General features: G+C 64.9%; 117 protein-coding genes, 4 tRNA genes, 1 other RNA gene and 1 pseudogene (2 of these 123 cut by a window edge). 69 read left to right on the top strand and 54 right to left on the bottom strand.

The window, feature by feature from the left end; genetic code table 11:
* Positions 1–1,569, bottom strand: partial view of a transketolase gene (gene tkt, locus LZ519_RS01180; RefSeq protein ID WP_431358103.1) — the 5' portion only. 372 nt of this gene lie to the left of the window's left edge; only the first 1,569 of its 1,941 coding nucleotides appear in the window; it begins with the start codon at positions 1,567–1,569; its stop codon lies off the left edge, out of view.
* A 173-nt stretch (positions 1,570–1,742) separates the two neighbouring features.
* Between tkt and LZ519_RS01175 the strand changes: the two genes are divergently transcribed.
* The 5 genes from LZ519_RS01175 to LZ519_RS01155 all read left to right on the top strand — a co-directional run bounded on the left by LZ519_RS01175 (position 1,743) and on the right by LZ519_RS01155 (position 4,113).
* Complete coding sequence (locus LZ519_RS01175; RefSeq protein ID WP_249866915.1) at positions 1,743–1,916, top strand: hypothetical protein; 174 nt, start codon at positions 1,743–1,745, stop codon at positions 1,914–1,916.
* Positions 1,916–2,233, top strand: coding sequence for a cell division protein ZapA (locus LZ519_RS01170; RefSeq protein ID WP_249866914.1), 318 nt, complete (start codon positions 1,916–1,918; stop codon positions 2,231–2,233). Before LZ519_RS01175 ends, LZ519_RS01170 begins: the two co-directional genes overlap by 1 nt.
* An 11-nt stretch (positions 2,234–2,244) precedes the next feature.
* Positions 2,245–2,398: non-coding RNA, 6S RNA (gene ssrS, locus LZ519_RS01165), on the top strand.
* Positions 2,388–3,005 (top strand): 5-formyltetrahydrofolate cyclo-ligase, encoded by a 618-nt coding sequence (locus LZ519_RS01160; RefSeq protein ID WP_249866913.1) that lies wholly within the window; start codon positions 2,388–2,390, stop codon positions 3,003–3,005. Before ssrS ends, LZ519_RS01160 begins: the two co-directional genes overlap by 11 nt.
* Before the next feature lie 127 nt (positions 3,006–3,132).
* Positions 3,133–4,113, top strand: a complete 981-nt coding sequence (locus LZ519_RS01155; RefSeq protein WP_249866912.1) for a cell wall hydrolase — start codon at positions 3,133–3,135, stop codon at positions 4,111–4,113.
* On the opposite strand, the gene LZ519_RS01150 is transcribed toward LZ519_RS01155, so the two are convergent.
* The 6 genes from LZ519_RS01150 to LZ519_RS01125 all read right to left on the bottom strand — a co-directional run bounded on the left by LZ519_RS01150 (position 4,110) and on the right by LZ519_RS01125 (position 9,198).
* Positions 4,110–4,892, bottom strand: coding sequence for a J domain-containing protein (locus LZ519_RS01150; RefSeq protein ID WP_249866911.1), 783 nt, complete (start codon positions 4,890–4,892; stop codon positions 4,110–4,112). The genes LZ519_RS01155 and LZ519_RS01150 overlap by 4 nt on opposite strands.
* 63 nt (positions 4,893–4,955) lie before the next feature.
* A tRNA-Asp gene (locus LZ519_RS01145) sits at positions 4,956–5,032 on the bottom strand.
* Between the two features lie 53 nt (positions 5,033–5,085).
* Positions 5,086–6,288 (bottom strand): AI-2E family transporter, encoded by a 1,203-nt coding sequence (locus LZ519_RS01140; protein WP_249866910.1) that lies wholly within the window; start codon positions 6,286–6,288, stop codon positions 5,086–5,088.
* Positions 6,289–6,354: 66 nt separating this feature from the next.
* Positions 6,355–6,440 (bottom strand) — tRNA-Leu (locus tag LZ519_RS01135).
* Positions 6,441–6,485: 45 nt separating this feature from the next.
* On the bottom strand, positions 6,486–7,652 hold the full coding sequence (locus tag LZ519_RS01130) for an alanine racemase (protein ID WP_249866909.1): 1,167 nt from the start codon (positions 7,650–7,652) through the stop codon (positions 6,486–6,488).
* A 37-nt stretch (positions 7,653–7,689) separates the two neighbouring features.
* Complete coding sequence (locus LZ519_RS01125) at positions 7,690–9,198, bottom strand: YifB family Mg chelatase-like AAA ATPase (RefSeq protein ID WP_249866908.1); 1,509 nt, start codon at positions 9,196–9,198, stop codon at positions 7,690–7,692.
* A gap of 194 nt (positions 9,199–9,392) precedes the next feature.
* Between LZ519_RS01125 and LZ519_RS01120 the strand changes: the two genes are divergently transcribed.
* The 7 genes from LZ519_RS01120 (at position 9,393) to LZ519_RS01090 (ending at position 13,513) form a co-directional block, all read left to right on the top strand.
* A complete protein-coding gene (locus tag LZ519_RS01120) occupies positions 9,393–9,656 on the top strand; it encodes a hypothetical protein (protein ID WP_249866907.1) in 264 nt (87 codons plus the stop codon).
* Positions 9,657–9,745: 89 nt separating this feature from the next.
* A complete protein-coding gene (rpmH, locus tag LZ519_RS01115; protein WP_249868824.1) occupies positions 9,746–9,880 on the top strand; it encodes a 50S ribosomal protein L34 in 135 nt (44 codons plus the stop codon).
* 2 nt (positions 9,881–9,882) lie between these two features.
* Positions 9,883–10,203, top strand: a complete 321-nt coding sequence (gene rnpA, locus LZ519_RS01110) for a ribonuclease P protein component (RefSeq protein ID WP_249868823.1) — start codon at positions 9,883–9,885, stop codon at positions 10,201–10,203.
* Positions 10,200–10,412 (top strand): membrane protein insertion efficiency factor YidD, encoded by a 213-nt coding sequence (yidD, locus tag LZ519_RS01105; protein ID WP_249866906.1) that lies wholly within the window; start codon positions 10,200–10,202, stop codon positions 10,410–10,412. Before rnpA ends, yidD begins: the two co-directional genes overlap by 4 nt.
* A 27-nt stretch (positions 10,413–10,439) precedes the next feature.
* The gene (gene yidC / locus LZ519_RS01100) at positions 10,440–12,200 is read left to right on the top strand and encodes a membrane protein insertase YidC (RefSeq protein WP_249866905.1); all 1,761 of its coding nucleotides are present in this window, start codon (positions 10,440–10,442) and stop codon (positions 12,198–12,200) included.
* Positions 12,200–12,838, top strand: a complete 639-nt coding sequence (yihA, locus tag LZ519_RS01095) for a ribosome biogenesis GTP-binding protein YihA/YsxC (protein ID WP_249866904.1) — start codon at positions 12,200–12,202, stop codon at positions 12,836–12,838. The genes yidC and yihA overlap by 1 nt, the downstream gene beginning before the upstream one ends.
* A 9-nt stretch (positions 12,839–12,847) precedes the next feature.
* A complete protein-coding gene (locus LZ519_RS01090) occupies positions 12,848–13,513 on the top strand; it encodes a glutathione S-transferase family protein (RefSeq protein WP_249866903.1) in 666 nt (221 codons plus the stop codon).
* On the opposite strand, the gene LZ519_RS01085 is transcribed toward LZ519_RS01090, so the two are convergent.
* The gene (locus LZ519_RS01085) at positions 13,510–13,956 is read right to left on the bottom strand and encodes a cupin domain-containing protein (protein WP_249866902.1); all 447 of its coding nucleotides are present in this window, start codon (positions 13,954–13,956) and stop codon (positions 13,510–13,512) included. The two genes, LZ519_RS01090 and LZ519_RS01085, sit on opposite strands and share 4 nt — an antisense overlap.
* A 48-nt stretch (positions 13,957–14,004) precedes the next feature.
* Here LZ519_RS01085 and dapE point away from each other — a divergent pair, with 48 nt between their 5' ends.
* A complete protein-coding gene (dapE, locus tag LZ519_RS01080; RefSeq protein ID WP_249866901.1) occupies positions 14,005–15,135 on the top strand; it encodes a succinyl-diaminopimelate desuccinylase in 1,131 nt (376 codons plus the stop codon).
* Here dapE and LZ519_RS01075 read toward each other — a convergent pair.
* From LZ519_RS01075 to LZ519_RS01060, 4 genes are all read right to left on the bottom strand, one after another.
* Complete coding sequence (locus tag LZ519_RS01075) at positions 15,132–16,814, bottom strand: putative bifunctional diguanylate cyclase/phosphodiesterase (RefSeq protein WP_249866900.1); 1,683 nt, start codon at positions 16,812–16,814, stop codon at positions 15,132–15,134. The two genes, dapE and LZ519_RS01075, sit on opposite strands and share 4 nt — an antisense overlap.
* Before the next feature lie 62 nt (positions 16,815–16,876).
* A complete protein-coding gene (locus LZ519_RS01070) occupies positions 16,877–17,422 on the bottom strand; it encodes a Smr/MutS family protein (protein ID WP_249866899.1) in 546 nt (181 codons plus the stop codon).
* Entirely contained in the window at positions 17,403–18,584 is a 1,182-nt protein-coding gene (mltA, locus tag LZ519_RS01065) for a murein transglycosylase A (protein ID WP_249866898.1), read from the bottom strand. Before mltA ends, LZ519_RS01070 begins: the two co-directional genes overlap by 20 nt.
* Entirely contained in the window at positions 18,581–19,234 is a 654-nt protein-coding gene (locus LZ519_RS01060; protein WP_249866897.1) for a Tim44/TimA family putative adaptor protein, read from the bottom strand. The genes mltA and LZ519_RS01060 overlap by 4 nt, the downstream gene beginning before the upstream one ends.
* A gap of 180 nt (positions 19,235–19,414) precedes the next feature.
* On the opposite strand from LZ519_RS01060, the gene secB reads away from it, so the two are divergent.
* From secB to trpS, 3 genes are read left to right on the top strand one after another with little or no spacing between them, the layout of a single operon-like run.
* Complete coding sequence (gene secB, locus LZ519_RS01055; RefSeq protein WP_249866896.1) at positions 19,415–19,960, top strand: protein-export chaperone SecB; 546 nt, start codon at positions 19,415–19,417, stop codon at positions 19,958–19,960.
* 31 nt (positions 19,961–19,991) lie between these two features.
* Positions 19,992–21,548: a murein biosynthesis integral membrane protein MurJ gene (murJ, locus tag LZ519_RS01050; protein WP_249866895.1), complete on the top strand. Its 1,557-nt coding sequence runs from the start codon at positions 19,992–19,994 to the stop codon at positions 21,546–21,548.
* Between the two features lie 10 nt (positions 21,549–21,558).
* Positions 21,559–22,554 carry a tryptophan--tRNA ligase gene (trpS, locus tag LZ519_RS01045; protein WP_249868822.1) on the top strand — a complete coding sequence of 332 codons (996 nt, stop codon included), beginning with the start codon at positions 21,559–21,561 and terminating at the stop codon, positions 22,552–22,554.
* 21 nt (positions 22,555–22,575) lie between these two features.
* Here the strand turns inward: trpS and dnaA are convergent, their stop codons facing one another.
* From dnaA to mutM, 3 genes are all read right to left on the bottom strand, one after another.
* The gene (dnaA, locus tag LZ519_RS01040) at positions 22,576–23,970 is read right to left on the bottom strand and encodes a chromosomal replication initiator protein DnaA (RefSeq protein WP_249866894.1); all 1,395 of its coding nucleotides are present in this window, start codon (positions 23,968–23,970) and stop codon (positions 22,576–22,578) included.
* Positions 23,971–24,343: 373 nt separating this feature from the next.
* On the bottom strand, positions 24,344–24,607 hold the full coding sequence (gene rpsT, locus LZ519_RS01035) for a 30S ribosomal protein S20 (RefSeq protein WP_249866893.1): 264 nt from the start codon (positions 24,605–24,607) through the stop codon (positions 24,344–24,346).
* Between the two features lie 145 nt (positions 24,608–24,752).
* Positions 24,753–25,559 carry a bifunctional DNA-formamidopyrimidine glycosylase/DNA-(apurinic or apyrimidinic site) lyase gene (gene mutM, locus LZ519_RS01030; RefSeq protein ID WP_249868821.1) on the bottom strand — a complete coding sequence of 269 codons (807 nt, stop codon included), beginning with the start codon at positions 25,557–25,559 and terminating at the stop codon, positions 24,753–24,755.
* 46 nt (positions 25,560–25,605) lie between these two features.
* Here mutM and LZ519_RS01025 point away from each other — a divergent pair, with 46 nt between their 5' ends.
* The 5 genes and pseudogenes from LZ519_RS01025 to LZ519_RS01005 all read left to right on the top strand — a co-directional run bounded on the left by LZ519_RS01025 (position 25,606) and on the right by LZ519_RS01005 (position 30,225).
* Entirely contained in the window at positions 25,606–26,337 is a 732-nt protein-coding gene (locus LZ519_RS01025) for a class I SAM-dependent methyltransferase (protein WP_249866892.1), read from the top strand.
* Positions 26,334–27,866 carry a 2-polyprenylphenol 6-hydroxylase gene (gene ubiB / locus LZ519_RS01020; RefSeq protein WP_249866891.1) on the top strand — a complete coding sequence of 511 codons (1,533 nt, stop codon included), beginning with the start codon at positions 26,334–26,336 and terminating at the stop codon, positions 27,864–27,866. Before LZ519_RS01025 ends, ubiB begins: the two co-directional genes overlap by 4 nt.
* A 7-nt stretch (positions 27,867–27,873) precedes the next feature.
* Positions 27,874–29,039, top strand: a pseudogene (gene coaBC, locus LZ519_RS01015) (bifunctional phosphopantothenoylcysteine decarboxylase/phosphopantothenate--cysteine ligase CoaBC).
* Positions 29,036–29,473, top strand: a complete 438-nt coding sequence (gene dut / locus LZ519_RS01010) for a dUTP diphosphatase (protein ID WP_249866890.1) — start codon at positions 29,036–29,038, stop codon at positions 29,471–29,473. The pseudogene coaBC and the gene dut overlap by 4 nt, the downstream one beginning before the upstream one ends.
* Positions 29,470–30,225, top strand: a complete 756-nt coding sequence (locus tag LZ519_RS01005; RefSeq protein ID WP_249866889.1) for a HesA/MoeB/ThiF family protein — start codon at positions 29,470–29,472, stop codon at positions 30,223–30,225. Before dut ends, LZ519_RS01005 begins: the two co-directional genes overlap by 4 nt.
* On the opposite strand, the gene topA is transcribed toward LZ519_RS01005, so the two are convergent.
* From topA to plsY, 3 genes are read right to left on the bottom strand one after another with little or no spacing between them, the layout of a single operon-like run.
* Positions 30,222–32,696 carry a type I DNA topoisomerase gene (gene topA / locus LZ519_RS01000; RefSeq protein ID WP_249866888.1) on the bottom strand — a complete coding sequence of 825 codons (2,475 nt, stop codon included), beginning with the start codon at positions 32,694–32,696 and terminating at the stop codon, positions 30,222–30,224. The genes LZ519_RS01005 and topA overlap by 4 nt on opposite strands.
* Positions 32,697–32,745: 49 nt before the next feature.
* On the bottom strand, positions 32,746–33,828 hold the full coding sequence (gene dprA, locus LZ519_RS00995; protein WP_249866887.1) for a DNA-processing protein DprA: 1,083 nt from the start codon (positions 33,826–33,828) through the stop codon (positions 32,746–32,748).
* Positions 33,821–34,399: a glycerol-3-phosphate 1-O-acyltransferase PlsY gene (plsY, locus tag LZ519_RS00990; RefSeq protein WP_249866886.1), complete on the bottom strand. Its 579-nt coding sequence runs from the start codon at positions 34,397–34,399 to the stop codon at positions 33,821–33,823. Before plsY ends, dprA begins: the two co-directional genes overlap by 8 nt.
* Before the next feature lie 72 nt (positions 34,400–34,471).
* Here plsY and murI point away from each other — a divergent pair, with 72 nt between their 5' ends.
* The 9 genes from murI (at position 34,472) to rpsD (ending at position 42,453) form a co-directional block, all read left to right on the top strand.
* A complete protein-coding gene (murI, locus tag LZ519_RS00985; protein ID WP_249866885.1) occupies positions 34,472–35,263 on the top strand; it encodes a glutamate racemase in 792 nt (263 codons plus the stop codon).
* Between the two features lie 70 nt (positions 35,264–35,333).
* Positions 35,334–36,551, top strand: coding sequence for a 5-aminolevulinate synthase (gene hemA / locus LZ519_RS00980; protein ID WP_249866884.1), 1,218 nt, complete (start codon positions 35,334–35,336; stop codon positions 36,549–36,551).
* Positions 36,552–36,729: 178 nt separating this feature from the next.
* Entirely contained in the window at positions 36,730–38,406 is a 1,677-nt protein-coding gene (locus tag LZ519_RS00975; RefSeq protein ID WP_249866883.1) for a hypothetical protein, read from the top strand.
* 38 nt (positions 38,407–38,444) lie between these two features.
* Positions 38,445–38,891 (top strand): ribose 5-phosphate isomerase B, encoded by a 447-nt coding sequence (rpiB, locus tag LZ519_RS00970; protein ID WP_249866882.1) that lies wholly within the window; start codon positions 38,445–38,447, stop codon positions 38,889–38,891.
* 2 nt (positions 38,892–38,893) lie between these two features.
* Positions 38,894–40,204: a serine hydroxymethyltransferase gene (glyA, locus tag LZ519_RS00965; protein ID WP_249866881.1), complete on the top strand. Its 1,311-nt coding sequence runs from the start codon at positions 38,894–38,896 to the stop codon at positions 40,202–40,204.
* Between the two features lie 6 nt (positions 40,205–40,210).
* Complete coding sequence (gene nrdR / locus LZ519_RS00960; protein WP_249866880.1) at positions 40,211–40,663, top strand: transcriptional regulator NrdR; 453 nt, start codon at positions 40,211–40,213, stop codon at positions 40,661–40,663.
* On the top strand, positions 40,653–41,381 hold the full coding sequence (locus tag LZ519_RS00955) for an RNA methyltransferase (RefSeq protein ID WP_249866879.1): 729 nt from the start codon (positions 40,653–40,655) through the stop codon (positions 41,379–41,381). The genes nrdR and LZ519_RS00955 overlap by 11 nt, the downstream gene beginning before the upstream one ends.
* Positions 41,382–41,445: 64 nt before the next feature.
* A complete protein-coding gene (locus LZ519_RS00950; protein WP_249866878.1) occupies positions 41,446–41,685 on the top strand; it encodes a hypothetical protein in 240 nt (79 codons plus the stop codon).
* Between the two features lie 153 nt (positions 41,686–41,838).
* Positions 41,839–42,453: a 30S ribosomal protein S4 gene (gene rpsD, locus LZ519_RS00945; RefSeq protein WP_249866877.1), complete on the top strand. Its 615-nt coding sequence runs from the start codon at positions 41,839–41,841 to the stop codon at positions 42,451–42,453.
* A 51-nt stretch (positions 42,454–42,504) separates the two neighbouring features.
* Here rpsD and LZ519_RS11630 read toward each other — a convergent pair whose 3' ends face one another.
* The gene (locus tag LZ519_RS11630; RefSeq protein WP_249866876.1) at positions 42,505–44,487 is read right to left on the bottom strand and encodes an alpha/beta hydrolase family protein; all 1,983 of its coding nucleotides are present in this window, start codon (positions 44,485–44,487) and stop codon (positions 42,505–42,507) included.
* Between the two features lie 109 nt (positions 44,488–44,596).
* On the opposite strand from LZ519_RS11630, the gene LZ519_RS00935 reads away from it, so the two are divergent.
* Complete coding sequence (locus tag LZ519_RS00935; protein WP_249866875.1) at positions 44,597–45,574, top strand: agmatine deiminase family protein; 978 nt, start codon at positions 44,597–44,599, stop codon at positions 45,572–45,574.
* Positions 45,571–46,422, top strand: a complete 852-nt coding sequence (gene aguB / locus LZ519_RS00930; RefSeq protein WP_249866874.1) for an N-carbamoylputrescine amidase — start codon at positions 45,571–45,573, stop codon at positions 46,420–46,422. The genes LZ519_RS00935 and aguB overlap by 4 nt, the downstream gene beginning before the upstream one ends.
* On the opposite strand, the gene LZ519_RS00925 is transcribed toward aguB, so the two are convergent.
* Positions 46,406–47,077, bottom strand: coding sequence for a uracil-DNA glycosylase (locus LZ519_RS00925; RefSeq protein WP_249868820.1), 672 nt, complete (start codon positions 47,075–47,077; stop codon positions 46,406–46,408). The genes aguB and LZ519_RS00925 overlap by 17 nt on opposite strands.
* Before the next feature lie 23 nt (positions 47,078–47,100).
* Here LZ519_RS00925 and folK point away from each other — a divergent pair, with 23 nt between their 5' ends.
* Together folK and LZ519_RS00915 are read left to right on the top strand one after the other, a co-directional pair.
* The gene (folK, locus tag LZ519_RS00920) at positions 47,101–47,592 is read left to right on the top strand and encodes a 2-amino-4-hydroxy-6-hydroxymethyldihydropteridine diphosphokinase (protein ID WP_249866873.1); all 492 of its coding nucleotides are present in this window, start codon (positions 47,101–47,103) and stop codon (positions 47,590–47,592) included.
* A gap of 16 nt (positions 47,593–47,608) precedes the next feature.
* A tRNA-Lys gene (locus LZ519_RS00915) sits at positions 47,609–47,684 on the top strand.
* A gap of 128 nt (positions 47,685–47,812) precedes the next feature.
* Here the strand turns inward: LZ519_RS00915 and LZ519_RS00910 are convergent.
* Positions 47,813–48,790, bottom strand: a complete 978-nt coding sequence (locus LZ519_RS00910; RefSeq protein WP_249866872.1) for an aspartyl protease family protein — start codon at positions 48,788–48,790, stop codon at positions 47,813–47,815.
* A gap of 391 nt (positions 48,791–49,181) precedes the next feature.
* Here LZ519_RS00910 and LZ519_RS00905 point away from each other — a divergent pair, with 391 nt between their 5' ends.
* Positions 49,182–49,817 (top strand): PilZ domain-containing protein, encoded by a 636-nt coding sequence (locus LZ519_RS00905; protein ID WP_249866871.1) that lies wholly within the window; start codon positions 49,182–49,184, stop codon positions 49,815–49,817.
* Positions 49,818–49,832: 15 nt separating this feature from the next.
* Here the strand turns inward: LZ519_RS00905 and LZ519_RS00900 are convergent, their stop codons facing one another.
* From LZ519_RS00900 to LZ519_RS00890, 3 genes are all read right to left on the bottom strand, one after another.
* Positions 49,833–50,150, bottom strand: a complete 318-nt coding sequence (locus LZ519_RS00900; protein WP_249866870.1) for a GNAT family N-acetyltransferase — start codon at positions 50,148–50,150, stop codon at positions 49,833–49,835.
* A 67-nt stretch (positions 50,151–50,217) separates the two neighbouring features.
* Positions 50,218–50,643, bottom strand: a complete 426-nt coding sequence (locus LZ519_RS00895) for a hypothetical protein (RefSeq protein ID WP_249866869.1) — start codon at positions 50,641–50,643, stop codon at positions 50,218–50,220.
* 74 nt (positions 50,644–50,717) lie between these two features.
* A complete protein-coding gene (locus LZ519_RS00890) occupies positions 50,718–53,009 on the bottom strand; it encodes an ATP-dependent helicase (RefSeq protein ID WP_249866868.1) in 2,292 nt (763 codons plus the stop codon).
* An 800-nt stretch (positions 53,010–53,809) separates the two neighbouring features.
* Between LZ519_RS00890 and LZ519_RS00885 the strand changes: the two genes are divergently transcribed.
* The 7 genes from LZ519_RS00885 (at position 53,810) to LZ519_RS00860 (ending at position 58,613) form a co-directional block, all read left to right on the top strand.
* Positions 53,810–54,325 carry a hypothetical protein gene (locus LZ519_RS00885; RefSeq protein ID WP_249866867.1) on the top strand — a complete coding sequence of 172 codons (516 nt, stop codon included), beginning with the start codon at positions 53,810–53,812 and terminating at the stop codon, positions 54,323–54,325.
* A 174-nt stretch (positions 54,326–54,499) separates the two neighbouring features.
* Positions 54,500–55,231, top strand: a complete 732-nt coding sequence (locus LZ519_RS11700) for an energy transducer TonB (protein WP_431358072.1) — start codon at positions 54,500–54,502, stop codon at positions 55,229–55,231.
* A 487-nt stretch (positions 55,232–55,718) separates the two neighbouring features.
* On the top strand, positions 55,719–57,464 hold the full coding sequence (gene rpsA / locus LZ519_RS00880) for a 30S ribosomal protein S1 (protein ID WP_249866866.1): 1,746 nt from the start codon (positions 55,719–55,721) through the stop codon (positions 57,462–57,464).
* A 93-nt stretch (positions 57,465–57,557) separates the two neighbouring features.
* Positions 57,558–57,857 (top strand): integration host factor subunit beta, encoded by a 300-nt coding sequence (locus LZ519_RS00875; protein ID WP_249866865.1) that lies wholly within the window; start codon positions 57,558–57,560, stop codon positions 57,855–57,857.
* A 14-nt stretch (positions 57,858–57,871) separates the two neighbouring features.
* Positions 57,872–57,959: transfer RNA gene (locus tag LZ519_RS00870), tRNA-Leu, on the top strand.
* A gap of 152 nt (positions 57,960–58,111) precedes the next feature.
* The gene (locus LZ519_RS00865; protein ID WP_249866864.1) at positions 58,112–58,282 is read left to right on the top strand and encodes a hypothetical protein; all 171 of its coding nucleotides are present in this window, start codon (positions 58,112–58,114) and stop codon (positions 58,280–58,282) included.
* A 34-nt stretch (positions 58,283–58,316) separates the two neighbouring features.
* Positions 58,317–58,613 carry an antibiotic biosynthesis monooxygenase family protein gene (locus LZ519_RS00860; protein ID WP_249866863.1) on the top strand — a complete coding sequence of 99 codons (297 nt, stop codon included), beginning with the start codon at positions 58,317–58,319 and terminating at the stop codon, positions 58,611–58,613.
* A gap of 17 nt (positions 58,614–58,630) precedes the next feature.
* On the opposite strand, the gene LZ519_RS00855 is transcribed toward LZ519_RS00860, so the two are convergent.
* Positions 58,631–59,902, bottom strand: a complete 1,272-nt coding sequence (locus LZ519_RS00855; RefSeq protein ID WP_431358102.1) for an MFS transporter — start codon at positions 59,900–59,902, stop codon at positions 58,631–58,633.
* 93 nt (positions 59,903–59,995) lie between these two features.
* Here LZ519_RS00855 and pgsA point away from each other — a divergent pair, with 93 nt between their 5' ends.
* Together pgsA and katG are read left to right on the top strand one after the other, a co-directional pair.
* Positions 59,996–60,565 carry a CDP-diacylglycerol--glycerol-3-phosphate 3-phosphatidyltransferase gene (gene pgsA / locus LZ519_RS00850; RefSeq protein ID WP_249866861.1) on the top strand — a complete coding sequence of 190 codons (570 nt, stop codon included), beginning with the start codon at positions 59,996–59,998 and terminating at the stop codon, positions 60,563–60,565.
* Positions 60,566–60,680: 115 nt separating this feature from the next.
* Positions 60,681–62,906, top strand: a complete 2,226-nt coding sequence (gene katG, locus LZ519_RS00845; protein ID WP_249866860.1) for a catalase/peroxidase HPI — start codon at positions 60,681–60,683, stop codon at positions 62,904–62,906.
* On the opposite strand, the gene LZ519_RS00840 is transcribed toward katG, so the two are convergent.
* Positions 62,899–63,834, bottom strand: a complete 936-nt coding sequence (locus LZ519_RS00840; protein WP_249866859.1) for a hydrogen peroxide-inducible genes activator — start codon at positions 63,832–63,834, stop codon at positions 62,899–62,901. The genes katG and LZ519_RS00840 overlap by 8 nt on opposite strands.
* A gap of 114 nt (positions 63,835–63,948) precedes the next feature.
* Here LZ519_RS00840 and LZ519_RS00835 point away from each other — a divergent pair, with 114 nt between their 5' ends.
* On the top strand, positions 63,949–64,491 hold the full coding sequence (locus LZ519_RS00835; protein WP_249866858.1) for a peroxiredoxin: 543 nt from the start codon (positions 63,949–63,951) through the stop codon (positions 64,489–64,491).
* Between the two features lie 93 nt (positions 64,492–64,584).
* Entirely contained in the window at positions 64,585–65,103 is a 519-nt protein-coding gene (locus LZ519_RS00830; RefSeq protein WP_249866857.1) for a carboxymuconolactone decarboxylase family protein, read from the top strand.
* 6 nt (positions 65,104–65,109) lie between these two features.
* On the opposite strand, the gene LZ519_RS00825 is transcribed toward LZ519_RS00830, so the two are convergent.
* Complete coding sequence (locus LZ519_RS00825) at positions 65,110–65,874, bottom strand: sulfite exporter TauE/SafE family protein (protein ID WP_431358101.1); 765 nt, start codon at positions 65,872–65,874, stop codon at positions 65,110–65,112.
* Between the two features lie 125 nt (positions 65,875–65,999).
* Here LZ519_RS00825 and cysE point away from each other — a divergent pair, with 125 nt between their 5' ends.
* Together cysE and LZ519_RS00815 are read left to right on the top strand one after the other, a co-directional pair.
* The gene (cysE, locus tag LZ519_RS00820) at positions 66,000–66,689 is read left to right on the top strand and encodes a serine O-acetyltransferase (RefSeq protein ID WP_431358100.1); all 690 of its coding nucleotides are present in this window, start codon (positions 66,000–66,002) and stop codon (positions 66,687–66,689) included.
* On the top strand, positions 66,686–67,027 hold the full coding sequence (locus tag LZ519_RS00815) for a DUF2794 domain-containing protein (protein WP_249866854.1): 342 nt from the start codon (positions 66,686–66,688) through the stop codon (positions 67,025–67,027). Before cysE ends, LZ519_RS00815 begins: the two co-directional genes overlap by 4 nt.
* On the opposite strand, the gene LZ519_RS00810 is transcribed toward LZ519_RS00815, so the two are convergent.
* From LZ519_RS00810 to LZ519_RS00795, 4 genes are all read right to left on the bottom strand, one after another.
* On the bottom strand, positions 67,008–68,114 hold the full coding sequence (locus LZ519_RS00810) for a hypothetical protein (RefSeq protein ID WP_249866853.1): 1,107 nt from the start codon (positions 68,112–68,114) through the stop codon (positions 67,008–67,010). The two genes, LZ519_RS00815 and LZ519_RS00810, sit on opposite strands and share 20 nt — an antisense overlap.
* A gap of 116 nt (positions 68,115–68,230) precedes the next feature.
* A complete protein-coding gene (locus LZ519_RS00805) occupies positions 68,231–68,530 on the bottom strand; it encodes a glycine zipper 2TM domain-containing protein (protein WP_249866852.1) in 300 nt (99 codons plus the stop codon).
* Between the two features lie 129 nt (positions 68,531–68,659).
* Entirely contained in the window at positions 68,660–69,118 is a 459-nt protein-coding gene (locus LZ519_RS00800) for a DNA polymerase III subunit chi (RefSeq protein WP_249866851.1), read from the bottom strand.
* A 10-nt stretch (positions 69,119–69,128) separates the two neighbouring features.
* Positions 69,129–70,595, bottom strand: coding sequence for a leucyl aminopeptidase (locus LZ519_RS00795; protein WP_249866850.1), 1,467 nt, complete (start codon positions 70,593–70,595; stop codon positions 69,129–69,131).
* A gap of 197 nt (positions 70,596–70,792) precedes the next feature.
* On the opposite strand from LZ519_RS00795, the gene LZ519_RS00790 reads away from it, so the two are divergent.
* The 4 genes from LZ519_RS00790 (at position 70,793) to rsmA (ending at position 76,328) form a co-directional block, all read left to right on the top strand.
* Positions 70,793–73,036, top strand: a complete 2,244-nt coding sequence (locus LZ519_RS00790; protein WP_249866849.1) for an LPS-assembly protein LptD — start codon at positions 70,793–70,795, stop codon at positions 73,034–73,036.
* A 69-nt stretch (positions 73,037–73,105) separates the two neighbouring features.
* Entirely contained in the window at positions 73,106–74,482 is a 1,377-nt protein-coding gene (locus tag LZ519_RS00785; protein ID WP_249866848.1) for a peptidylprolyl isomerase, read from the top strand.
* Between the two features lie 26 nt (positions 74,483–74,508).
* Positions 74,509–75,513 carry a 4-hydroxythreonine-4-phosphate dehydrogenase PdxA gene (gene pdxA / locus LZ519_RS00780; RefSeq protein WP_249866847.1) on the top strand — a complete coding sequence of 335 codons (1,005 nt, stop codon included), beginning with the start codon at positions 74,509–74,511 and terminating at the stop codon, positions 75,511–75,513.
* Positions 75,483–76,328: a 16S rRNA (adenine(1518)-N(6)/adenine(1519)-N(6))-dimethyltransferase RsmA gene (gene rsmA, locus LZ519_RS00775; protein WP_249866846.1), complete on the top strand. Its 846-nt coding sequence runs from the start codon at positions 75,483–75,485 to the stop codon at positions 76,326–76,328. Before pdxA ends, rsmA begins: the two co-directional genes overlap by 31 nt.
* A gap of 2 nt (positions 76,329–76,330) precedes the next feature.
* On the opposite strand, the gene LZ519_RS00770 is transcribed toward rsmA, so the two are convergent.
* From LZ519_RS00770 to LZ519_RS00750, 5 genes are read right to left on the bottom strand one after another with little or no spacing between them, the layout of a single operon-like run.
* Entirely contained in the window at positions 76,331–76,825 is a 495-nt protein-coding gene (locus LZ519_RS00770) for a tetratricopeptide repeat protein (RefSeq protein ID WP_249866845.1), read from the bottom strand.
* A gap of 27 nt (positions 76,826–76,852) precedes the next feature.
* The gene (locus LZ519_RS00765) at positions 76,853–78,028 is read right to left on the bottom strand and encodes an RsmB/NOP family class I SAM-dependent RNA methyltransferase (RefSeq protein WP_249866844.1); all 1,176 of its coding nucleotides are present in this window, start codon (positions 78,026–78,028) and stop codon (positions 76,853–76,855) included.
* Positions 78,029–78,031: 3 nt separating this feature from the next.
* Complete coding sequence (gene guaB / locus LZ519_RS00760) at positions 78,032–79,510, bottom strand: IMP dehydrogenase (protein ID WP_249866843.1); 1,479 nt, start codon at positions 79,508–79,510, stop codon at positions 78,032–78,034.
* Between the two features lie 57 nt (positions 79,511–79,567).
* Entirely contained in the window at positions 79,568–80,029 is a 462-nt protein-coding gene (locus LZ519_RS00755) for an NUDIX domain-containing protein (RefSeq protein WP_249866842.1), read from the bottom strand.
* A complete protein-coding gene (locus LZ519_RS00750; protein ID WP_249866841.1) occupies positions 80,026–80,823 on the bottom strand; it encodes an HpcH/HpaI aldolase/citrate lyase family protein in 798 nt (265 codons plus the stop codon). Before LZ519_RS00750 ends, LZ519_RS00755 begins: the two co-directional genes overlap by 4 nt.
* A gap of 66 nt (positions 80,824–80,889) precedes the next feature.
* On the opposite strand from LZ519_RS00750, the gene LZ519_RS00745 reads away from it, so the two are divergent.
* The 3 genes from LZ519_RS00745 to LZ519_RS00735 all read left to right on the top strand — a co-directional run bounded on the left by LZ519_RS00745 (position 80,890) and on the right by LZ519_RS00735 (position 84,244).
* A complete protein-coding gene (locus LZ519_RS00745; RefSeq protein WP_249866840.1) occupies positions 80,890–81,888 on the top strand; it encodes an SPFH domain-containing protein in 999 nt (332 codons plus the stop codon).
* Positions 81,888–82,343, top strand: a complete 456-nt coding sequence (locus LZ519_RS00740) for an NfeD family protein (RefSeq protein WP_249866839.1) — start codon at positions 81,888–81,890, stop codon at positions 82,341–82,343. Before LZ519_RS00745 ends, LZ519_RS00740 begins: the two co-directional genes overlap by 1 nt.
* Before the next feature lie 125 nt (positions 82,344–82,468).
* Positions 82,469–84,244 (top strand): DUF885 domain-containing protein, encoded by a 1,776-nt coding sequence (locus LZ519_RS00735; RefSeq protein WP_348539368.1) that lies wholly within the window; start codon positions 82,469–82,471, stop codon positions 84,242–84,244.
* On the opposite strand, the gene LZ519_RS00730 is transcribed toward LZ519_RS00735, so the two are convergent.
* Together LZ519_RS00730 and aspS are read right to left on the bottom strand one after the other, a co-directional pair.
* Positions 84,241–85,563: an amidohydrolase family protein gene (locus tag LZ519_RS00730; RefSeq protein WP_249866838.1), complete on the bottom strand. Its 1,323-nt coding sequence runs from the start codon at positions 85,561–85,563 to the stop codon at positions 84,241–84,243. The two genes, LZ519_RS00735 and LZ519_RS00730, sit on opposite strands and share 4 nt — an antisense overlap.
* A complete protein-coding gene (gene aspS, locus LZ519_RS00725; protein ID WP_249868818.1) occupies positions 85,560–87,335 on the bottom strand; it encodes an aspartate--tRNA ligase in 1,776 nt (591 codons plus the stop codon). The genes LZ519_RS00730 and aspS overlap by 4 nt, the downstream gene beginning before the upstream one ends.
* Before the next feature lie 113 nt (positions 87,336–87,448).
* On the opposite strand from aspS, the gene rnd reads away from it, so the two are divergent.
* Together rnd and LZ519_RS00715 are read left to right on the top strand one after the other, a co-directional pair.
* The gene (rnd, locus tag LZ519_RS00720) at positions 87,449–88,630 is read left to right on the top strand and encodes a ribonuclease D (RefSeq protein WP_249866837.1); all 1,182 of its coding nucleotides are present in this window, start codon (positions 87,449–87,451) and stop codon (positions 88,628–88,630) included.
* Positions 88,627–88,947 (top strand): I78 family peptidase inhibitor, encoded by a 321-nt coding sequence (locus LZ519_RS00715; RefSeq protein ID WP_249866836.1) that lies wholly within the window; start codon positions 88,627–88,629, stop codon positions 88,945–88,947. Before rnd ends, LZ519_RS00715 begins: the two co-directional genes overlap by 4 nt.
* A 4-nt stretch (positions 88,948–88,951) precedes the next feature.
* On the opposite strand, the gene LZ519_RS00710 is transcribed toward LZ519_RS00715, so the two are convergent.
* Both LZ519_RS00710 and LZ519_RS00705 read right to left on the bottom strand, forming a co-directional pair.
* The gene (locus tag LZ519_RS00710) at positions 88,952–89,569 is read right to left on the bottom strand and encodes an HdaA/DnaA family protein (RefSeq protein WP_249866835.1); all 618 of its coding nucleotides are present in this window, start codon (positions 89,567–89,569) and stop codon (positions 88,952–88,954) included.
* Positions 89,566–90,873, bottom strand: coding sequence for a heavy-metal-associated domain-containing protein (locus tag LZ519_RS00705; RefSeq protein ID WP_249866834.1), 1,308 nt, complete (start codon positions 90,871–90,873; stop codon positions 89,566–89,568). The genes LZ519_RS00710 and LZ519_RS00705 overlap by 4 nt, the downstream gene beginning before the upstream one ends.
* A gap of 63 nt (positions 90,874–90,936) precedes the next feature.
* Here LZ519_RS00705 and purM point away from each other — a divergent pair, with 63 nt between their 5' ends.
* From purM to LZ519_RS00685, 4 genes are read left to right on the top strand one after another with little or no spacing between them, the layout of a single operon-like run.
* Positions 90,937–92,028: a phosphoribosylformylglycinamidine cyclo-ligase gene (purM, locus tag LZ519_RS00700; RefSeq protein WP_249866833.1), complete on the top strand. Its 1,092-nt coding sequence runs from the start codon at positions 90,937–90,939 to the stop codon at positions 92,026–92,028.
* Positions 92,021–92,581 (top strand): phosphoribosylglycinamide formyltransferase, encoded by a 561-nt coding sequence (purN, locus tag LZ519_RS00695; protein WP_249866832.1) that lies wholly within the window; start codon positions 92,021–92,023, stop codon positions 92,579–92,581. The genes purM and purN overlap by 8 nt, the downstream gene beginning before the upstream one ends.
* Positions 92,578–92,934 (top strand): MmcQ/YjbR family DNA-binding protein, encoded by a 357-nt coding sequence (locus tag LZ519_RS00690; protein WP_249866831.1) that lies wholly within the window; start codon positions 92,578–92,580, stop codon positions 92,932–92,934. The genes purN and LZ519_RS00690 overlap by 4 nt, the downstream gene beginning before the upstream one ends.
* The gene (locus tag LZ519_RS00685) at positions 92,931–93,452 is read left to right on the top strand and encodes a hypothetical protein (protein ID WP_249866830.1); all 522 of its coding nucleotides are present in this window, start codon (positions 92,931–92,933) and stop codon (positions 93,450–93,452) included. The genes LZ519_RS00690 and LZ519_RS00685 overlap by 4 nt, the downstream gene beginning before the upstream one ends.
* A gap of 33 nt (positions 93,453–93,485) precedes the next feature.
* Here the strand turns inward: LZ519_RS00685 and ndk are convergent, their stop codons facing one another.
* A complete protein-coding gene (gene ndk / locus LZ519_RS00680) occupies positions 93,486–93,908 on the bottom strand; it encodes a nucleoside-diphosphate kinase (protein WP_249866829.1) in 423 nt (140 codons plus the stop codon).
* A 146-nt stretch (positions 93,909–94,054) separates the two neighbouring features.
* Here ndk and LZ519_RS00675 point away from each other — a divergent pair, with 146 nt between their 5' ends.
* Together LZ519_RS00675 and LZ519_RS00670 are read left to right on the top strand one after the other, a co-directional pair.
* Positions 94,055–94,246, top strand: coding sequence for a hypothetical protein (locus LZ519_RS00675; RefSeq protein WP_249866828.1), 192 nt, complete (start codon positions 94,055–94,057; stop codon positions 94,244–94,246).
* A 52-nt stretch (positions 94,247–94,298) separates the two neighbouring features.
* Positions 94,299–95,447, top strand: coding sequence for a glycosyltransferase family 87 protein (locus tag LZ519_RS00670; protein ID WP_249866827.1), 1,149 nt, complete (start codon positions 94,299–94,301; stop codon positions 95,445–95,447).
* Here the strand turns inward: LZ519_RS00670 and LZ519_RS00665 are convergent.
* Complete coding sequence (locus tag LZ519_RS00665; RefSeq protein ID WP_249866826.1) at positions 95,444–96,043, bottom strand: methyltransferase family protein; 600 nt, start codon at positions 96,041–96,043, stop codon at positions 95,444–95,446. The two genes, LZ519_RS00670 and LZ519_RS00665, sit on opposite strands and share 4 nt — an antisense overlap.
* A 151-nt stretch (positions 96,044–96,194) precedes the next feature.
* A complete protein-coding gene (locus tag LZ519_RS00660) occupies positions 96,195–96,359 on the bottom strand; it encodes a Flp family type IVb pilin (RefSeq protein WP_249866825.1) in 165 nt (54 codons plus the stop codon).
* A gap of 159 nt (positions 96,360–96,518) precedes the next feature.
* On the opposite strand from LZ519_RS00660, the gene LZ519_RS00655 reads away from it, so the two are divergent.
* Complete coding sequence (locus LZ519_RS00655; protein ID WP_249866824.1) at positions 96,519–97,988, top strand: hypothetical protein; 1,470 nt, start codon at positions 96,519–96,521, stop codon at positions 97,986–97,988.
* Positions 97,989–97,991: 3 nt separating this feature from the next.
* Here LZ519_RS00655 and LZ519_RS00650 read toward each other — a convergent pair whose 3' ends face one another.
* Positions 97,992–100,007 carry a transglycosylase domain-containing protein gene (locus LZ519_RS00650; RefSeq protein ID WP_249866823.1) on the bottom strand — a complete coding sequence of 672 codons (2,016 nt, stop codon included), beginning with the start codon at positions 100,005–100,007 and terminating at the stop codon, positions 97,992–97,994.
* A 111-nt stretch (positions 100,008–100,118) separates the two neighbouring features.
* On the opposite strand from LZ519_RS00650, the gene LZ519_RS00645 reads away from it, so the two are divergent.
* The 3 genes from LZ519_RS00645 to LZ519_RS00635 all read left to right on the top strand — a co-directional run bounded on the left by LZ519_RS00645 (position 100,119) and on the right by LZ519_RS00635 (position 102,378).
* Complete coding sequence (locus LZ519_RS00645) at positions 100,119–101,600, top strand: ABC transporter substrate-binding protein (protein WP_249866822.1); 1,482 nt, start codon at positions 100,119–100,121, stop codon at positions 101,598–101,600.
* On the top strand, positions 101,600–102,028 hold the full coding sequence (locus LZ519_RS00640; RefSeq protein WP_249866821.1) for a DUF4112 domain-containing protein: 429 nt from the start codon (positions 101,600–101,602) through the stop codon (positions 102,026–102,028). Before LZ519_RS00645 ends, LZ519_RS00640 begins: the two co-directional genes overlap by 1 nt.
* Before the next feature lie 89 nt (positions 102,029–102,117).
* A complete protein-coding gene (locus LZ519_RS00635; protein WP_249866820.1) occupies positions 102,118–102,378 on the top strand; it encodes a hypothetical protein in 261 nt (86 codons plus the stop codon).
* Between the two features lie 78 nt (positions 102,379–102,456).
* On the opposite strand, the gene nadA is transcribed toward LZ519_RS00635, so the two are convergent.
* The 9 genes from nadA to LZ519_RS00590 form a co-directional block, all read right to left on the bottom strand.
* Entirely contained in the window at positions 102,457–103,506 is a 1,050-nt protein-coding gene (nadA, locus tag LZ519_RS00630) for a quinolinate synthase NadA (protein WP_249866819.1), read from the bottom strand.
* The gene (locus tag LZ519_RS00625; RefSeq protein ID WP_249866818.1) at positions 103,503–104,219 is read right to left on the bottom strand and encodes a DUF4230 domain-containing protein; all 717 of its coding nucleotides are present in this window, start codon (positions 104,217–104,219) and stop codon (positions 103,503–103,505) included. The genes nadA and LZ519_RS00625 overlap by 4 nt, the downstream gene beginning before the upstream one ends.
* Entirely contained in the window at positions 104,186–105,049 is an 864-nt protein-coding gene (locus tag LZ519_RS00620) for an MBL fold metallo-hydrolase (protein WP_249866817.1), read from the bottom strand. Before LZ519_RS00620 ends, LZ519_RS00625 begins: the two co-directional genes overlap by 34 nt.
* Before the next feature lie 4 nt (positions 105,050–105,053).
* On the bottom strand, positions 105,054–105,944 hold the full coding sequence (locus tag LZ519_RS00615; protein WP_249866816.1) for a hypothetical protein: 891 nt from the start codon (positions 105,942–105,944) through the stop codon (positions 105,054–105,056).
* A gap of 64 nt (positions 105,945–106,008) precedes the next feature.
* Positions 106,009–107,247: a glycosyltransferase gene (locus LZ519_RS00610; RefSeq protein ID WP_249866815.1), complete on the bottom strand. Its 1,239-nt coding sequence runs from the start codon at positions 107,245–107,247 to the stop codon at positions 106,009–106,011.
* Between the two features lie 245 nt (positions 107,248–107,492).
* On the bottom strand, positions 107,493–107,810 hold the full coding sequence (gene grxD / locus LZ519_RS00605) for a Grx4 family monothiol glutaredoxin (protein ID WP_348539367.1): 318 nt from the start codon (positions 107,808–107,810) through the stop codon (positions 107,493–107,495).
* The gene (locus tag LZ519_RS00600; RefSeq protein WP_249866814.1) at positions 107,803–108,051 is read right to left on the bottom strand and encodes a BolA family protein; all 249 of its coding nucleotides are present in this window, start codon (positions 108,049–108,051) and stop codon (positions 107,803–107,805) included. The genes grxD and LZ519_RS00600 overlap by 8 nt, the downstream gene beginning before the upstream one ends.
* 9 nt (positions 108,052–108,060) lie before the next feature.
* Positions 108,061–108,387 (bottom strand): DUF1476 domain-containing protein, encoded by a 327-nt coding sequence (locus tag LZ519_RS00595; RefSeq protein WP_249866813.1) that lies wholly within the window; start codon positions 108,385–108,387, stop codon positions 108,061–108,063.
* 78 nt (positions 108,388–108,465) lie between these two features.
* A complete protein-coding gene (locus LZ519_RS00590; protein WP_348539366.1) occupies positions 108,466–109,083 on the bottom strand; it encodes a DUF484 family protein in 618 nt (205 codons plus the stop codon).
* A gap of 42 nt (positions 109,084–109,125) precedes the next feature.
* On the opposite strand from LZ519_RS00590, the gene LZ519_RS00585 reads away from it, so the two are divergent.
* Entirely contained in the window at positions 109,126–109,737 is a 612-nt protein-coding gene (locus tag LZ519_RS00585) for an energy transducer TonB (RefSeq protein WP_249866811.1), read from the top strand.
* Positions 109,738–109,740: 3 nt separating this feature from the next.
* On the opposite strand, the gene fsa is transcribed toward LZ519_RS00585, so the two are convergent.
* Complete coding sequence (gene fsa / locus LZ519_RS00580; RefSeq protein ID WP_249866810.1) at positions 109,741–110,391, bottom strand: fructose-6-phosphate aldolase; 651 nt, start codon at positions 110,389–110,391, stop codon at positions 109,741–109,743.
* Between the two features lie 71 nt (positions 110,392–110,462).
* Here fsa and LZ519_RS00575 point away from each other — a divergent pair, with 71 nt between their 5' ends.
* Positions 110,463–111,043 carry the 5' portion of an enoyl-CoA hydratase gene (locus LZ519_RS00575; protein ID WP_249866809.1) on the top strand. It continues 187 nt past the right edge of the window, so the window shows 581 of its 768 coding nt (coding positions 1–581); its start codon is at positions 110,463–110,465; its stop codon lies beyond the right edge, outside the window.

Raw genomic sequence — 111,043 nt, 5'->3', positions numbered from 1 at the left:
GGCGTTTTTCGCTGACTTCAGCCGATAAGCGCCGCGGGAGCACAGGTTTTCTGTCATCGCCTCCGTCCGCACCGGCGGCAGGTTCTGGCGGGTCAGAGCCAGCACCGAAGGGCCGTCGCTGGCGAGCGCGAGCGCCCAGCATTCGGCCGTCTCGACCGCATCCGCCGGCCGGTAGACCTCAAGCCCCGGAATCGCGCGCAGGCTCTGGAGATGCTCGATCGGCTGGTGGGTCGGTCCGTCCTCGCCCAGGCCGATCGAATCGTGGGTCATCACATAGATGACCTTCGCCCGCTGAAGCGCAGACAGCCGGATCGCCGGACGCGCATAGTCGGTGAACACGAGGAACGTGCCGCCGTACGGGATCACACCGCCGTGCAGCGCCATGCCGTTCATCGCCGCGGCCATGCCGAACTCGCGAATTCCGTAATAGACGTAGCGACCGGCGTAATTGTCCGCGGTGAGCGGCTGCAGTGCCTTGGTCTTGGTGTTGTTCGATCCGGTGAGGTCGGCCGATCCCCCGATTGTCGAGGTTACCACCGGGTTGATGGCCTCAAGCGCCATCTCAGACGCTTTGCGGGTCGCGACCTTGGGCGGATTGGCGAGCAGCGAGTCCAGGTGCGGCTTGAGCCAGCTGTCACTGGCGTAGCCGGACATTCGGGCCATCAGCTCGTCGTTCTTGCCGCTTGCCGACAGCCGCCGGTTCCACTCGCGATGCTCCGCCTCCCCGCGCTTGCCGAACTCGCGCCAGGCGGAAAGCACGTCGTCGGGGATCTCGAAGGGCGGCGAATCCCAGCCGAGCTCCTTGCGGGCGGCCGCGATCTCGTCGGCGCCAAGAGCCGCGCCGTGAGTGGCTTCGGTGCCCTGCTTGTTGGGCGCTCCGTAGCCGATGATGGTCTTGCAGCGGATCAGCGACGGCCGCTCGTCGGCGATCGCCTCGTCGATGGCCTTCGATACCTTGCCGCTGTCCAGGCCGTCGCACTCGACCGTGTGCCAGGCCGAGGCAGCAAAGCGGGCGATCACGTCCTCGTTGCGCGACAGGTCGGTCGACCCGTCGATGGTGATTCGATTGTCGTCCCAGAGCACAACCAGCCGGCCGAGCTTGAGGTTGCCGGCAAGCCCGACCGCTTCGTGGTTGACCCCCTCCATCAGGTCGCCGTCGCCGGCGATCACATAGGTGCGGTGGTCCACCAGCTCGTCGCCGTAGATTGCGTTGAGGTGCCGTTCGGCGATTGCCATTCCGACCGACATCGCGAGGCCCTGCCCAAGCGGCCCGGTCGTCACCTCCACTCCGGGAAGCTCGAAATTCTCCGGGTGACCCGCGCAAGGACTTCCGAGCTGGCGGAAGTTGCGGATGTCATCGATCGTCGGCCGCGCGTAGCCGGTCAGGTAGAGCAGGGAGTAGATCAGCATCGAGCCGTGCCCCGCCGACAGCACGAACCTGTCGCGGTCGGGCCAGTGCGGGTCCTTCGGGTCGAACTTGAGGTAGCGCGTGAACAGCGCTGTCGCCGCATCGGCCATGCCCATCGGCATCCCGGGATGGCCGCTGTTGGCGGCCTCCACCGCGTCCATCGCCAGCGCCCGTATGGCGTTGGCAAGTCGGCGTTGGGTCGGCTGCAAGTTTCGGCTCCTCAGCAGATACGGCCGTCAGCCGGATTCGGCGGGCCGATGGCGGCTCCTTTGAGGGGTGACTCGTTGGGCGTCAATGCTTGCCCGTCAGGCGCTTCTTTCGTAGGCGGAGAGTCATGGATGACGGGGGCCTGTCGGCGGCACTGGACCGCGCCGAGCGTGCGATTGCGCGAGTCGAGCAAGCACTCGCACAGCGAAAACCGGTCAGCGGCCGCGATGACGAGCTTCGAGCCAAGGTCCGCGAAGCCGTGTCCGAGCTAGACCAGCTGATCCGCGAGGCGAGCCGCTGATGGCCGAGATCGACATCATCATTGCCGGTCGGCCGTACAAGGTCGGTTGCCGCGACGGAGAGGAAGAAACCCTTCGCGCCGCCGCCCGCCTGGTTGACGCCAAGAGCCGGGAGGCGATCGCCGGCCTCGGGACTTTGTCCGAAGCTCGCCAGCTCCTGTTCGCGGGCCTTCTCCTCGCCGACCAGCTGGTCGACCAGCGCCCGGAAGCGGCCGCCGCCGCTGCTCCGGACCCCGAGCTCGCGAGCCGCGCCGAACGGATTGCGCAGCGCCTCGAATCGCTCGCCGACGCCCTTGAGGCCGAGGACTCGACCACCTAGATAGGTGTAGACGGGTACTGCCCGGTACGAGGCCATGAACATCCCTGAGGCGATTAAATATCCTAGGGAGCTGTCCCTGGTCTGATCTTGGTCAGGCCTATACGGCGCCCACCTGACGTTTGTGGCGTCAGAGGATTTCCGGCAAACGGCCACGGTGGTCCCGTCACCTCCTCTTCCTCCGCCGATCCAGCCCGGATCGAAGGAGTCGCTCCGGTCGGCCGCGCTTGAAGCGCGAAAGGCGTTCGTCGCCACGCTCGACGATGCAAGCAGGGCGCTTCTCGAACAGCAGCTCGCCGAGCATTTGACGGCCCTTTGCGCTTCTGCCCGGGTCGTGGCCGGCTATTCGGCGATGGGAAGCGAAATCAGCCCGCAGGTCGCGATCGAAGAAGCCCGGGCCGTCGGGGCGGTGGTCGCCTTTCCTGCCTTCGCCAATCCGGCCAAGCCGTTTCGATTCCTCGCCGGCGACCCTCTCGTCCCCGGACCCTTCGGAATCATGCAGCCCAGGCCGACCGCCCCGCCAGTCGAGCCCGACCTCATCCTTGTGCCCCTGATCGCCATCGATTCGCGCGGCGCCAGGATCGGCCGGGGCAAGGGCCATTACGACCGGGTTATCGGCAGGCTGAAACGTTCCGGAGCCAAACTGATCGGCGTGGGATGGCCGATGCAGAGGCTCGAAGCTACGGTCCCCGCCGATCCTTGGGATGTCCACCTCGACGCCTTTGCAAGCCCAGAGGGGCTCGAATGGTTCGGCCGTTCAGGCCGCGCTCATTGAACGGCGCGTATTATTCGACTATATCACCGCCAGTTTCCCAATGATTGCATCGAGCCTTCTTCCAGCCCGTGACAGGGCCTTGACGCTTTGGCGGAAGCACCCCCGCGAACTCCTCGCGTTGGGGGCCATGGCCTTTGCGGCATTGGCCGTCGGCGGAGCTGCCTGGTCGATCCCGAACACCGAAGAAATTGCCGCGGCGAGGGCCGAGCAGACCGCTCCAGCACCACCGCCGCTTCTCGTCCGTGACTTGGCTCCAGCCGACGCAGTCGCGCTCAACAGCAACATCCCGGTGGCAAGCGGACCGAATCCCGCAGCTCGCCCCTTCTCGATGGCCAAGGCCGACACTGCGACCCGCGCGCAGGCGCTCGATTGCCTGACCAGCGCCGTTTATTATGAAGCCGGCAACCAGAGCGCCGACGGCGAGCGGGCGGTCGCGCAGGTCATTCTCAACCGGGTCCGGCATCCAGCCTTCCCGTCGAGCGTGTGCGGTGTGGTCTTCCAGGGCTCGACCCGGGTTACGGGTTGCCAATTCACCTTCACTTGCGACGGCTCGCTCGAACGGCGGCCCAGCGTCGACGGATGGGCGCGCGCCCGGGCGATCGCCGAAGCAGCGCTGAACGGCGCCGTCTACGGCCCCGTCGGCCTCGCGACCCACTACCACGCCGATTATGTCGTTCCTTACTGGGCCTCGAGCATGGCGAAGAACGCCGTCATCGGGGCGCATCTCTTTTATCGCTGGGCAGGAGGCTGGGGCAGGCCCTCGGCCTACATACAGCGCTATGCCAGCCACGAACCGAGCGCGTCCGCGCTGAAGAGCGCCGCTCTGGCTGCTCTGGCCAACCGGCCGACCCAGGCAGCGATCGAGGAAGCGGCGGACATTCCAGGCGCCGAGATCGGGAAGGCGCCGGCTGGGCGCGTCGCCATCCGGTTCAACCTGGCCAACGTCATTGCAGCTCGCAAGGCCGTCGAGTCCGCTCCTCACGAGGATTATGTCGAGAAGGTCGCGGCGTCCGACAATCTTCGCTGGACGCTCACCGGCTCGACCGCCAAGTCCGACGAAAAGCCGCTCGGCACGCGCGCGACCGGGCCTTCGCAGGACTCCGACTAAAGCGGCTGGCCCGCCGCCGAATCGAGCTTGGGCAAAAGCTCCATCTCAACTTGCATTCGGATCTGCCGGAGCCGCGAATCCGCTCCCAATATATCGTCGGACAGAGCGCGCGCGGACGCCAACTCACGTGCCACGACGGCAGTCGAATTGAAGGCCCGCGAGTCCGCAAGCTCCGTATCGCTACTCAGAGTCACGATTGCCTCGTCGAACGCGGAGCAGGCGTCGAACCAGGCCATGTTGCGGTCTTTCCTGAGCTTGTCCTGGCAATCGCGGCTGTACAATTCGGCGGCTGACGAATCTTTCGCCTGGTGGAACTTCACCGCGTCGGCGATCGCGCTCGATATGACCGGCGAATGAAGAGGCTCGTCGAAGTCGAGAGCCGGCAACGCCTTGCCACCCGGCGACGCCGCGACGATCACGGGCAAGCGGACGTTTACTGGTCGGGCAAAGACTCCGGCGCCTTCCCGCAGCTGGACGGCGGCAACGGCGCCGATGACAACCAGGATCGCCAGGCCGAATGCCCAGCTTCCGGGGCGCGAGGCGCGCCGCCGCGTTGCGTGCGCGACGATCGGAACCGGCCGGTGCTGGGGTCCCGCCGCAAGCCCCTCGCGCCGGAGTAGGCTGTATGCGCGGTTGATCTCGGCAGCGCGCGTAGAATCCCCGCCGGCGACGTCGGGATGATGAAGCTTGATCAGGCGCCGATACGCCTCGTCAACCTGCGAGCGAGCGGCGCCCGACCTCAGGCCGAGGGCCGCATAGGCAGAGTCTCGCGCGCTCATGGGGGCGGGACAGTAATGCAAGCTGCGGCAGGCTCAAAGCTGCGCACCTATCTATGTAGGGAATGGCGCGAGTGACGGGACTTGAACCCGCGACCTCCGGCGTGACAGGCCGGCGCTCTAACCAACTGAGCTACACCCGCGCGTTTCTTGGGTTCCCAGCCGGGTCTTGTAGGGACCCGGTGAGGCGCGCGACCTAGGTGACGCCCCCTGCACTGTCAACAAGACCTTCCTCATTTTCCTCGTCCTCGCCGACGTGCGTCAAGGTGCCGTGCTCGAACAGGAATCCGGCAATGTCGGGGGTGCCGGCGGCGGAAAATACCTGCTTGATGATGATCAGCAGAGGCACGGCCAACAAAGCACCTGTGGTTCCCCACACCCAAGCCCAGAAACTGAGCGAAATGAGAATCGCCAGCGGATTGATCTCCAGCCGCTCGCCGACGATCATCGGGGTCACGAGGTTCGCTTCGACGAGATGAAGGCCGATGAAGACGAGAGGCGGGAGCATCGCCCCCCATGCGTCGGGGAAAACCATAAGCCCGCCGAAGAACAGCAAGAGCGCCGAAGCGATCGGGCCAAGGTACGGGATGTAGTTGAGCACGGCGACGATACCGCCCCACATCACCGGCGAGGTCATTCCCAGCTGCCAGATGATCACTGCCGTCAGAGCGCCCAGCGCGACGTTGATGACGGTAATCGTGCCCAGATAGGTCGAGGTCGAATCGACGACTCGCTCGATCACGCGAGCCGTCGTGAGAGCGCCTTCGAAGCTGCCGCGGCTGACGATCGTGCGCTTGCGCATCGTCGTCCATCCGGCGAGGAAGAAGAAGATCACCAGCAGCGCGAAGAAGAGCTGGATCAGGATGTGCGGCGCCGAGGTCGTCAACAGCCCCGATAGCGAGTTGGGAGTCTCGATAGTGACCATCCGGGTTCGGTCGGGACTGATCGCGATTTGCGAGAGTATCCGTTCAACGAAGCGGTCGAAGCTCTTGTAGAGGTCGAGCAACGGGCTGAGCGCGGCCTGCACCTTGCCGATGCGTTCGGGAATCAGCGTGATCCAGTCGATTGCCGGAAGGACGATCGAGCCGATGGCGAAAACGGTCACGGTCAGGAAGATGAGGAGGCAGAGAGCGGAGGCGAGGCGCGACGGGATCCCCCGACGCTCGAACCATTCAAGTAGCGGGACGAGCGCGATCGCAACCACCAGCGCCGCGGTCACCGGAAGGAAGAATTCGGCGCCCGCTCGAAGCGCGAATGGAAGAGCCACAATGAGGCCGACGCCGGCGATTAGGGTCAGTGCCGCAAGCAGCCGGTCGCGTTTGGCGGTGAATGCTTCCGCCAGTTCATGAGCGTGGTTCACCGTTTCGGCCATTTTCCGCTTGGTCGTGCGAGCATCCATCGCCGCAGCATATCCGCGCCTTGGGGCAGCGGCTAGCGGATTGCGAACATGTAACGCGCGTGGTGTTGGTGCCCCTGGTCCGACTTGAACGGACACTCCGGTTAAGGAACTCGATTTTGAGTCGAGCGCGTCTACCATTCCGCCACAGGGGCACGGCAGCGCTTAGCTAGCGACGCCTTCAGCGGGCCGCAATGGGCTCACCAGCCGTTCACGCGCTCCCACACACCGACGATGTCATTCCCGCCGTCGACGACGAAATAGCGGTCGTGAGCCGCGGCGGTCGCGCAGGCGTGGTTCGGAAGGACTCGCACCTGTCCACCGATCGGGAATCGCGACCAGTCCAGCTCGCCCGAGGTCGCGGTGATGATTCCGTGTTCCTGGTTGGTCGATTCGACACGAACTCCGTCGATCAGCGCCCCCGTTGCGGCGTCGCAGACTGCTCCATAGCCCCAGTCGACCGGGAAATCGGCTGTACCCCGGTCCCGGCTGAGTGCGAGGAATCCGGCGTCGACCAGGACACGGCCGTGGGACCGGTTATGGCCGATGACGCTGGCGAGAACCGAGATGGCGATGTCGTCAACGCCGCAGGTGCCCAGTTCCGCCTGGACGAGGTCTCCGAAGGCATAGACGCCGACGCGGGCTTCGGTGACTCCTTCAAGGCCGCGGGCGTAATAGACGGTTGGCGTGGAGCCGACGCTGACGATTTCGACCTGAAAGCTTGCCGCGCGGAGCCGCTCGGCAGCGCTGACGGCCCCTGCTCGCTCGCGCTCGGCGATGTCTTCGAACTCGCCGAGCGTCCTCGCGGAATAAGAGCCGCCGGCATGGGTCATGACGCCCGCGAGCCTGGCTCCGCGATCCGACGACAACCGTCGCGCAATCTCAAGCAAGAGCTCGTCATTCGGCGCAACTCCGGCGCGGCATCCGTCGGTGTCCAGCTCGATCAGCGCTTCGATCGTGATGCCTTCGGCAAGCCCGAACGCCTGGACCATTTCCGCCGCTTCGACGGTGTCCAGGATGACGCGCAAGGTGCAGCCGCGTCGAATGAGGTCGGCGATCTGTGGGAGCTTGGATGGAGCGATTCCGACCGCGTAGAGAATGTCCCGGACGCCGTTTTCGAAGAAATAGCGCGCCTCGGCCAGCGTCGAAACGGTGATCGCAAGGTCCGCGCCGCCCGACAGCACGCGAAGGACGTCGATCGATTTGCAGGTCTTCACGTGCGGGCGAAGCTGCACGCCAAGCTCCGCGACCCTGGCCCGCATTCGGTCTGCATTCGACTGAAGCTTGCGCCGATCGAGGATCAGCGCCGGCGTTGCGACGTCGGCGATGGTCTTCGGGCGCGTCGCTACGGGGGAAAGCTCGTTCATCCCCTCCGGATGCGCCGGCCGGCGGACGTCTGCAAGCTTAGTTACGCGGCGCTTGCCTCCGATAGCTCAGCGCCTCGGCGACGTGGATTCGGCCCACTTGCTCGGCTCCGGAAAGATCCGCGATCGTCCTTACCACCCGAAGCACGCGATGGAAGCCCCGCGCCGACAGCCGCATCGCCGCGGCGGCATCGGCAAGCAGCTTTCGGCCCGCCTCGTCCGGCGTGGCGGCCTGTTCCAGGAGGTCGCCGTCCGCTTCGGCGTTCGTGCGCACTCCCGAGCCGTTGTAACGCCCGGATTGGACGCTGCGCGCCCTCGCCACCCGCTCGGCAACCTCGCGGCTACCCTCAGCGGGCGAAGGCAAGGTGAGATCGGCGGCGGAAACTGCCTGGACGTCGACGTGGAGATCGATTCGATCCAGCAAGGGCCCGGACACTCGCGCCTGGTAATCGGCAGCGCAGCGTGGCGCCCTGCTGCAGGCCAGCGCCGGATCGCCCAGATGCCCGCAGCGGCACGGGTTCATCGCCGCAACCAGCTGCACTCGGGCAGGAAAGGTCACGTGCGTGTTCGCACGGGCAACGCTGACATTGCCCGTTTCCAGCGGCTGGCGAAGCGAATCGAGGACCTGCCTCTGGAATTCGGGCAATTCGTCGAGGAACAGGACGCCAAGGTGCGCCAGGCTTATCTCACCCGGCCGAACCCGAAGCCCGCCACCGACGAGCGCAGGCATCGATGCCGAATGGTGAGGCGACCGATAGGGCCGGCGCCGCCTGATTCGCCCGCCGTTGAGCTCGCCCGCGACGGAGGCGACCATCGACACTTCCAGCGCCTCTGAGGGCTCTAGCGGCGGCAATATGCCCGGAAGGCAAGCCGCGAGCAGCGACTTGCCCGCTCCCGGAGGCCCGCTCATCAACAGATTGTGGCCCCCCGCGGCGGCGATCTCCAGCGCCCGCTTGGCGACCTCCTGCCCCTTCACCTGCGAAAGGTCGGGCCCGGGCTCCAGCGCCTCCGCTTCCACCGGGGCGGGCGGCTGGAGCAAAGTCGTGCCCTTCAGGTGGGCGAGCAGCGCAAGCAGGTCGGGCGCCGCGATCACGTCAAGCTCGCCGGCCCAGGCGGCCTCACTGCCCTGCGCTGCCGGGCAGATCAGGCCCTTGTCCTCGCCCGACGCGTGAATCGCGGCAAGAAGTACGCCCGGCGAGGGCGCGATCCGCCCGTCGAGCGACAGTTCACCCACAGCCACATAGTGCGACAACGCTTCAGCGTCGGCGGCACCGATTGCCGCCAGCAGGCACAAGGCGATCGGAAGGTCGTAGTGCGAGCCCTCCTTTGGAAGGTCGGCGGGCGACAGGTTGACGGTGATGACCTTTGGCGGAAGCGCGAGGCCGATCGACGCCAGCGCTGCACGCACGCGCTCGCGGCTTTCGGCGACTGCCTTGTCGGCAAGCCCGACGATCGTGAACTTGGGAATTCCGGAGGAAAGCTGGACCTGGACCTCGACCGCCCGGGCCTCGAGCCCGAGATAGGCGACAGTGGCGACGGTGGCGGCCATCTATCGCCGCCCCCGGCTGGTTAGACGTTCACAGGCAAACAACAGGCCCCCTAGCTCGGCATTGGCCCTGCTAGCCCGCCACCCGCCGAATTCGCAAGCCGCTTGCGCGAACGCCATTCTGCAACCACATCGCGATGATGGTTAGGTGGCGGCAAGTTCAGCGATTCCTCGACAAAGCCTGGGTGGAGTGGGGAATGTTCGCCCTGGGCGTCCTCCTCATCATCGGTGGGCTGATCATCGCGCCGATTCCGGGGCCGGGCGGCGTCTTCCTGATCGCGCCCGGAGTGGCGCTGATCCTGAAGACGAGCTGGTGGGCCAAGCGCCACTACGTGAGGCTAAAGCGCTGGCAGCCGAAGGCGGGTTACTGGACCGACCGAGCCCTGAGGAGGAAAAACGCGCGCCATCGATACGAGCGCATGAAGGAGCAAAAGGGCCAGGCGGGACCTTCCGGCGATTGACTTTGCCGCACCTCTCTTCTATCGGCGCGGCCCATAGGGAGGCTGCCCGAACGGCGGCCCTTTTTCTTTTGAATCTTGAGGCATGAGCGATGAAGCGCACCTTTCAACCGAGCAATCTGGTCCGCGCACGGCGGCACGGGTTCCGGGCCCGCATGGCGACGGTCGGCGGACGCAAGGTGCTAAACGCGCGCCGCGGTCGCGGCCGCAAGAAGCTCAGCGCCTAGAAATCATCAAGAAAAGGTCGGATTTTCTCGCCGCGAACGCCGGAAGGCGTGCCGCGACACCCGGCTTTGTGCTCCTCGTCCGCGATCGGCGCGACGACGATCCGCAGAGGCGCGTCGGTTTCACCGTAACCAAGAAGATCGGCAACGCCGTCGTCCGCAACCGCATGAAGCGACGCTTCCGCGCCCTCGCCAGGGAAATCATCCCTGCCCAGGGCTTCGCCGGATCCGACCATGTGATGATCGGCCGCGCCGGCGGAATCGAGCGCGATTTCGCCGCGCTTCGCAACGACCTGTCGTCGGCGCTGAAGCGGGTCGGGCAATGATCACGCGGCTGCTGATCTGGATTTGCCGGGCATGGCAGCTCGGCCCTTCGAAGGTGCTTCCGCCCAGCTGCCGCTATCAACCTTCCTGCTCCGCCTATGCGATCACCGCATTGTCGCGCTATGGCGCGCTCCGCGGGAGCTGGCTTGCCCTCAAACGGATCGGGCGTTGCCACCCCTGGGGTGGTCAGGGGCCGGACCCTGTACCCTAAGACGCCAAAGCGAGGATCGACGCCCCAGTGAACGACACCCGTAACATGATCCTCGCAGTCGTGCTGAGCGCGCTGGTGCTGCTCGGCTGGACGATGCTGTCCGACCGCTTCCTTCCGGCGCCTCCTCCTCCAGCCAACAAGGTCGAGAGCCCACAGACGAAGCCGGCGGAGCCGCAGCCACAGGCAACGACGCCCACCGCGCAGGCGCCAGCCAAAGTGCGTGCGCGAAGCCAGGTGCTCGCGGAAAGCCCGCGACTGCCGATTCGCACGCACAGCATCCAGGGATCGATCAACCTCAAGGGCGCCCGCTTCGACGACCTGGTCCTGCTCAAGCAGCGGCAGACGATTGCCAAGGATTCGCCGCCCGTGCGCCTGCTTTCGCCGGCTGGCGCTCCGGCCGCCTATTTCGCGACGTTCGGCTGGACCGCGCAAGGCATCCAGACTCCCGCCGCCGACAGCCAGTGGACGGCCAGCGCTCCTGTGCTTCAGCCGAATCACCCGGTGACGCTCAGCTGGTCCAACGGAACCGGGCAGACCTTCCAGCTCATCGTATCGGTCGACGAGGACTATCTCTTCACCGTCCGCCAGAAGGTGTTGAACTCCGGCGGCGGAGCGATTGCGGTTCGTCCGTACGGGCTCGTCAGCCGCTCGAGCATGTCCGAGGACCGGAGCAGCTGGACGATGCACGTCGGGCCAGTCGGAGTCTTCAACGGCGCTGCGCAATATGATGTCAGCTACGAGAACCTCCGCGGCGAAGAGCCGGGCTTCTTCTCCAAGCTCTTCGGCACCTCGGCCAAGGCCGGGCGCAACAGCTTTAGCTCCGACGGCGGCTGGCTCGGCTTCACCGACAAATATTGGCTGACAGCGCTCGCTCCCGTCGGAAGCCCGCAAATGGCCGCCAGTTTCACCGGCACTGCCGGCGGTGGATTCCAGGCGGACTATGCCGAGCCGCAGCAGATCGTGCCGCCGGGCGGCGCAGTGCAGACGGACACGCGCCTCTTCGCCGGAGCCAAGGAAAAGGCGCTGCTCGACCGCTACGAGGACGCCGGGATCACCAGGCTGTCCAAGTCCATCGACTGGGGCTGGTTCGAATGGTTCATGCGGCCGATCTTCGACCTCTTGAACTGGCTGTTCCACGTGACGGGCAATTTCGGCGTGGCGATCATCTGCCTGACGGTCATCGTCCGGATGCTGATGTTCCCGGTGGCGCAGAAGCAGTTCAAGTCGATGGCTGCGATGCGCAAGGTGCAACCGAAGTTGAAAGCGCTTCAGGAGCGCTACAAGAACGACAAGGCGCGCCAGCAGCAGGAGATGCTGAAGCTTTACCAGCAGGAGAAGATCAATCCTGCCGCGGGCTGCCTTCCGATCCTTCTTCAAATCCCTGTCTTTTACGCGCTCTACAAGGTGCTGATGGTGTCGGTCGAAATGCGGCACCAGCCGTTCGTCCTGTGGATCAAGGACCTTTCCGCGCCCGATCCGCTGACACCGGTCAACCTTTTCGGCCTTCTGAACTTCGATCCTCCCGGGTTCCTCCACCTCGGCGTGCTGGCGATCCTCTTGGGAGTCACGATGTGGCTCCAGTTCAAGCTGAACCCGCAGCAGATGGACCCGACGCAGCAGCAGATCTTCTCGCTGATGCCGTGGGTAATGATGTTCGTGCTGGCGCCGTTCGCGGCAGGGCTGGTCCTCTACTGGGTGACGTCGAATATCCTGACGATCGCCCAACAATGGTGGTTGTACCGCCGCTTTGGCCTCCACCTTAGCGACACCCACCCGGCCCATACCTAGTGGAAGAGGACCATGACCTCGCCGAACGTGCCCGCAAGCTATTCGCGGGGCCGATAGAGTTCCTGAAGTCGGCGCCGGAGCTCCAGTTTCTGCCCGATCCCGACGTCCCGGAGGTCGCCTTTGCCGGCCGCTCCAACGTCGGGAAGAGCTCGCTCCTCAACGCGCTCACCAACCGCAACAAGCTTGCACGAACCTCGAACACGCCGGGCCGCACGCAGGAGCTCAACTTCTTCAATATCGGCGACCCGCTCCAGATGCGGCTCGTCGACATGCCCGGCTACGGATTCGCCGATGCGCCAAAGGACATGGTCAAGCGCTGGCGCTACCTGGTGAACGACTTCCTCCGGGGGCGTCAGGTGCTCAAACGGACGCTTGTGCTCGTCGACTCGCGTCACGGGCTCAAGCCGGTGGACCGCGAGGTCATGAAGATGCTCGACGATGCGGCGGTCAGCTATCACCTCGTGCTGACAAAGGCCGATAAGGTGAAACCATCGGCGCTCGGATCGCTTTATGAGGCGACGGTGGCCGAGGCTCGAAGCCATCCGGCCGCCCATCCGGCGATCTTCGCGACGTCGAGTGAAACGGGTAGCGGGATCGCCGAGTTGAGAACGGCAATACTCGAAGCGGCAATTTCTTAGGAGCGGGCCTTGCTCAAGCTGATCATCGGCAATCGTGCCTATTCAAGCTGGTCGATGCGCGGCTGGCTGGCATGCAGGCAATCGGGCGAAGAGTTCGAGGAATTCGTCGTGCCGATGTTCGACGAGGACTGGGACCGGCGGCGCGAGGGCGACGAGTTCGGCCCCTCCATGGGCAAGGTGCCCATCCTGTGGGACGGCGAATGCGTCGTATGGGACAGCCTCGCCATCGTCGAATTCCTGGCCGACCGCGCCGGACGCAACAAATTCTGGCCGGAGGATGATTCGGCGCGCGGGATGGCCCGGTCGATGGCAGCCGAGATGCACTCCAGCTTTTCCAACCTCCGCCGCGACCTGCCGATGAACGTCCGGCGCACCTACTCGCCCGTCGACCTGTCGGATGAGGTGCGCGGCGAGATCGATCGGATCATGCAGCTGTGGGCGCAGGCCCGCGCAAGGTTCGGCGGGACCGGCGAGTTCCTGTTCGGCGACTGGTGCGCCGCCGACATCATGTTCGCTCCGGTCGTGACTCGCTTCATCACTTATGGAGTGAAGGTGCCGTCCTTCGCCGCGATGTACATGAAGTCGGTGCTGTCGCAGCCGGACGTCAACGACTGGATCGACAAGGCGCAGGACGAGCCCTGGGTCATCGACCAGTACGAAAACGAGGCCGCTTAATAAGGCGTGCCGTCCTTGTGGACGTAACGGTCGTCGGCAGTCCACATCATATCGATGTCTGAGTAGCCGCCGGTCCCGCCCGCACCGCTTCCGACCACTACGAACACGCAGTCCGAATCGCTTTCGTTGCGAAGGTGGTGGCCATCCTTCACTCCTGCCGGAAATGCCGCGCAGTCGCCGGCTCGAAGCACGGTCGGCCCCTCATCCTCGACCAGCACGGCTTCGCCGGAAATCATCACCAGGAACTCGTCCTCCTCGTCGTGCCAGTGGCGCTGGCTCGACCAGGCGCCGGGCTTGAGCGTCACCTGGCTCACGCCGAACTGGGTCAGTCCGCCGGCCGGAGCGAGCCGTCGGTACCAGCGGCCGCTGACCTCCTGGTCATAGGGCGCGGGATAGCCGGTCCGGTTGGTCTGCTCGATCGAGTCCAGGTCCAGCTTCGGCATGGCTACGGTCCCCTGTGCAATTTCGCGGCTGCTTGCTAGGCGCTTGCAATGGCCGCTTCAATCGACCCGGTGGAGCTCGCCCGAGAGCTGATCCGATGCCCTAGCGTCACTCCGGCAAGCGGCGAGGTGTTCGACGTCCTCGACCGCGCGCTCCAGTCGCTCGGCTTCACCGTCCACCGCTGGGTGATGGGCGACCCGCCCGACGGCCCGACCGAGAATATGGTGGCGATCCGCGGCGAAGGCTCTCCGCACTTCGGCTTTGCAGGGCATCTCGACGTCGTCCCGGCCGGCGACAACTGGAGCTGCGACCCGTTCGAAGCGCGGATCGAGGACGGAGTGCTGGTCGGCCGCGGAGCCAATGACATGAAGAGCGGCGTGGCCGCCTTCGTCGCGGCTCTCGGCGAGGTCGAGCAGAAGCGCGGCACGGTGTCGCTCCTCATCACCGGCGACGAGGAAGGCTATTCGACCTACGGCACCCCGCGGATCATCGACTGGCTAAACGAGCGCAAGATCCGCCCCGACATGATCCTGATCGGCGAGCCGACGTCGGTCGACCGTCTCGGCGACACTGTGAAGATCGGCCGCCGCGGCTCGGTCAACATGTGGATCGAGGTTCCGGGCGTCCAGGGGCATGTCGCCTACCCGCACCGGACGACAAACCCGATCCCGCCGCTCGCTCGGATCGTCGCAGAGCTCAGCGCTCTTCATCTCGACGACGGAACCGACGTCTTCCCGCCTTCGAACCTCGAGTTCACCGGGGTCGACACGCCGACCCACGCAAGCAACGTCATCCCGGGCGCCGCCACCGCGCAGCTCAATATCCGCTTCAACAACCTCCAGAAGGGCGCGGACCTGGTTCGGATGGTGGAGGAAGTCGCCACGCGCATCGCTCCCGACGCCAAGGTCCGCGCACGCATTTCCGGCGAGGCGTTCCTGACGCCACCCGGCCCGCTCTACGACCTCATCGTCGACGCGATCCGCGAGGAGACCGGCGAGGCGCCCGAGCTTTCGACAAGCGGAGGCACGTCGGACGGCCGCTTCCTCATCCAGCTCTGTCCTGTGGTCGATTTCGGGCTTCCGAACGCGACGATGCACAAGGTCGGCGAATGCGCGGCGGTCGAGGACATCCAGGCGCTGTCCCGGATATACCGCCGGATAATCGAACGGATGGTCGGTTAGGCGACCGACTGCGCCGAGGTTCCGCGCACGTGGTTCACCCAGGCGCGATATTCCGGCTCGAACATCGGGGCGCCGAAGACGAAGCCCTGGACCGTGTCGCAGCCCATTGCGCGCAGGATGTCGGCCTGGGCAGCATTCTCGACCGCCTCGGCGACGATCTCGGCACCCACGCCCTTGATTAGCTGCACCACCGCCTGGACGATAACCCGCGCCTTCTCCGATACCTCGATGTCGGCGATAAGCGACGGATCGAGCTTCACCCTGTCGAGCGGCATCGAGCGAAGCCGCGCAAGGTTGGAATAGCCGGTGCCGAAATCGTCGATCGCGATGTGCACTCCGGCCTCGCGAAGCGAGCCAATCTCGGCGATGACCGCCTCGCTCGCCTCCATCGCCGCGCTTTCGGTGAACTCCAGCTCGATCATCGACAGCGGCACGCCCTGCTCGGCGAAGGCCGTTCGGAGGCGCTGGAAGAAGTCGATCCGGTCTAGCTGGCGCGGGCTTACGTTGAACGACACCCGGTGGTTGAAGCCGTCGCGGTGCCAGTTGCCGAGCATCATCGCGACTTCCGAAATCACCCATTCGCCGATTTCGGCGACAAGGCCTGTGCGCTCGGCGACCGGGATGAAGGTCGCCGGCATCCGCAAGCCGTCGTTCGGATGGTTCCAGCGAAGCAGGGCCTCCGCGCCGACGATCTCGCCGGTAACAAGGCTCAGCTGCGGCTGGAGGGCGAGCTGGAATTCCCCGTCGTTGACCGCCTCGGTCAGCGCCTTCTCGGTCTCGACCTTGCTCTGGTGCTCGGCCGCGAGCTCTTCGTTGAACAGGCAGTGCTGACCGCCGCCGCGCGACTTTGCGCGGTACATGGCGATGTCCGCGGCGCGCATCAGGGATTCGATGCTCGTGCCATGGTCAGGGCTGACCGAAACGCCGATCGACGCACCGATGTCGACGCTATGGCCGTAGAGCTCGAACGGCTCGGCGATCGCGAGCGCGACTCGCCGTGCGACCCGCTCGACGTCCTCCACGGAATCGATGTGCGGGAAAAAGATCGTGAATTCGTCGCCGGCCAGGCGCGCAAGAAGCGGCCGCCGAGCGACATTCTCGCTGAGCTCTGCGGTGACGACCACCCGAAGCCGGTTGGCGACCATGATCAAGAGCTGGTCGCCGCGGGCGTGGCCCAGGCTGTCGTTGACGTTCTTGAACCGGTCGAGGTCGACGAACAGCATCGCCGACTTGCCGTTCCCGGTCTCGCCCAGCAGCTTGTCGGCCTCCGAGCGGAAATGAAGCCGGTTGGGAAGCGACGTCACCGGATCGTACATTCCCAGCGCGTGGGCATTTTCGATCGAGGCCCGGACCTCGGCGAACAAGGTGTCCACCGCGGCGGCAAGCTTGGGCATCATTCTGCGGACGATCGGAGGCGCCGGCGAAACAAGGTCGCCGTCCTCGACCGCGAGCAGGCGTTCGCCGAGGGCGGTCAGCGCGCGGGCGCTCTCGCTGTTGGGCCGTTCGGACGCTATGTAGCTGATAAGCAAACAAAAAGCGCCAGCCACGATGGCGGCGACGATCTTCGTGTTCAGCTCCGTGATGTACAGGAGCGCACACAGAGAGAAAAAGAATGATGCGAAGCCGGCCGCGCCAGATAGAATGGCGTTGCTGATCTTCTGGGCCGTGCCTGCTTGCATCCCCGGTTGCGCCCCATTTGACGGCCTGATCCGTCGATGGGTCCGGCGTTAAATTGACAGGGTTAAGAAAAGGTGGAGCCGGGGCGGTTTCGCCTCAAAATAATATAGAGGCTTCCGCCACCTCCGTGCCTGCCGTGCGCATTCCGGACAGCAGCGATTTTCGGCGCATGTCGCGAGGCGGCCAGCCAGTCATGGACGGCCGCGCGGATCTTTCCGCGCTGGACCGGCGGATCGCTGGATCGCGCATGGCCCGTGATGAGGAGCACGACCCGGTCGCCCTGGGCGATCGCGGTCTCCAGCCCGCGGTCGATCGCGCTCCACGCCCGGTCGAGCGTCAGCCCGTGAAGGTCGAGAATTCGATCCGGCTCGACGGACCCGGAGCGGAGCCGCCTGTCCCAGCTGGAATCGAGCGTCTGGCCTGCGGCCGGCTTGCGAAGCGGCTCGACCTTCGGACGAAGCGGCGGCCTGGCAGCGGGCGCAGCTTGCACTGTTTTCGGCTGTTCGACCTTATTTGCGGCGGCAGGCTTCACCGGCTCGCGCGACAGCGGCCGGATCGTCGCTGCAACCTGGTCCCAAAGCGCCTTTTCGTCAGCGCTGAGCGAGCGCACGCGCTGCTGCGCCCTTGGGGATCAGCACGAAGGCCTGGCCCTTGGCGGACATTCCTCCGGCGATCCTTCGAGCGTCCTCGCCCGCGCCCCAGAAGGTGTCCACGCGGTTGCTGCCCTTGATCGCTCCCCCAGTGTCCTGAGCGACCCAGATGCCGGACGCTTCCGGACGGTCCACCGAGAGGAAGACCGGCGCCCCCAGGGGAATGAAATTCGGATCGGCGGCGACCGTGGCCCGCGGAGTGACCGGAATCCCCAGTGCTCCCAGCGGTCCCGGACCGGTCAGAACCTTGAAGAAGATGTAGGAGAGATTTTCCTCCATCAGCGCCTGGGCGGCGTCGGGGTTCGAGCGCATCCAGGCGACGATCGAATCCATGTTGGTGCCGCCGGGCGGCAAGATTCCCCTCTCCTTCAACAGCCGCCCGATCGCGACATAATCGCGGCCGTTCTGGTTGGCGTAGCCGATGCGCATCACCGTTCCGTCGGGGAAGCGAAGCCGCCCGGACCCCTGGATCTCAAGGAAGAACAATTCGACGGGATCGGCGGCCCAGGCGAGCTCCAGGCCTTTGCCGGCAAGCACACCACGGTTGATGTCGGCGCGGGTGAAATAGAGGGTGCACTGGCCGTTTTCGTCGATCCGGCCGCGCCCGGTCTTCCCGTCGGGCAAGGTGCAGCGGACGAGGTCAGGGGGCGAGACGTAGATCGGCGTCGTATAGCCGGGCGCCTGCACCGGCGAAGCAGCGATCTCGGGCTCGAAATAGCCGGTGGCAAACGCCTTGCCATCGCCGACTCGGAGCCAGTCGAACGAATATTGGAAGAATGCCGACGCGCCGCCGGGCTGGACGGCCGCGGCCTGTGCGCAGACTCCCTGCCAGTCGGCGGGATTGGTCAGCCCCGATTTGTCGGTACGCCGAACGAGCGAGCTGCAACTCAACCGAAACGCGCGGAGCGCTTCGGCCGCATCGGCTTCGGAAAGGATCGCCGGCGCTGCAAGCGCTATTCCGGCCTGCACCGCATTGGCCGGCGGCGGCGGCACCGGCTGCGGAATTGGCTGCGGCTGGACCGGAGGCGGCCGCGTTGCCGGCGGGGGAACGACTTGCCTGGTTGCGCAGGCTGCCAGAAGTGCGAAGGAAGCGAGGGCGAGCCCTCTAAGCCAGGACCTCACTCTTCCTCGTCGGTTTCAACCAGGAGCCAGTTGGGATCCTTGGTCGCGAGATCGCGCCGGAAGGTCCACAGGTCGCGCGTCTGGACCGCGTCGGTCATCGCTCCCGCGACGACTTCGCCGTCCTTGTTGCGGGTGACCGCGGCGATATCCGCTTCGAAGCGGACGGTGACGAATGCGATCGTATGTTCGAGCGTGGTCGCCGAAATCACCGCCTGGTCGATATGGACCAGCCGGTTCTCCAGGATCAGCCCCTCCTTGTTCCGCTGCTCGACCGACGAGGCGAACGCGTCATAGACATGGTCATCGACATGGGACCGAAGCTTGCTGAGGTCGCCGCTCCAGAATGACTCCAGGATCATCTGGTAAGCGGCCTTAGCGCCTTCGAGGAAGCGGGCGACGTCGAACGTCGGGTCGGCGGCGAGGAGCGCCCGGACGCCGGGCCCGGCGGTCGGCAAATAGGCAAGGTCGGCGGGATCGGCCGCCGGCTGGGCAACCGGCGAAACGGGCGCCGCTGGGCGCTCCACCCGCGCATCCGGGTCGGCGGGCTTCAGGATCGGCTGCTGCTCGTGGCCAGTGCGCTCGCCGAGGACGCTGTACAGCCGAAGGCCGATGAAGAGCGCCACGAGCGCGAGGATGATGATGACGGTCAAATGCTGTGATCCAAAGCCAATCTTCCATCGAACATAATGCGCGTCGGGACCATATTCAAAGCCTGCTTGGTCCCGTCCACGCCATTGCACGCCATTTGGGCGACTGCTAGGCGCCACATCCGAAACGCACCCGGGGCATTCCGGCTCCGTATCCACCCAGTTCGAGGCGAGAACTCAAAGATGGCTCAAGAGGATTCCACCCCCGCCGGCAATGGAGCCGACGGAAATGCCAACGGCCCGCAGGCGGCGACGCTTGCCCAATATATCAAGGACCTGTCGGTCGAGAGCCCAAGCGCTCCCCAGGTCTTCCAGTGGCAGGACCAGCCGAGCCTGGACGTCGGCTTCAACCTCAACGTCGACAAGGTTTCCGACGAGGTTAGCGAGGTCATGCTCAAGATCGAGGTGAAGGCGCATTCCCAAAGCGGCGTCCATTTCCTCGTCGACCTGACCTTCGCCGGCCTGTTCGGGCTTCGCAACTTCCCCGAAGAGGCGATCGGTCCGTTCCTCCTGATCGAGGCGCCGCGCCTCCTGTTCCCGTTCGCCCGCCAGATCGTCTGCGAGTCGATCCAGAACATGGGCTTCCCGCCCCTGCTCCTGGAGCCGATCGACTTCGCCGCCGCCTATATGGCGCAGGCACAGGCCCAGCCGGGCGAGCAGCCGCAGGACGGCGCGGGCGACGCCTTGCCGGCGGCGGACGAGGCCGGCGAAGGCTCCGGCGAAGCCTGATCGGCAAGCGCGAGCGACCGAAGCCAAGCCAATGAACCTGGTCAAATCGACCGGAACGATCGGCGGGCTGACGATGGTGAGCCGGATCGCCGGCTTCGCTCGCGAGATGCTGATGTCCCGGATCCTCGGGGCGGGCATTTACACCGACGCATTCTACGTCGCCTTCCGGCTTCCAAACACGTTCCGGCGGTTGTTCGGCGAGGGGGCTTTTTCTGCCGGATTCGTCCCGCTCTACAGCCAGCGGCTGCAGTCCGGCGGCGAAGCGGACGCCAAGCGTTTCTCGGAGGAAGTCCTCGCCGTCTTCCTTCCGACTTTGATCCTTTTCACGCTCGGCTTCGAAATCATCATGCCCCTGTTCATCTGGGCGATCACCGGATGGCACGGCGAGCAGCTCGCGTTCGGCACCTTCCTTACCAGGATCACATTCCCCTACCTGCTGCTGATCAGCCTCGTGTCGCTGTTCTCGGGGATTCTCAACAGCATCTCGCGGTTCACCGCGGCCGCCTTCGCGCCGGCGCTTCTCAACCTGGCGATGTTGGTGGCTCTGGTGCTCGTGCGCGAGGGAGGCGAGATCAGTGCGACTGCGGTCGCCGCGGCGGTCACGATCGGTGGAGTGCTCCAGCTCGGGCTATTGATGGCGGCCTGCAAGCGGGCCGGAATCGTCCTCAAGATCCGCAAGCCGAAGCTCACGCCCGGCGTCCGCCAGTTCATCCGAGTGGTCGTGCCCGCAACGCTGGGCGCGGGCGTCTACCAGGTGAGCGTCTTCATCGACACCTTCTTCCTGACTCGGATCGGCACCGGCGCGGTCAGCTGGTTCAACTATGCCGACCGCCTCAACCAGCTGCCGCTGGGGGTGATCGGCGCGGCAATCGGGACGGCGATCCTCCCGCAGGTTAGCCGCCACGTCGATATCGGGGAACACGCGGAGGCCGCCCGGGTCCAGGGCCAGGCGGCCGACCTTGCGATGCTTCTGTGCCTTCCGGCCGCGCTTGCTCTGGCGGCAAGCGCCCATCCGCTCGTTTCGGCGATCTTCCAGGGGGGGCGCTTCACCGAACGCGACGCCTATTTCACCGGCCTTACCCTCTCCATCGTCGCTCTGGGCCTTCCTGCCTACGTGCTGGTAAAAGTGCTCACCCCAGGCTTCTACGCACGCCGCGACACGGCGACTCCGGTAAAGACCGCGCTTGCGGTCCTCGCGGTCAATATCGCCCTCAATTTCGCGCTGATCCCGCCATTCGGGATCGGCGGGCTTGCCGCCGCGGTCGCGCTGAGCTCGTGGCTCAACTGTGCGATCCTCTACGTGATCCTCCACCGCCGCGGCCATTTCCGAGTCGAGAAATGGCTGATGTCCAGGCTGATTCGTCAGCTCGCTGCAGGCCTTGCCATGGTTCTAGTGCTCGTGCTCATCCGCCAAGGCCTAACCGGCTGGTTCAAGGGCTCCGTGGGGGAGCGGCTGGTCGGCACGGTGGCGCTGGTCGGCGGCGGGATGGCAGTTTATTTCCCGCTCGTGTGGGTCCTTGGCGGGACCGACAAGGAAGAGCTGCGGACGCTGCTCCGGCGAAGGAGGCCCCAGAAAGATGCCGGCTGACAAGCCCGCCATGCGTGTCGTTTCCGGCATCCAGCCGACCGGCGACCTTCACCTCGGCAATCTGCTCGGCGCGATCCTTCGCTGGGTGCGGATGCAGGACGAAGCCGAATGCTTGTTCTTCCTTGCTGACCTGCATGCTCTGACGGTCGACATCGATCCTGCGCAGCTCCGATCCAGCATCCGCGAAATGGCGGCCGCTCTGATTGCCAGCGGGATCGATCCGGCCAAGTCCACCCTGTTCCGCCAGAGCGACATCCCGGCGCACGCCGAGCTCACCTGGATCCTGCAGGGCACTGCTCGGATGGGCTGGCTCAATCGAATGACCCAGTGGAAGGACAAGGCCGGCAAGAACCGCGAGGGCGCGTCGGTCGGCCTGTTCACCTATCCGGTCCTCCAGGCGGCCGACATCCTTCTCTATCGCGCGACTCACGTGCCAGTCGGCGAGGACCAGAAGCAGCATATCGAGCTCACTCGCGACATCGCGCTCAAGTTCAACACCGATTTCGACGTCGACCTGTTCGTCCCTCCCGAGCCGTTTATCGGCGGCGGGACCGCCGCACGGGTGATGAGCCTTCGCGACGGAACATCGAAGATGTCCAAGACGGACCCGTCGGAGATGAGCCGGATCCAGCTGACCGACAGCGACGAATCGATCGGGCAGAAAATCCGCAAGGCCAAGACTGACCCCGAGCCGCTGCCCGACAATGCCAAGGCGCTGGACGGCCGGCCGGAGGCGAGGAACCTCGTCGGCATCTACGCGGCCGTGACCGGCGATAGCGTCGAGCAGGTGCTCGGCCGTTACGCCGGCCAGGGATTCGGCCAGTTCAAGCCCGCTCTTGCTGACTCGGTGATCGCCTTGATCGCGCCGATCCGCCAGCGGCTCGAGGAGCTTCGCGGCGACCCCGACGAGCTCGATCGAATCCTCGCAGCGGGTGCGAAGCGAGCAGCCGAGCTCGGCGCGCCGACGCTCGCCAAGGCCAAGTCTGCGGTCGGGTTGAAAGCCTAACGGGCGCCCGGCCCCGGCCGCTTAGCCTTCGAGCTGGCGGGTCAGAAGCCGGATGTCGGCGTCCAACTCGGAGTCGGCGGCGCGAAGGCGTTCGATCTGGCGCACAGCATGGATCACCGTCGTGTGATCGCGGCCGCCGAACCGCCGACCGATGTCCGGGAGCGATTTCGGCGTAAGCTGCTTCGAGAGATACATCGCCACCTGGCGCGGGCGGGCTACCTCGCGGGCGCGGCGGGCCGAGGTCATCTCCGCCTTGCGGATCCGGTAATGCTCAGCGACCTGGGTCTGGATCTCATCGATCGAGATCCGGCGCTGGTTGGCGCGAAGGACGTTCGCGAGCACTTCCTCGACGAAGGCGATGTCGATGTCGCGACCGGTCATCATCGCATAAGCGGCGATCCGGTTAAGCGCGCCTTCGAGTTCGCGGACGCTCGACGTCACGCGGCGAGCGAGAAAATCGATCACGTTGGCCGGCATCTCGACAGCCGGCAGAAGCGCAAGCTTGGCGACGATGATGTTGTAACGAAGCTCGAAATCGGCCGAGTTGATATCGGCGACTAGCCCCCACGACAGGCGCGACAGGATCCGCGGTGCGATTCCGTCAAGGTCCTGGGGAGCGCGGTCGGACGTGATCACCAGCCTTTTTCCGGCACCGATGATCTCGTTCATCGTGTGGAAGAATTCTTCCTGGGTCGAATCCTTGCCGGCGATGAATTGGACATCGTCGATCAGCAACAGGTCCGCACCACGAAGCCTGCTCTTGAAGCCGATCGTGTCGTTTTCCTTCAGCGCCCGGATGAACTCGACCATGAACTTCTCGGCCGACATCGACACGATCCGCCGGCCCGGGAATCGCTCGGCGAACGTATGGCCGATGGCGTGCAGCAGGTGCGTCTTTCCGCGGCCGGTGCCGCCGTGGATGAACAGCGGGTTGAAGCTGACCTGCTCCGCCGTCGCCAAGGTGCGGGCGGCAGTCGCTGCGACTTCATTGGCCTTTCCGACCACGAAGGATTCGAAGCGGTAGCGCGGGTCGAAATTGGGCGCCGAAGGATCGCGTTCGACCGCGCGGACAGGGGCTTCCTCGAGAACGAGCAAAGGCGCCGGCCTCGGCGCGTCGGCTGCGGCGACGACCCGGATATCGCGAACGATCGGAAGTGTGGTCTTCCACGCGAGCGTGAGCCGCTCCCCGAAATGGGACGTTACCCAATCGGCCATGAACTGGCTCGGCATGACGATGTCGAGCGTGCCCGTGTCAGGGTCGAGGGAGCCAAGCGATGCGGGCTTCAGCCAGCCGTCGAAAGTGCGAGCGCCGAGATCCCGTCGAAGCCCCGTCCGGATCGAGTCCCACGCTGCTTCAAGCGGTGCCGCGACCTTTGAGTCGTCCAGCTGGCATGAGTCCGTCCGTCCGCCCTGCACTGACTCGCGCCTCCCTCAGCTTGTGCCCCTGGCCCCCGAGACAAAAAGAACCCGTTGCCTGCGACGCGAGTCGCACGCACCCTGCCCTTATTCTCTCTTGCCCCTGGCGCGGATTCGCGCCTCGGAACGCTGTTTTTGAGACCCTAAGCGGCAGCTTTCAAGACCCCATTTTTTTCGAAAGTGAAATAAAGTGGCTTGACAGTGAAAACTGACGGAAACGCGCTGAAACGACGCAAAACTGCCAATTCTTGGGTGGTTAAATTTTTACTCATTCCGCGAATCGCGGGGAATCCTAGATTTTTTTGAGTGCTGAATCGAAACGGGCCGCCGGATCGCCGGCGGCCCGATTAGAAGGGGTCTTTGCGAGGCCGTGTCAGCCGAGCGAGGCAACCCTCTTGGAGAGGCGCGACAATTTCCGCGACGCCGTATTCTTGTGGATGACTCCGCGCGAAACGCCGCGTGCGAGCTCCGGCTGTGCCTTTTTGAGAGCCTCCGCCGCTTCCTTCTTCTTGCCGGCGGTCAGAGCCGCTTCGACTTCCTTGATGAAAGTGCGGATTCGGCTGATTCGCGCGTGATTGATCGCAGCGCGATTCGCATTCCGGCCGATTCGCTTCTTGGCCTGCCGCGTGTTCGCCATTCGAATAAAGTCCCTTGATCCATGAAAAAGCGGCGCCGGAGGACGGAACCCCCGCGCCGATATGGGCGATCCCCTACAGGCGGAGGCGATTCGGGTCAATGTCGCGAACCAGGGCTGTGCGGGGCACAGCTCGTCGGCGGCATCGCTAGCGCTGGCACCGGCCACAGTAAAAGGTCGACCGACCGCCCTGAACGATCCGCCGGACCGTCCCGCCGCACGCACAGGCCTTCCCTTCGCGGTCGTACACCGCGAATCGCTTGGAGAAATAGCCGAGCTCGCCGTCCGGCCTCGCATAATCGCGAAGCGTCGAGCCGCCGGCTTCGATTGCCTCGTCGATGACCTCGCCGATTGCGGTTACGAGCCGCTCGACCCGCTGCAGCGACAGGCGCCCCGCGGCGCTGCGAGGGTTGATGTGCGCTCGGTGAAGCGCCTCGCAGGCATAGATATTGCCGAGCCCCGCGATCAGCCTCTGGTCGAGCAGCAACGACTTGATCGGGGCGCTTCGGCCGCGAAGCCTGGCGAGCAGCTCGCGCGAGTCGAGGTCCGTGGGCTCCGCTCCAAGCTCGCCGATCGGTCGCCAAGCCTCGACTTTGTCGCTGCTCACCAGGTCGACGGAGCCGAACCGCCGCGGGTCGTTCAGAGCCAGCCGACGCCCTTCATCCGTCTCGATCAGGAGGTGGTCGTGCGGGTGGATCTCGGCGGGATCGACTCGCCACTTGCCCGACATTCCCAAGTGAAAGACCAAAGTGTCGCCGCGGTCGGTTGAGATGAGGCCGAACTTTCCGCGCCGGCCGAGAGAGGTGACCGTCGAGCCGGTCAGCCGCTGACCGAGATCGGGCGGGAAGGCTCGCCGAAGGTCGGCGCGGCGAAGCTCGACTCGAGCGATCCTGCGCCCAAGCAGCACCTTCTCCAGACCTCGGACGGTCGTTTCGACTTCGGGAAGCTCGGGCACCAGCGCGATATGGCGAACGTTGGCGCAGCCAGCTAGAGGCACGGCGATGACAGATAAGGTGAACTTCGGAGACCAATTGGTCAGCCCCGACGAGAAGACTCGCCGGGTGGGCCATGTCTTCAGCTCGGTGGCGAGGCGCTACGACCTCATGAACGACCTGATGTCGGGCGGGCTTCACCGGCGCTGGAAGGACCGGTTCGTCGCCCGGGTGAAGCCGCGTGCGGGGGAGCATATCCTCGACATGGCCGGCGGCACCGGCGACGTCGCCTTCCGCATGGCCGAGCGGGGAGCGCACGTAACCGTTGCCGACATAAACTCGGACATGCTCGCGGTCGGGATGGAACGGGCCGAGCAACGGGGCCTGAAAGGCCTCGCGTGGAAGCAGGAGAATGCCGAAGGCCTCACCTTCGAGGATTCGAGCTTCGATGCCTATACGATCGCGTTCGGCATCAGGAACGTCACCGACATTCCCGCCGCGCTGAAGGAAGCTCATCGCGTGCTCAGGCGCGGCGGGCGCTTCTTCTGCCTGGAATTTTCCACCAGCGACTGGCCCGGATTCGCCGATATCTACGACAGATATTCGAGCAAGCTGATTCCGCGGATCGGCAAGGTCGTCACCCGCGACGAGGAGAGCTATCGCTACCTCGTCGAATCCATCCGCCGCTTCCCGAAATCGGAGAAATTCCGGCGGATGATCGCGGATTCGGGTTTCGAGCGTACCAGCGCCGAGCCGATCCTCGGCGGCCTCGTGTGCATCCACTCCGGCTGGCGAATTTGACCACGTCGGTCACCCACGTCTGGCGGCTGCTGAAGTGGGGGCGCACCCTCGCCCGGCACGGCGCGCTGACCGGTATCGAGAACGATCCGAGGACTCCCCGGCAGGCGCGGCGCCTCGCCCGGATTGCCCGCTTCGGGGCAGGCGTTCGGGGCACGCCCGACTATGCGGCAGCGATGCAGGATATCGGGCCGGCGGCGATCAAGCTCGGGCAGACGCTTTCGACCAGGCCCGACCTGATCGGGGTCGCGGCGGCCGACAATCTATCGCTGCTCCAGGACAACCTTCCCCCTGCGCCCTTCGCCAAGATCAAGGCCGAAATCGAACGTTCGTTCGAAGCTCCGCTAGAGCAGCTGTTCAGCTCGTTCGACCCGAAGCCGGTCGGCGCAGCCTCCATCGCCCAGGTCCACCGCGCCGTCACGACCGAAGGACGCGACGTCGCCGTGAAGGTTCTTCGCCCGGGCATCGAGGAGGAATTCGCCCGCGCGATCGATACCTACGAATGGACGGCCGCCCAGGTGGAATCCTTCGGCGACGAAGCCGCCCGGCTCCGCCCGAGGCTGGTCGTCGCCCAGTTCAAGCAGTGGACCGCCCGCGAGCTCGACCTTCAGCGCGAGGGCGCTTCCGCGTCCGAGCTGAAGGAGAACATGGTCGCCGAGCCGAACTATTACGTGCCGGAAATCGACTGGCGTCGGACGGCGCGACGAGTGCTGACGCTCGAATGGCTCGAAGGCACCAAGCTCAACGACCGCGACGCGCTCGTCGCCGAGGGTCAGGACTGCAAGGCGCTGGCGGCGACGATCGTCCGGTCCTTCCTTCGCCAGGCGATCGTCGACGGATTCTTCCACGCCGATCTCCACCACGGCAATCTGTTCGCGCTTCCCGACGGCCGGATTGCGGCGATCGACTTCGGCATCATGGGCCGGATCGACCGCCAGGCGCGGGTCTGGCTCGCCGAGATTCTCTACGGCCTCATCACGGGCGATTACCGCCGCGTCGCCGAAATCCATTTCGAGGCGCAATATGTTCCCGTGCACCATAGCGTCGACGAATTCGCAACTGCCCTTCGAGCGGCTGGCGAGCCGATCCGCGGCTTGCCCGTGAAAGAGATTTCGGTCGGACGGATGCTGGAAAGCCTGTTCTCGATCACCCGCGATTTCGACATGCCGACCCAACCTCACCTGCTGCTTCTGCAGAAGTCGATCGTGATGAACGAGGGGATCGCGAGCAAGCTCGATCCCGACATCAACATGTGGGAAACCTCCGAGCCCTTCCTTCGCGAATGGATGCGCTCCGAGCTCGGGCCCGAGGCTTATTACGCAGACCGGATCATCGAAACCGTGCGCGCGGTGAAGCGGATCCCCGACCTCATCAATCGTCTCGACCAATATTATCCGCCGGCGGGCGGAGCACCGCCCCCTCCCCCGCTGCCGGAGATCGCCATCATCGAGACCGACCGCTGGTGGGGCTATGGCGTCGCGGCCGTCCTCGGCGCAGCGGTGGCGGCATTTGCGCTGTTTCTGCTAGGCTGATCACGCAATGGCACGCGTCCTCCTGATCGTCGGCGGCGGCATCGCCGCCTACAAGTCGCTCGAGCTTGTCCGCCTGCTCAAGAAGGCGGGACATGAAGTCACGCCGGTGCTGACCAAGGGCGGCGAACATTTCGTCACCGAGATGAGCCTCGGAACGCTCGCAGAGAGTGCCGTCCACACCTCGCTATGGGAGCTCAAGGACGAGGTGGAGATCGGCCATATCCAGCTGTCGCGCGCCGCGGATTTCGTATTGGTGTGCCCCGCTACCGCCGACCTGCTGGCGAAAATGGCGGCGGGGCTTGCCGACGATCTCGCCACCACGCTTCTGCTTGCCACCGACAAGCCAGTGGTGGTCGCTCCGGCGATGAACGTCCGGATGTGGAACCACGTCGCGACTCAACGCAACGTCGCCCAGCTGAAGGCGGACGGAGTGCGGGTGATCGACCCCGCCGAGGGTGAGATGGCCTGCGGCGAGTTTGGGCCGGGGCGCCTTCCGGAGCCGCAGCAGATCGTCGATGCGATCGGTGACCTTCTGAAGTGAGCCTGGAGGGCAAGCACATAATCGTCACCGCCGGGCCGACCCATGAGCCGATCGACCCGGTCAGGGTGATCGCCAACCGATCCTCGGGGCGGCAAGGATTCGCGATCGCCGGCGCGGCTGCCGAAGCCGGCGCCCGGGTGACCCTAGTCGCGGGACCGGTGGTCCTGGACACCCCTGCCAGCGTCGAACGGATCGACGTCGAAACGGCACAGCAGATGTCGCAAGCCGTCACGGGCGCTCTTCCGGCCGATGCTGCCATCCTCGTTGCGGCGGTCGCCGACTGGCGGGTCGAGCAGTCGCCGACCAAACTCAAGAAGTCCGACGGTCCACCGAGGCTGAAGTTCATAGCCAACCCAGACATCCTTGCGGAGCTTGCCACGGACGCTCGCCGGCCGCGGCTGCTGGTGGGCTTCGCGGCAGAGACGACCGATGTCGTGGAGAATGCGATTGCCAAGCAGGTGGGCAAGGGCGTCGACTGGATCGTCGCCAACGATGTTTCGGGCGATGTGATGGGCGGGACCCGCAACCGGGTTCACCTGGTCACCGGCGATGGTGTCGAGCACTGGCCGGAAATGAGCAAGGACGAGCTTGCCCGCCGCCTCATCGAGCGGGTTTCGAAGGAGCTTCAATGATCGAGATAAAGCTGTCCCGGCTGCCGCACGGCGAAGGCCTCCCGCTTCCGCGCTATGCGAGCGAGGACGCGGTCGGGCTCGACGTCACTTCCGCCGAGGAGTTGGTTCTCCGGCCCGGCGAGCGGCACGCAGTGGCGACCGGTTTCGCGATCGAAATCCCGCGCGGTTACGAGGTACAGGTGCGGCCTCGCTCCGGCCTTGCGATCAAGAACGGCATCACGTGCCTCAACACTCCCGGCACCATCGACAGCGACTATCGCGGCGAGATCAAGGTGATCCTGATCAACCTGGGCCAGGAACCGTTCGAGGTCCGTCGCGGCGAGCGCATCGCCCAGTTGGTGCCGGCGCCGGTACTTCGTGCAGATTTCGTCGAGGCCGGCGAGCTCGGGGAAACTGCGCGGGGAACGGGCGGGTTCGGCTCGACCGGGCGGTGAGCGACCTCAGCGACTCTGAGCTCGACCGCTACGCGCGGCACATCGTCCTGCCGCAGCTTGGCGGAATCGGCCAGCGTAAGCTCAAGGCGTCCAAGGTCGTCGTCATCGGCGCCGGAGGCATTGGAAGCGCGGCCATCCCGGCGCTCGCCGGCGCTGGAATCGGCAAGCTGACGATCGTCGACGACGGCGAGGTCGAACGGTCCAACCTCCAGCGCCAGACGATCTTCCGCGACGACCAGATCGGCCAACCCAAGGCCGAGCTTGCCAGCGCCTTCGCCAGTGCCCTCAACCCCAACATCGAAGTCGTCGGCGCCAGGCAGCACCTCGAAGGCGGCAATGTGGAAAGCCTGATCGGCGGACACGACCTAGTGCTGGACGGCAGCGACAATTTCGCGACCCGGCTGACGGTCAGCGATGCGGCGACACGACTGCGCGTCCCGCTCGTCTCGGCAGCCGCGGTCCAGTTCCAGGGGCAGGTGGGGCTTTACCGCGGATGGGAGCCAGACAAGCCCTGCTACCGCTGCTTCGTCGGCGATGCGTTCGACAGCGACGATTGCGACACATGCGCCGAGCAAGGCGTGCTCGGGGCGCTTTCGGCGACGGTCGGCAGCTTCGCCGCCCTGATGGCGGTCGGCTCCATCGCACGGATCGGCCCGGATGTTGCCGGAAGCCTGTTCCTGTTCGACGGGCTGACTCTCGATTGGCGGAAGATCCGGCTTCCGAAAAATCCCGGCTGCAAGGCCTGCGGCTAGGCTTTCTTCTTCCGTCGGCCGCCGCCGCGGCTCTTCTTCGCCGGACCCTTGGCAGCACGAGCGTCGATCAGCTCGACCGCCTGGTCGAGAGCCACCGACGTCGGCTCGGTGCCCTTCGGCAAGGTGGCGTGGGTCGTACCGTCGCTGGCGTAGGGGCCGTAGCGTCCGGCCATCACCTTGATCTCCTTGCCGCTCTGCGGATGAGCGCCAAGCACGGCAATCGGTTCGCGGGCGCCACCAGAGCGCGCGCCGGCAGCGGCCGCCGCTTCGGCCAGCTTGACGACCGCGGCGTTCATGCCCGTTTCGAACACTTCGGCGGTTGATCCGAGCCGCGCATATTTGCCGTCATGGGCAAGGTACGGCCCGTACCGCCCGATCGACGCGACGATCGGCTTTCCGCTCTCCGGATGCATCCCGATCTCGCGCGGCAGCGAGAGCAATTGCTCGGCGATGTCGGTCGTCACGGTGTCAAGCGGCACATCCTTGGGGACCGAGGCCCTTTTGCCGTCGCGCTCGAGATAGGGCCCGAAGCGCCCGCTTTTGAGCTCGATCCCGTTGCCGAGGTCCTGCGGACCATCACCGGCCTGACCCTCGCCTCCGGCCTGGCCGAACTTCTGCGTATATTTGCACTCGGGGTAGTTGGAGCAGGCGATGAACGCTCCGAACTTGCCGCCGCGAAGCGACAGGCGGCCGTTGCCGCATTGCGGGCAGAGCCGCGGATCGGATCCATCCTCGCGCGGCGGATAAAGCCAAGGAGCAAGGAACTCGTCGAGCGCGGCGGTGATCTCCGACGGCTTTTGTTCCATGACCTCGCCCGCCTTGGGCCGAAAGTCGCGCCAGAATTCGTCGAGCAATTTCTGCCAGTTGAGGCGGCCGCCGGAAACGTCGTCCAGCTCCTCCTCGAGCTCGGCCGTGTAATCGTAGCTGACATATTTCTCGAAGAACCGCTCCAGGAAGGCCGTCACCAGCCGCCCGCTCTCCTCGGGGACGAACCGCGCCTTTTCGACCCGGACATATTCGCGGTCTTTAAGCGTCTGGAGGATCGATGCGTAGGTCGATGGACGGCCGATCCCAAGTTCCTCGAGGCGCTTGACCAGGCTCGCTTCCGAATAGCGCGGCGGCGGCTGGGTGAAATGCTGGGTCGCCTCCACTCCCGTCTTGGCCGGGGAATCGCCTTCGCGAAGCACGGGCATACGCGCCGATTCATCGTCTTCGGCCTTCTCGTCGCGTCCCTCTTCGTAAAGCGCGAGATAGCCGGGGAAGAGGACGGCCTGACCAGTCGCCCGAAGCGCCGCCCTGCCCGCTCCGTCGCACAATTCCACCGTCGTCCGCTCCAGCCGAGCCGAGGCCATCTGGCTCGCAAGCGCGCGGTTGTAGACCAGCTCGTACAGCCGCGCGTGGTCGCCGGAAGCCGCGTGCCGCTGCGAGAAGTCCGTCGGCCGGATCGCTTCGTGCGCTTCCTGAGCGTTTTTGGCTTTGGTGGTGTAAATCCGCGGCTTGTCCGGAACGTAACCGGCGTCGTAGCGGTCGGCGATCGCCCGCCGTGCAGCGCTGATCGCTTCGGGCGCCATGTCGACGCCGTCGGTTCGCATGTAGGTGATCAGCCCCTGCTCATAGAGTCCCTGCGCCACGCGCATCGTGTGGCTCGCGGCGAAGCCTAGCTTTCGCGCCGCCTCCTGCTGCAGGGTCGAGGTAGTGAAGGGCGGCGGCGGGTTGCGCGAGAAAGGCTTGGTCTCGACCGACACGACGGTGAACCGGCCCGCCTCGACAGCAGCCTTGGCGCGCTCGGCATCGCCTTGGTTGCCGATTGTCAGCCGGTCGATCTTCTGGCCGTCGAACTCGACCAGGCGGGCAGTGAAGCCCTGCCCGTCGGCTTCGAAGCTGGCGGTGACCGACCAATATTCCTGCGGCCGGAACAGCTCGATCTCGCGCTCGCGGTCGACGATCAGCCGAAGCGCAACCGACTGCACTCGACCGGCCGACTTCGCGCCAGGAAGCTTCCGCCACAGGATCGGCGACAGGGTAAACCCGACCAGATAGTCGAGCGCCCGTCGCGCCTTGTAAGCGTCGATCAGGTCGACATCGAGCTCGCGCGGATGCGCCATCGCCTCGGTCACCGCGGACTTGGTGATCGCGTTGAACGCAACTCGCTGGACGGTCGCCGGAAGCGCCTTCTTGTTCCGGAGCACCTCGGCCAGATGCCAGCTGATCGCCTCGCCTTCGCGGTCCGGGTCGGTCGCGAGGATCAGCGTGTCGGCCTTCTTCGCCTCATCGGTGATCTCGCGCAGTTGCTTCGACCGGTCGGCCGAGACCTGCCATTCCATCGCAAAGCCATTGTCGGTGTCGACCGAGCCATCCTTCGCCGGAAGGTCGCGAACGTGACCGTAGGACGCGAGCACGCGGTGGCCCGGCCCTAGATACTTTTCGATGGTTTTCGCCTTGGCGGGCGATTCAACGACTACGAGCTTCAAAGCAGTTCCTCACGCATGTGCGTAAGGTGGGGTCGCCCGATTCCCGCCGTCAAGCGGCTCGTAAACTCACTTTTCCGCCTGCATGCCGGTCGATCCGGCCAGCGAGGTCGAGCTCGAGCAGCGCCATCTGCACCGCTCCGCTAGCTCCGCCGGACAGGCGGATGATCTCGTCTACCGGCACCGGCGAGGGACCGAGCAGCGATTCCACGGTCGCGACAGCTTCACCGTCGAATTGCTCGGCAGGGGCGGCCTCATAGTCGAACCTGGGCGAAGCGAACCTCGGCCGTGCGGGCTGGATTGCCTCGACCACATCGGCAGCGTTCTGGATCAAGGTGGCGCCGTCACGGATCAGCTGGTTGCAGCCTTGGGCGCGCGGATCGAGCGGCGAACCTGGAACGGCCATCACGTCGCGTCCGGCCTCGGCGGCAAGGCGGGCGGTGATCAGCGAACCCGATCGCGGCGCGGCCTCGACGACTATCGTCCCGAGCGCGAGTCCGGCGATGATCCGGTTCCGGTAGGGGAAGTGGCGGGCGCGCGGCTCGGTTCCCGGCGGCATTTCCGCCACCACCAGGCCACGCTCAAACAAAGTCCTCTGCCGCGCTTCGTTCTCCGGCGGATAGAATACGTCGATGCCGCCCGCGATGACGGCGATGGTTCCGGACTCGAGGGCGCCGTCATGAGCGGCGGAATCGATCCCGCGGGCGAGGCCCGAGACCACGACCAGCCCCTCCTGCCCCACGTCGTGCGCCAGGCTGCGCGCGAAGCGGCACGCGGCCGCGGAGGCGTTGCGTGCGCCGACGATCGCAACTGCCGGCTTGTCGAGAAGGCCGATGTCGCCCTTCGCGATCAGCAGGGGCGGAGCGTCGTCGAGCTGAGCCAGGAGTGCCGGATAAAGACCCTGGCCGAGCACCAGGTAACGGGCACCCAGCTTGTCTGCCCGCGCCCGTTCCCGCTCCGCGTCGTCAACGGTAACCAGCCTGGGCGGCTTGCCTCCGCCGCGCCTGGCGAGATCCGGAATCGCCTCTAGAGCGGCTTGCGCCGACCCGTAACGGGCGATCAGCTGGCGGTATGTTACTGGCCCGATGGACGGTGAACGGATGAGCCGGATCCGGGCGATAAGATCGTCAGCCACTTCGTCTCCCGATCCTCGGCTCCTTCCCGGCGCGAAGCCGGGCAATGTTCCCGTGGTGGCGCCACAGGACCAGGAGCGTGAAACCGAGCATCATTGGAAACAGGTCCTGGCGGCCAAACACCGCAGCCGAGACCGGAGCGCTGATGGCTGCCGTCATTCCGCCGACCGAGGAGATTCGGAAGATCAGCAGTGCGGCAAGCCAAACGAGCGCGTAGACGAGCGCTGCCGGCCACAGCAACGGGATCAGAAGGCCGAGGAAGGTGGCGACGCCCTTCCCGCCGCGGAACTTCAGCCAGACCGGATAGAGATGGCCGAGCAGCGCTCCGGCGGCCGCGAAGGCTTCGCTTCCGGGCCACAGCGCCCGAGCGATCAGTACCGCCGCCGTCGCCTTCAGCGCGTCGAGCACCAGCGTCGCCCCGGCCAGGCCTTTGCTTCCGGAACGGAGGACGTTGGTGGCGCCGATGTTGCCGGAGCCGATTTCGCGGATGTCACCCTTCCCGGCGAAGCGCGTGAGAAGAAGTCCGAACGGGATCGACCCGAGCAGATAGCCGAGCAGAAGCGCCAGCATCATTTGCGTTCGTGGATCCCCCGCCATGCCGCAGACAGTTGCAGGCGAGTTCGGCGTCAGTCAAATGCGAAGGAGATGAACCCCGACGCGCCCCTCCTTTTCTTCGACTCCGGTGTCGGCGGACTGTCGGTTCTCGGTCCAACGCGCGAGCTGCTTCCAACCGCCCCCATCATTTATGCCGCCGACAGCGCAGCCTATCCCTATGGGACCAAGTCGGAGGCCGAGATCGCGTCGCGCGTTCCGGCGCTTCTCGGCCGGCTGGTCGAGCGCTTCCAACCGCGACTCGTGGTGATCGCGTGCAACACCGCGTGCACGATCGCGCTCGACCATGTGCGCTCGGCGCTCGACGTGCCCGTGGTCGGCACCGTCCCGGCGATCAAGCCTGCAGCCGAAATGACGAAGAGCGGAGTGATCGGAGTGCTTGGGACCGAGGCGACCGTCCGCCAGGCCTATGTCGACGATCTCGCCAGCCAGTTCGCGAGCCGGTGCACCGTGCTTCGCTACGGATCGCCCCAGCTCGTCTCGCTCGCAGAGTCGAAGCTGGCCGGCGAACGCGTTTCCGTGGACGAGGTCAGGAGTGCGGCGCTGCCGCTGTTCGAGCAGGGCGGCGCAGACCGGATGGACGTCGTCGTCCTTGCCTGCACGCATTTTCCGCTGCTCCAGGATGAGCTCGCCGAGGCGTTTCCGGGCCGGCAATGGGTCGACGGCGGTCCGGGGATCGCCCGCCGGGTGCGCTATCTCACCAGGGAGCAGCCCTGGCCGGCCCAATATCCGGGCGGGATCGCGGTCTTTACCGGCGTTGAGCCTCGCCAGGCCTTGCTCGGAACGCTCGCCGGATATGGCTTGGACGAGGTCCGCACGCTTTAGCGCGGTTGCAAGGGTGGAAATGATCGAAGCTCGGAGCTAAAGCCCCCCCAACACCGGCGGGAATGTAGCGTTGGATTACGAAAGCATCTTCAAATCTGCGATCGGGCGGCTCCACCAGGAAGGCCGCTACCGTGTCTTCATCGACATTATCCGCACCAAGGGCTCCTTCCCGAACGCGCATTGCTTCGGCGGCAACGGTCCGAAACCGGTCACCGTCTGGTGCTCCAACGATTATCTCGGAATGGGTCAGCATCCTTCCGTCGTCGAGGCGATGGAAACCGCGCTTCACGAGGTTGGCGCAGGCTCCGGCGGAACCCGCAACATCAGCGGCAACACCCATTACCACGTCGAGCTTGAGGCCGAGCTAGCCTCGCTCCACGGCAAGGAGGGAGCGCTCCTGTTCACTTCAGGCTATGTGTCCAACGAAGCGGCTCTGTCGACCCTGGGCAAGCTCCTGCCGGGCTGCGTGATCTTCTCCGACGAGCTGAACCATGCGTCGATGATCGCGGGCATCAAGAATTCGGGCTGCGAGAAAAGAGTCTTCCGCCACAACGATCTCGACCATCTCGAGCAGCTGCTGTCGGAATGCGACGCGGACCTTCCGAAGCTGGTCGCATTCGAAAGCGTCTACTCGATGGACGGCGACATCGCCCCGATCGCTGCCATCTGCGACCTCGCCGACAAATATGGAGCGCTGACTTATCTGGACGAGGTTCACGCGGTCGGCATGTATGGTGATCGCGGAGGAGGGATTTCCGAGCGCGACGGAGTCGCCGACCGGCTGACCATCATCGAAGGGACTCTCGGGAAGGCATTCGGAGTCATGGGCGGCTATATCGCCGCGAGCCGGACGATCATCGACTGCATCCGAAGCTATGCGCCGGGGTTCATCTTCACCACGTCGCTGTCGCCGGTGCTTGTCGCGGGCGCGCTCGCAAGTGTCCGTCACCTCAAGGCTTCGTCGACAGAGCGCGAGGCGCAGCAGGCCGCGGCGGCCACGCTGAAGAAGAAATTCGCGGCCGCTGGGCTGCCAGTGATGCCAAGCGTCACGCACATTGTCCCGCTTCTTGTCGGCTGCCCGGCCAAGGCGAAGCGTATCAGCGACGTCCTGCTCGCCGAGTACGGGCTCTACGTCCAGCCGATCAATTTCCCGACCGTCCCGCGTGGGACTGAGCGGCTGCGCTTCACTCCGGGCCCCTGCCACAGCGTCGAGATGATGGACGAGCTCACCGACGCGCTGGTCGAGATCTGGGCCAGGCTCGAGCTGGAGCTTCGCAAGGCCGCCTGACGCCAAGCCATTCAAGGCGCGTTGAATCCCGATTTTCTGCTAGCATCGCATTTCCGCGAATCGCGTTGTTGGGGGACCGCGAATGGGAGGCAGGTCAGCGAGGGCGTTGTACGCACCGCCCATGCGGCTGCGTGCGCTTTCCGACCGTTCAGCGCGCTTGGTCCGAGCCTTTTGGGTGGTGCTGTTTGGCTTGGCCTTCCTCGCCGATATCGGCGCCACCATTTACGTGCTTCGCGACACTTACGAAGTGCAGCCCGTCTTCGCCCGCTGGGGGCTGGATTACGACGTCGAATATGATGGCCGGGTGCTCGTCGGGACCTTGCCCGACAGTTCCGGCAAGCAGCAGGTCGAGACGCAGGCGCAGGTGCTCAGCCTAAATGGCCACGCGGTCTCGCCCAGGGTCTCTATTGCCGAGCTAAGGTCCGGCGTCGAATCGACCGCCGGACCGGCCCTCGCGATCGACCTGAAGAAGCCCGATGGAACAGTCGTCAGCCTTCAGCAGACACCGGTGAAGCTTGAGGTCGACCGCGCTGTGCGCCAGCAGCGGGACATGCGGATCGCGACGCGGCTGACCACCGCTTTAATCGCATGCGCGGCGCTGCTGGCCTGCTCGCTTCTGCTCGGATTGCGCCGCCCGACCGATCCGGTCGCGATGCTGTTCGCGATCGCCTTCGCGGCGATGGCCGCGACGATCGACCCGCCGCTGCAAATGTGGATGGGGCTCCGGCTGTCGCTGCTCAACGACGTGATCGCCGGTGGTTGGTACTATCTGTTTCTGATCGCCCTCGCGACCTTCCCCGACGGAATCTTCGTCCCCCGCGTCTACCGCTGGCTCATCCCCGCAGGGATTCCCCTCGCCATCTTCCTTTCGCTTCCAGACGTGGATGCGAACGTCCAAGCATTAATCGGCGTGTTCGCGTTGCTCGCGATCCTCATTGGGCAGGCGATCCGGTACCGCCGCGCCGCTGGAGGAATCGAGCGCCAGCAAATCAAATGGGCCGGTTTCGGATTCGTCGTGGGCCTGGTGCTGCTCCTCGGCGCCTTCATCGTCCTGATCTTCATTCCCGAGAATCCGGCACAGCAAAATGCCTGGGTGAACCTATCGGCGCTCGTGCTCTTCAGCCTGGGAATGGCGGCAATCCCGCTCGGCTTGCTCATCGCACTCACGCGGTACCGGCTATGGGAGGCTGACACGGTCATCACCCGTTCGGCAGCTTATGCGGTCGTCACGATTATCGTCGGCGTCGTCTGGGCAGCAACGACGGACCTCGCCAAGCTGATCGTCGAGCAGGTCGTCGGACGCGAAAGCCAGGCCGGAGCGACAGCGGTAAGCGCGGTGATCGCAGCCGGCATATTCTCGCCCACGCAGTCGGTCGTTCTCGGTTGGACCCGCAAGCGTTTCGGCGGACCCATCGACCGCATCCGGGGAGCCGCCCAGCGGCTCAAGAGCTGGGGACTTACTGAAACTCCCGAGGAACTGGCGACCCGGGCGCTGGCGATCATCGACGACGCCATTCATCCTTCCGCTTCAGCAATCGTCATGGATACCGCGACGGGTCGCGATCTCCTGGCCGCCCGCGAGGTTTCATCGCCCGACGATGCGAAGCTGATCGAGCGCCTGGTACTGGCGGACGAGGAAAGCAGCGTCGGGACGTTGTTGATCGGTCGTCGGTCGGACGGCAATCGCTACAACAGGCAGGAACTTGAAGCGGTGCAGGAGATGATCCCTCACCTCGCGGACGCGCTGCGAGTCGCACGCAGCCGGCATTCGCGGGAATCGGTCCTTCAGCAGCGGATCGACGAGATGGCGGCCCGGCTTGCACAGATAGAGGGCGGCCAGCCGAAGCCCGCCTAAGGCTGGCGAATCCGGCCGAGGTGCCTTAGGCACTGGCCATGCGCATCGCACTCGCCTCCGACCATGCCGGATTCGCCTTGAAGGACGAGCTTGCGGCCTGGCTTCGCGACAGCGGGCATGATGTTCTGGACCTGGGGACGAACAGCACCGATAGCGTCGACTACCCCGAATTCGGAGCCCGCCTCGCAAACGCCGTCGCGTCCGGCGAAGCGGAGCGCGGAATTGCCGTCTGCGGCTCCGGAATCGGCATTTCAATCGCCGTGAACCGCAATCCCAAATGCCGTTGCGCCCGTGTGGACGATCCGCTGTCGGCTCAGCTCGCCCGCGAACATAATGACGCAAATGTTCTCGCTCTCGGCGGCCGCCTGATCGGAAGCGACATGGCGAAGGCCTGCGTGATGGAATTCCTCGGCACCGACTTTGCCGGCGGCCGCCACCAGAGGCGCGTCGACCAGCTCTCACAGCTCCTTCAGGAAAGCGACTGACTATGGCCAGCGCAGCCAATTTGAACGACGTCCAGCCCAAGGGCTTCTTCACCGACCGGCTAAGCCAGGCCGACCCGGACGTCGCCGATGCGATCAAGGCCGAGCTTCGCCGCGAGCAGACGCAGATCGAATTAATCGCTTCGGAGAATATCGTCAGCCGCGCAGTGCTGGAGGCGCAGGGCTCGGTGCTCACCAACAAATATGCGGAAGGTTATCCTGGCCGCCGTTACTACCAGGGCTGCGGGCCGTCGGACTCTGTCGAGACCCTCGCTATCGAGCGTGCCAAGAAGCTGTTCGGCTGCGGCTTCGCCAACGTACAGCCGCACTCCGGAGCTCAGGCGAACGGCGCTGTGATGATGGCGCTCCTCCAGCCCGGCGACACGATCATGGGCATGAGCCTGGCCGCCGGCGGGCATCTCACCCACGGCGCTCCTCCCGCCCAGTCCGGCAAATGGTTCAACGCGGTGCAGTACGGAGTCCGGCAGGACGACCATCTGGTCGACTTCGACGAAGTGGAGAGGCTGGCCAAGGAGCATAAGCCGAAGATGATCATCTGCGGTGGGTCGGCCTATCCGCGGCATCTCGACTTCGCCCGCTTCCGTGCAATTTGCGACGAAGTCGGTGCGCTGCTGTTCGTCGACATGGCGCATTTCGCAGGGCTCGTCGCCGCCGGAGAGCACCCCTCCCCGTTCGGCCACGCGCATGTAGTGACGACCACAACCCACAAGACGCTTCGCGGCCCTCGCGGCGGCATGGTCCTCACCGACGACGAAGCGATCGCCAAGAAGATCAACTCGGCGGTGTTTCCGGGGCTCCAGGGCGGCCCGCTGATGCACGTGATCGCCGCCAAGGCCGTCGCCTTCGGCGAAGCGCTGCAACCCGATTTCAAAACCTACGCCAGGGCCGTGATCGCCAACGCCAGGACCCTCGCCGGCCGCCTGAAGGAGCGCGGCGCCGATCTCGTGGCCGGCGGCACGGACACGCACCTCGCGCTCGTCGACCTGCGTCCGCTCGGCCTGACCGGCAAGGATGCCGACGAGAGCCTCGAGCGAGCTGGGATCACCTGCAACAAGAACGGCGTTCCGTTCGACCCGCTGCCGCCGGTGAAGACCAGTGGAATCCGTGTCGGATCGCCTGCCGGAACCACCCGCGGCTTCGGCGAGGCCGAGTTCCGCGACATCGCCGACATGGTCGCCGACGTGCTCGACGGGCTTGGAGCGAACGGGCTCGAAAACAACGGCGACGTCGAAGCGCAGGTGAACAAGCGCGTGCTCGACCTATGCGCCAGATTTCCGATCTACCAGGACTCGTAGAGGCCGATGCGCTGTCCCTTTTGTGCGCATGAAGCCAGCCAGGTGAAGGACAGCCGCCCGTCCGAGGACGGAGCGTCGATCCGGCGCCGGCGACAATGCGAGGCGTGCGGGGCCCGCTTCACCACCTTCGAGCGCGTGCAGCTTCGCGATCTCACGGTCGTGAAGAAGAACGGCGAGCGCGAGCCGTTCGATCGAAGCAAGTTGGAGCGGTCGGTGGCGATCGCCTGCCGCAAGCGCGACATTCCCGCCGAGCGAATCGAGCGGCTGATCACATCGATACAGCGGCAGCTTGAGACCCGCGGCGACGAGGTGACGACCAGCCAGATCGGCGAAGCGGTGATGGATGGGCTCAAGGCCCTCGACCACGTCGCCTACATTCGCTTTGCAAGCGTCTACAAGGACTTCAGCGAACCCGGCGACTTCGCCGAAATTGCCGGCGCGGTCGGCGATGGAAGCTAGCCCAAAGCCCGCAATCGTCCTGGTCCGTCCCCAGCTCGGACAGAATATCGGCAAGGCGGCTCGGGCAATGCTGAACTTCGGCCTCACCGAGATGCGGATCGTCGCGCCCCGCGACGGTTGGCCCAATCCGGACGCAGGCCCGTCCGCAAGTGGTGCGGATATCGTGCTCGAGCGGGCTCGGGTGTTCGACACGGTCAAGCAGGCGGTCGCCGATTGCTCGGCAATCTATGCGTCGACCGTTCGACGCCGCGACTTGGTCATGCCGGTGCTTTCGCCCGAGGCAATGGCGAAAGAGATCGCATCATCATCTGCACCGTCCTGCATCTTGTTCGGACCCGAGCGGTCTGGTCTGGAGACGGAAGACGTCGCGCTCGCCAAAGCCATCGTGACCGTGCCGATCAACCCTGACTTCGGGTCGCTAAACCTCGCCCAGGCGGTCATCCTCCTGGCCTACGAATGGTCGAAGCGAAGCGAGCTCGCAGTCCCACCCGACAAGCCGCTGGAGCCCGTCGCTCCACACGGTGAACTTGAAGGCCTGATCGGTCAGCTGGACGAGGCGCTTGTCGAAAAGGGCTATTTCCATCCGCCGTCGCGGACGGAGGCGACCAGGAACACGCTCCGAACGATCTTCACCAAGAGCGGCTGGTCGTCGCGCGAGGTGAAGGCAGTCCGTGGGGTCATCCGTGCGCTGATGGGCCCTGAGCGGCGACGCGACTAGAAACCATTGCCACGGGCCGCCGATAAGCGCATTGTTAGTTCCCTGAAATGAAAGGAGAACGGCCATGATTTCTCTTCTCATGGCATTGATGCTCTCACCAGCTGACAGCATTGGCGACAGCCGGTTCATACTTCGCGATCCGCTTCAGGGAGCGACGCCCGTCACCGACAAGGACCTGCGGCCGGCCAGGCAGCCGTACTGCCGGACCGAAGCGGACGTCCAGCGCGCAGTCGCGCAGGTTCGCAACGGGGAGCCGGGCGACTGCTTCGTAAAGGACGCCGCAGCGTTCAATCGCCGCCGCTGACCCGCGACGCGACATTGACTTGAAGGTGGCCCGCCACTAGGTGCCCGGGCCACGCAATTGATCCCGCACTCCCGGTGAAGCGGCGATCGCATGGCGCATCAGGCGTCATGGTGCGGTCCCGGGGCTTTGTGAAACGCAAGTTGGAGAATTGAAGTGAGCAAGCGCTCAAGCGCCAAGTACAAGCTCGACCGCCGCATGGGCGAAAACGTCTTCGGACGGCCCAAGAGCCCGGTCAATCGTCGCGAATATGGTCCAGGCCAGCACGGCCAGCGCCGCAAGGGCAAGCTGTCCGACTTCGGAATTCAGCTTCGCGCCAAGCAGAAGCTGAAGGGCTATTACGGCGACATCACCGAAAAGCAGTTCAAGCGCACCTATACCGAGGCCAGCGCGATGAAAGGCGACGCATCGCAGAACCTGATCGGGCTGCTCGAGCGCCGGCTCGACATGATCGTCTACCGCGCCAAGTTTGCTCCGACGATCTGGGCGGCTCGCCAGCTGGTCAGCCACGGCCACATCCGGGTCAACGGCGTGAAGTGCAACATCGCGTCGCGCCGGGTTGACGTCGGCGACGTCATCGAGCTGGGGCCCAAGGCGCAGGAGATGGCGCTGGTGATCGAGGCGCAGAGCCTCGCCGAGCGCGACGTGCCTGATTACGTCGTCCCGGACGGCACCTCGAAGGTGACCTACACCCGCGTACCCACGCTCGACGAAGTTCCCTATCCGGTGCGCATGGAGCCGAACCTCGTGATCGAGTTCTACTCGCGCTAACCTTCACTGGATCGCGAACTCAAAGGGCGGCCATTGGCCGCCCTTTTTGCGTCAGTGGCCGATCGTCCGGTCGAGCAGCTCGCCCATACGGGTGAGGAATTCCTGCCTGACGCCTGAATCCTCGAGCTGGTGGTCGAGGTTCTTGTACTCGAGGAAGTCGACCTGCTTGCCGGCGCCCTTGAGCGCCGCCGCCATCTTCTGCGAGTGCCAGGCGCGGACGTTCGAATCTAGATCGCCGTGGACGAGCAGCACCGGCACCTGGATTGCCGATGCATGCTGAAGCGGCGAGCCCGCGGTGATGTGCGGGCCCGAGCCCACGAAGTCCTCGACCATTCTCGAGCTCGTGTAATTAGCGAAGTCCTGCTTGTAGAGCTGGAGGTCCGTCACCGGCGCGATGGCCACCACGGCCTTGTAGAGCGACGGATCGGTTTCCGCCTCCATCAGCGCTGCGTAGCCGCCGTAGGACCAGCCGACGATCGCGACGCGGTTGGGATCGGCGATACCTTGCGATGCAAGCCAGCGGGCGGAGGCCGCGATGTCGCTCATCGACGTCTGCCAGTTCTTGAAGCCGTTCTCGTTGAGCCACTTGTCGCCGAATCCGGCTGACCCGCGATATTGCGGCTGGAGCACCGCGTAGCCGCGCGCCGCGAGGAACTGCGACAGCCAGTCGAAGCCCCATTGGTCGCGAGAACTCGGCCCGCCGTGCGGAAGGACGATTGCCGGAAGCTGCTTGGCGTCCTTGCCGACCGGCAACGTCAGATAGCCCGGGATCTGGGCGCCGCCCGAGCCGGGAATCGTCACCGGCTTGACCTGGGCAAGGGCCCTGCCCTCGAGCTCCGGCCGCTCGAGCATCGCCTCGTTGAGGGTCTTCTTGTCGCGGTCGAAGACGTAAAAGCGTCCGGGATCGGTGTCGCTTGCGGCAACGATGAGAAGCTTTCGCCCGTCCGCGCTCGAATCGACGAAATCGACCAGCGGAAGGTTCGGGATTGCCTTGGAAAGCGATTCCGAAAGCGCCTTGAACTCGGGGTCGAAATAGACCGCGTGCCGGGTCTGGTCTGCATAAGTGTAGCCGATGACCCGCTTGCCGTCGCCAAAGCGAACGACATCGTCGATATCGACGTTGGGGTTCTCAGCGATCAACCGCTGCGCCAGGCTTCCGTCGAGCTTGATGGCGTACAACGCCTGGCGGCCGTCCTTCTTCTTGAGCGCATAGAGCGAGTCTATGTCCGCATCGACGGCAAGCGGCTGGATCTGTTCGTCGCCCGAGGTGAACTCGGAGAGAGTCTTCCAGTCGCGCGAGCTTGCCGTCCGGTAGAGATATTTGAACCGGCCACTCAGTGTGCCGTCGTGCCTGGCTTCCGCCAGCATCATGACCCGGACGTTGCCCCGCCCGTCGGTCATGTAGCTCGCCGCCGAATCGCGGGCAGTCTCGACGGAACTCACACGCAGGGATCGGGTATCGACCCGGTCGACCCCCAGGCCTTCCTTGGTCTGGATGATGTGGCTTCCGATCTTGCCTTCTTCGGGCACATATTCCCGCTCCATCAGCACGGTGCCGTCGCTTGACCCATTCCAGTCGAGGATCGAACCATCGAACTGGCGAAGGCCGGCGTCGTACCAGCTGCTCGGCTGGCCAAGCAGTTTGGCGTCCTTGCCGTCGAGATTGACCGCGATCAGCCGGCCAAAGCCCAGGATGTCGCCAGACGAGTTGAATGAGTTCCAGGTGACCCGGCAGACCGCCCGGTCGGGCGCAGAATAATTGCACCAGCGGATTTTCTCGGGAACGCCGTCGGCACCGGTCATGACGCTGCTCTTGCCCGTGACGAGGTTCGAGATGACCGCGTAGGTTTTCGGTCCCGGCCCCGGCGTTACGTACAACACGCTCGAACCGTCGGGAGACAGCGTCGCCTCCGACACGGCTTCGCGAGCGCCAAACGCGGCCGCATCCTCTGCAAGGCTGTGAGTCGCCTGCGCCTGCGCGGACGCACTAATCAGCGCGGCGGCCGCCACGCTCCCAAAAATCCAGTATTTCACGAACTAATCCCCCTGCCCAACTTCGGCACCGGTCCAGCTTGTCAGAAGCACCTTCAAAAACAAGGGGCTCGCCTTGGCGCGGCTGGCGGGCGTTGCTACGCGCCGGGCGATGACACAGGCACCACTTCCGGAATGGTCGCCGCACGAGGCGGTGTGGATCGGCTTTCCTTCCGATCCCGACCTGTGGCTTGCCGACCTCAAGGCGGCCGAGCGGGAGGTCGCGGACTTCGCAAAGGCGATCCACGCCGATGGGCGCGGGGAGAAAGTGTGGCTGGTCGCGAGCCACGAGGACGCAGCCGCTGCCGCTGGCGAGCTCGCGCCCTTTGCGCAGGTCATTGTCGAGCCTTTCGGCGACATCTGGTTTCGCGACACGGGTCCCATCGTGGTCGGCTCAGGCAAGGACCGGCGAGCGCAGGGCTTCCGGTTCAACGGCTGGGGCGGCAAATATGAACTCGCCGGCGACAACACGGTGGGCGAGCGGCTCGCCGGGCATGCCGGCTTGCCCTACCGCCAGGCCGAGTGGATCCTTGAGGGCGGAGCGATCGACCAGGACGGTTCCGGCACCGCGGTGACGACCGAGCAATGCCTGCTCAACCCCAACCGCAACCCGCGAATGTCGCGCCGCGAAGTCGAAGTGGCTCTTGCCGGCGACCTTGGGTTCGATCGCGTGATCTGGCTCGGCGAAGGATTGGCCAACGATCACACCGACGGCCATGTCGACAATCTCGCTCGCTTCGTCGCTCCGGGGCGGATCGCGATCCCGACGCCGGCGAAGGACGATCCGAACACGGCAGTCTTCCGCGACGCGGCTCGCCGGCTGCGCGAGACCAGGCTCGATGTCGTCACCTTGCCTTCGCCCGGCGCGCTCGTGAACGACGAGGGCGATCTCATCCCTGCCAGCTACATGAACTTTTACATTGGCAATGCCGCTGTCGTGGTTCCGCAATATGGAGCGCCCAACGACCGCGCCGCGGTCAAGGTCGTCCAGGCGCTGTTCCCCCACCGCGTTGCAATCGGCCTTCGAGCCGACCACATCCTCACCGGCGGTGGAAGCTTCCACTGCATCTCGCAACAGGTCCCGGCATGAGCAAGATCACCGTCGCCGCGCTGCAGCTCGCCTTTGGCGAAGACATTGACGCGAACATCCGCGCCGTCAGCGACCTGGTGCGCGACGCCCATTCGCGTGGCGCCGAGGTCGTTCTTCCGCCCGAGCTGTTCGAAGGACCCTATTTTTGCCGCGAGGAAGACGAGAGCCTGTTCGCCAACGCCCGTCCGGTTGCCGAACATCCGTCGGTGGTGGCGATGCAGAAGCTCGCGGAAGAACTGAAAATCTGGATCCCGACGAGCTTCTTCGAGCTCGACGGGCCCCATCATTACAACAGCCTGGCGATGATCGACCCGGACGGAAAGGTCGCGGGAGTCTATCGAAAGAGCCACATTCCCGACGGCCCCGGATACGAGGAGAAGTTCTATTTCCGGCCGGGCAATACCGGCTTCAAGGTATGGCAAGGCCCACACCGCTCCACGCTCGGCGTCGGCGTTTGCTGGGACCAATGGTATCCGGAAACCGCACGCGCGATGATGCTGATGGGTGCCGACATCCTCTTCTACCCGACAGCGATCGGCACGGAACCGCACGACCCCGACCTCGATACCTCACGCCTCTGGCGGCGGGCGATGATCGGCCACGCAGTCAGCAACGTCGTCCCGGTCGTGGCAGCCAACCGCATCGGCACCGAGGGCGGCCAGCGCTTCTACGGCCACAGCTTCATCTGCGATGAGCGCGGCGACATCCTCGCCGAGTTCGGGGCCGGGGAAACGGGCGCGATCGTGGCGACTCTCGACCTCACCGCAGCGAAGAAGCACCGCGCCGCCTTCGGCTTCTTCCGCGACCGAAGGCCGGAGCTTTACGGGCGGCTCACCGAGGACATTTGAACGCCAGCGCCCGCTCGAACACGCCCTCGAACATCTCCCGGGTCAGCCTGCCGGTGTTCGTGTTCTGCCGCGAGCAATGGTAGGTCGAGAGCAGGACTCGTCCGTCGAGCGCGGTGGCCTCGGCGCCATGCGCGAACTTCGATCCGGGCCATAGGCCGAGGGCCTTTGCCGCGGCCACGTGCGCGATCTGCCCGAGTGCAACGACCACCCGCACTCTTGGCAAGTTCGCCAGGGCCGCTTCGAGATAATGGCCGCAGGTGGCGATTTCTTCGGGGGTCGGCTTGTTGGCCGGCGGCAGGCATTTGACCGCGTTCAGCACCACAGCGCCTTCCAGTTTCACGCCGTCATCGACGTCACCGCGATATTCGCCTTTCGCCAGGTCGAACTTGAGAAGGGTCGAGTAGAAGATCTCGCCCGAATAATCGCCGGTGAACGGCCGGCCCGTGCGGTTTGCGCCCTTCCTCCCCGGAGCCAGACCAACGATTGCAATCCATCCTTCCGGGTCGCCGAAGACGGGCACCGGCGCGTTCCACCATGCTGGATATTCGGCGCGAAGTTCCTCGCGCAGCCTGACCAGCCGCGGGCACAGGGGGCAGTCACGCGGAGCCTCTGCCTGCGGGATCGGAGACAGGTCGGCGGGGCTGGCGAACGCCATCGCGCTGCCGTAGGCGAGCGGCGGTGTCAGGCGCAACGCACCTCTACGCCATCGCCATCGGCTCCAACCGGCCGCACGGGCGCTTCGGCCGCCCGCCACAGGTGGTCGAATCGGCCATCGCCAGGCTCGACGAGGATTTCGGCCTGTTCGACGCCTCGCTTATCCTTCTCAACAAGGCGCAGGGCGGCGCCGGCCGCGATTTCGCCAACGCCGTCGCGCTTGTCGAAAGCGACCTCGACCCGCCGGAGATGCTCCGCTCGCTGAAGAAGCTCGAGCGCGAGTTCGGCCGCCGCCGAGGCCGCCGCTGGGGCTCGCGGGTGCTCGACCTCGATATCGTCGACTGGAGCGGCGGGCGCTGGCGTTCGCGTTCCCTTACGGTCCCGCACGGGGCTGTGGCGGAGCGTGCGTTCGTTATCGAGCCACTGGCCAGCATTGCTCCGAGCTGGCGGCTCGAGGCGCCGCTGACCGCTCGCCACCTCGCGCATCGCCTTGCCCGAAGGCGTCCCCGGCGGTAACGCGCCCTCGCTGGTCGGGCCCTTAGCTCAGTTGGTAGAGCAACTGACTTTTAATCAGTAGGTCGCTGGTTCGAATCCAGCAGGGCTCACCAGCACCAAATCCCAAGAAGGAACCAGCTAAGTCTTTGTTCAACGGATCGGACAAGCCGATCCTTGGGGTTCGAATCCAGCAGGGCTCACCAGCACTTCCGCAGCCACAGTGGATTGACGGACGCCGCGCTTAGCGCGCTGCCATCCGCACCGCATCGATGCTTCCCGTTTCCGGCAGCATCACGCGCAGCTTCTTGTTCGCGAAGTCGATCGAGACCTTCTTGAACGCGCGCAACGCATTCATGCCAAGCAAAAGCGCCGGATGCTTGTCGAGGCCGAGCTGCCGGAAAGTGTGCGCGTCGGCGAAGACCACGGCGAGGTTGGTCATTGTGACGTCGCCCATCTCCAGCTTCTTCACGAACGTATATTGCCCGTGGAGCAGGTCGCCGGTGACCGATTCCAGCTCGACTCCGCCGCCGTTCCTGAGGAGGCCGTCGTTCTGCAGCCGCTGGCGGAGCGCCTCGTTGCCGACACACACCTCCGAGCCGGTGTCCAGAACGACCGTTATGCTGTTCCGGTCGGCCTTGGCGTTGGTGACGATGAGGCGGCCGTTCTTCAACCGGCCGGTAACGACGATCGTCGCGTCATCGCTTGCCAGGCGCTGCTCCGACGGCACGATGGTCATCATGTTCTTGTCGAAGTCGAACATGACTCGCTGCGAGTGGAGCGAGTCGGTCCCGAGGATTCCGTCCGCGCCCATCCTGGCCGCATCCAAAATCGGAGCATCGACGATCGTCAGGTCCCTCCTGCTGAGCTGGAGACTGGGTACGGTCGCGGTGCGGACGCTGCTCATCCCGGTCATCGAATGGAGCGACGCATTGTCGCCGACGACGAGGCCCAACTGCGCTGCGACGTCGCTTGAGATCGCGGTCCTGTCGGCGCCGGTGTCCACGAGGAAGCGGAACGGTCCGCTTCCGCCGACCCTCACCGCGACCGTCATCCGGTCGTTGACGTCCTTGCGCATCTTCACGTCGTCGGCCTGGGTCGTGCGGTCGACCTCCTGAATTTGCCGGACGGTGTCGAGGATGTTGGTCATGGGCTGTTGCGGGGCGGCTGCGAGCGGAGCCGCCGACAGCAGGAGGAAGGGGATCAGGAAAGCTGTGCGCATCGACCGGTCTCCGTTTCGAAGCCGCTGTACACCGGGTCGGAAGCGGGCGCTACATTGCCTCGCCGTAACGACCGACTCGCACATCCGATAACTTATGATAACGACGACGACGTGGGTGACTTTGCGTATCGAGGCACCATGGACGAGTGGGAAAGCAGCTTCGTGGAAAAAAGCGCGAGACGGCACCGGAAGTCCCGTCGCCGGCGCATCATTCGACGGACGATCGTGATCGCCTCTGTCTCGGCCGCGATTCTCCTCGCGCTATGGCTCTTCGACAATCTCACCAGCAGCGCTCCCGACCTGGCGACGGGAAGGGTGCACGGATCCCGCCGTTAGGGACTTTTTAGCTGTCTGAAGCGCAGGCTCGCGACTGCAATTGCCGGATCTTCGAATGGCTGAACCGCAACTGGTCACAACCTTCGTCATGGGGGCTCGCCTCCCGTGGCCGGACGAGTGCGCGGTCAAGGACAACAACGGGCCGTTCGAGGAAGGCGTGATCCACGATTCCGGATTTCGGCAATCGTGCACCATCCGAAAAATCTCCGCGCTCGGCGCGACCGTCCGCTCCAAGGTCCAGCAGGCGCCGGGCGAGCAGGTGGTGGTCGAGCTTCCCAACGGCCAGCGGGCGCCGGCAACCGTCGAGTGGGTCGACGGAGGCGAGAGCGGAATGCGCTTCGCCAAGCCGATCGACGTCATGGCGCTGATCAACCGCAATCTCGTCAGCCAGCCGATCGAGCAGCGGGCAATGCCGCGCGTCGAGATCCGTTGCGCCGCCTACGTAAAGCGCGGCGAGGATTATCTCCCGGCGACTGTCCGCAACGTATCCGCCGGCGGACTCCAGGTCGAAGGAGACTCGATGCCGCCGGTGGGAAGCTACGTTTCGGTGTTCATCGAGAGCCTCAACGTCCCCCCCGGCGAGGTCGCGTGGCAGAAGGACAATCTGGCCGGGATCGAGCTTCTGGAGGAACTGAGCTGGTCCTCGATCATGCCGTGGATCCGCGACCAGGTGCGACGGCAGCCGCAATAGCGGCCGTTTCAGCTGTCACGCTAACCCGTTTGTGCTCCGGTACGAGGGATCAAGCAGATCCTGAACTTCCGCGTGCTCCTTCATGTAGCGCGTGAAGAAGGGGCAGATGGGGATGACCTTGAGGCCACGCTCGCGGGCGGCCGCGAGTCCGGCGACGATCAGCCTGGTGCCGATGCCCTTCCCTCCGTGCGCTTTGGGAACTTCGGTGTGAGTGAACATGATGCGCCCTTCGGGCAGCGTATATTCGGCTATCGCGAATTGACCGTCGCCGAGGTCGATTTCGAAGCGGTGGCGGGCAGGATTGTCGCGGACAATCAAGTCGTCGGTGGGCATGCGCTTTGCCTAACGACTTTGGGGCGCGAAGGCCATCCGAAGGCCGCCAATCCAGGGAGCCGCGGGATCACGGCTTTGGCGCAGGTTCCCGGTACCAGTCGGACCACTCCGCCGCCTGGCGCGGCGAATAGAAAAGAAACTCGACTGGTTTGCTGCGCAAAGCGGTCCTGTGCGCAGGCCAGCCCACCATGTCGTCTCGTTTTGCCGTCGGCACGCCGTAGGCACTCGTCATCGCATCGAGCGCCGCCGAATATTCGGTCGGATCGATCATCACCCAAACCATCTCGAGGCTGTCATCGCCCATCACGAACTCCGCATGCCGGCCGCTGTTGAAGAACCTGAACCCTTCGCAGTCGATCTGCTGCTGGTTCGATACGCCGGTCAGGAACGGCGGCCTGATCGGACGGACGGTGATCGACGCGCATTGACCGGCAAGCCTCGCCTTCATCGCCTCGACTCCGGCTCCCCATTGGATCGGCGGCGGCTCGGCCACTGAGAGGACGGGTTGCGCAGCGGAACAGCTTGCCAGAAGAATGGCTAACGGAAGCGCGATTGTCGTTCGCAGAGTCATCCCACACTCACGAAGCTATCGAGAACCTTTTTCCGGCCGGCATGCTCGAAGTCGATTTCGAGCTTGTTGCCCTCGATCGCGGCGATGGTGCCGTGGCCGAACTTTTCGTGGAAAACTCGCTGGCCCAGCGAGAGATCGTCGCGGCCCTTGTTACCGAGGCTGACGGCCGACGCCCGGGCTTCGATCACACGCTGCGGCTCGCTGTTGAACCGGCCGCCGGAGGCCGCGCGCTGCCAGCCGGGACCGCGCGTGCTCGCCCGCATCGACTGCGCGGGGCCCAGGTGCGCGAACGGGTCGGCGCGTTCCGACCATTGCGCCCGCCACAGGCTCTCGCCGCCGCTCATGGTCGTTTCCTGGTCGATATGGTCTTCCGGAAGCTCGGCAACGAACCGGCTCGGGAGCGAACTGGTCCACTGGCCGTAGATTCGGCGGTTGGCTGCGTGGAGGATGGTCGAGCGGCGGCGAGCACGGGTGATCGCGACGTAGGCCAGGCGCCTCTCCTCCTCCAGTGACGCCAAGCCGCCTTCGTCGAGCGCGCGCTGCGACGGGAAGATGCCCTCCTCCCAGCCCGGCAGATAGACGGTGTCGAATTCCAGCCCCTTGGCTGCGTGGATGGTCATGATCGTGACCTTGTCCCGGTCGCGGTTCTCGTCATTCTCCATGACGAGGCTGACGTGCTGGAGGAAACCGGACAGGTTGTCATATTCCTCCATCGCGCGGGCGAGCTCCGCCAGGTTTTCGAGCCGGCCGGCGGATTCGGCGGAGCGGTCGGCCTGAAGCATCGCGGTGTAACCGCTTTCGTCGAGCACGGTTCGCGCGAGCTCGGCGTGCGGCACCTGGTCGGACATCTGCCGCCAGCGGGCGATGTCGGCGATGAACCGGCCGAGCGGGTTTCGGGCGCGGGCCTGGAGCTCGTCGCTGTCCAGTAGAGAGGCGGCGGCGATCAAAAGCGGCTGCTGGCTGGAGCGGGCGTGCGCATGGATGATCGCCAGCGCCTTGTCGCCGAGCCCGCGCTTGGGCTGGTTGACGATGCGCTCGAACGCGAGGTCGTCCGCCGGTTGGTGGATGAGGCGAAGATAAGCGAGCGCGTCGCGGATCTCGGCGCGCTCGTAGAACCGGAATCCTCCTATGATCTGGTACGGCAGGCCGATCGCGATGAAGCGCTCCTCGAACTCGCGGGTCTGGAACTGCGCGCGGACGAGGATGGCGATGCTCGACAGCATCTGCCCGCGTGCCTGCATCCCTTCGATCTCTTCGCCGACCCGGCGCGCTTCCTCCGGGCCGTCCCACACCCCGATCACGCGGACCTTCTCGCCCTCCCCCGCATCGGTCCACAAGGTCTTGCCGAGCCGGCCGGCGTTGTTTGCAATCACGCCGTCGGCGGCCGCGAGGATGTGGCTTGTCGAGCGGTAATTCTGCTCCAGCCGGATGATCTTCGCGCCCGGAAAATCCTTTTCGAACTTGAGGATGTTGGCGACCTCGGCTCCTCGCCACGAATAGATGGACTGGTCGTCGTCGCCGACGCAGCACAGGTTGCGGCGTGGCTCGGCGAGCAGCTTGAGCCATTCGTACTGGCCGCTGTTCGTGTCCTGATATTCGTCGACGAGGATATATTTAAAACGGTCGCGGTAGCTTTCGAGGACGTCGGGCTGGGTGCGGAAAATCACCAACATGTGCAGCAGGAGGTCGCCAAAGTCGCAGGCGTTGAGCGTCTTCAGCCGCTCCTGGTAAGCCACATAGAGCTCGCGGCCGCGGCCGGGCCCGAAGCTTTCCGCTTCGCCCGCGTCGACCTGTTTGGGGGTCCAGCCGCGGTTCTTCCAGCGGTCGATCATCCCGGCAAGCTGGCGCGCCGGCCAGCGTTTCTCGTCGAGGCCCGAGGCGACGATCAGCTGCTTCATCACCCGAAGCTGGTCGTCAGTGTCGAGGATGGTGAAGTTCGACTTGAGCCCGACGACTTCGGCGTGGGCCCGGAGCATCCGTGCGGCGACGGAGTGGAAGGTGCCGAGCCACGGCATGCCTTCGATGGCTCCTCCGGAGACTGCCGACACGCGCTCTTTCATCTCGCGGGCGGCCTTGTTGGTGAATGTGACGGAGAGGATCTGGCTGGGCCAGGCGAGGCGACTGGCGATCAGGTGCGCCAGGCGCGCGGTCAGCGCCGCCGTCTTGCCAGTGCCCGCGCCGGCGAGGACGAGCACAGGCCCTTCGGTCGTAAGCACGGCCTCGCGCTGGGGCGGGTTCAGGCCGTCGAGATAGGGCGCGTCGGGGGCGATTTGCGGCGATTCAGGCACCCCGCCGAGGTAGGACCGGGGGAACGAAACGGCAACCGATGAACAGCCGTTGGACAGACCCGGAGAAGGTTCCAAGGGTTGTTACCGATATCCCCGTTATCCACAGCTTTGCACCCGCATTTTTCGCTTGGCGCGACTCGGAAACGGGGTTCAGTGTCTGCCTTGTGATCGGGGCGGCGGTCCCGGCCTCATCGGAAGACCGGCAACGGAATGAAGATGCGGCAGGTGGCCAAAGGTCCGATCTCCGCGGCAGGCAATGTTGAGGCTCTTTCGGGAGCGGATGCGGGGCCAGCCGGGACGAGGCGCCGGAAGAGATGATCTTTCGACAGCGCGACGCGGCTTCAACGGCCTTCGGGCCGAGGGGGCAAAGCGGGACGCAGTTGAGGATCATCCCAAGAAGGGCCGCGGAACATCGGTTGGCTTTGACTTTCGGGTCAGGCCGGGCGGCACGAAACAGAAGCGAGGCTTCGGCTGGCGCACTGGAGTAGAGGTCGCTGGGCTCCTCCTTGGAGGGAGCTGTCGGTGGGAAGCGACGCCTGAGCTGGTGAGCCGGAGTTCAGGATTGGGTTCCCCTGGAACCTGGTAATGAGTTTCGGCAGATCCTTCGCTCGGTGCAGTGGGGGCTGGCAGCGATGCCGGCCCCCATTTCGTTTGGCGCCTGCCGCTTCGAGCCGCGGTCACAGCTTTTCTCTCCTCACTGCTTCCAACCGGTGCAAGCGGGACCAATTTCCGATTTGCGCGTTACAGGCAAAGGCGGCGGCAATGTCGCAGCCGGAGCGGGCACGATAGGAGAGTCACTCGTGCTTGCTCTTGCCGCGCTTATGCTCGCTGCAGCCTCCCCCAGCTCCGCCGAGGCGCTCGCCTCGAGCTCTCCATGGTGGGAGAAATTCACCTTCACGATGAGCGCCGACGGAGTGCAGCAGGCGTGCAACTATGAAGCGAGCACGGCGATACCTGGCGCCAGAGGCTGCGATTCGAGCAGCGATCGGTCGAGCCTTCAACACAAGGCGCGAGCTTCGAGCGGCACCTACACGAAGATCACCTTTGAGCGCCGCTTCACGCCCGGGACCGAGCCGACGCGCGTATCCCTGGAAACCGGCGACACGTTGCTCGGCGGCGAGCTGATGGCGCTTGCCATCGATGGCAACGGCAAGGTCAACAAATGCGAGATCGTGGGAGCGTCGGGCGAGATGAGGCCGCCCTACGGATGCGACGAAGCGCTCCTGGAGAAGTTCGAGGCGGCTGCAGGGTCGGGCCAGGCAAGGCGCGGATTCATGACCGTGCTGGTCTACGGCCACGAGGAATATCCGGTCTGAAACCAGCGGTTGCGACATAGGTCTTGCGAAAGGCCATCGACGGGACGACGATGACTGGGCTCGGGAGCTGGGGGTACATCGTTGTTCAGCCTAGGCTTGGCGTTTCTGGCCGCGTCCGTAGCGGCGCCCGAAGCTGCGAGCGGAGGCCCGCGGCTCCTCAACGTCGGCGAACTGGTGACCGCGGACGATTATCCGCTCACCTCCCTGCGCAAGGATGAACAGGGCGACGTCACCGTCAGGGTCCAAGTGGACGAATCGGGCGCCGTTACATCCTGCAAAGTCGCGATTTCGTCTCGCCATGCGACGCTCGACGAGCAAACCTGCTCGCTGTTTCGATCAAGGGCCAGGTTCGCGCCCAAACGGGATCGAAGGGGCCACGCGGTAAGCTCCAGCTACACGCAAACGATCCACTGGCGACTTGCCGGCGAAAAATCCGAGCCGGTGCCACGTCAAGCCTGGATGCTGCGGACGACTTTATCCGTGAACAAGCAAGGACAAGTCGCGGAGTGCAAGATTGAGGCAACCGGCCTCGGGGCCCCTACAGCCGCCTGTGCGGCGCTCCTGGCGATCGCTCACGCTGCGTCGGGCACGCCATCCGATGGGAGGGGCATCGCCGCGTATGCGATCAGCGAAGTCTATTTCTACCCGGTTCCTGCGGACAGGGTTGCGGAACCTTTGGGGCTGTCGGATGCCAAAGAGGCCGCACGCCAAGTGAGCAGCGTGACTATTGCCCCGGATGGGGCGGTTACCGCTTGCCTGGGGGTGCGTTACAGTGGCTTGGCATCCTCCGAGCAGGATGCCTGCCGGACAATATCGGCCGGCCGCTTCATGCCCTCTGCGACGTCCGCCGACCTACACGGAACAGTCATAGTCATAATGTACGTCCGAGTGCGGTCCATTAGCTGACGCAGGGGCCTCATGGCTTCCGGCGGACTGCCCAGACGAATGCGGACACGCTGCTGATCAGTGCAGCGACGGCGACGATTGCGGCGGGATCGAGAACAAGCATGACAGCGACTCCAACGGAGTCACTGTTCCCTATTTGTTCCTACACTGCAATAGGAAATTTCCTATCGTGGCAGGTCGGCGAGATTTCGATCCGCAAGCACGAATCGGCAGCAACTTGCCCTCTAAGCCACTGTCGCATATAGCGCGCGCCGTCCGGCGGAGGCTGTATTCGAGCATCCGCGGCAGCCCGTCACATGGCGAGCGCGTACGGTGGTCGGGAAGAACCGGCACTGTCACGCGCTCTTTTCCGTGAACGGCTGTATCGGGCGCCGCCTCCGGATGGGCCGGTGGCGGCAGTCGGGATCAACCAGGTCCGCATGTGGAAGCTGCGCCATGGTGGCGCGACGCGGCAGGCCGATTTGAAGAACTGAAAGACACATCTTTTATGGCCACAACGGCATTTCCGACCCGCGACGAATTCGCGGCCCTTCTGAACGAGAGCCTCGGCGGCGAGGACGAAAGCTTCGAAGGCAAGGTCGTCAAGGGCACCGTCACCGCGATCGAAAACGACATGGCGGTGATCGACGTCGGGTTGAAATCGGAAGGCCGGGTAGCGCTTCGCGAATTCGCGGCCCCCGGGCAGAAGGCCGAGCTGGCAGTCGGCGACGAGGTCGAGGTTTTCGTCGACCGGGTCGAAAATTCTCACGGCGAAGCGATGCTGTCGCGCGACCGCGCACGCCGCGAAGCCGCATGGGACAAGCTCGAGAAGGAATATGAGGCCGGCAACCGCGTCGACGGAGTGATCTTCGGCCGGGTCAAGGGCGGCTTCACGGTCGACCTCGGCGGCGCAGTGGCCTTCCTTCCCGGAAGCCAGGTCGACATCCGTCCGGTCCGCGACGTCGGCCCGCTGATGGATGCGCCCCAGCCGTTCCAGATCCTCAAGATGGACCGCCGCCGCGGCAACATCGTCGTTTCGCGCCGCGCGATCCTGGAAGAGACCCGCGCCGAGCAGCGCAGCGGCCTCATCCAGTCGCTGACCGAGGGCCAGGTCCTCGACGGCGTCGTCAAGAACATCACCGACTATGGCGCGTTCGTTGACCTGGGCGGAATCGACGGCCTGCTCCACGTCACCGACATTTCGTACAAGCGGGTCAACCACCCGTCCGAGGTCCTGAACATCGGCGACACGGTGAAGGTGCAGATCATCCGCATCAACCGCGAGACCCAGCGGATCAGCCTGGGGATGAAGCAGCTGGAAGCCGACCCGTGGGAAGGTGCCGCAGCCAAGTATCCGATCGACGGAGCGTTCCGTGGCCGGGTGACCAACATCACCGAATATGGCGCCTTCGTCGAGCTCGAGCCGGGGATCGAGGGCCTCGTCCACGTCTCCGAGATGAGCTGGACGAAGAAGAACGTTCACCCGGGCAAGATCGTCAGCACTTCGCAGGAGGTGGACGTGAAGATCCTCGAGGTCGACGAGGAAAAGCGCCGGATCTCGCTGGGCCTGAAGCAGGCGCAGGCCAATCCCTGGGCCGAGTTCGCCGAGAAGTACCCGGTGGGAAGCCAAGTCGAGGGCGAGGTCAAGAATTCGACCGAGTTCGGCCTGTTCATCGGCCTTCCCGGCGACGTGGACGGAATGGTCCACATGTCGGACATCGCCTGGGGCGTGTCGGGCGAGGAAGCGCTGGCGCTCCACCACAAGGGTGAGACCGTCAAGACCGTCGTTCTCGACGTCGACGTCGAGAAGGAGCGCATTTCGCTCGGCATGAAGCAGCTCGAGCGCGGCGGAGTCGGCGGCGGAGCTGCGACAGGTGGCGGAACCTCGGGCGCCGGCGGCGTCAAGAAGGGCGACATCGTCACCGTCGAAGTCATGGACGTGAAGGACGGCGGGCTCGACGTTCAGGTCGCCGAGAGCGGCGTGACCGGCTTTGCGAAGCGCACCGACCTTGGCCGCGACCGCGACGAGCAGCGCCCCGAGCGCTTCCAGGTCGGTCAGAAGTTCGACGCGATGGTGACCGGCTTCGACCGGTCGAAGAAGCCGAACTTCTCGATCAAGGCGATGCAGATCGCGGAAGAGAAGCAGGCGGTCGCCCAGTACGGGTCGTCCGACAGCGGTGCGTCGCTCGGCGACATCCTTGGGCAGGCGCTCAAGGAAGCCGAGTCCAAGAAGACGACAAAGAAGAAGAAGTAGGCATTGCATGGGCTTGCGCGGTCGGGACTTTCCTGACAGCGTGAGCCCAGCCCGCCTGATGGGGGGCAAGCCGAATCTGACGGGGACTCGCCAATGATCCGTTCCGAACTGGTCCTGAAGCTTTGCCAGGACTTTCCCGACCTCACGCAGCGCGAGGTCGAATCTGTCGTCGGCGCTGTCTTCGATTCGATCACCGATCAGCTCGCCCAAGGCGGGCGCGTGGAGCTTCGCGGCTTCGGCGCCTTTTCCACCCGCAAGCGCGATGCCCGCCTCGGGCGCAACCCGCGGACCGGGGAATCGGTCGAGGTAGACGCCAAGCGCGTGCCCTATTTCAAGCCGGGCAAGGAAATGCGCGAGCGGCTGAACATCAACGAGGTCGCTGCGGAATTATAACGTTCCGGGCCACCGCGGACGTGGCGGAACGGTAGACGCTGGGGACTTAAAATCCTCTTCCCCCAACGGGGAGTGTGGGTTCGACTCCCACCGTCCGCACCAGCATCAAAATCCAGGGCATGCCGGGGGCATGCCGATTCGATGCCCATCGACTCAGCATTTGAGCCTCCCTCCGCGTCCCAATTTTGGACGGCCGGAGCCATGTCCTCAAATCGGCTGTTGAACATGGTTAAATGGCCGTTAAGCATTTCCCCATGGCTCACGCCCGCACCGCGATTGCCGCAAATCCGCGCCAGTTCGGCCGCGCTCGTCCGTGGCTGCTCGAGGCGCCGGCCGAAACGCGCTGGAGCCTGTCGGACGACGCAAAGCTGTTTGCCGCGACCTTCCTGGGCGGCTTCCTGTTCGTTTCCATCCTGATCGCGTAGAATCGCCCTTCCGTCCAAGCACGGGAGAATTGCGATGACCGCGTTCAATGCCGTCCGGTTCAGGGTGAAGCCGGGACGCGACGAAGACTTCCTCCAGGCGCACCGGAACATCGATTCTAACTGGCCCGGGATGAAGTCGGCCAACATCTTCAAGACCGGCGACCACGATTATTGCATCGTCGCCGAGTGGACCGACATGGATAGCCTTGCGGCCGCTCGCCCGGAGATGATCGCGACGCTCGATACGTTCCGCGACACGCTCGAGGATCTCGGCGATGGTCGAGGAGTCACGGATCCCGTGTCGGGTCCGGTCGTCCTTGAGCTGAAATAACCGGACCGTAGTCCAGCTCAGTCGCAGGCCTGGTGAAGCTTCCAGCCGAGCCAGGCGGCGACGACGCACATCGCCGCAACCAGAAGCAACTGACCCACCGGGCCGATGCCGAGGCTCGACAGGCCGAACGCGAGCAGGGCGCCGACTACCATCGCGCCGGAATTGACGATGTTGTTGGCTGCAACGGTGCGCGCCGTCTGGGTCTTCGGGACGGTGGTGGTGAGGAAGGCGTAGAGCGGCACCACGAACATTCCGCCGGTGATGGCGACTCCCAGCAGGCACAGGATCATCGGCCAGGCCATGGGATTGAACAAGAAGTTGCCGAGCGTCGTCAGCTCCGCGCCATGATCGCCCCATGTCAGCGAAACGAAGTGCAGAAGCACGACGAAGACGCCCATGAAGAGCACCGAGGGCGGAGCGAAGCGGGCCGACACCTCGCTCTTCAGCATCCTGTTGATCGCGACCGAGCCGATGGCGATTCCGATCGAGAAGATGGCGATGAACATGCTCGCCACCTGCTCATTGGCGCCGAGCACGTTCTTCACCAGCGGGGGGAAGATGATGATCAGCACCGCCCCGATCGTCCAGAAGAAGCTGATCGCGAGGATCGCCAGGAACAGCCGGCGGATGTGCATCGTCGCGCTGACCAGCTCGATCGACGCGTGGACGATGTGCCAGGTGATCGGAAGCCTCTCCGCCGCCGGGGGCGCGGGCGGAACCTGCCGGCCGGCGAGATAGCCGAGAAAGGCAAAGCCGAGCACCGCGAATGCGGCGAACTCCGCGCGCGAAGCGAGGACACCGGCAAGGATCGTGCCGAGAAGGATGGCGATATAGGTTCCCGCCTCGACCAGCCCTGTCCCGCCGAGCACTTCGTCCTTGTGCAGGTGCTGCGGAAGAATCGCATATTTGATCGGACCGAAGAACGTCGAGTGGACGCCCATCGCGAAGACCGCTGCGAGCATGAGCGGGATATTGGCCAACAACAACCCTGCCCCGCCGACGATCATGATCCCGATCTCGGCGAGCTTCACCAAGCGGATGAGCCGCGCCTTGTCGTGGTCGTCGGCGAGCTGGCCGGCAAGGGCCGACAGCAGGAAGAACGGAAGGATGAAAAGAGCCTGGGCTATCGCGCTGAACTGAAACTCTTTCGCCGGGTCCGAATAGAGTTGGTAAGTGACGAACAGGACCACCGCCTGCTTGAACAGGCTGTCGTTGAACGCGCCGAGGAATTGCGTCGAGAACAGCGGCAGGAACCGCCGCGCACTCAGCAGGTGTCTGACATTCTGGATCAAGGAAGGCGGGCGCCGGGTCGCATTGTTTCGGGGCTGCGGAATAGCCAGCTTTGCGCAAGTCGCCAAACGCTATAACTCTGCGCCTCGCCGATGCTGACCGTTCCCAACCTGCTGACCCTTTCGCGGATCTTCGCGGTCCCGATCCTGGTGTTCCTCCTGTGGCAGCCCCGGCCGATCGATTATGCGATCACCTTCGTCCTCTACTGCATCGTCGGCATCACCGATTATTTCGACGGCTATCTCGCTCGCGCGCAGGGCCTGACATCGAAGCTGGGCCAGTTCCTCGACCCGATTGCCGACAAGATCATGGTGGCATCGGTGATCATCATGCTGATGGCCTCGCGAAAGGCCGACGGAAACCCGCCGATCCTCCAGGACGTGAACATCATCCCGGCTCTGATCATCCTCCTTCGCGAGATGATCGTGTCCGGGCTTCGCGAATTCCTGGCTGAGCTTCGGGTGTCGATGCCTGTCAGCCACCTCGCCAAATGGAAGACGACGTTCCAGCTGGTTTCGCTCGGAGCGCTGATCCTTGGCGGAGCGATGCCGCAAGAGCCATGGGTGCACGTCGTCGGCGTGATCAGCCTGTGGGCAGCGGCCGCACTGACGCTCGTTACCGGCTACGATTATCTTCGCATCGGCCTCAAGCACATGGATTAGCCGGCAGCGGCCGGTCACTAATCGATTTTTGCGCTCAACCTGACCGCTATTCCTCGTTTCCGTCGCTCAATCGGAAGGCCTAGACCCGCCGGTTCACGCGCGAGGAGGACAGACGATGGATGCGAAGACAGGCGGCGATCCGCTTCACGGCAGCCCGATGCAGCAAGGCGCGGCCCTGCGCTCCCTTCTCGGCCGGACCAACCGCGACTGGTGGCCGGAGATGCTCGCCACCGAAATCCTCAATCCCAACGGTCCATCGAACCCCTATGGCGACGACTTCGACTACGCCGAGGCGTTCAACGCCCTCGACTATCACGCGGTCAAGGCGGACCTCACAGCGCTCATGACCGACAGCCAGCCATGGTGGCCGGCCGATTATGGCCATTACGGCCCGTTCTTCATTCGCATGGCGTGGCACGCGGCGGGGACATACCGCACCGCCGACGGCCGAGGCGGCGCCAACAGCGGGCAGCAGCGCTTCGCCCCGCTCGATTCCTGGCCGGATAACGGCAATCTCGACAAGGCCCGCCGCCTGTTGTGGCCGATCAAGCAGAAATACGGGAAGAATCTCAGCTGGGCCGACCTGTTCATCCTCGCGGGCAACGTCGCCATCGAGAGCATGGGCGGTCCGACCTTCGGCTTCGGCGGCGGCCGTGCCGACGTCTACGAGCCCGAGCGCGACATCTACTGGGGCAGCGAGGACAAGTGGGTCAACGAAGGCGTGCAAACCCGCGTCGCCCCCGAGCACGGCATGCACGAGCTCGAAGGCCCGCTGGCCGCGATCCAGATGGGCCTGATCTACGTCAACCCCGAAGGCCCGGGCGGCAATCCGGACCCGCTGCAATCGGCGCGCGACATAAAGGTCACTTTCGAGCGCATGGCGATGAGCCACGAGGAAACCGTCGCGCTCACCGCGGGCGGGCACACCTTCGGCAAAGCCCACGGCAACGGCGATCCGTCGAAGCTGGGCCCGGCGCCGGCAGGCGGCGACCTCGTCGCGCAGGGCTTCGGGTGGGTCAGCCAGAACGAGAGCGGCTGCGGCCAGCACACCGTGACCAGTGGCATCGAGGGCTCGTGGGTCAACACGCCGACGAGCTGGAGCGAGAACTACTTCCGACTGCTGCTGGACTACGAATACGAGCTGGTGACCAGCCCGGCGGGCGCGAAGCAGTGGCAGCCAATCGATCAGAAGCCCGAGGACATGGCTCCGGCCGCGTGGGACCCGAACATCAAGGTCCCGACGATGATGACCACCGCTGACATGGCGCTGAAGATGGACCCCGAGCTTCGCCAGTATTCGGAGAAGTTCCGCAACGACCACGAGGCGTTCAAGGACGCGTGGGCGCGCGCCTGGTTCAAGCTGACCCACCGCGACATGGGACCGAAGGTCCGCTACCTCGGACCGGAAGTCCCTGCCGAAGACCTGATCTGGCAGGACCCGATCCCCGCCGGCACCATGCCTTCCGACGCCGACGTGGCGGCCGTGAAGGCGAAGATCGCAGACAGCGGGCTGACGGTCAGTCAGCTGATCAAGACTGCGTGGGCCTCGGCCAGCACCTTCCGCAAGTCAGACTATCGTGGAGGAGCCAACGGCGCGCGCATCCGCTTCGCGCCGCAGAGGGACTGGGAGGTTAATGAGCCCGAGATGCTGGCCAAGGTGCTGAGCACGCTCGACGGCTTGCGCGGCAACATGAGCGTTGCCGATGCGATTGTGCTCGGGGGCGTGGTCGGACTGGAGAAGGCGATCAAGGACGCCGGCTTCAAGGTTCCGGTCCCCTTCGCCGGCGGCCGCGGCGACGCGACCGAGGAGCAGACCGACAGCAACAGCTTCGCGGTGATGGAGCCCGAAGCCGACGCCTTCCGCAACTACGTCGGCAAGAAGAAGCTGGCGGTGAGGACCGAGGAAATGATGCTCGATCGGGCCAGCTTGCTCGGCCTCTCGGTGCCCGAGATGGTGGTCCTAATCGGCGGCCTGCGCGTGCTGGGCGCCAACCACGGCGAACGCGGACACGGCCACTTCACCAAGCGTTCGGGCCAGCTCACCAACGATTTCTTCGTCAACCTGTACGACATGACCAACGTGTGGTCGGCAGTCGAAGGCAGCGAAGACCAGGAATACATCGCCAAGGACCGCGCCAGCGGCGGCGAGACCTGGCGGGCCACACGCGCCGACCTGATCTTCGGCTCCAACTCGGAGCTGCGTGCCGTCGGCGAGGTCTATGCCGAGAAGGGCAACGAGGAGAAGTTCGTCCGCGATTTCGTCCAAGCCTGGACCAAGGTGATGAACGCCGACCGGTTCGACTTGCGCCAGCCGGCGAAGCAACGGTCGCGGGTCAGCTGACCGCGACCGGCTGGTCGCGCGGGATGAGGTCGGCGATGATCTGCCGAAGCGCGCCGGCGAGCATCTGAAACTCCGCCTCGCGCGGGCTCGACCGGCGCCAGATGAGCGAGATCCGCCGGAACCCGTGGTCCGAGCGGAGCGGCTTGGCGTCAACGCGGGTGCCGTCGAGGATTCCCGCCTCGATCGCCATCGCCGGGATGAAGGTCACGCCGAGGCCGTTGTCGACCATCTGCACCAGCGTGTGGAGCGAGGTACCCATCATCGTCGCGTGGGCGCGAAGCTCCGGGCGGTTGCAGGCGGACAGCGCATGGTCCTTCAGGCAGTGGCCGTCCTCGAGCAGCAGCATGCGCTTCTCGTCGATCGCGTCGACCTCGACGGCCGTCCCGCTCGGCGCCTCCCCGCCCGGAAACGCGACGAACAGCCGGTCGTCGAGAAGCGGGACGCTGTCCACGTCGCCGCACGCGTAGGGCAGCGCGAGCAGGACGCAGTCGAGCTGGCCTCGGTGGAGCGCCTCGCAGGCGGCCTGGCTCGTCTCCTCGCGCAGATAGAGCTTGAGGTCCGGCCACTCGGTCCGAAGCCGCGGAAGCATGGCCGGAAGCAGGAACGGCGCGATCGTCGGGATGACTCCGAGACGCAGCTCGCCGTGGAGTGGTTTGCCCTGGGCACGGGCAAGCTCGGCAAGCTCCTCGGTCTCGCGGATCACGCGAACCGCCTTGTCGGCAATCTTCTCGCCGAGCGCAGTGAACCGTACCACCCGGCGGGTGCGCTCCACCAAAGTCACGCCGAGCAAAGTCTCAAGTTCGCGTAGAGCGGCGGAAAGCGTCGACTGGGTGACGAAACAGGCATCCGCCGCCTTGCCGAAATGGCCGTGCTCGCGAAGCGCGACCAGATATTGAAGCTGTTTCAGGGTTGGCTGGTGAACGGTCATCGTAATCGATATTTCCAATCAGTCTAACCAGTATAATAGCCTTGAACGATGAGCACCGCCACCCTAGGTGCTGCAGTGCAACATCAGTTTCATCCAGCCACTCAGGAGATTTGAATGCTTACCGTTGGCGACAAGCTGCCTTCCCTCAGCCTCCCGGTCCAGCAGGGCACTTCGGCCCTTCCCGCCGGCGAGACGATCGATCTCAGCGAGAGCAACGGAAAGTGGAAGGTTCTTTTCTACTGGCCAAAGGACTTCACCTTCGTCTGCCCGACCGAGATCGAGGGCTATGGCGAGCTGAAGAGCGACTTCGAGGATCGCGACGCGGTGCTCATCGGGGCCTCCACCGACACCGCCCACGTGCACTTCGCATGGCGCCGTTCGGATGGGCGGCTTGCCAATGCCGACTTCCCGTGGATCGCCGACAACAAGAAGGAACTGGCCGACGCGCTTGGCATCCTCGACAAGGAGGAAGGCGTCGCGCTCCGTGCCACCTTCATCGTCGATCCCGACAACGTCATCCAGCACGTCACGGTCAACGGGCTCAACGTCGGCCGCAACCCGGCGGAGACGCTGCGGGTGCTCGACGCGCTCCAGACGGACGAGCTTTGCCCGTGCAACTGGAGCCCTGGTGAAGAGGTGCTGCGCCCCGCTGCCTAAGCCCCCTCCCGGCAGCATTTTCGCAACACCTCGGGGGCGCGGGACGGCATGTTCCGCGCCCCCTTTTCACGATCGATTTTCCGGAGACCAACCATGTCCCTCAAAGCCTTTGCCGAAAGCCTTCCCGATTATGCGAAGGACATCCGGCTGAACCTCACCTCCATCCTCTCCGACGAGCTGCTGGGCGAGGAGCGGAAGAACGGGCTCCTGCTCAGCTGCGCCCACGGATCGGGATACAAACCGCTGGTCGAGGCCGCCGAGGCCGAAGTGGAAGGCAAATTGTCGGAAAGTCAGGCGAACGCCGCCCGCGGAGCCGCGGCGCTGATGGCGATGAACAACGTCTATTACCGCTTCGTCCATCTCGTCGCGAACCCGGAATATGGGACCATGCCGGCCAAGCTTCGCATGAACTTCATCGCCAGCCACGGGATCGCCAAGGAAGAGTTCGAACTCTTCAGCCTCGCCATATCGGCGATGAACGGTTGCGGCATGTGCATCGACAGCCACGAGCGCGTGCTTCTGGACCATGGAGTGAAATCCGACGTGATCCAGTCGGCGGTGAGGATTGCCGCCGTGATGAAGGCGCTCGCGACCGTTCACGCGACACTGTAGCAATCGTCACGCGAGCGCCCGATACAGTCCGTAGAGGCTCACCAGGGTTAGCAGCGCCCCGACAAAGGTCAGCAGCCGGTCGGCATTGACCCTCTTGGCGATCAAGGCCCCGAACGGCGCCGCGATGACCCCGCCGATGAGGAGGCCGACCGTCGCCGTGGTGAAGGCCTCCCAGCCGAGGGCCGCCAGGAAGGTCGCGGAAATCGTCAGGGTGACGAAGAACTCGGCCGTGTTGACCGTGCCGATCGTCCGCCTGGGATTGCTGCCCTGGACGAGAAGGTTCGAAGTTACGATCCCACCCCAGCCACCGCCGCCTGCCGCGTCGAGGAATCCACCGGCAAGCCCTAGCGGCGAAACGATCTTCGGCGTCCGTTCCGTGTGCCGGTGCATCACTCCGCGATAGAATAGGTAGACGCCCAGAGCCGTGAGATAGGCGAGCACGAAGGGCTTGGCGACGGACGCGTCGACGGCCGTTAGCACGTAGGCACCGAGAACCCCGCCGATCACGCCCGGGATCACGAGCCGGAAGAACAGCCGCCAGTCCACGTTGCGATGGGCCGTGTGGCTGATCCCGGAAACCGCCGTGGTGAAGGTCTCAGCGGTGTGGACTCCCGCGGAAGCGAGCGCGGGCGGAACGCCCATGCTGATCAGCAGCGTGCTCGAGATCTGGCCATAAGCCATCCCCAGCGCACCATCGATGAGCTGCGCGGCAAAGCCGATCAGGATGAAGGGGACGAGCACCGACGGCTCGTTCATGAGGGTTGGAATGATCGCCCGCTACTCACCCTGTTGCCGGTGCGCCACTGCACCGACGCAAGCCGGCGCACAAGCTTACCTTCTGGCAATAGCGCTCAGTCGTTCTTAGATTGGCCACGAACAGTTCAAAGGGCATGCGCTTGTTTTCAGGCCTCTTCGATTATCTTGAATCGGTGGAAGCGCGCGATCCGGCGGCGCGCTCGCATTGGGAAGTCCTGATCTATCCCGGTGCCTGGGCGCTCGTGCTTCACCGAGTCGCCCACTGGCTATACGGCGGGCAACTCTATTTCCTCGCGCGTTGCGTGAACCATTTTTCCCGTTTCCTGACGGCGATCGACATCCATCCGGGCGCCCGCATCGGTCATCGGTTCTTCATCGACCACGGCTTCACCGTGATAGGCGAGACTGCCCAGATCGGCGATGACGTGACCATCTACCAGAACGTCACCTTGGGCGGCACAAGTCCCCACACGGGGAAGGCCGGTAAGCGGCACCCGACGATCGGCGACAAGGTGGTCATCGGGTCCGGAGCGCAGGTGCTCGGTCCAATCACCGTCGGGGAGGGAGCGAGGATCGGCGCCAATGCCGTCGTCACAAGGGACGTCGCGGCCGGCGCCACCGTCGTCGGAATCCCGGCCAAGCCGGTGCCGGTCGACATCGAGACCGCTGAACCGAGGGAGTTCTTGCCCTACGGCACACCGTGCAACGAGATCGCGGACCCGGTGCTGGCCCGCCTGTGCGAGCTTGAGCGGGAGATCGTGAGACTTCGCGAGGAGGCGAAAGCGAGGACAGGCGTCAAGGAGGCGCCCGCCAGGAGCAAGCGCGCTTGAGCGTTATAGCGTCGTTTCCCAATCCCAGGGATCGGCGCCCGATCACCAGCTTCGACCGCCGCGAGCTGATGCGGATCATGGACCTTTACGGACGAATGGTCGCCGCCGGGCACTGGCGCGATTATGCGCTTGGCCACCACCCAGACATCGCGGTCTTCGCCGCCTTCCGCCGCCACGCGGAGCGGCCGGAGGTGCGCATAGAAAAGCGCCCCGAGCTTCGGCTGAAGCAGGGGGCGTTCGCGCTCGTCAGCGAGCATGGCCTGGTGATCAAGCGGGGCCACGACCTTGCTGGTGTCATGGCCCCGCTCGAACGGAGGCTTATGCGGCTGGTTGGCTGACTGCCGACCGGTCGAGAAGCGGCAGCCTGGCCCGGAGGCTTTCCGGAAGCGGCCTTACGACAACTTCGCGTGCCTGGTGCCAGAATGCCGACAGCAGAAGCAGCGACGAACCGATGACCAGCGCGGTCAGCGCGACGTTGAGCTCAATCGCCCCGAACTGCTTAAACAGCTCGTTCAGCGCGAACAGGACATAAGCGAGCGCTGAAACCAGCAGGGCACGGCGGTCGATCGCCAGGGCGGTCAGCCCGAACAGGATGTAAAGCAACACCACAACCAGGCCTTCGCCGATCCCGACATTGCCATTGTTGAGGCCGAGAAGCGCGAAGACCGGATGAGCGATCATCGGCGCCGCAAGCAGATGAAGCCAGAAGGCGACGTCCGTGCGACGCGTCACGCGGGCCGGATCGGACGAGTCCCAGCGCATCGCGAACAGGAACACCCCGACGCCGAGCAGGAGGACGAAACCGAGAACCAGATTCTCCGACTGCTCGAGCTTCGGCCCGAGCGCCGCGACGAGGAGTCCGACGGCGATCGACGCCACGGCGGCCGCCCCGGCAGCCACGGTGATCGGTACGCGGAACGTCTTCCAGTGGACCCATGCGGCAGCGGCAGCGACTGCCCCGGCAACCGCGCCGAGGACGCCCGCAAGCTGCGTGTTGTTGTCCAGCACGTCCGGCCCGACCGCAAGCACGAGAGCGAAGGCTACGGCAGCGAACACCGAGCCGACGAAGGCCAGCAACAGGATGATCGACGGAAGTGCCATCCGCCGCTTTGCGGTGAAGAACAGGGCCAGCCCCCAGCTCGTCGCAGCGACTGCGAGCGGAGCGAGGAACGACGGGCCGTCGCCGTCGACGTTGGTCTGCGCATAGGTGCCGAGCCACTGCCCGATCCACCCGACCGCGACGAGCAGGATCACTGCCGCGATTGAAACGAAGATGTCGTTGAAACCCGTTATCAGGCGAAATTGCTCTTCATCGACCGCGGGCGCGGAGCGCTGCGTTTCGATGAAGTTGCGAAGAGCGGCTGCGGATTCGGCGCTCATCGCGCCCGCGGCCACTGCATCGTCCAGGTCATTTTGACTGTACATGAGAGCACCCCTTCCGGGGGGCAAAGTACAGCTGGTGTATTATACTGTCAACACACCACCAAGTTGGCCGGCACTCCGATGGGGGAGTTGGGAACTACGGAGTGCCGGCCGTCCGTTCAGCGGCAGCGCACCCGCGATCGTTCGACGCTTCGCCCGATCAGCGCACCTGCCGCAGCTCCGATGATTGTCCCGGTCGCCCGCTCGCCATGAGTGTCGACCGCCCGTCCCACCAGCGCACCGCCCGCGGCTCCGATAATGAGGCCCGTGGTGCCGTTGGGGCGCTTGCAGCGCAGCCGCCCGTGCGAATCCCTCCACACCTTCCCGTGGTAAGCGTTGCTGCGGTGAGCCTGCGCCGGCTGAGGCACAGCGGGAATGGCGAGCGCAAGCGCTGCTGCGCCCATCATCAACTTCTTCATCAACCACCCGTGGTCTGTTGCTCTTGCCCGCTTATTGTCGAGACGCGTCAGGGCAGGCGAGGCGACGGTAAACGTTTCGGACCCGATTTACGGCGAGATGAGTCGCCAAGGCGTTCGGTGGAGTGGGATTTACGAAGGGGAGCGAGAATCGGCGGCTTTTTCCGCCCAGCGTCCGTCCTCGTTCGCCCAGTAATGCCGCTCGACATCGTCGCGGCCGGCAAGCGAGCGCCATGCCGATCGCGCCTCTTCCAGCGTGTTGGAGTCGAACAGGTAGAAGGCGCGGTGAAAGGCGAGCGCCGCGTCGCGCCACGCCCCATCGGCAATCAGCAGGTTCCGGGCGCGGTTGGCTGCGTCCGGGCTGGTGGATAGCAGGATCGGCTGGCGCGGATCCTCGCTCGCGCCCGCCATCGCGTGCGGAAGGAAGCTCGCCGGCCCTTGATCCCACAGCAGGCGGTCGAGGCGCGCGAGCTGCGTTTCGTCGTCCGCGATGACGAGCAAACGCTCCTGCTCGGCCAGAAGCTTGCCGGCCAGGCTAGCGATCACCTGTTCGATCGGGATTGCGCCGAGCTGATAGAAATCGACGCGCACCTGACGGCCTTTACGCCTCCAGGTTGGCGGCGACGAACTGGTCGATCAGGCGCACTCCGAAGCCCGTCGCACCCTTGTCGTACGTCGAGCTCGGCTTGTCCGACCACGCCATTCCGGCGATATCGAGGTGCGCCCATTTGACGCCGTCCTCGACGAACCGCTTGATGAATTGCGCAGCGGTGATCGACCCGCCTTCGCGCGGCCCGACATTCTTCACATCGGCGATCTGCGAATCGATCAGCCGGTCGAACGGCTCGGCGAGTGGCATCCGCCACAATTTGTCTCCGCTCTCCTTCGCCGCGTCGAGAAGCTTGCCCGCTAGCTCGTCGTCCGGAGTGAAGAGTCCCGCAAACTCATGGCCGAGGCTGACCAGAATCGCCCCGGTGAGAGTCGCGAGGTCGATGACGGTCGCCGGCCGGTACTTGCGCTGAACGTAGGTGATCGCATCAGCCAGGACGAGGCGCCCTTCGGCGTCCGTGTTGATCACCTCGACCGTCTGGCCGGACATGGTCGTGACCACGTCGCCGGGCCGCTGAGCGTTGCCCCCGGGCATGTTTTCGACGAGGCCACAGACGCCGATGATGTTGGCCTTGGCCTTGCGAAGTGCGAGCGCTTTCATCGCGCCCACGACGGCGCCAGCGCCGCCCATGTCCCACTTCATCGATTCCATGCCGGCAGCGGGCTTGATCGAAATTCCGCCGGTGTCGAAGGTGACTCCCTTGCCGACGAACGCGGTCGGCGTCTCGCCCTCCTTGCCGCCGTTCCACCGGAGCACCAGCAGGCGGCCGTCGCGAACTGAGCCCTGGGCAACACCAAGCAGCGCGCCCATTCCGAGCTCCTTCATCTGCTTGCCGTCGAGGACGTCCATCTCGATCCCGAGCTTGACGAGGTCGCGGCAGCGGTCGACGAAGCTTTCGGGGTAGATGATGTTGGCGGGCTCGGTGACGAGGCTGCGGGTGAGGTCGATCCCGTCGACGAGCGGCTGCCAGCGATTCTTCCACCGGTCGGCAGCTCCGTCGCCGGCGCCGACCACCGTCACCGACTTGAGTGTCGGCTTATGCTTGTCCTTGAGCTTCGTGTGGTAGCGGTCGTAGCGCCACGAGCGAAGCGCGGCGGCAAGGGCGACCCGAGCCGCCGAATCCGCATCATAGTTGAGGCCGGTTAGGTCAATGACCGCGCGGGTCTCGCCGGATTTGAGGAGGCGCGCCACTGCGGTGCCTCCTAGTTTTTCCGCGGAATCTTGAGGCGTCGAATCGCCGCCGGTGCCGACGACGAGCAGCCGGCGCGTCGTGCCGCCATCGTCGATGAACACTTCGGCAGCGCTTCCCAAATCTCCGTCGAAACGCTGACGCTCGAGAGCGGCCTCGACCTTCCCCTTGTCGCCGATCGATGACGCGGCGGGACGGGCCTTCCCCGCCGACGGGATAACCAGCGCGTAGTCCCCGTCCGGGCGGGATACGGCGAATTCAATCTTCATCGTCAATTCAGTGTCCCTGGCAAATCGTGAGTGTAAGGTTGCGCGGGCTTTAGGACGCTCGGTTACCCTTGGCAAAGGCGGCGCCGATCAGGCGTTTGCCGGATAAGGCGGGTTCCCGGTCAAGGCGATTGCGGCGAGTGCCAAAGGTGCGATAGGCCGTGCGCGGCGGAGTGGATTTGCGGGCGGAAGGCAGGCGATTGCGCAATCGGCACTTTGGGTGGCGGCTGATCTGGTGGACTGCGCTTCCGCTTGCGGCATTGCTGGCGGCCCCCGCGGCCGCCCAGCATGAAGCGCAGGATCACCCATCAGCCGAGCCGTTGGCGGTCGATCCCTCTGCAGAGCCGGTGATCGAATTCAGTGCGGACCAGCTCGTCTACGACAGCGAGAACGACATCGTCACGGCGACCGGCCAGGTCCGGATGTCGCGCGAGGGCAATTATCTCGCGGCTGATCGCGTCGTCTGGACCCGCAAGACGGGCGACGTTCGGGCCGAAGGTAATGTCGTCGTCGTCGACCCGCAGGGCGACAAGCTGATCGGCGACAGCGTCGCCCTGACCGACACGATGCGCGACGGGGTCGTCGACAATTTGCTGGTGGTGCTCGAGAGCGGTGGCCGAATTGCGGCTCGGCGAGGAAGCCGGAGCAACGGCATCGTCACACTCGAAAATGCCGTCTACTCGCCCTGCCCCGTCACCAGGGAGAGCGGGTGTCCGAAGCGGCCGAGCTGGATGATCACCGCGGCGAGAGTGATCGATGACCCCGCGCACAAGCGAATCCGGTTCCAGGGCGGGCGGCTTCAACTGTTCGGGATCACTCTTCCGCTGCTTCCGGTCTTCAGCGTCGGGACTAGTGGCGAAGGGGCAACTGGCTGGCTGGTCCCGGAGCTTAAGATCTCGCGCAACAACGGGTTCGAGGTCGCACTGCCTTATTACTGGCGAATCGCCCCCAACCGCGATTTCGCAGTCATCCCGCATATTTACACCGGCACCCTGCCGGCGATCGAGGCGCGCTACCGGCAGCTCAACAGCGTCGGCGCCTTCCAGGTCGGCGGCTTCCTCGCCTACAGCCAGGTCGAGAATGCGGACCTGACGCACCGGCCCGAAGGCGGCCGCGAGCTTCGCGGCTATTTCGAGGCCAACGGAAAAGCGCAGCTCGATCCGCTGTGGAGCCTCACCGGATTTTTCCGCGTCGCAAGCGACAAGACCGTGACCCGCCGCTACGACATCACCCGCGACGATCGCCTGCGCAACTTCGTCAACGCCGAGCGGATCACCCCCAACAGTTACGTGTCGATCGCCGGCTGGGCCTTCCAGGGCCTTCGGGTGGACGACGTGCAGAAGCAGATCCCGATCGCGCTGCCCGCCATCGATGCGCGGTTCCTACTCGACGACAGGATCGTCGGCGGCAAGGTTGAGCTTCAAGCGAACAGCCTGGCCATCCTCCGGATCGACGGACAGGACACGCAGCGCGCCTTCGCGAGCGCTCGCTGGGACCTTCGCCGGCTGACGACGATGGGCCAGCAGGTCACTCTCACCGGCTACATCCGCGGCGACATCTATCATACCGACGATGCTGCCGAGACGGTGGTGCCCATCTATCGCGGCGAGGACGGATGGCACACGCGCGGGATCGTTGCCTTCGCTGCCGACGTCCAATGGCCTTTCATCGGACCCCTGTTCGGCGGGATCCAGCGGCTCGTCCCGCGGGTGCAGCTGGTCGCCACGCCGCCGACGACCAACCTGAAAATCCCGAACGAGGATGCCCGATCGGTCGATCTGGAGGACAGCAACCTGTTCGCGCTCAACCGTTTCCCCGGTTACGACCGTTGGGAGGATTCCTCGCGGCTGACCTATGGCGTGGACTGGTCCTACGATCGCCCGAACCTTTCGATCAGCACGACGATCGGCCAGAGCTACCGGCTCAATCGGCGTCCCGGCATCTTTCCCGACGGCACCGGCCTGACCGACCGGCTGTCGGACATCGTCGGGCGAACACGAATCCGCTACGGCCGGTTCATCGACGTCACCCACCGTTACCGGGTCGACAAGCACAATTTCGCGGTTCGAAGGAACGAGCTCGACCTGACCGTCGGAAGCGACCAGACCTATGCGCAGGTCGGGTACCTCCGATTGAATCGCAACATCAACCCGACCGTCGAGGACCTTCGCGATCGCGAGGAGCTGCGACTTGCCGGCCGGGTCAAGTTCGCTCGCTATTGGTCGATCTTCGGAGCGACGGTCATCGATCTCACGGACAAGCGCGAAGATCCCTTCTCGGTCGCCGACGGATATGAACCGGTTCGCAATCGGCTCGGAATTTCCTATGAGGACGAATGCCTGGAGCTTGGCCTTACCTGGCGCCGCGATTATGAGCGGCTCGGGGAGTTCCGCAAAGGCAGCACCTTCGCACTCCAGATAGGATTGAAGGGTCTCGGCCGCTAAGCTTGCGTTCAGCGGGCCAGGTTAAATGCGAAACGCGGATTTGTTTGGGCAATAAGGGAAAAATCGCACGTGGCATTCTCTGGATTACTTGGGGCGCACGCCCGTACGGGCATTGCGGTCCTGGCGCTTGGAGTCGCCACTGCAGCACTGGCTCAGAGCCAAACGACGGCTTCACCTGAATCTCCGGCACCCGAAGCGTCGGCACCGGGAAAGCGGCCGCTCAACCTTCCTGAAAACCCGCAGCTGTTCGGAACGACTCTTCCGTCGGTCGTGAAAGCGACCGCGCTGGTCAACGGCGACGTGATCACCCAGTCCGACATCGACCAGCGGCTCGCGCTCCTGGCAATCTCCAACGGCGGCGCGATTCCCGCCGACCAGATGGAAGCGCTTCGCCAGCAGGTGCTTCGCAACCTCATCGACGAGACCCTCCAGATCCAGGCGGCGAAGGCCGACAAGATCAAGGTGACGGACGCCGACGTCGACAAGACGGTGGAGCGCGTTGCAGGGCAGAACAACCAGACAGCGGAACAGCTTGCCGCCTTCCTGAAGTCCCACGGCTCGTCGATCCGGTCGATCCGCCGGCAGATCGAGGGCGAAATCGCCTGGACCCGCCTTCAGCAGAAGAGGATCGAAAGCACGGTCAGCGTCGGCGACGACGAGGTGAAGGCGGTTCTCGACAAGCTGAACGCGTCGAAGGGCGCCGACGAATATCGGGTCAGCGAAATCTATATTTCGGCGGCGGGCGATGAGGCCAAGGCAACCGCCACGGCCAACCAGATCCTCGCGCAGATCAAGAACGGAGCATCCTTCGCGGGCTATGCGCGCCAATATTCCGAGGCTTCGACCGCAGCGGTCGGCGGCGACCTGGGCTGGGTCCGCCCGGCGCAGCTTCCGCCGCAGCTCGCCTCCGTCGTCCAGTCGTTGAAGCCGGGCCAGGTCAGCGTGCCGATCGAAGTGCCGGGCGGCGTATCGATCATCGCGCTCCAGGACGCTCGCAAGGTGCTCACGCCCGACCCGCGCAATGCGGTGCTCAGCCTGAAGCAGGTTTCGATCAGCTTCCCCAAGGGTACGACGAGGGACCAGGCGGCTCCGGTCCTGGCGCGCTTCGCAGAGGCTGCGCGGACCATCGGCGGCTGCGGCGGGGCAGACAAGATGGCTGTCGACTTCCACGGAGAGATCGTGTCGAGCGACGACCTGAAGCTTCGCGACCTACCGCCGGCCCTCCAGGACATCATGCTGCCGATGCAGGTCGGCCAGGCGACCCCGCCCTTCGGTTCCGTCGAAGAGGGGGTTCGAACGCTGGTCATCTGCGGCCGCGACGAGGTCGACCCCAGCGCGCCGACCTTCGACCAGGTCTATGCGCAGCTCAACGAGGAGCGGGTGAACGTCCGCGCTCGCCATTACCTGCGCGACCTTCGACGCGATGCGGTGATCGAATTCCGCTAGAGCGGCAATTCGGCTAAGGCGCCGCCGTGTCCAGATCGCCCCTGTCCCCGCTCGCAGTGTCGCTGGGCGATCCTGCGGGAATCGGTCCGGAAGTGATCGCCAAATGCTGGGACAATCGCGACCGGTTCGAGCTGCCGCCTTTCGTCGCCATCGGCGACCCGAGGTCCGTCCGGGCGGTGTGGGACGGCGAGATCGCGACGATCGACGACCCGCGCGAGGCGGATTCGGCCTTCGACGTCGGGCTTCCCCTGATCCAGATTCCATCGCCGGAGGAGGACCGGCCCGGCCATCCGAGCGTCGCCGGCGCGCATTGCTCGCTCGATGCGCTCGAAATCGCCGTCGGCCTGGCACGATCCGGATCGGCTTCCGCGGTAGTCACTGGCCCAGTGTCGAAGGAACAGCTTTACTCGATCGGATTCCGCCATCCGGGCCAGACCGAGTTCGTCGCCGAGCGCTGCGGAATTGCCTCAGCCAATGTCGTCATGATGCTCGCGGGGGCGACTCTGCGGACCGTTCCCGTCACCACACACATCCCGCTTCGCGATGTTCCGGACGAGCTGACCGCAGCACTCATTGAGTCTCGTGGGCGGACAACCCTTCGCGGCCTTCAGCGCAACTTCGGAATTGCCGAGCCGCGCCTGGCGATCACCGGGCTCAACCCGCATGCCGGCGAAGGCGGCTTGCTCGGACAGGCGGAGATCGAGGTCATCGCTCCCGCGATCGCGGCGCTTCGTGCCGAAGGATGGCGAGTGACAGGTCCTCATCCCGCGGACACCTTGTTCCACGAGACAGCTCGGGCGCGCTTCGATGCGGCGCTGTGCATGTATCATGACCAGGCGCTGATCCCGGTGAAGGCGCTTCACTTCACCGACGCCGTCAACATCACGCTCGGGCTTCCGATCGTCCGTACCGCGCCTGACCACGGCACCGCGTTCGACATCGCTGGACAGGACAAGGCCGACCCCAGGCCGATGGCCGCCGCACTGCGGCTGGCGGCCGAATGTGCGGCGAACCGCTCCGCGGCTGCGTGACGAGCGGGCCGGAACCGCTCCGCGACATCATCGCTCGCCACGGACTCCAGGCGAGCAAGGCCCTTGGGCAGAATTTCATCCTCGACCGCCAGCTGCTGGCAAGAATCGCGGCGATCCCCGGCGATATGGACGGCGAGACCGTGCTGGAGGTAGGCCCGGGGCCCGGCGGGCTAACGAGGGCGCTTCTGGAACGCGGCGCCAAGGTTGTCGCGGTTGAGCGCGACCGGCGTTTCGCGCCCGCGCTCGCAGAACTTGCAGCCGAGTTTCCCGGCAAGCTTCGGCTTGTTGAAGGCGATGCGCTACGGGTGGACGAGCAAGAGCTGGTCGGCGGGCACGGGCGCGTGGTCGCGAACCTGCCGTACAATGTCGGGACCGCCCTCCTGCTTCGCTGGCTCACGACGCAATGGCCCCCGTGGTGGCGGTCGCTGACTTTGATGTTCCAGAAGGAAGTGGCCGAGCGGATCGTGGCCCGCGCCGGAAGCGACGCCTACGGCCGGCTGTCGATCATCGCCCAGTGGCGGTCACAGCCGCGGATTGCGATGCAGCTCAGCCGATCGGCCTTCGTGCCCCCACCCAAGGTCGCCTCGGCGGTCGTCCAGATCGAGCCCGGCCAGACGCCGGATGGAGTGAAGCCGGCGATGATCGAGCGCCTGACGGAAGCCGCCTTCGGTCAGCGACGGAAGATGCTTCGGTCATCGCTGAAGAGCGTGCCGGGGGCGCTCGAAGCACTTGATAAACTTGGGATCGACCCGCAGCGGCGGGCGGAAACTCTGGAAGTGGCCGACTTCGTCGCCCTCGCCCACCTGCTGAGCTGAGCTTAGTCCTTCTTCGGCGATTCGGGAGTTTTTGCCGCTGCGACCGTCGGCCCGCGCGAAATCGCGCTCGAGAGCTGCGCCACCTGACGGCAGGTGTTCGAGCAGAGCTTCTGTAGCTTGGCGAGATTTTCCCTGGCGCGCGGTACAGCCCCCAGCTCGACCATCGCTTCGCCCTGGATCTCTATCGCGTCGAGGTCATTGGGCTCGAGCAGAAGCGCCTCGTTGGCGAGCCGAATCGCCTTTCCGAACAGCTTCTGCTGCTTGGCGACGCGGGCGAGATCGACGAACGCGGAGCGGTTGCGCGGATCGACCGCAAGGGCGGTCTCGAGCAGGTCGCCGGCTTCCATCAACCTTCCGGCCACAAGCTCCTTCTCAGCCTGCTGCTGCAGTTCGACCGAACGCGGCAAAATCTGGTTGTCCGGCCGCTGTCCGATGACTGGGCTGGCAAGCGCCGTACCGACAAGGCCCAAGGCCAGAAAACGAAGCGAAACCCGCATGATATTCTCCATAGGTCGGCCAAGTTCCTAGCATGGCTTACCGAGCCGCGCGATGAAAAAGCCGTCCGTCGAGTCGTGGCCGGGGGTCAAGATCCGGCCGCTTCCGTCCAAACGCCCAGCGCCCGGAAGAATATCCTGCACGAGCCAATCTGAACGCCGCCCTAAGAAGGAGCCGACCTGCCGCGCCCCCTCTCGAGAGAAGAGCGAGCATACGGCATAGACGAGCGATCCGCCCGGCGTCACCAGCTCGGCGGCGATGTCGAGGAGGCGGCTTTGGGCGGCGATCAGGCGATCGAGCCGGTCGGCATTGAGGCGCCAGCGGGCGTCCGGGCTTCGTCTCCAGGTCCCACTTCCGGAGCATGGTGCATCGACCAGGACCACGTCGGCGCCCGAGCGCCAGTCGTCGAGCTCCTCGAGTTCGCGCGGCGGGCTCAGCAAGCGAGTCTCGATCGCCGCCGCTGCCCGTTCGGCGCGCGGAAGCAGCTTGCCCAGCCTCGCACGGTTGGAGTCGGTCGCAAGGATTGTCGCGTCCGGCGCGGCGGCCGCGAGAGCCAGCGACTTGCCCCCCGCCCCTGCGCAGAGATCGAGGACTCGCTGGCCAGGCTGCGGGTGGCAGGCGAGCGCGATCAGCTGGCTTCCCTCGTCCTGAACCTCGACCAGACCCTCTAGATAAGGCTGAGAATCATCGATGCGGCTGTCGGAAGGGAGGCGAATCCCCCACGGGCTGAGCGGCGTGGGCTCCGCGCCCGGAAAGACGGCCAGCATGGCTTCGCGGGTCGTGCGCGCCATGTTCGCCCGAAGGTCCAGCGGAGCCCGCTCGATCAGTGCCGGCCATTCCTCGCTGGAGACAAGCGGTGAAAGCTCCGGCTCCAGCCAATGCGGAACGATGGCTCGCGGAGCCGCCGCTTCACCGTCGCGAAGCACGTCCGGCCCACGAGGCTCGCCAAAAAGCTCAAGCAGCTCGGGATCATCATTCGCCAGGCCGACGATCGCAGCCCGCCCGCTTTCCGGCCTTTCGCCGGTCCGCCGGATTGCACGGAACACCAGCTCGCGGACTGCCCGTCGGTCCTTCGACCCCGCATAGCGGCGAATCTTGAAGTAGCGGGTGACGATCGTGTCGGCCGGTGGCCCGTCCTCGGCCGCCGATTGGATGACCTGGTCGAGAACCTCGATCGCAGCCTGAAGGCGTGCCGCGGGGGTCATCGCCTAACGCGTCGGATAGTTTGGCGCCTCGCGGGTGATCGCGACATCGTGGACATGGCTTTCTGACAGGCCGGCGTTGGTGATCCGGACGAACTTCGCGCGCTTCTGCAGGTCGGAAATCGTCGCGGAGCCCGTATAGCCCATAGCCGCTTTCACTCCGCCAACGAGCTGATGAATGATTTCGCTAACGGGGCCCTTGTACGGAACCTGGCCCTCGATTCCTTCGGGAACGAGCTTGAGCTGGTCGGTGATGTCCTGCTGGAAATAGCGGTCGGCGGAGCCGCGGGCCATGGCTCCCACCGACCCCATGCCGCGATAGGATTTGTACGACCGGCCCTGATACAGGAAGGTCTCGCCCGGAGCTTCCTGGGTTCCGGCGAGAAGCGATCCCACCATCACCGTCGATGCGCCCGCGGCCAGCGCCTTGGCGATGTCGCCGCTGGTCCGGATTCCGCCGTCGGCGATGACCGGCACGCCGGACTTACGCGCGGCGGCGGCTGCCGCCATGACTGCAGTCAGCTGCGGAACGCCGACACCCGCGACGATTCGAGTGGTGCAGATCGAGCCCGGGCCGATCCCGACCTTGATCGCGTCGGCGCCCGAATCGATCAGCGCTTTTGCAGCGTCCGCGGTCGCAATGTTGCCGGCGATCACCTGGACCGAGTTGGACAGCGTCTTCACCCTTTCGACCGCGCGACCGACGTCGAGGTTGTGGCCGTGCGCGGTGTCGATGACGATGCAGTCGCAGCCGGCTTCGATCAGCGCCTGCGACCGCTCGAAACCCTTGTCGCCGACAGTCGTCGCAGCAGCCACCCGAAGGCGGCCTTCGGCGTCCTTCGTCGCGAGCGGCGCAGCGACCGCCTTTTCGATGTCCTTGACGGTGATGAGGCCGACGCAGCGATTGTGTTCGTCGACGACCAGAAGCTTCTCGATCCGCCGCTGGTGAAGGATTCGGCGCGCTTCCTCCTGGCTGGTTCCAATCCTGACTGTGGCTAGGTTCTCGCTGGTCATCAGCTCGGAGATCGGCTGCTTCGGATTTTCGGCGAAGCGGACGTCGCGGTTGGTGACGATCCCTACCAGCTTGCCCGACTTCTCGACCACCGGAATGCCGCTGATCCGGTTCGCCTTCATCAGCTCGAGCCCTTCGGCGAGCGTCTGGTCCGGCCGCATCGTGATCGGGTTGACGACCATTCCGCTTTCGAAGCGCTTTACGGCCCGGACGGCCGCCGCCTGCTCCTCGAGCGAAAGGTTGCGGTGAAGGACTCCGATTCCGCCAAGCTGGGCCAGCGCGATCGCCATGTCGGCTTCGGTCACCGTGTCCATCGCCGAGGACAGGATCGGGATGTTGAGCGGGATTTCGCGCGTCAGCTGGGTCCTGGTGTCGGCCTGGCTCGGAAGAACGCTCGATTCGAGGGGTTGGAGCAGGACGTCGTCGAACGTCAGGCCCAGCGGTACGTCTGGAGAGTTATTGGGGTCGGCCATATCGGCCCATGGCAGAGCAGGACCGATTCGCGCAAGGGGGGCACGCCTGACCTCCGCTCAGAGCGACGGCCGGATCGTCTCTATCCAGCGCCTGCCGATCGGCGACAAATCGGGCGGAAGCGAGTCGAGGTCGGCCTCGCACACCCGTTCGACTTCCAGGTTCCACCGGGGACGATAGACAACGTGCCGCACGACGATAACCTGTGCCGTGTCGCGCTTGAAGTCGGTCGATTCATGGAAATCTGCGGCAGGCCGGACTTCGCCATGAGAGATCATCCCTATCTCCTCCCTCAGCTCGCGGAGCGCGGCATCCACCGCCGGCTCATCCTCGCTGCGTCCGCCTCCGGGCAATCCCCAGCCCCGCGCGTAGCGGAGCTTTACGAGAATGATCTTGCCTTCCGCAGTCAGCGCAATGGCATGGGCACCGAAAGTCTTGGGACGGCTGACGAACCACAGCGACTTGCGGAGCGACTGGAGCGCCGTCAGGACGAACCGGAGCGCAACGTCGGAGGCCTTCACGCCCGGTCCAGAAGGCGCTGCGCCGATTCGACGTGCATTCGCTCGATCATCTGGCCTTCGAACCGCTCGGCGCCGCCGCCGAATGCCTCGACCAGGCGCCTCGCCCGGGCAATCTCCTCCTCGCTTGGCGAAAATGCCCGGTTGCATGCGTCGATCTGCCTGGGGTGGATGAGGCTCTTGCCGTCGAAACCCAGGCTGCGGCCATCCGCGCATTCGGCGGTGAGACCCTCGAGGTCGTCGAGGTCGTTGAACACGCCGTCGAAGACCGGAACGGCAGCGGCACGGGCGGCCAGGACGACCGTCTGGAGCGCCATCTGAAGCGGCTGGCGTCCGGCACCCGCTGGCAACCTGAGGTCGGCCGCGAGGTCGTTCGTCCCGGCGATGAGGCCGGCCGTCTCCGGAGCGATATCCGCCGCGGCGAGCACGCCTGCCGCAGTCTCGATCATCGCCAGCAGCGGCTTTGAAAGCGCTCCCGCGACCTCGTGCACGAGATGTGCGGAGGAAGCGCGCGGAAGGACCGCAAACTCCGCCTTCGACCGAGCGACGGAATCCACGTCGAGCGAGTGCCATTCGCTTCCGACCGAGTTCAGTCGGATCGCGACGGGCATCGGCCAGTCACCTGCGACCGCCTCCACGGCCGCCGAGCGGGCGCTGTCCTTTTCCTCCCGCTTCACCGCATCTTCGAGGTCGAGGATGACGAGGTCCGCCGCCGATTCCCGCGCGTGGCCGATGGCCCGGGGGTTCGACGCGGGAAGGAAGAGGACCGACCGGACTCGCTCAAGCCTGCTGCTCACCTCGATTTTCCTTCATTTCCTTCGCCCCAGGAAGCATCATGGCGCGACAGACCAATGGGGACAAACATGCTTACCACCTTCATGGCCGCGATTGCGGTGCTCGCGCTCCTCTTCGTGATGATGAGCGTCAAGATCGTTCACCAGGGCTATCGCTATACGATCGAGCATTTCGGCCGCTTCACACGGATTGCCGAGCCGGGCTTCAACTTCGTCCCGCCATTCTTCTATCGCGTCGGCCGCAGGATCAACGTGATGGAGCAGGTGGTCGACATCCCCGGCCAGGAGATCATCACCAAGGATAATGCGATGGTGGCGGTCGATGGAGTCGTCTTCTTCCAGGTGCTCGACGCTGCAAAGGCGGCCTACGAGGTCAGCGATCTCTATACGGCGATCATGGCGCTTTCGACGACCAACCTCAGGACGGTCATGGGGTCGATGGACCTCGACGAGACCCTGTCGAAGCGCGACGAGATCAACGCGCGGCTACTCGTGGTTGTCGACGAAGCGACCGAAGCGTGGGGAGTGAAGATCACCCGCGTCGAGCTGAAGGACATCCGGCCGCCCGCCGACATCGTCAATGCGATGACCCGGCAGATGAAGGCCGAGCGCGAAAAGCGCGCCGTCATTCTCGAGGCGGAAGGTTCGCGCCAATCGGAAATTCTTCGCGCCGAGGGACAGAAGCAGGCGCAGATACTCGAGGCCGAAGGCAATCGCGAACGCGTGTTCCGGGAAGCGGAAGCTCGCGAGCGCGCCGCCGAGGCCGAAGCCGCCGCCACAAAGGTCGTCAGTGACGCGATCGAGGGCGGCAGCGGCCAGGCGATCAACTATTTCGTCGCCCAGAAATATGTCGAAGCGCTCGGCAAGTTCGCGACCTCCCCAAATGCGAAGACGATCCTGTTCCCGCTCGAAGCGACGCAGTTGATGGGTACGCTTGGCGGGATCGGCGAGCTTGCCAAGGAGGTGTTTGGTGAAGGCAGGTCGACCCCTGCCGCGGCGCCGAAGCCCTCGCAGAAATCGGGCAAAGCTCCGCCCGCCATCCCCGGCGTTCCGCGAGTGGAGGGTTGATGGACTTCGTCAGCAACCTCGATCCGGCCTGGCTGTGGATGATCGGCGGCGTGCTGCTGCTGATCATGGAGTTGATCGCGCCGGGTTTCTTCCTCGTGTTCATTGGCGCCGCCGCGCTCGCCACCGGCTTCTTCGCCGCCTTGTTCGGGCTCGGGCTAGTGCCGCAACTCGCGCTATTCGCGCTCTACAGCATCATCGCGGTCATGGTCGGGCGCAAATTCTACAACGTCAAAGCGACCGAAAGCACCGACCCGTTGCTCAATGACCGTTCAGGCCGGCTGATCGGGAAGTCGGTCGTCGCAGTCTCGGCCATCGACGAGCATTCGGGCCGGGTGCGGGTTGCCGACAGCGAGTGGAGTGCACGTGGCGGGCCTGCCGAAGCCGGGGACCGGGTGCGAATCACCGGGGTTGAAGGAAACTGCCTGATCGTCGAGGCTGAGCGCCGCCTGTCCTGAATTTCCGCCGGAGCACTGCCTTGGATCACAGCCCGCTTACCCGTCGCCAAACCCTTGCCGCACTCGCCTCCACGGCGGCGATGCCCTTCCTCTCGGCCTGCGCACGGACCGTTGGCGCGGCGCCATTGGCCCCGCCACCGACCGTAGCTCCGCCGCCGGCCACGACTGACGCGACCGCAAAGGCTTTACTCGACTCAGTCGCGGAGAACCTGCTCCGGCTGTCTCCGGAAAGCGCAACAGGGCTTGGAATCGACACCGGGGCGCGGGCTCCGCTGCGTTACCAGCTGGGCGACCGATCCGCGCAAGGGCAGCAACGCCTTGCATCCGTCCTCGCTGCCGACTTCAACCGGGCTGAAGCGCTCGACGCGTCGGCACTGTCTTACCCGGTGCGGACCAGCATCGAGGTGGTGCGGAGCGCTTACAAGACCGCGCTCGAAGGACTGGCTTTCCCGTACGGCGATGTCGCCGTCGGCGGCTGGCGCAACACCCCCTACGTCGTGATCCAGAACGTCGGCGCATGGCTCGACACGCCGCAACTGCTCGAAAACGACCAGCCGATCGAAACTGCAGCTGACGCCGAGGCCTATCTCTCGCGTCTTTCAAGCTTCGCCAAGCAGCTCGACGGCGAGCTTGGCCGACTCCAGTCCGCGCGGGCGATGGGGCTCGTGCCTCCCAGCTTCCTTTTGGACAAGGCCCTGCCCCCGCTTCGCCAGTCGGCGGCCAAGGCGCGGACCGGCGGGACGCTCGTGCAGACGCTGGTGGAGAAAACGAAGGCCAAAGGCATCGCCGGCGACTGGGAGGCGCGCGCCCGTGCAATCGCCGCCAATGAAGTCGCACCAGCCCTGGAGCGGCAGGCTGCGGAGTTGGAGCTGGAGCGTGCCAGCGCGACCGACCAGGCGGGCATGTGGGCGCGGCCGATGGGCGATGAATATTATCGCTGGGCGCTCAAGGCCTCGACCACCACGACGATGAGCCCGGACGAAATCCACCAGATGGGGATCGACCAGCTCAAGGGCCTGCACGGGCAGATGGATTCGATCCTGAAGCAGGTCGGCTACACTCAGGGCACGGTCGGCGAACGGATGCAGGCGCTGGCCAAGGATCCGAAATACAAATTCTCCGAAGGCGACAAGGGCCGAGCGGAGATCGTCGCCTTCATCAACGAGAGGCTGGCCTGGATCAATTCCCAGCTTCCGCGCGCCTTCAACACGCTCGTCCATCCGAACATGGAAGTGAAGCGGATGTCGCCGGAGCAGGAGCCCGGCGCTCCCGCAGCCTATGGCGGCGCCGGCTCCATCGACGGCAAGATCCCGGGACGGTTCTGGATCAACCTTCGAACCACCGACCTGCACAGCAAGTACAGCCTCGGCGATCTCACCATGCATGAGTCGATCCCGGGCCACATCTGGCAGGGCGAATATACGCACAACGAGCCGCTGATCCGGCAGATGCTCGCCTTCAATGCATATTCCGAAGGCTGGGCGCTCTACGCCGAACAGCTTGCGGACGAGCTGGGAGCCTACGACGGCAACCCCGTGGCGCGCCTCGGCTATTTGCAGTCGATCGCCTTCCGAGCGGTCAGGCTGGTGGTCGACACCGGGCTCCATGCCAAAAGGTGGACCCGGCAGCAGGGCGTCGATTATTTCGTCAACGTCAATGGCTCCAACCCACTCGAAGTGGCGAGCGAGGTGGACCGCTATTGCGCCTGGCCGGGCCAGGCCTGCGGCTACAAGGTCGGTCACACCACGATCAACCAGCTGCGTGAGCAGGCGAAGGCGGCGCTCGGGCCGAGATACGACCTGAAGGCGTTCGACGACGCGGTGGTGCTCGGCGGCAACGTGCCGATGGACGTGCTGAGGCTGAATATCGCCGACTATATCGCCCGGACGAAATCGGCTTAGCGGCGGTATTCCTCCCTCGGGAATGCCCGGCCGCGTTTTACGGTGAGGACCACGCTTCGAAAGTTGCGCACGTTCTCGAGCGGGTTCTTCGCAAGCACCGCAAAGTTGGCGAGCTTGCCCGCCTCGATCGTCCCCATCTCCTTCTCCTGACCCGCGGCTTTTGCTCCGTTGAAGGTCGCCGCCTGAAGCACGGCCATCGTGGGAAGGCCGGCGGCGTCGTGAAGAAGCTCGAGCTCGTCGAACAGCGCCGGCAACGGGTCGTCTCGCGGAGAATCCGCGTCGGTGCCTGCCGAGATCGTCACCCCCGAGCGATAGGCCTGATTGGTCAGTTTGCCGGCCAGGGCGACGGTGCACAGCGGCCGCTTGCCCTGCTCCTTCGCCGCCGCCTCGACCTCGCGGTAGACGTGCACTGTAGCGTCGAGGACGGTCCCCCGCCTGGCCATGTCGGCGAAGAGCTTCGCCAAGACCGGATTGTCATGCTGGAAAAGCGCCGCGTCGATCGGGAAGCGGTGCTGGTAGGAATCCGGCCGCCGCTCTATCGCCTGGTAGGCGAGGTAACAGCTGTGCGAGACCGTATCGACGTCCGCGTCTACGACCTCGAACGGAGTGGCAGGGAACACCATCCCGTGCGCCCATACCTGCATCCCTTGCCGGTGGGCTTCGCCAGTGATCTTCGCGACCAGGTCGCCGGGAAGGTTGGCGTAGATCTTCACCGCCGTCGCGAAGGTTCCTTTTGCGCGGGCGACGGCCAGCGGCATGTCCACCTTGCCGTCTATCGCCTGCTCCCACGGCACTTTGCCCGCGACCGCGCCGTGAGCGATGGCTTGCGTCCGCGGGTCCACGAAGAAGCTCGGCCCCGCCATCAGCGCCGCGTAATAGATATCCGGCGATGGGATCTCACCCACCTGCGCCTGCCTCGTGATGTCGGCGATCTGGCGGAGGTCGTCGGCCATATCGCGAGTCGCGGTGATGCCGCTGTAAATGTCGCGCTTTAGCCGCGCTTCGGCCTCCGGCCTGTCCGGCGGCGTCGCAAGGTGCTGGTGCGTGTCGATCAGCCCCGGAATCAGATACTGGCCGGTCAGGTCGACCTGCTTCGCCCCGGTCATCTGGGCCGCGCTCAGCGCACTATCGGGCAGGACGGCGGCAATCCGCTCGCCATCGGCGATCACCGCCATGTCCCGCTTCAGCGGAGTACCGGTGCCGTCGATTAGGGAGACGTGGCGATAGATCGTGCGGTCGCCCTGGGCCGCGGGCTCGAAGGGAGCAGCGCCGATCAGCGCGAAGGCAGCGGCAAGCGCGAGGATTCGGCTGCTGATCAACTCGGCTCGACGATCCGGATGCCAAGCTCGCGGAGGTGCCGCGCAGGCACTTCGGCCGGCGCGTTCATCATCAGGTCCTCGGCCTTCTGGTTCATCGGGAAGAGCACGACCTCGCGGATGTTGGGCTCGCCGGCGATGAGCATCACGATCCGGTCGATACCGGGTGCCGAGCCTCCGTGCGGAGGAGCACCGAACTTGAAGGCGTTGATCATGCCCGAGAAGTCGCGGTCGACCTCCTCGCGGGTGTAGCCGGCGATCTCAAAGGCCTTGTACATGATGTCCGGCCGGTGGTTCCGGATGGCTCCGGACGACAGCTCAACGCCGTTGCAGACGATGTCATATTGCCATGCGAGGATGTCGAGCGGGTCCTTCGTCTCGAGAGCTTCCAGCCCGCCCTGAGGCATCGAGAAGGGGTTGTGCGAGAAGTCGACCTTCTTCGTCTCATCGTCATATTCGTACATCGGGAAATCGACGATCCAGCAGAAGCGGAACGCGCCCTTCTCGATAAGGTCCAGCTGCTCGCCGACACGGGTCCGCGCCGCTCCGGCAAGCTTGGCGGCTTCGGCTTCCTTGCCCGCGGCGAAGAAGATTCCATCGTCGGGGCCGAGGCCCATCTCGTCGGCAAGCTTGTCCATGCCCTTGGCGCCGTGGTTCTTGGCAATCGGGCCGCCCCATTCGCCGGCCTTGCGCGTCGCATAACCGAGGCCGGCATAGCCTTCGCCCCGCGCCCATTCGTTCATGTCGTCGAAGAACTTCCGGCTCTTGTCGGCCGTGTTGGGAGCAGCGACCGCGCGGACGACTCCTCCGCCTTCCACGATCTTGGCGAACAGGCCGAAGCCGGAGCCTTGGAAGTGGCTTCCGACGTCGTGGATCAACAGCGGGTTGCGAAGGTCGGGCTTGTCGGTGCCGTATTTGAGGATCGCTTCGCGGAAGGGGATTCGCGGGAATTCGCCAGCGGGAGTGACGGTTCTGCCCTCAGCAAACTCCTGGAAGACGCCGGAAAGCACGGGCTCGAGCGCGGCGAAGACGTCATCCTGGGTGACGAAGCTCATCTCCAGGTCCAGCTGGTAGAATTCGCCCGGGCTTCGGTCGGCTCGCGCGTCTTCATCGCGGAAGCAGGGCGCGATCTGGAAATAACGGTCGAAGCCGGCGACCATGATCAGCTGCTTGAACATCTGCGGCGCCTGCGGGAGCGCGTAGAACTTGCCCGGGTGGACTCGGCTCGGCACCAGATAATCGCGGGCGCCCTCGGGCGAGCTGGCCGTCAGGATCGGGGTCTGGAATTCCATGAACCCCTGCTCGATCATCCGCCGCCTGATCGAGGCAATCACGGCCGAGCGGAGCATGATGTTGCGGTGCATCTGCTCGCGCCGAAGGTCGAGGTAGCGGTACTTGAGTCGGATCTCCTCGGGATAATCCGCCTCGGTCGAAACAGGCATCGGAAGCTCTTCGGCGTTCGACTGGACCTCGACCTCGCGAGCCGCGACTTCGATTTCTCCGGTCGGGAGCTTCGGGTTCACGACTTCGGGAGCGCGGGCGACAACTTGGCCGGTCACGGTGATGACCGACTCGAGCTTGAGCGAATCGAGCAGTTTTTGGACCGGATTGTCCTGGTCGGCGACGATCTGGGTGAGCCCATAATGGTCGCGAAGGTCAATAAAAAGGACCCCGCCATGATCGCGCTTGCGATGGATCCAGCCGGACAGGCGCACCGTTTGACCGACGTCGGAGGCGCGCAATTCTGCGCAGCTATGGGTGCGGTAGGCGTGCATAATCGCTTCAGGTTCCGAGTTCGCTGGACTGGCGGGAAATTCGCCGGAGCGCTTCGCCATTCACCCGCCACTTTGTCAAGGCGTCAGCCCGCGCTATGGCGCGGCCAATCCCAATGAAGATTCATCCTTTAATCAGCACCACCGATGCGCTTTCCGAGTTGGTCGAGCGCCTGTCCAAGCATCCATTCGTCGCCGTGGACACCGAGTTCATGCGCGAAAACAGCTATTGGCCGGACTTGTGCCTCATCCAGATCGCCAGCGTCGACGAAGCTGCGGCGATCGATCCCAAGGCCGAGGGAATCGACCTCCAGCCCTTGCTCAGCCTCCTCGTCGACAACGAGGACGTGCTGAAAGTCTTCCACGCCGGAAGCCAGGACCTCGAGATCGTCTACAACCTCACCGGCAAGATGCCGCGCGCGCTGTTCGACACCCAGATCGCAGCGATGGCGCTGGGGCACGGGGAACAGGTCGGTTATTCGAACCTCATCGAGTCGATGCTCGGCCACAGCCTCGACAAGGGTGCGAGGTTCACAGACTGGAGCAGGCGCCCGCTCGACAAGCGGCAGATCGATTATGCGATCGCCGACGTCACGCATCTCGCCAAGATTTTCCCGCGCCTCCTCGACAAGCTGAAGAAGACTGGCCGCGGCGCATGGCTGGACGAGGAAATGGCGCGGCTGGCGGACCCGTCGAGCTTCGCTTTCGAGGCGGAGGACGCATGGAAGCGCCTGCGCCTTCCCAGCCGCAACCCGGCGATGCTCGGGCGTCTCAAGGCACTCGCCGCGTGGCGCGAGACCGAGGCGCGGACCAAGAACATCCCGCGCGGGCGGATCGTCAAGGACGATACTTTGGTGGAGCTTGCCGCCCATCCGCCCAAGACTCAGGACGACCTCGCCAAGGTCCGCGGCCTGTCAGCCGGCTGGAAGAGCAATGACATTGGCGCGCGCCTGATGGGTGCCCTCAGGGATTCGAAGCCCCTCGAGCCCGAGGAGCTTCCATCGCGCGAGCCGCGGCGTCCAGGACTGACCAAGGACGGAGCCTTGGTCAGCGACCTGTTGAAGCTGCTCTTGAAGATCCGTGCCAAGGAGGCCGGAGTAGCTCCGAAGCTGATCGCGCGGAGCGACGACCTCGAAGCGCTCGCCGCCGGAGTGCGCGAGGATTTGAACATCTTGAAGGGCTGGCGGTTTGAAGAGTTCGGGCGCGACGCTCTTGCGCTGGTCGAAGGGCGGCTCGCGTTCGCGATCGAGAACGGCAAGCTGAAGATGAGCAGGCTTGCCGAGGAGGTTGAGGCATGATCGGCAGGATAGCGATTGCAGTAGCGGGGAACCTGGTTCTTGCCGCCTGCTCGACGCAGGCCGCTCCGCCCCCGCCCGCCGACACGACGCCCGTTCACGGAGTGACGCCAGGGCACAACTGCGACAATTCGAACATCCAGCAGTTCGTCGGACGCCAGCGGAGCGCCGACCTTGAAGCCGAAATGCTGAGGGTGTCGAACGCCGCCTTCGTCCGGTGGGCGCCGTTCGGAACGATGGTGACGATGGAGTTTCGCGCGGACCGGCTGACCGTGTTCCTCGACGCCAACGACCGGGTCGAGCGGATCAGCTGCAGCTAATCAGCTAGGAATCGATCATCCCCGCATCGATGAGCGCCCGCCGGATCGTCGGAAGGCTGACCCGCGCGCGCTCGGCGATTGCGAAGCGGTCGACAGCCTCGACCGCCCGCTCGACGGTAAAATAGTCGCGGTGAAGCCGTTCGCTCATGAAGCGAAGCGCCTCGCGTGGAATGTGGAGTCCGCGGTCGGCAAAATGAAGCTCGATGAGCGCCTGGAATAGCAAGTCGTCGGGCTCCGCTATCCTCGCCACCGGAGTAACGGCGATCCGGGTGCGAAGGTCGGGCAGCGCAATCTCCCACTCGGGCGGCACTCGATCGACGATCATCACCAACGGGTGGCCGCTCTCCTGGGCCGCATTCCAGGCGTGGAACAGCTCCTCCTCCTCGGCCATATCGGCGCGGTCTATCACCCGGCCTCCGACGCGCTCGACGAAGTTTCTCGCGAGCAGGCTTCGCCCCGATCGCCTGGGACCGGTCAGCAGCGTCGCCTTTACGGGCCATAGGCTCCATTTGCGGAAATGCTCGAAGGCGTCGCGGTTGGAATCGCTGACGATCAGCCGTGACTCGCCCTGGCTCTGCGGCCAGTCGAGAGGGAGCGCGATCTGCTCCCTTTTTCCGTTCATTCGGCCGTGCCCCGGGGCTGCGCTTCGGTTGCCGAGGCTGTGACCTTGTTCTCGTTCGTAGCGCCAGGCGGAGTTGCGGCGGGCGCAGGCTGCTGAGGCGCGGGCGTCGGGGTCGCCGGAGCCGGACGCGGGACGTACATCTTCAGCTGGCTCCCGGCCACATCCGCTCCCCAGCCACGTGACGTGAGAATCGAACGCAAGGTGCTCAGGTCGCCCCGATAGGTGATGAAGAAGTAGCTGGTATCGCCGAGCGCGATATTGACCTGCTCGACCTTGTCCACTCCAGGCACAGCGCGCAGATGTGCGAGGGCCGAATTGTAGGTGACCGCGTTCGGCGCAAGCAGGCCGATCTGATAGCGCGTCGGCGCGTGCTGCGCCTGCTGCTCTTCCTCCTCGGGCGGAGGCGGCGGCGGAGGCGGAAGGTTAAGGCTCGGGTCGCGAGTCAGGGCACCGGATTGGTAGGCGGCGAGGTACAGCTGATCCATTCGCCGGACGCCCTCGTTCATCATGGCCGCCAGTTCGGCGCTGTTTGCAGCGGTGAGGTCGAATCCGCCGACAATCTCCCCGTCGGGCCCGTGCCTGCCGATGAAACGCGCCTTCGCAGGTCCGCCCGGATAGGCACGGTGGACCATCACCTCTGCTATGAGGATGTCGGAGGCTCCGTACATGTCGAGGATGTTCCGCCACCACGTTCGTCCCGGGCGCGCAGCCTGCGCCGCGTTGACCAGCAGCGGGTCGACTCCGAGGCCGCTCAGGCGGACATAATCGATCGCGCTTTGCGATGTCCGGAACTCCGCCCAGGCGCGCTGCCACGGATTGCGAAGCTCGAGGCTCGTCTCCGTGCCGGCGGTGACCATGATCGGGATCAGGATCATCGGCTGCGATCGCTTGGTGATTCCCTCCACTCCGAGCAACTGGCCGGCGCGGGCGCGATCGAACAGGACGCCGAGATCGGCGATGTAGCGATTAGGCCCGATCTGCTCGCGGCGGACGATGATGGAGCTGACCATGTCGTCGAGCGTCGAATCGGAGACCGACGGCGCCTGCGAGGCCGGCAAGCCATGGCTCTTCGCCCACAACATCTTGAACCCTTCGCGCTGCGCGATGCGCCAGCCGCCGAGGCGGGCCGATTGCGCGTCCTTGGCTCCCACATCGACGTGAATTCCGTCGACCTCGAGCGTCCCGGAGCTGTCGAGCGGGAGGATTCCCCGCTCGCCGGCCTCCATTTGCGCGTAGACCGCCCCGCCGATGGCGAAGCAAAGAAGCGCGACAAAAGCAGCGAGGACCCAGGGACGGCGAAGCATTCACGGCGCTTTTGGCGACAACGGCGTGGAAATCCAAGCCGCTTGTGGCTACGCGCCGAGCCGATGTCCCAAAAGCCGCTGACCTATGCCGACGCAGGCGTATCGATCGAAGCCGGAAATGCCCTCGTCAAGGCGATCGGGCCGCTTGCCCGTTCGACCGCACGGCCCGGCGCCGGCGCGGAGCTCGGCGGCTTCGGCGGATTGTTCGACCTCAAGGCCGCGGGCTTCGCCGATCCGGTTCTCGTCGCAGCCAACGACGGAGTCGGGACCAAGCTCAAGCTCGCGATCGACCTCAACCGGCACGAGGGCGTGGGAATCGACCTCGTAGCGATGTGCGCCAACGACCTCATCGTCCAGGGCGCCGAGCCTTTGTTCTTCCTCGATTATTTCGCGACCGGCGCTCTCGACGCGCAAGTCGCTCAAGCCGTCGTCGCCTCTATCGCTGACGGGTGCCGCCAAGCCGGGTGCGCGCTGATCGGCGGCGAGACGGCCGAGATGCCAGGAATGTATGGTCCTGGCGATTATGACCTGGCGGGTTTCTGCGTCGGCGCTGCAGAGCGGGGGCAATTGCTGGATGGCAGCCGTGTCGCTGCCGGCGACGTGATCGTGGGGATCGCCAGCTCCGGCGTGCACAGCAACGGCTTCTCGCTGGTTCGCCGAATTGCTGCCGACCGCTCATGGGATCTCAAGGCGGAAGCGCCCTTCCTCCCCGGCGTGAGCCTTGGCGAAGCCTTGATCGAACCGACGCGAATCTATGTGAAGGCGCTGCTTCCGCTTGTTCGCGAAGGCAAAATTCATGCGCTCGCTCACATCACGGGCGGCGGACTTCTGGAGAACGTGCCGCGCGTTCTGCCGGAAGGCTCCAGGGCCGTAATCGACGCCGGCAGGTGGGAGTTTCCACCCCTGTTCGCCTTGCTTCAGGAGGGCGGCTCCATCGTAGCGGAGGAACTGGCGCGCACGTTCAATTGCGGAATCGGGATGGTCGCCATCTGCGCTGCGGGAGACGCCGACGCAGTCATCGCCGGCCTCGAGTCGAGCGGTGAAAGCCCGTACGTGATCGGCACGATCGAAAGCGGGAACCGCGGCTGCACGGTCTCGGGCGCCGCTGGAACCTGGGGGTCCGCTGACGAATGGACGGCCAGCCACGATGCGTGATCCGCACCGGGTCGCCATTTTGATCTCCGGCCGCGGGAGCAACATGAAAGCCCTGGTCGAGCAGGCGCGAAACTATGAGGTGGTCCTTGTCGCTTCGAACAAGCCGCTCGCTGCCGGCCTCGCCTGGGCTCGGGAGCAGGCGATCCCCACCTGGACATGGGACAGCCGCGGCGTCGAAAAAGCGGCGTGGGAATCGGCGCTCGACCAGTCGCTGGAGGACCATCGCGTGGGAACTATCGCGCTGGCGGGGTTCATGCGGATCCTGTCGAGCGAGTTCACTCGCAGATGGGCCGGACGGATTCTCAACATCCACCCCTCACTGCTTCCAAAGTACCGGGGACTTGAGACCCACAAGCGCGCGATCGAGGCCGGCGACAAGATAAGCGGCTGCAGCGTCCACCTTGTGACCGAAGAGCTCGATTCGGGCGATGTTCTCGCGCAGGCTGAAGTGCCCATCCACCAAGGTGACACCGAAGCGAGTCTCGAGGCGCGAGTCCTTGAGGCGGAGCACGATCTTTACCCGAAAGCGTTGGCGGAGTTCGTTGAGCGATGACCGATCCGCTCTCAAACGTGCGCGAAGCGGCGCTCGATCTTCCGGAGAGCGAAGAGCGGTTGTCGCACGGCCAGCCGACGTTCTTCGTTGCTGGCAAGCAATTCGCTCAGTTCAGGCACAACCACCACAACGACCACAAGACGGTGGTTTGCGTGCGGGTCAGCGGCCTCGACGAGCAGGCGATGCTTCTGGAGGCAGATCCGGACACGTATTCGAAGCCAGCCTATCTGCCGAGCTGGCTCTCGATCAATCTTTCCGGAGAAGGCGTCGACTGGGCGCATGTCGCCGACAGGATCGCGGCGAGCTGGGAGCTTGCGGCGCCGCGCCGCTTGCTGGAAGCTGGCGGGCGATGAGCGAGAACAGCGAACAGGAAAAGGCGCGGCGAGCTCGGCTTCGCTGGATCAACCTTGGCGAAGCGATCGCCATCGCTGCGCTGGTCGTTTCCGGCCTCGGACTGTGGCACGAGTGGCGAAAGGACGAGACGCCGTCGGGCCCCGCCACGGTCGTCGAAAAGCGCGAGGCAATCCCACTGACGCTGCGCGCGAAAGCATTGGATGACGGCCGCGCTCTCGAAATTGCACCGATCGAAAACAGTCACGCTCTTCAGTCACTTACCGTGAGGATTGAAGGCGCAGAGCCAATCGAGATCGGAAGCGACGGCCAGCTCGATGCGGGTGCCGTGGAAGCCGCGCTTCCGGATAGAAGCAGGGCCTCGAAAGGACGCCAGTCAATGCCCGCGCGGATCGAGACCCGCTACGTTGAGATGGGCAAGGACAAGACCGTGAGCGGCACTTACCGCCTTACCTATCGCTGGGAAGGCGGCGGCCTGTTCGGCGGCCGGTCGCTTCGGCTGGTGAGCCTCAGCCGCTAACCGACAATCGCCGGCTGACGACCGTACCCCGGTCTAACCGACGATTTCCTCGGGTTTGAAGAAGAACTCGATCTCGATCTTAGCATTGTCTTCGCTGTCCGAGCCGTGGACCGAATTGGCCTCGATCGATTCGGCATAGGCCTTGCGGATCGTTCCCTCGGCAGCTTCGGCCGGGTTGGTGGCGCCCATCACGTCGCGATTGCGCTTCACCGCATCCTCGCCCTCGAGCACCTGAACGACCACCGGCCCGGAGGTCATGAAGCTGCACAGGTCGTTGTAGAAAGGACGCTCCTTGTGGACGGCGTAGAAACCCTCCGCCTGCCCGCGGCTCATCCGGATTCGCTTGGAAGCGACCACCCGAAGCCCGGCTTCCTCAAGCATCTTGGTAACCGCACCGGTGAGGTTGCGGCGGGTGGCGTCGGGCTTGATGATCGAAAAGGTGCGCGTAACGGCCATGGCCGGGCGTCTCCTGAGCAAAACGGTTGGAATTGGTGGGCCGCCTACCCTCCGGCAGCGCCCGCGGCAAGAGCGCGTACGGCTGTTGGAAACCATCGCCCGGAAACGCGTTGAATGGATTGCACCAAAGTGGGGGAACGCTTCACATGGTCCTGTACCGGCTGTGTTTCATCAATCCCAGGACGGCGCAGATCGACCGCGAGCGGGAGATCGAGGCGAACGACGACGTCGACGCAATCCACATCGCCGCGCAGTCCGACCACCGCCCGCTGACCTTGTGGTGCGGCGATCGAAAGGTGCGGACTTTCCAGCCACGTTTGGCACAGGTGAACGCCTGAAAGCTTGAGCGCCGCCTCGACTTCGGCTCAAAACGCCGGAGCGGGGGCGAACATGGATCCAATCGATAACAAGGGGGGAACGGCAAGCGGCCTTGCGGCGCGTACCTATCCGCTGGTCGCCCTGGCGTTCTCGACGATCTTTGTCCTGACGGTCGCGACCAGCGTCTGGGTCTATTATTCGCAATCTCCGGCGGTGGACTTCGCCAGCTTCTGGGCGGCGGGGCACCTGGCGATCACCGGCCAGCCCGCCTTGGCCTACGACATCCAGGCCCACCGGGCGATCGAGATGAGCGTCACGCACATGGGCGGGCTGATGCCATTCCCCTACCCGCCGCCGTTCCTGTTCATGGTCTCAGCCATCGGTTTTCACCCATTCTGGCTCGCCTACCTCGCCTGGATCGCGTGCACGGGGGCACTCTACCTGCTGGCCGTGAAGCGTTTTCTCTCGCCCCGTTACGCTTTCGCGCACCCGGCCGCCCTGATGAACGCGGCCATCGGCCAGAACGGACTTCTCACCACGGGCATTTTCGCCTTCGGGGCTTCGATCGTGGCGAGGCAGCCCTACCTGGGCGGCGCTGTGCTCGGCCTGCTGGTTATAAAGCCGCAGCTCGGCGTGCTTCTTCCAGTTGCCCTGCTTGCCGACCGCAACTGGCGAGGAATCGCGGCTGCCGCCGTCTCGTCGCTGCTGCTCCTGGCCGCGGCGGCGCTGGTTTTCGGGCTAGACTCCTATCGGGGATTCCTCGCGATTACCGGCGACTATACGGGCTACATGGCCGGCAGCCGCTGGAACTGGGGCGAGCTTGCCAGCCTCTTCGCTTTCGTTCGCTTTTTCGGCGTGCCGGAAGCCGTTGCACTCGCGATCCAAGGCGTGGCGGCACTCGCCGCGGCGGCGATCACGTGGAGATCATGGTCGACGAAGGCCGAGGAGCGCGTCGCGGTGCTTGCTGCGGCTACGCTGCTCGTCCCGCCCTACCTATTCACCTACGATTCGCTGCTTCTGGTGCTGCCGCTGGCTTTCCTGCTCCGCGATGGCAGGCATCCGTGGCGCGTCGCAATCCTGTGGCTACTGCTCCTGGCGCCGATTCTTGCGTATTTCGACCTCTATCCAGGCCCGAATACAATCCCGATCGCCGCCATGCTGTCGTTGTGGTGGCTGGCAGGCCCGAAGGCGGCGCCTGTCCCCGCCCCTGTGCCCGCTTAATAGACGCCCGGGACCAGCCGGAACTTCACCTGCCTAGCGAGGTCGCGATAGGCAGCATCCTTGAGCAGGAACTTCTCCTCCTCGCGGATTCGAAGGACCTGGACGGTCCAGGTGACCAGATACTTGATCAGGTTTCCGAGCGTCAGGTTGGCAAGAAGGAAGCCCACCTGGGTGACGAAATAGCCAAGGTACATCGGGTGGCGGATGAACTTGTACGGGCCGCCGCTTCGAACGCCGCGGTTCGCGGGCGCGAGCCCGAAGCTGCGCCACAGCGCCAACTTCGCCGAGACGTTGATTCCGACGCCCAGCGTCATCAGCCCGGCGATGACCGCATCGGGCAGCAGCTGGAAACCGCCGGCGACAGGCCGCACGAGAAGCGGAGCGGCCGTGCCGACGAAGGCGAGGAAGAAGGGATAAGGCTTCATTGCCATCTCGCCCGGGCGCCTGATGATCATCAGGAATACCGGAAGCGTTTCAGAGACGCAGAGGAGAAGCACGTAAGGATGAGCGACGGCGTTGGTGAGCATCGCCTGCAGGAAGGTCGCGCTCAACAGGATGAGGAACAGCCGTTCCGCGTAATCCGCAATCCTGCCCAAGTCCGGTCTCCGCATTGTGTCGCGGGCGGTCTAGCGGCGCAGGTGAGAAAGAATGGTTAATCAGCCCGCCGGTTGCGCCTGTGGCCAAGCGCACAAAAGAAAACGGCGGCGCCTTTCGGCACCGCCGTCTCTTTTTACGCTGACTTTCAGCTTAGCTGTCGAGCGAGCTCGAAACGTTGCTGAAGGTGTTGGTCAGCGAGCTGCCGATGGAGGTCATCGCGCCAATCGCCGCAACGGCGATGAGAGCTGCAATGAGGCCATACTCGATGGCAGTCGCACCCTTTTCGTTCTTAATCAGCTTCAGAAACTTGGCCATGTCCGGTCTCCTGTAGGCTCCACTAAATGGGAGACGTGCTCCCCCACCTGCGCTGTTACTTTTGCGTAGGTTGCGAAGAGGATTAGGACCGAAGGAGTTGAGAAACTCTTAAAGTAGCAGGTTTCGATGCGTTAAGGTTTTGGCGCTAGTCGGCTGCGCATGGACGGGTGCGCGATCGAGCCGGACGCAATCGGGTCAGCCAGGGCGCTGCGCAATCCGATGAGCATAGAGGCCAAGGTCGCCGCTCTGGCCGCCGCCACCCTCGCGATCGCCATCCAGACGCTGTGGATCCCGATCGACGCCGACGTATCGTGGCTGATCACGGTTTGCGAGCGGGTTCTTTCGGGGGACCGGCTCTACATCGATATCCTGGAGGTCAATCCGCCGGCATCCGTGTGGCTCTATTTGCCTCTGGTCTGGCTTGCTAAAACCATTGGAACCAGGCCGGAGGCGGTCGTCGCTGCCGGATTCGTCGCGGGCGGGCTCGCGTCCGCATTCACAACCTTGCGGATCGCATCGCGACTCGATGTGCCGAGGGCACGCCCGTTCCTGGCGTGCGCCCTGCCCTTCATTGCGCTCGTGCTTCCCATGGCGCTCTTCGCCCAGCGCGAGCATGCGGCAGTGCTTCTCGCCCTTCCAGTCCTCGCGGCGGTCGCAGTCATCGCTGAAGGCGGACGCCTGAACCGTCGCGCCGTTGCGGCGAGCGGCTTTGCTGCGGGCCTGATCGTCATCATCAAGCCTTACTTCCTGCTTGCTGTGGCGATTCCGGCGCTCTGGACAGCGTGGAAGCGGCGGTCGGTCACTCCATTGGTTCCGGGGCTCATCGCGGGCGGGCTTGCGATCGCACTCTATGTGGCGGGGATCCTTCTCTTCGCTCCTGCCTATCTCGCCTGGCTTCCCGTCATCGCCCACACGTACGGGCCGATGCACGAAAGCTGGTGGAAGCTGCTTCTGGCGCCGACCTTCTACCCGGCAATCTGCATCGGCCTGTTGATGATGCTGCGGCCGGACAAAGTCCCGGTGCTCGCGATGTCATGGATCCTCGGCGCCGCCGGATTCCTGCTGGCCACCTTTGCTCAAGCCAAGAATTATCCGAATCACCTGCTTCCCGAAGCCGCGCTGGCGCTCGCCGCCGCGGCCGCGGTGCTGGACCTGCCCGGAGTCGTTCGCGGCCGCAGGCTCCCAGTTTCTCTTGCGCTCGCCTTCGTCGGCGCGTGCCAGATGTACCAATGGGTGATCCTTCCCGACCCGGCGGTCGCGTCGGCGATCAAGCGAGTCGCGCCGCCCACGCCTTCGATGATCGCGCTCAGCCCGCAGCTGACGACCGGGCACCCGGTGACACGCAATGTGGACGGGCGCTGGGTGGGCTCGCGGGCCGGCTTGTTTACCGCGAGCGGGGCGGCTCATGCCGGGCTAAAGGATCCGATCGCGCGCGACGCGTACCGCGAAGACGTCGATTCGTTCGGAAGGGACGTCGCTGCGCATTCGCCCGACGTAGTTCTGGTCAGCAGGGCTGCAAAGAAATCCTTGATGCGAGAGCCCTCGATCGCCGCGGCGATGAGCCCCTACCGCCCCGCGGCTGTGACAAAAGACACCGAAGTCTGGGTACGGCGAAGCCTGAAACGCTGAAGCTCAGCGTTCCTCGATGACGTTCTGGATCTCGCGGGCGATGTCGCGAAGCGGCTTGGAATCTTCGCTCCACTGTTCCGGAAGCGGGCTGGGGTGGCGAACCGGCGGCTTTGGCTTCTGCTGGGGCTGCGGGCGTGGCCGTTCACGATAGCCGGCGGGCAGCGCCGGACCGCGGGTCCCGTCGATCGAAACCGCGGAGCTCATGAAATCGTGCCAGATGCGCGCCGGGACCGTGCCGCCGCTGATCTTGCCGAGAGACTTGTCGTCGTCGCGGCCAACCCAGACGCCGACCACAAGGTCGCCCGCAAAACCGACGAACAACGCATCGCGATTATCCTGAGTCGTGCCGGTCTTCCCGAACGTCGGGACCCACAGCGCCGCCCGCTTGCCGGTGCCCGTATTCGCTGCGGCCCAAAGGAGGTCGAGCATGGCTGCGCGCTCGCTGCGCTCGTCGAGCGAGCCCCTGCTCGAGAAGAAGGCCGAGAGGCCGCCCTCCTCCGGCTCCTGCGGCAGTCCGCGGGCGCGGACCGGGTAGCGGCGGGATAGGATCGCCGCGTAAGCGGAAGTCAGTTCCAGCAGGCTTACGCCGCCCGTACCAAGGGCAAGGCTGGGCTTGTCCGGCAGCGAAGTGGTGATGCCGAGGTCGCGCGCCGCACGGATGACGCTTGGGCGGCCGACTTTTTGCGACAGGCGCACAGTTGCCGCGTTGCTCGATCGGGCGAACGCCTCGCGAAGAGTAATTTTGCCGCGATAGATTCCATCGCTGTTACCCGGGCTCCAGCCGTCGATGGCGATCGGGCGATCCTCGATGATGCTGTCCGGTGTCCAGCCGGCTCGCATCGCGGCGAGATAGACGAATAGCTTGAAGGCGGAGCCGGGCTGACGACGCGCCTGGGTTGCGCGATTGAACGGCGTGTCGGCGTAGCTCTTGCCGCCGACCATCGCCACGACCCGGCCGTCTGGACGCATCGCGACGAGCGCCGCTTGCGCGCCGCCGATGGCGGCTCGGCTGATCGTGCGGACGGCGATTCGCTGCAGATCGGCATCCAATGTGGTTTCCACCCGCACCTTGCCGAATTCCGCATCGAACGCGTCCTGTGCCTGTGGGGCCATCCAGTCGGTGAAATAGGTACCGGATGGGAGAGGGCTTCGCTGCCTGACCGGCCGCGCGAGCTTCACTGTGCGCGCCTTCTGGCGGCTGATCGCGCCAGTCTGCGCCATGGTCGCGAGGACTAGGCGGCTTCGGTTCTGCGCAGCCTTCAAATGGCGCGTCGGGGCGAGCCTCGATGGCGCCTGCACCAAGCCGGCGAGCATCGCCGACTGCGCCAGCGACAGGTTTTCCGGGTCGCGGTTGAAATAGTGATGGGCGGCGGCCCGGAGCCCGTAGACCCCGTCGCCGAAATAGACGCTTGAGAGATAGCGGGAGAGGATCTCGTCCTTGGTCAGCCAGCCCTCCAGCCAGAAGGCGATTATCACTTCCTGAGCCTTGCGCTTGATGCTTCGGTCGGAGGAAAGGAAGCTCGTCTTGGCGAGCTGCTGGGTGATCGTGCTTCCGCCCTCGCGGACCCCGCCCGCCCGAACGTTGGCGAGCATTGCCCGGCCGATGCCGCGCGGATCGATTCCCCAATGCCGGTAGAATCGCCGGTCCTCGATGGAGACGAATGCTGCCGGGGTCAGGCGATTGAGCTTCGCGACGTCAACCGGCGCTTCCTTCATCGCGCCGCGCTCGGCGATCGGCCGGCCTTCCGCCGACAGGAACAGCATCGCGGGATCCGGCAGCGGCTCCAGAGCCCGTGACAGCGGGGCGGTGAAGACCAGCCAAAGCAAGGTGATCAGGATGACTAAAAGGGCGGAGCCGACGATGATCTTCGTCCGGCGCCAGCGCGACCTCGGCTTCTGCTCCTCCGGCTCCTCGGAGCCTGGAGCGGCGTCGGGCGGCGGCTGAGCCGGCGCGAAAGGATCGGGAAGATCCTCAACGTTTACGCCGCCACGGCTCCAGATCGACTCGTAATCAGTCATCCGGTGGATCGACTTCCCTCCCGCAGCGCCACTGCCTTACTCCGGTAAAACAGTGTGCACCATTACGCCAGATGGTTGCTGAACCTGGCGTTGCCTTTATTGGTCGCGCACATGCGGATATCCCTCCTGCGCCGCTGCTTCCTGATGGCCATGGCAGCCGTAGCCGCCGCTTCGGTCGGCGGATGCGAACGCAAGTCGCAAGGCGTCCTGCAGGTCCTCGTCATCGGAGGCCAGCCCCGCCTGGCGGATCCCCAGCGTGTCGCCCCGAGCCAAAGCGATTCGGTCCTTCTCGCCAATGTGGCTCAAGGGTTGGTGCGCTTCGACGCTCACGGACAGGTCGAGCCCGGCCTTGCGGAAACCTGGAACGTCAGCGACGACGGTCTGAGCTACATCTTCCGCCTCGCCAATACGCATTGGTCCGACGGGCGGAGAGTTACCGCTCAGCAGGTCGCGCAGACGCTGAAGCGGCTGATCGGTCCGCCCAGCCGAAACCCGATAAAGGATTCCTTCGGCGCGGTCGAAGACGTGGTGGCGATGACGGACAGGGTTCTTGAAATCCGTCTGAAGCAGCCACGCCCCCACCTCCTCCAGCTCCTCGCGCAGCCGCAGATGGCGATGGTGTACGGCGGCGGCTCCGGGCCGTTTACGATCGAGCGGCCCAAGGCTTCGGGAAAAAACTTGATGCTTGTCCGTGACGTCGAGACACCCGATGAGGAACAGCCCCGGCGCGACCGGCTCGAGCTGGGCTCATCCAACGCCCAAGATGCGGTGCGCATGTTCGCCGCCGGCGAAACGGACCTCGTGCTTGGAGGAACGTTCGTCGACTTGCCTTTCGCTCGTGAAGCGAGCCTTCCCAGACGGGCTCTGCAGTTCGATCCGGCCTCGGGCCTGTTCGGCCTTGCCCCCGGGCGCGACAGCAAGATTATTTCCGACCCCGACGTGCGGCGGCTTCTGAGCCAGGCAATTGACCGCGATGCGTTGGTGGCGGCGCTGTCGGTGCCCGGCCTGGTGCCGCGGGCGACGGTGCTCGAACCTGGCCTCGACAACATACCCGATCCCGCGCCCCCGGCATGGGCCGCGGCGCCGATTGCCGACCGCAGGGCAGCGCTCGCCGCTACCGCCAGGCGCCTGTTTGCCGGACAGGAGGCGCCGACGATCACGGTCGCTCTTCCAATCGGCCCGGGCGCCGACCTCTTGTTCAGGCGGCTCGTCAACGACTGGGGGGCCATCGGGCTCACGGTCCGGCGCTCAGCGGCCGGCGAAGTTGCCGACCTCAGGCTGATCGACGAGGTCGCGCCGTCAACGTCGGCAAACTGGTTCGTCCGCCGATTCCGCTGCGCACAGGCGAGGATCTGCGACGATCACCTGGACGAGCTGCTCGAAGCCGCCCGGGACACCGCCGTTCTCGCACAGAGAAGCGCCCTCTTCGAACAGGCCGCCCGCGAGATCGACGACCAGCAGCTGTTCATCCCGATCGCCGCGCCGATTCGCTGGTCGCTGGTTTCCAGCAGGATTGCAGGGTTCGCGGGGAACCGCTTCGCGATCCATACGCTGATCGACCTGGAACAACGATTGGATCGAACCGGCGATTGATGGCGACTGGAAGCAATCTGCGAACGCGCCTGCCACTCGGCAACGATGCTGCATCGGTTCGCCAGCGCGTCGAAGCGCTCGAGAAGCTCATGGAGCGGATCGTCGTCATACCCGGCATCAACCGTCCCGTGGGGCTCGACGTCATTCTCGATTTCATACCCGTTGCGGGCCCGACAGCAGCCGCCGTCATCGGCGCCTATCTTGCCTGGGAGGCGCGCAATCTTGGAATGTCCAAGTGGCACATGGCGAGGATGGGCGGGAATATCGGAGTTGACTGGTTGCTTGGAATGATCCCGCTGGTTGGCGCGATCCCCGACTTCTTCTTCCTGTCCAACACCAGGAACCTTCGGATCATCAAGCGGCACCTGGACAGGAAGCATCCCGCAGGCGCCACTGTGGACATCCCGACCGCCATCGAGAGGCCGTAAATCTTCCGTTCACGGCCGCTCGTCGAAAAAGCACTTTCCTGTCGTCGGTCAGCGGACTACGGCGCACCTACTTCCCCACAGGAGCGATTATGCAAAAGCTGTTAGTAAGCCTGGCTGCGTTCGGACTCTTCGCCGCACCGGCAACCGCGCAAATTGCGCCGGCACCGCAAGACCAGGCCCAGGCAGCTCCTGCCGAGAAGCCGAAGACGGTCAAGAAGACCGTATGCAAGAACGTCGAAGAAGAGCGCAGCATCGGCTCGCGCCTCGCTCCGACGACCAAAATCTGTCGTGTTGTCGAAGTGCCCGCCCCTCCGGCGAAGTCGGCTCCGCAGGCGAACGGCGCTCGCTAAGTCGGGTTGAGCCGGTGCCTCAGGGCTTCGGCTGTTCCCACAGCTCGATCGGATTGCCCTCCTCCAAATGGCGGCGAATCAGTCGCCGCTGATCGAGCGGTCGATATCTTCCGGCGGGACTCCGCCGTCCGCGTCTTCGACTATCGGCTTTCCAACGTCGCCCTTGCCGACGGTGCCGCCGGCCATTTCCAGCATCCGCTCAAGCGGAACGCGTGCAGCCTTCATCACCTCGGGCGACAGTTCGATCCTCGGCTGCAGGTCGCGGAGCGCCACGTAGAGCTTCTCGAGTGTGTTGAGTGCCATGTACGGGCACATGTTGCAGTTGCAGTTCCCGTCGCCGCCAGGGACGCCGATGAACCTCTTGTTCGGCGCCGCTTTTTCCATCTGGTGGATGATGTGCGGCTCTGTCGCCACCAGGATCGTGTCGGCCGGCGAACTCAGCGCGAACTCCAGGATCGCCCTCGTCGAACCGACGAGATCGGCATGCTCGACGATGTGCGGCGGGCATTCGGGATGGGCCGCCACTGGAGCGCCTGGATGCTCCGCTTTGAGCTTCAGCAGCTCGGTCTCGCTGAACGCCTGGTGGACGATGCAAATGCCCGGCCACAGAAGCATGTCCCGTCCGGTCTTCCGGGCGAGGTAGCCCCCCAAGTGCCGGTCAGGCCCGAAGATGATCTTCTGGTCGAGCGGAATCTGGTCGAGGATGGTCTGCGCGCTGCTGCTCGTGACGATGATGTCGCTGAGCGCTTTCACCGCCGCCGAGCAATTGATGTAGGTGAGCGCGATATGGTCCGGGTGCGCCTTCCGGAACGCGGCGAACTGGTCCGGCGGACAGCTATCCTCAAGCGAGCAGCCGGCCTCCATGTCGGGAAGGATCACGGTCTTTTCCGGCGACAGGATCTTCGCCGTCTCGGCCATGAAGCGGACTCCGCAAAAGGCGATCACTTCGGCGTCGGTCGCGGCCGCCTTGCGCGATAGGTCGAGGCTGTCGCCGACGAAATCGGCCAGGTCCTGGATCTCCGGCTTTTGGTAATAATGGGCGAGGATGACCGCGTTGCGCTCGCGCTTCAGGCGCTGGATTTCGGCCAGCAGGTCGACGCCCTTCAACGATTCCGATTGTACCGTCACTTCTGTCCTTGGGCGGCCTCGCGCCGCTCCGCTTCCTTCACTGCATTCTCATATGAGGTCGACACGTCCCACTGGCTAGTGTCGGTTGCCTCGCCGGCGAAGCGGGCGACGACTTTCGCCTCTTCGAAGCCGGCGGCCTTCAGCGGCATTGCGAAGCTTCGTTCGACCGCCTGGCGCGCGGCCTGGCGAGCCAGCCGCATGGGCACTTCGCCCATCGCTTGCTTGCGAAGGTCGGCGACGGCCTTGGCGCGGTTCGCCTGGTCCAGCCCCTGCTCGGCATTGGTGAAGGCGGCCAGAAGCCCGCCGGAGCCATATTCGCGGGCATGGGCAAGGTCGACGTCCGGGCCCGCGATCTGAACGTCCGGAAGCCGGACCGACAAAGTGCTCGATCCCTTGTCCCACTTCACGTCGTCCTGCTGGAGCTTGGACAGGTCGAGCACGTAGCGAACGTCGCCCGGCAGGATCAGCGTCCGCTCGGTCGAGAAGCCGAGGCGCGATTCGCGTGCAGTCGTGACCGACACGTAGCGCGCCACGAACACGTCGAGCTTGTTCTGAGCCCGCATCGATTCCAGGCTGGAGGTCGCGATCGACTTCGCATCGGGGCCGCCGAACAGGCCGCCGAGCAGCCCCGCCCCGCCGAGCGCGAGCCCGAGCAGAAGCGCAATAACGACCGCCCCGATCAGGAGCGGGAGGCGGATCCGGTCCCTGTCCATATGTCTCCACTACGGGAAACGAGCCTCCGGCGCTCAAGGTCCAGAAGATGTGCGTAAACCGAACCTCCAGCAGCGGTCGTCAGCCGCGGGTCCAGCCCCGGATAGGCGCTTGCGACGATCTCGGGGATGTCGAGCGGCCGGTGGTTGACCAGCTTCAGGATCTGTCGCTCTCGCTGCATCCGATGGCCGGCGAGGTGGCGGACATATTGCTGCGGGTTCGTCACCGGCGGGCCGTGGGCGGGGAAGTAGATCCGGTCGTTGCGCTTCCTCAGCTTGTGGAGGCTGGCCATGTAGGCCGCCATGTCGCCGTCGGGCGGGAAGACGACCGTCGTCGACCAGCCCATCACATGGTCTCCCGTGAACAGCGCGTCACCGTAAGCGAAGCACAGGTGATTGGAGGTGTGGCCGGGTGTCGAGACCGCGGTCAGGGGCCGCCCGTCGATGCTGATGCTTTCGCCGTCGCCAAGCACCCGGTCGGGTGAATAATCGCCGTCGAAAGAGGCGTCCGCGCGGGGGCCCACCGTCTCCAGCGCGAGCGGCGCACAGCCGATGACCGGAGCGCCCGTCCTTTCAGCCAGCGGAGCCGCGGCCGGGCTATGGTCCCGGTGGGTGTGCGTGCACAGGATCGCGACGAGCTTGCGCGGACCCACTGCTTCGACCAGCGAGTCGATATGCTCCGGATTGTCGGGGCCGGGGTCGATGACCGCGACTTCCCTGGAGCCGACGACGTAGGTCTGCGTACCGTAATAAGTGAAGGCTGACGGGTTGTGCGCGAGGACGCGCGCGATTCCGGGCTCCAATTCCTCCAGCGCTTCGTATTGAGCGCTCACCGCATCAGCAGCGTAGGAGGAAGGGCCCGCGGCGCTCGACAGACTGGCCGGAGCGGACCACGACCATCTCGACCTCGGCGCTGACGACGCCGGCGCAGACTTCCCTCGGCAGCGAGAAGTTGACCGAACGGCCGTTGCGCATTGCGCCAAGAGCGATCTCGCCTCGCGCCTGGCCATTGCGAAGGAAGCGAAGCAACACTCCGGCGGGCAAGGCTTCGCCCGCCCTGACGTTGAGGACGGTGTCGCGGCTCAGCGAGACGCAATCGGCACCTCCGGGATATTGCGGATCTATGCAGGAGATGGTGAGGCGCGGCTTGGCCACGGGCACCAAAGGCGGCATTACAACCTTTGCCGGCGGAGCGGCGCTTGCAACCGTGGAGCCTGCCGTTCCCACGTCCGCATTGGATGCAGGCGCCTGCGGCGATTTTCGCGGCGGAATCGCCGGAAGCACTGTGTAATCGTCGGAAATCGGCGCCTGCGTCGCCCGCTGCCGAGGCGTCAGTGAAAACTCGCTCGGAGCGACGCCCGTGCTTGCCCCCTTCAGCCTTGCGACCTCGGCTTTCACCGCGGTGACGACTTGTTGGCGAACCGCCGGCTCCATCTCCTTGTTCGATTCGAGCTTGGCGATGGCGTCCTCGAGAGTCTGGATCCAGTCGGAGTCCGTCTGCCCCTCTTTCCCGCACATTTTGACCTTCGACCGGTGCGGTTGTCCGTCGAGGACCGTGTCGACCATGGTCTCGAATTTATGTGCGTCGCAATTTTCGAGAAGCGTCTTCAGCTGCGGGTTGGCTGCCGGCGCGTCCGCGCTCGCCTCGGGCGCGGCCTGCGGCTGGTTTTGTGCGGCGACGGGTACAGCGGCGAACAGGGCCGCCGAAAGCAATAGAAGGCGAGTCATTTAGCTTCCCTAGCAAGACATCGGGGCGATGTCCGCCCGAACGGCTGCACTTCCGATGAACGGATCAGGCGACGCTTTCCGCATAAGCGTCGGCGCGGGGCAGTTCCGCCGCAGAGTGGCGGCGCTCGAGCGCTCGAGGATAGACGTCATGGAACAGCCGCTCGAAGGACCGGTCCCAGCTGAAGGAGCTTGCTTCGACATGGGCGCGCGCGGCCGTCGCCATCGCTGCATGGTCGGAATGCCAGACGTCGAGGATGTTGATTGCCATGGCTCCCGAATCATCGATGGGACCCAGCCTGCCCGTCGAATCGTCAACCCTGTCGAACATCGCGCCGGCCGCCACTCCGACCACGGGAAGGCCTGACGCCTGGGCCTCGATCACCGACACTCCGAACGTCTCGTCGGCCATCGCCGAGACATAGACGTCCGCGCTTGCTAGCCACTTCGCCAGCTCCTCGCGATCGCTGAGATAGCCCGGCGCGATCACCCGCTGGTCGCGGAGCTGGAGAAGCGAGTCGCGGACAGGGCCATCGCCCACCATCGCAAGACGAGCTCCGAGCGACTTCGGGAGCTTGGAAAAGGCATCGACGACGACCTCGGCGCGGCGCTCGCGGTCCAGCCGCCCGACATAGATCAGCAGAGGGTCGCCCAGTCCGAGGCCAAGCGAGCGCCGGAGCTCCGGGTCTCGTTTTTGCGGACTGAAGTCGTCGAGCTCCACTCCAAGCGGCACGATCTCGATATCGCGAACGCCCAGCTTCCGGAGCTTCGAAGCCCCGCCATTTTCGCTGAGCGCGATGACCGAATCGAAGCGGCGATAGAGGAAACCGCAATAACGGTAGGAGATTGAGCGGAGTTGGCCTGCGACGGTCTCGCCAAGGAGGCGCTTCAGCGGCCGATGAACGTAAGCGGTTGGAAAATCGGTCATGTAGACCGCGACCGCGGCCGTCTTCGGGTGGCGTTTCCGATAGCCCAGGACCGCCCAGGGAAGGTTGTACGCGTCCTGGCACTCCACCAACCGCGGCTGGAATCGCTCGAGCGCGGCGCGGACGGCACCATTGCGAAGGAGCAGGCGATACTTCGGGCTTGTCGGCACCGGGGGCGAAGCGATCGTCACCGTCGTGGTCCGCCCGTCCTCCTCGATCTTGTCCTCGGCGCCGGGGACGATCAGCAAGTGCCGATGGGGCGTATGCTCGAGGATGTAATCGCGCTTCCGCCGCAAGTAGGTTCCTACTCCGCCGCCGACGTGGGACCAGCTTTGCGTGACGTCGCAGAACAGTTGCGAGCTTGATGGGCTCTGGATCATCCGAGGCTCAACGCAACGAGCTTTGAAAAATATGCACCGGTTTCGTCCTAAAAATGTCGGGAGGCTTTACACTGCCGCTTGGCTGCGCGTTGAAACATCATCTGAAAACCACGTAAAACTGCGCCTTTTTGCATTTGGCACGCCCGTTGCTTAGTTATTAGCGTCCACTTGGTTCCACAAACCACCAAAGGGGCGGCGGCGCGGATCTCTGGTCCCGCGCAGCCGCCCCTTCTTCTTTGTCTGGTTCAGGCGGCTGGCTCGCCGACGAGTTGCTTGAGCTCGCCGCTTTCGAACATTTCCATCATGATGTCCGAACCGCCGACGAACTCACCCTTCACGTAAAGCTGGGGGATGGTCGGCCAGTCGCTATATTCCTTCACGCCCTGCCGGATTTCCGGATCCTGGAGAACGTCCACGGTCTTGAACGGCACCTGCAGGTGCTCGAGGATCGCGACGGCGCGGCTGGAAAAGCCGCATTGAGGGAACAGCTCGGTCCCCTTCATGAACAGGACGATGTCGTCTCCGCGGACGATCTGCTCGATCCGCTCTTTTGCGCTAGTCACCTTCTGTCTCCTCCGGCGCTGCCGTCTGAAGCTGCAATGCGTGCAGCTGTCCGCCGACCCGGCCGCCCATTGCGGCGTATACCCTCTGATGCTGCTGAACGCGCGTGAGGCCAACAAAGCTGCGCGATACGACACGGGCCGAATAATGATCGCCGTCGCCGGCGAGGTCGGTAATCGTCACTTGTGAATCGGGAATTGCCGCCTTGATCAGCCGTTCAATGTCTTCGGGGGTCATTGCCATGAGCCGGACTCAAGCCTGCTCCTGCATGATCTGCCGCTTGGCCTCTACCATTTTGTGCCCCATCGCCTCGCGGATCTGGGCCTCCTCGAGATCGACTCCAGCCGAAGTGAGGTCGCCGAGCAGCTTTCGAACCACGTCATCATCCCCGGCGGATTCGAAGTCCGAGCGGACGACGTCCTTGGCGTACGAAGCGGTCTCCTCGTCCGACAGGCCCATCTGGCGGGCTGCCCATTCACCCATCAACCGGTTGCGCCGGGCGACGATCCTGAAGTTCATTTCCTCATCGTGAGCGAACTTCGCCTCAAAGGCGCGCTCGCGATCGTCGAATTGGCTCATTCGAATGCCTTCCGCAGTTTCGGCTGCGAGATAGGGGTGCGGACAAACTACGTCCAGCGGGCTTTGCGCGGCTGCCAGTCAGGAAGTGGCGACGCAGCGCCTGATCGTTGCCGCGATCACCCGCCCAAGGAACAGCAGCAGGGACGAGCCCTGGCTGCTGTCGGGCGCAAGCTCGGTCCGCTGGCCAAGAGCAAGCAGCCCTTGCGGATAAGGCGCCGGCCCGTCGATCCTGATCAAGGCCTCCGCCCGGACGGAATCGCCCGCCACCGCTCCGAACAGTGGGTGACCGCGCTCCACGCTTCGGACTTCTACGCGGCCTACTTTGCCCAGCATCCGCTTCACAAAGACGGGGTCGACCCGTTCCATCGAATCGCAGTCCGCCCGGAAGCCGCGGTTGCCGACGACCAGGGCGATCGCGACATAGTCGATTCCAAGGATGTCGGGCCAGCGGCGGGTGATCACCTCGAACAGCGAGTCCACCGATGGCGCTTCGATGGCCTCGAGAACGGCCACGTTGATCGACGCCACGGCATCGGAATGGCCGCGTGCGAAGGCGATCAGGTCCTCGTTTGCCTCCTCGACGGCGCCCAGGCGCTCGCGCAAGCGGACAACGGCCTCGTCCTTGAACTGGATGATCTGAGCCACGGCCCTCCGTAGTCGACGACCAGTTAATTTCCGGTGGTCAGCCGCGCGCACCACGTCTATCCTTGCCCCAACCGATTGAGGGAGGGCAGGAAAATGCCAGGTCTGATGTTGTTGCTTGCCGGCTCCGTTGTCGCCGCCACCCCCGCGACTCCGCAACCGTGGTTCGAGTTCAAGGACTATCCCATGCAGGCGTTCGAGAAGCGGTGGGAAGGAGTCACTAAGTTCGAACTCCTGATCGCCCAGGACGGCTCCATCGCCGACTGCAAGGTCACCGAGTCGAGCGGTCACCAAATCCTCGACCAGCGAACCTGCTTCCTCGCCTCGAAGCGCGCGAAATTCCGCCCGGCGCGCGGGCCGCAGGGGGAGCTGGCCTACGGCGTCTACCGAAGCCAGGCCGTGTGGGTTTTCCCCGAACGCCAGATGCTCAATGCAAATCCGGGGCCCGACCTCGAGGTGAGCGTTAACAAGCTTCCGGAGGGGACACTTGAGCCGCCGGTCGTGAAGCTCGCCTATGCTGTCGATGCGAAGGGAAATGCGGGAGCATGCTCGTTGATGCGCTCCGCGCCCAAGCAGCCCAGCGCGCTGGTCGAGGTCGGCTGCCAGCAGCTGCTTCAGCGCGTTTCGCACACGCCGGTAATCACACCGACGGGCCAGGCTGTGACTGCGGTGAGGACCGCCGCAGTCAAGTTCAACGCGGGGAATTAATCCCTAGATCTGCTGGCCGGTCGCTTCCCAATCCTTGAGGAAGGCGGCCAGGCCGGCGTCGGTCAGCGGATGCTTGAACAGCTGGTGGATGATCTTGGGCGGCGCCGTCATGACGTCGGCGCCCATCTTCGCCGCTTCGACGACGTGCATCGGGCTTCGAACGCTCGCCACCAGGATCTCCGTTCCGAAATCGTAATTGTCGTAGATCATCCGGATGTCGGAGATCAGATCCATCCCGTTCGATCCGATGTCGTCCAGGCGGCCGACGAACGGCGAGATGAACGTCGCCCCCGCCTTCGCCGCGAGAAGCGCTTGCGCCGGCGAGAAGCAGAGGGTGACATTCACCATCGTGCCGTCGGAGCTGAGCGTCTTGCACGTCTTCAGTCCGTCGGGCGTCAGCGGCACCTTGATCGCGATATTGTCCGCGACTCGGCGCAGCTTTTCCGCCTGCGCCATCATCCCTTCGTAATCGAGGGCGACGACCTCGGCCGAAACCGGACCGCTGCACACCTCGGTGATCTCGCGAAGCACCTCCACGAAATCGCGTCCCGATTTCTGCACAAGCGAGGGATTGGTGGTGACCCCGTCGAGGAGGCCGGTGGCGGCAAGATCGCGAATTTCGGCAATTTCGGCAGTATCGGCAAAAAACTTCATGGCGTTCCCCGGATGATTTGGGCGAGATAGCCGCTGCGGCGGGATCAGTCATCCGATTCGGGAGCGCAATAATGACGCAGGACCTTCGGATCGAACCCGGCGACGACGTGCTGTCGATCACGCTCGCGCGGCCCGACCGGCGCAATGCAATCACGGTCGCGATGTACGCCGCGCTCGCGGATGCGATCGAGGCCGCGGCCCGCGATGACTCGGTGCGGGTCATAACCATCCGTGGCCAGGGGCAGGACTTCACCGCCGGCAACGACCTCATGGACTTCCTGGCGGAGCTTCCGAGGCAGTCGGAGGATATTCCAGTGTGGAGGTTCCTCCGAGCGCTGGCGAACAACCAGGTGCCAATCGTCGCTGCGGTCCAGGGCAATGCGGTCGGGATCGGAACGACCATGCTGTTCCACTGCGACCTCGTGATTGCGGCGGCGAGCGCCCGCTTTTCCCTGCCGTTCGTCGATCTGGGGCTAGTGCCCGAAGCCGCGAGCACGCTTCTGCTGCCGAGGATCGCTGGGCGCAGGCGGTCGGCCCGCTATCTCCTGCTTGGCGAATCCTTCGGAGCACAGGACGCGCTTGAGTCAGGACTGGTCAGCCATGTGGTCGAGGATGCCCAGCTCGACTCGGCGTTCGTCGAGATTGTCGGCAA

It is taken from the genome of Sphingomonas anseongensis, from assembly GCF_023516495.1.
Classification (GTDB): Bacteria; Pseudomonadota; Alphaproteobacteria; order Sphingomonadales; family Sphingomonadaceae; genus Sphingomicrobium; species Sphingomicrobium anseongensis.
The sequence above is the reverse complement of the archived record's forward strand: the minus strand, read 5'-3'. Positions and strand labels throughout refer to the sequence as shown.

Coding starts and splice junctions, on each gene's coding strand:
- LZ519_RS01175 (WP_249866915.1), top strand. CDS start 1,743: ATGGATGACGGGGGCCTGTCGGCGGCACTGGACCGCGCCGAGCGTGCG.
- LZ519_RS01170 (WP_249866914.1), top strand. CDS start 1,916: ATGGCCGAGATCGACATCATCATTGCCGGTCGGCCGTACAAGGTCGGT.
- LZ519_RS01155 (WP_249866912.1), top strand. CDS start 3,133: ATGGCCTTTGCGGCATTGGCCGTCGGCGGAGCTGCCTGGTCGATCCCG.
- LZ519_RS01150 (WP_249866911.1), bottom strand. CDS start 4,892: ATGAGCGCGCGAGACTCTGCCTATGCGGCCCTCGGCCTGAGGTCGGGC.
- LZ519_RS01140 (WP_249866910.1), bottom strand. CDS start 6,288: ATGGATGCTCGCACGACCAAGCGGAAAATGGCCGAAACGGTGAACCAC.
- LZ519_RS01130 (WP_249866909.1), bottom strand. CDS start 7,652: ATGAACGAGCTTTCCCCCGTAGCGACGCGCCCGAAGACCATCGCCGAC.
- LZ519_RS01125 (WP_249866908.1), bottom strand. CDS start 9,198: ATGGCCGCCACCGTCGCCACTGTCGCCTATCTCGGGCTCGAGGCCCGG.
- LZ519_RS01120 (WP_249866907.1), top strand. CDS start 9,393: ATGTTCGCCCTGGGCGTCCTCCTCATCATCGGTGGGCTGATCATCGCG.
- rpmH (WP_249868824.1), top strand. CDS start 9,746: ATGAAGCGCACCTTTCAACCGAGCAATCTGGTCCGCGCACGGCGGCAC.
- yidD (WP_249866906.1), top strand. CDS start 10,200: ATGATCACGCGGCTGCTGATCTGGATTTGCCGGGCATGGCAGCTCGGC.
- LZ519_RS01085 (WP_249866902.1), bottom strand. CDS start 13,956: ATGCCGAAGCTGGACCTGGACTCGATCGAGCAGACCAACCGGACCGGC.
- dapE (WP_249866901.1), top strand. CDS start 14,005: ATGGCCGCTTCAATCGACCCGGTGGAGCTCGCCCGAGAGCTGATCCGA.
- LZ519_RS01075 (WP_249866900.1), bottom strand. CDS start 16,814: ATGCAAGCAGGCACGGCCCAGAAGATCAGCAACGCCATTCTATCTGGC.
- secB (WP_249866896.1), top strand. CDS start 19,415: ATGGCTCAAGAGGATTCCACCCCCGCCGGCAATGGAGCCGACGGAAAT.
- murJ (WP_249866895.1), top strand. CDS start 19,992: ATGAACCTGGTCAAATCGACCGGAACGATCGGCGGGCTGACGATGGTG.
- trpS (WP_249868822.1), top strand. CDS start 21,559: ATGCGTGTCGTTTCCGGCATCCAGCCGACCGGCGACCTTCACCTCGGC.
- rpsT (WP_249866893.1), bottom strand. CDS start 24,607: ATGGCGAACACGCGGCAGGCCAAGAAGCGAATCGGCCGGAATGCGAAT.
- LZ519_RS01025 (WP_249866892.1), top strand. CDS start 25,606: ATGACAGATAAGGTGAACTTCGGAGACCAATTGGTCAGCCCCGACGAG.
- dut (WP_249866890.1), top strand. CDS start 29,036: ATGATCGAGATAAAGCTGTCCCGGCTGCCGCACGGCGAAGGCCTCCCG.
- plsY (WP_249866886.1), bottom strand. CDS start 34,399: ATGATGCTGGCGCTTCTGCTCGGCTATCTGCTCGGGTCGATCCCGTTC.
- murI (WP_249866885.1), top strand. CDS start 34,472: ATGAACCCCGACGCGCCCCTCCTTTTCTTCGACTCCGGTGTCGGCGGA.
- rpiB (WP_249866882.1), top strand. CDS start 38,445: ATGCGCATCGCACTCGCCTCCGACCATGCCGGATTCGCCTTGAAGGAC.
- glyA (WP_249866881.1), top strand. CDS start 38,894: ATGGCCAGCGCAGCCAATTTGAACGACGTCCAGCCCAAGGGCTTCTTC.
- nrdR (WP_249866880.1), top strand. CDS start 40,211: ATGCGCTGTCCCTTTTGTGCGCATGAAGCCAGCCAGGTGAAGGACAGC.
- LZ519_RS00955 (WP_249866879.1), top strand. CDS start 40,653: ATGGAAGCTAGCCCAAAGCCCGCAATCGTCCTGGTCCGTCCCCAGCTC.
- LZ519_RS00950 (WP_249866878.1), top strand. CDS start 41,446: ATGATTTCTCTTCTCATGGCATTGATGCTCTCACCAGCTGACAGCATT.
- LZ519_RS00935 (WP_249866875.1), top strand. CDS start 44,597: ATGACACAGGCACCACTTCCGGAATGGTCGCCGCACGAGGCGGTGTGG.
- aguB (WP_249866874.1), top strand. CDS start 45,571: ATGAGCAAGATCACCGTCGCCGCGCTGCAGCTCGCCTTTGGCGAAGAC.
- LZ519_RS00925 (WP_249868820.1), bottom strand. CDS start 47,077: ATGGCGTTCGCCAGCCCCGCCGACCTGTCTCCGATCCCGCAGGCAGAG.
- LZ519_RS00910 (WP_249866872.1), bottom strand. CDS start 48,790: ATGCGCACAGCTTTCCTGATCCCCTTCCTCCTGCTGTCGGCGGCTCCG.
- LZ519_RS00905 (WP_249866871.1), top strand. CDS start 49,182: ATGGCTGAACCGCAACTGGTCACAACCTTCGTCATGGGGGCTCGCCTC.
- LZ519_RS00900 (WP_249866870.1), bottom strand. CDS start 50,150: ATGCCCACCGACGACTTGATTGTCCGCGACAATCCTGCCCGCCACCGC.
- rpsA (WP_249866866.1), top strand. CDS start 55,719: ATGGCCACAACGGCATTTCCGACCCGCGACGAATTCGCGGCCCTTCTG.
- LZ519_RS00875 (WP_249866865.1), top strand. CDS start 57,558: ATGATCCGTTCCGAACTGGTCCTGAAGCTTTGCCAGGACTTTCCCGAC.
- LZ519_RS00865 (WP_249866864.1), top strand. CDS start 58,112: ATGGCTCACGCCCGCACCGCGATTGCCGCAAATCCGCGCCAGTTCGGC.
- LZ519_RS00860 (WP_249866863.1), top strand. CDS start 58,317: ATGACCGCGTTCAATGCCGTCCGGTTCAGGGTGAAGCCGGGACGCGAC.
- pgsA (WP_249866861.1), top strand. CDS start 59,996: ATGCTGACCGTTCCCAACCTGCTGACCCTTTCGCGGATCTTCGCGGTC.
- katG (WP_249866860.1), top strand. CDS start 60,681: ATGGATGCGAAGACAGGCGGCGATCCGCTTCACGGCAGCCCGATGCAG.
- LZ519_RS00840 (WP_249866859.1), bottom strand. CDS start 63,834: ATGACCGTTCACCAGCCAACCCTGAAACAGCTTCAATATCTGGTCGCG.
- LZ519_RS00835 (WP_249866858.1), top strand. CDS start 63,949: ATGCTTACCGTTGGCGACAAGCTGCCTTCCCTCAGCCTCCCGGTCCAG.
- LZ519_RS00830 (WP_249866857.1), top strand. CDS start 64,585: ATGTCCCTCAAAGCCTTTGCCGAAAGCCTTCCCGATTATGCGAAGGAC.
- LZ519_RS00810 (WP_249866853.1), bottom strand. CDS start 68,114: ATGTACAGTCAAAATGACCTGGACGATGCAGTGGCCGCGGGCGCGATG.
- LZ519_RS00805 (WP_249866852.1), bottom strand. CDS start 68,530: ATGAAGAAGTTGATGATGGGCGCAGCAGCGCTTGCGCTCGCCATTCCC.
- LZ519_RS00795 (WP_249866850.1), bottom strand. CDS start 70,595: ATGAAGATTGAATTCGCCGTATCCCGCCCGGACGGGGACTACGCGCTG.
- rsmA (WP_249866846.1), top strand. CDS start 75,483: ATGTGCGGCGAACCGCTCCGCGGCTGCGTGACGAGCGGGCCGGAACCG.
- LZ519_RS00770 (WP_249866845.1), bottom strand. CDS start 76,825: ATGCGGGTTTCGCTTCGTTTTCTGGCCTTGGGCCTTGTCGGTACGGCG.
- LZ519_RS00765 (WP_249866844.1), bottom strand. CDS start 78,028: ATGACCCCCGCGGCACGCCTTCAGGCTGCGATCGAGGTTCTCGACCAG.
- guaB (WP_249866843.1), bottom strand. CDS start 79,510: ATGGCCGACCCCAATAACTCTCCAGACGTACCGCTGGGCCTGACGTTC.
- LZ519_RS00745 (WP_249866840.1), top strand. CDS start 80,890: ATGCTTACCACCTTCATGGCCGCGATTGCGGTGCTCGCGCTCCTCTTC.
- LZ519_RS00740 (WP_249866839.1), top strand. CDS start 81,888: ATGGACTTCGTCAGCAACCTCGATCCGGCCTGGCTGTGGATGATCGGC.
- aspS (WP_249868818.1), bottom strand. CDS start 87,335: ATGCACGCCTACCGCACCCATAGCTGCGCAGAATTGCGCGCCTCCGAC.
- rnd (WP_249866837.1), top strand. CDS start 87,449: ATGAAGATTCATCCTTTAATCAGCACCACCGATGCGCTTTCCGAGTTG.
- LZ519_RS00715 (WP_249866836.1), top strand. CDS start 88,627: ATGATCGGCAGGATAGCGATTGCAGTAGCGGGGAACCTGGTTCTTGCC.
- LZ519_RS00710 (WP_249866835.1), bottom strand. CDS start 89,569: ATGAACGGAAAAAGGGAGCAGATCGCGCTCCCTCTCGACTGGCCGCAG.
- LZ519_RS00705 (WP_249866834.1), bottom strand. CDS start 90,873: ATGCTTCGCCGTCCCTGGGTCCTCGCTGCTTTTGTCGCGCTTCTTTGC.
- purM (WP_249866833.1), top strand. CDS start 90,937: ATGTCCCAAAAGCCGCTGACCTATGCCGACGCAGGCGTATCGATCGAA.
- purN (WP_249866832.1), top strand. CDS start 92,021: ATGCGTGATCCGCACCGGGTCGCCATTTTGATCTCCGGCCGCGGGAGC.
- LZ519_RS00690 (WP_249866831.1), top strand. CDS start 92,578: ATGACCGATCCGCTCTCAAACGTGCGCGAAGCGGCGCTCGATCTTCCG.
- LZ519_RS00685 (WP_249866830.1), top strand. CDS start 92,931: ATGAGCGAGAACAGCGAACAGGAAAAGGCGCGGCGAGCTCGGCTTCGC.
- ndk (WP_249866829.1), bottom strand. CDS start 93,908: ATGGCCGTTACGCGCACCTTTTCGATCATCAAGCCCGACGCCACCCGC.
- LZ519_RS00675 (WP_249866828.1), top strand. CDS start 94,055: ATGGTCCTGTACCGGCTGTGTTTCATCAATCCCAGGACGGCGCAGATC.
- LZ519_RS00670 (WP_249866827.1), top strand. CDS start 94,299: ATGGATCCAATCGATAACAAGGGGGGAACGGCAAGCGGCCTTGCGGCG.
- LZ519_RS00660 (WP_249866825.1), bottom strand. CDS start 96,359: ATGGCCAAGTTTCTGAAGCTGATTAAGAACGAAAAGGGTGCGACTGCC.
- LZ519_RS00655 (WP_249866824.1), top strand. CDS start 96,519: ATGGACGGGTGCGCGATCGAGCCGGACGCAATCGGGTCAGCCAGGGCG.
- LZ519_RS00650 (WP_249866823.1), bottom strand. CDS start 100,007: ATGACTGATTACGAGTCGATCTGGAGCCGTGGCGGCGTAAACGTTGAG.
- LZ519_RS00645 (WP_249866822.1), top strand. CDS start 100,119: ATGCGGATATCCCTCCTGCGCCGCTGCTTCCTGATGGCCATGGCAGCC.
- LZ519_RS00640 (WP_249866821.1), top strand. CDS start 101,600: ATGGCGACTGGAAGCAATCTGCGAACGCGCCTGCCACTCGGCAACGAT.
- LZ519_RS00635 (WP_249866820.1), top strand. CDS start 102,118: ATGCAAAAGCTGTTAGTAAGCCTGGCTGCGTTCGGACTCTTCGCCGCA.
- LZ519_RS00625 (WP_249866818.1), bottom strand. CDS start 104,219: ATGGACAGGGACCGGATCCGCCTCCCGCTCCTGATCGGGGCGGTCGTT.
- LZ519_RS00615 (WP_249866816.1), bottom strand. CDS start 105,944: ATGACTCGCCTTCTATTGCTTTCGGCGGCCCTGTTCGCCGCTGTACCC.
- LZ519_RS00610 (WP_249866815.1), bottom strand. CDS start 107,247: ATGATCCAGAGCCCATCAAGCTCGCAACTGTTCTGCGACGTCACGCAA.
- LZ519_RS00600 (WP_249866814.1), bottom strand. CDS start 108,051: ATGGCAATGACCCCCGAAGACATTGAACGGCTGATCAAGGCGGCAATT.
- LZ519_RS00595 (WP_249866813.1), bottom strand. CDS start 108,387: ATGAGCCAATTCGACGATCGCGAGCGCGCCTTTGAGGCGAAGTTCGCT.
- LZ519_RS00585 (WP_249866811.1), top strand. CDS start 109,126: ATGCCAGGTCTGATGTTGTTGCTTGCCGGCTCCGTTGTCGCCGCCACC.
- fsa (WP_249866810.1), bottom strand. CDS start 110,391: ATGAAGTTTTTTGCCGATACTGCCGAAATTGCCGAAATTCGCGATCTT.